Annotated in this window: 84 protein-coding genes and 1 tRNA gene (2 of these 85 cut by a window edge); 58 read left to right on the forward strand and 27 right to left on the reverse strand. The window is 46.9% G+C overall.

Translation table 11 applies throughout. The features are described from left to right. From ACT6R0_RS11930 to ACT6R0_RS11950, 5 genes are all read left to right on the forward strand, one after another. Positions 1–137: the 3' portion of a tyrosine-type recombinase/integrase gene (locus ACT6R0_RS11930; protein WP_444653628.1), read on the forward strand. Its footprint begins 736 nt before the window's first position; the window shows 137 of its 873 coding nt (coding positions 737–873); its start codon lies beyond the left edge, outside the window; the stop codon is at positions 135–137. A 216-nt stretch (positions 138–353) separates the two neighbouring features. Further along, on the forward strand, positions 354–548 hold the full coding sequence (locus tag ACT6R0_RS11935; protein ID WP_444653630.1) for a hypothetical protein: 195 nt from the start codon (positions 354–356) through the stop codon (positions 546–548). A gap of 136 nt (positions 549–684) precedes the next feature. Beyond that, on the forward strand, positions 685–1,452 hold the full coding sequence (locus tag ACT6R0_RS11940; RefSeq protein WP_444653631.1) for an RHS repeat-associated core domain-containing protein: 768 nt from the start codon (positions 685–687) through the stop codon (positions 1,450–1,452). 44 nt (positions 1,453–1,496) lie between these two features. Then, on the forward strand, positions 1,497–1,916 hold the full coding sequence (locus ACT6R0_RS11945; RefSeq protein WP_444653633.1) for a NucA/NucB deoxyribonuclease domain-containing protein: 420 nt from the start codon (positions 1,497–1,499) through the stop codon (positions 1,914–1,916). Between the two features lie 86 nt (positions 1,917–2,002). Continuing rightward, positions 2,003–2,479, forward strand: coding sequence for a hypothetical protein (locus ACT6R0_RS11950; RefSeq protein ID WP_444653635.1), 477 nt, complete (start codon positions 2,003–2,005; stop codon positions 2,477–2,479). Positions 2,480–2,814: 335 nt separating this feature from the next. Here the strand turns inward: ACT6R0_RS11950 and ACT6R0_RS11955 are convergent, their stop codons facing one another. Together ACT6R0_RS11955 and ACT6R0_RS11960 are read right to left on the reverse strand one after the other, a co-directional pair. After that, positions 2,815–3,003, reverse strand: a complete 189-nt coding sequence (locus tag ACT6R0_RS11955) for a hypothetical protein (protein WP_444653636.1) — start codon at positions 3,001–3,003, stop codon at positions 2,815–2,817. A 206-nt stretch (positions 3,004–3,209) separates the two neighbouring features. Then, positions 3,210–3,289 (reverse strand) — tRNA-Leu (locus ACT6R0_RS11960). Between the two features lie 147 nt (positions 3,290–3,436). Between ACT6R0_RS11960 and ACT6R0_RS11965 the strand changes: the two genes are divergently transcribed. Continuing rightward, the gene (locus ACT6R0_RS11965) at positions 3,437–4,378 is read left to right on the forward strand and encodes a ribose-phosphate pyrophosphokinase (protein WP_444653637.1); all 942 of its coding nucleotides are present in this window, start codon (positions 3,437–3,439) and stop codon (positions 4,376–4,378) included. Between the two features lie 35 nt (positions 4,379–4,413). After that, the gene (locus tag ACT6R0_RS11970) at positions 4,414–5,022 is read left to right on the forward strand and encodes a 50S ribosomal protein L25/general stress protein Ctc (protein WP_444653638.1); all 609 of its coding nucleotides are present in this window, start codon (positions 4,414–4,416) and stop codon (positions 5,020–5,022) included. 222 nt (positions 5,023–5,244) lie between these two features. On the opposite strand, the gene ACT6R0_RS11975 is transcribed toward ACT6R0_RS11970, so the two are convergent. From ACT6R0_RS11975 to ACT6R0_RS11995, 5 genes are all read right to left on the reverse strand, one after another. Beyond that, positions 5,245–6,087, reverse strand: coding sequence for a T9SS type A sorting domain-containing protein (locus ACT6R0_RS11975; protein ID WP_444653640.1), 843 nt, complete (start codon positions 6,085–6,087; stop codon positions 5,245–5,247). A gap of 173 nt (positions 6,088–6,260) precedes the next feature. Then, the gene (locus ACT6R0_RS11980) at positions 6,261–14,756 is read right to left on the reverse strand and encodes a YDG domain-containing protein (RefSeq protein ID WP_444653641.1); all 8,496 of its coding nucleotides are present in this window, start codon (positions 14,754–14,756) and stop codon (positions 6,261–6,263) included. 224 nt (positions 14,757–14,980) lie between these two features. Beyond that, positions 14,981–19,411 (reverse strand): beta strand repeat-containing protein, encoded by a 4,431-nt coding sequence (locus ACT6R0_RS11985; protein WP_444653642.1) that lies wholly within the window; start codon positions 19,409–19,411, stop codon positions 14,981–14,983. A 319-nt stretch (positions 19,412–19,730) separates the two neighbouring features. Then, entirely contained in the window at positions 19,731–26,033 is a 6,303-nt protein-coding gene (locus ACT6R0_RS11990) for a T9SS type B sorting domain-containing protein (RefSeq protein ID WP_444653644.1), read from the reverse strand. 179 nt (positions 26,034–26,212) lie between these two features. Further along, positions 26,213–29,746 (reverse strand): T9SS type B sorting domain-containing protein, encoded by a 3,534-nt coding sequence (locus tag ACT6R0_RS11995; protein ID WP_444653645.1) that lies wholly within the window; start codon positions 29,744–29,746, stop codon positions 26,213–26,215. 328 nt (positions 29,747–30,074) lie between these two features. Between ACT6R0_RS11995 and ACT6R0_RS12000 the strand changes: the two genes are divergently transcribed. Both ACT6R0_RS12000 and ACT6R0_RS12005 read left to right on the forward strand, forming a co-directional pair. Beyond that, positions 30,075–31,106: a glycosyltransferase family protein gene (locus ACT6R0_RS12000; protein ID WP_444653646.1), complete on the forward strand. Its 1,032-nt coding sequence runs from the start codon at positions 30,075–30,077 to the stop codon at positions 31,104–31,106. Then, entirely contained in the window at positions 31,075–32,448 is a 1,374-nt protein-coding gene (locus ACT6R0_RS12005; protein ID WP_444653648.1) for a GH1 family beta-glucosidase, read from the forward strand. The genes ACT6R0_RS12000 and ACT6R0_RS12005 overlap by 32 nt, the downstream gene beginning before the upstream one ends. A gap of 73 nt (positions 32,449–32,521) precedes the next feature. On the opposite strand, the gene ACT6R0_RS12010 is transcribed toward ACT6R0_RS12005, so the two are convergent. Next, a complete protein-coding gene (locus tag ACT6R0_RS12010; RefSeq protein ID WP_444653649.1) occupies positions 32,522–33,382 on the reverse strand; it encodes a UDP-2,3-diacylglucosamine diphosphatase in 861 nt (286 codons plus the stop codon). A gap of 211 nt (positions 33,383–33,593) precedes the next feature. Between ACT6R0_RS12010 and ACT6R0_RS12015 the strand changes: the two genes are divergently transcribed. The 7 genes from ACT6R0_RS12015 to ACT6R0_RS12045 all read left to right on the forward strand — a co-directional run bounded on the left by ACT6R0_RS12015 (position 33,594) and on the right by ACT6R0_RS12045 (position 45,424). Further along, positions 33,594–33,914, forward strand: a complete 321-nt coding sequence (locus ACT6R0_RS12015) for a hypothetical protein (RefSeq protein ID WP_444653650.1) — start codon at positions 33,594–33,596, stop codon at positions 33,912–33,914. A gap of 100 nt (positions 33,915–34,014) precedes the next feature. Then, complete coding sequence (locus ACT6R0_RS12020) at positions 34,015–37,515, forward strand: two-component regulator propeller domain-containing protein (protein ID WP_444653651.1); 3,501 nt, start codon at positions 34,015–34,017, stop codon at positions 37,513–37,515. Position 37,516: 1 nt separating this feature from the next. After that, positions 37,517–39,628, forward strand: coding sequence for a sensor histidine kinase (locus ACT6R0_RS12025; protein ID WP_444653652.1), 2,112 nt, complete (start codon positions 37,517–37,519; stop codon positions 39,626–39,628). 11 nt (positions 39,629–39,639) lie between these two features. Further along, positions 39,640–41,757, forward strand: a complete 2,118-nt coding sequence (locus tag ACT6R0_RS12030; protein ID WP_444653653.1) for an ATP-binding protein — start codon at positions 39,640–39,642, stop codon at positions 41,755–41,757. Positions 41,758–41,764: 7 nt separating this feature from the next. Beyond that, entirely contained in the window at positions 41,765–43,909 is a 2,145-nt protein-coding gene (locus ACT6R0_RS12035) for a sensor histidine kinase (protein WP_444653655.1), read from the forward strand. A gap of 94 nt (positions 43,910–44,003) precedes the next feature. Then, the gene (locus ACT6R0_RS12040) at positions 44,004–44,381 is read left to right on the forward strand and encodes a response regulator (RefSeq protein WP_444653656.1); all 378 of its coding nucleotides are present in this window, start codon (positions 44,004–44,006) and stop codon (positions 44,379–44,381) included. Continuing rightward, a complete protein-coding gene (locus ACT6R0_RS12045; RefSeq protein WP_444653658.1) occupies positions 44,381–45,424 on the forward strand; it encodes an adenylate/guanylate cyclase domain-containing protein in 1,044 nt (347 codons plus the stop codon). Before ACT6R0_RS12040 ends, ACT6R0_RS12045 begins: the two co-directional genes overlap by 1 nt. Positions 45,425–45,614: 190 nt before the next feature. Here ACT6R0_RS12045 and ACT6R0_RS12050 read toward each other — a convergent pair whose 3' ends face one another. Together ACT6R0_RS12050 and ACT6R0_RS12055 are read right to left on the reverse strand one after the other, a co-directional pair. Next, positions 45,615–46,484 (reverse strand): YitT family protein, encoded by an 870-nt coding sequence (locus tag ACT6R0_RS12050; protein ID WP_444653659.1) that lies wholly within the window; start codon positions 46,482–46,484, stop codon positions 45,615–45,617. Next, the gene (locus ACT6R0_RS12055) at positions 46,485–47,066 is read right to left on the reverse strand and encodes an HD domain-containing protein (protein ID WP_444653661.1); all 582 of its coding nucleotides are present in this window, start codon (positions 47,064–47,066) and stop codon (positions 46,485–46,487) included. It lies immediately after the preceding gene. A gap of 145 nt (positions 47,067–47,211) precedes the next feature. On the opposite strand from ACT6R0_RS12055, the gene ACT6R0_RS12060 reads away from it, so the two are divergent. Next, positions 47,212–49,356: a glycoside hydrolase family 97 protein gene (locus ACT6R0_RS12060; RefSeq protein ID WP_444653662.1), complete on the forward strand. Its 2,145-nt coding sequence runs from the start codon at positions 47,212–47,214 to the stop codon at positions 49,354–49,356. A 265-nt stretch (positions 49,357–49,621) separates the two neighbouring features. Then, the gene (locus ACT6R0_RS12065) at positions 49,622–50,227 is read left to right on the forward strand and encodes a trimeric intracellular cation channel family protein (protein ID WP_444653663.1); all 606 of its coding nucleotides are present in this window, start codon (positions 49,622–49,624) and stop codon (positions 50,225–50,227) included. Here ACT6R0_RS12065 and ACT6R0_RS12070 read toward each other — a convergent pair. Continuing rightward, entirely contained in the window at positions 50,224–53,142 is a 2,919-nt protein-coding gene (locus ACT6R0_RS12070; protein ID WP_444653664.1) for a triple tyrosine motif-containing protein, read from the reverse strand. The two genes, ACT6R0_RS12065 and ACT6R0_RS12070, sit on opposite strands and share 4 nt — an antisense overlap. Positions 53,143–53,731: 589 nt before the next feature. On the opposite strand from ACT6R0_RS12070, the gene ACT6R0_RS12075 reads away from it, so the two are divergent. The 7 genes from ACT6R0_RS12075 (at position 53,732) to ACT6R0_RS12105 (ending at position 65,238) form a co-directional block, all read left to right on the forward strand. After that, positions 53,732–56,806 carry a SusC/RagA family TonB-linked outer membrane protein gene (locus ACT6R0_RS12075; RefSeq protein WP_444653666.1) on the forward strand — a complete coding sequence of 1,025 codons (3,075 nt, stop codon included), beginning with the start codon at positions 53,732–53,734 and terminating at the stop codon, positions 56,804–56,806. 11 nt (positions 56,807–56,817) lie between these two features. Further along, positions 56,818–58,320: a RagB/SusD family nutrient uptake outer membrane protein gene (locus tag ACT6R0_RS12080; protein ID WP_444653668.1), complete on the forward strand. Its 1,503-nt coding sequence runs from the start codon at positions 56,818–56,820 to the stop codon at positions 58,318–58,320. 15 nt (positions 58,321–58,335) lie between these two features. Then, a complete protein-coding gene (locus tag ACT6R0_RS12085; RefSeq protein WP_444653670.1) occupies positions 58,336–59,211 on the forward strand; it encodes a hypothetical protein in 876 nt (291 codons plus the stop codon). 130 nt (positions 59,212–59,341) lie between these two features. Beyond that, positions 59,342–60,790, forward strand: a complete 1,449-nt coding sequence (locus tag ACT6R0_RS12090; protein ID WP_444653672.1) for a glycoside hydrolase family 30 protein — start codon at positions 59,342–59,344, stop codon at positions 60,788–60,790. An 8-nt stretch (positions 60,791–60,798) separates the two neighbouring features. Beyond that, positions 60,799–64,059, forward strand: a complete 3,261-nt coding sequence (locus ACT6R0_RS12095; RefSeq protein ID WP_444653673.1) for a carbohydrate-binding protein — start codon at positions 60,799–60,801, stop codon at positions 64,057–64,059. After that, positions 64,056–64,745: a hypothetical protein gene (locus tag ACT6R0_RS12100; RefSeq protein WP_444653675.1), complete on the forward strand. Its 690-nt coding sequence runs from the start codon at positions 64,056–64,058 to the stop codon at positions 64,743–64,745. Before ACT6R0_RS12095 ends, ACT6R0_RS12100 begins: the two co-directional genes overlap by 4 nt. Positions 64,746–64,923: 178 nt before the next feature. Beyond that, positions 64,924–65,238 (forward strand): hypothetical protein, encoded by a 315-nt coding sequence (locus ACT6R0_RS12105; RefSeq protein WP_444653676.1) that lies wholly within the window; start codon positions 64,924–64,926, stop codon positions 65,236–65,238. Between the two features lie 17 nt (positions 65,239–65,255). Here ACT6R0_RS12105 and ACT6R0_RS12110 read toward each other — a convergent pair whose 3' ends face one another. From ACT6R0_RS12110 to ACT6R0_RS12120, 3 genes are read right to left on the reverse strand one after another with little or no spacing between them, the layout of a single operon-like run. After that, the gene (locus ACT6R0_RS12110; RefSeq protein WP_444653677.1) at positions 65,256–65,867 is read right to left on the reverse strand and encodes an FAD-dependent oxidoreductase; all 612 of its coding nucleotides are present in this window, start codon (positions 65,865–65,867) and stop codon (positions 65,256–65,258) included. Between the two features lies 1 nt (position 65,868). Continuing rightward, a complete protein-coding gene (locus ACT6R0_RS12115) occupies positions 65,869–66,069 on the reverse strand; it encodes a hypothetical protein (protein WP_444653678.1) in 201 nt (66 codons plus the stop codon). Between the two features lie 58 nt (positions 66,070–66,127). Next, positions 66,128–66,703 (reverse strand): MarC family protein, encoded by a 576-nt coding sequence (locus ACT6R0_RS12120; RefSeq protein WP_444653679.1) that lies wholly within the window; start codon positions 66,701–66,703, stop codon positions 66,128–66,130. A 208-nt stretch (positions 66,704–66,911) separates the two neighbouring features. On the opposite strand from ACT6R0_RS12120, the gene ACT6R0_RS12125 reads away from it, so the two are divergent. The 6 genes from ACT6R0_RS12125 to dgt all read left to right on the forward strand — a co-directional run bounded on the left by ACT6R0_RS12125 (position 66,912) and on the right by dgt (position 73,627). Next, on the forward strand, positions 66,912–67,499 hold the full coding sequence (locus tag ACT6R0_RS12125; RefSeq protein WP_444653680.1) for a DUF3109 family protein: 588 nt from the start codon (positions 66,912–66,914) through the stop codon (positions 67,497–67,499). 248 nt (positions 67,500–67,747) lie between these two features. Further along, the gene (locus ACT6R0_RS12130) at positions 67,748–68,725 is read left to right on the forward strand and encodes a ribonucleotide-diphosphate reductase subunit beta (RefSeq protein WP_444653681.1); all 978 of its coding nucleotides are present in this window, start codon (positions 67,748–67,750) and stop codon (positions 68,723–68,725) included. A 242-nt stretch (positions 68,726–68,967) separates the two neighbouring features. Next, positions 68,968–71,385, forward strand: coding sequence for a ribonucleoside-diphosphate reductase subunit alpha (locus ACT6R0_RS12135; protein ID WP_444653682.1), 2,418 nt, complete (start codon positions 68,968–68,970; stop codon positions 71,383–71,385). Between the two features lie 68 nt (positions 71,386–71,453). Next, positions 71,454–71,960 carry an RDD family protein gene (locus tag ACT6R0_RS12140; RefSeq protein WP_444653684.1) on the forward strand — a complete coding sequence of 169 codons (507 nt, stop codon included), beginning with the start codon at positions 71,454–71,456 and terminating at the stop codon, positions 71,958–71,960. A 1-nt stretch (position 71,961) separates the two neighbouring features. Further along, positions 71,962–72,195: a hypothetical protein gene (locus tag ACT6R0_RS12145; RefSeq protein ID WP_444653685.1), complete on the forward strand. Its 234-nt coding sequence runs from the start codon at positions 71,962–71,964 to the stop codon at positions 72,193–72,195. Positions 72,196–72,283: 88 nt separating this feature from the next. Beyond that, a complete protein-coding gene (dgt, locus tag ACT6R0_RS12150; RefSeq protein ID WP_444653840.1) occupies positions 72,284–73,627 on the forward strand; it encodes a dGTP triphosphohydrolase in 1,344 nt (447 codons plus the stop codon). 98 nt (positions 73,628–73,725) lie between these two features. Here the strand turns inward: dgt and ACT6R0_RS12155 are convergent, their stop codons facing one another. From ACT6R0_RS12155 to ACT6R0_RS12170, 4 genes are all read right to left on the reverse strand, one after another. Beyond that, on the reverse strand, positions 73,726–74,676 hold the full coding sequence (locus tag ACT6R0_RS12155; protein WP_444653686.1) for a DUF3078 domain-containing protein: 951 nt from the start codon (positions 74,674–74,676) through the stop codon (positions 73,726–73,728). Between the two features lie 43 nt (positions 74,677–74,719). Further along, on the reverse strand, positions 74,720–76,489 hold the full coding sequence (locus ACT6R0_RS12160) for a 1-deoxy-D-xylulose-5-phosphate synthase (RefSeq protein ID WP_444653687.1): 1,770 nt from the start codon (positions 76,487–76,489) through the stop codon (positions 74,720–74,722). Positions 76,490–76,553: 64 nt separating this feature from the next. Further along, entirely contained in the window at positions 76,554–77,159 is a 606-nt protein-coding gene (locus ACT6R0_RS12165; RefSeq protein ID WP_444653688.1) for a hypothetical protein, read from the reverse strand. After that, positions 77,156–77,410, reverse strand: a complete 255-nt coding sequence (locus ACT6R0_RS12170; RefSeq protein WP_444653689.1) for a hypothetical protein — start codon at positions 77,408–77,410, stop codon at positions 77,156–77,158. Before ACT6R0_RS12170 ends, ACT6R0_RS12165 begins: the two co-directional genes overlap by 4 nt. Positions 77,411–77,495: 85 nt before the next feature. Between ACT6R0_RS12170 and ACT6R0_RS12175 the strand changes: the two genes are divergently transcribed. Further along, entirely contained in the window at positions 77,496–77,939 is a 444-nt protein-coding gene (locus tag ACT6R0_RS12175) for a nucleoside deaminase (protein ID WP_444653690.1), read from the forward strand. Positions 77,940–77,958: 19 nt separating this feature from the next. Here the strand turns inward: ACT6R0_RS12175 and pbpC are convergent, their stop codons facing one another. The 3 genes from pbpC to ACT6R0_RS12190 form a co-directional block, all read right to left on the reverse strand. Then, positions 77,959–80,334, reverse strand: a complete 2,376-nt coding sequence (gene pbpC, locus ACT6R0_RS12180) for a penicillin-binding protein 1C (RefSeq protein WP_444653692.1) — start codon at positions 80,332–80,334, stop codon at positions 77,959–77,961. A 190-nt stretch (positions 80,335–80,524) separates the two neighbouring features. Beyond that, the gene (locus ACT6R0_RS12185; RefSeq protein ID WP_444653694.1) at positions 80,525–86,077 is read right to left on the reverse strand and encodes an alpha-2-macroglobulin family protein; all 5,553 of its coding nucleotides are present in this window, start codon (positions 86,075–86,077) and stop codon (positions 80,525–80,527) included. Between the two features lie 196 nt (positions 86,078–86,273). Continuing rightward, a complete protein-coding gene (locus ACT6R0_RS12190) occupies positions 86,274–87,473 on the reverse strand; it encodes an MFS transporter (RefSeq protein WP_444653695.1) in 1,200 nt (399 codons plus the stop codon). Positions 87,474–87,784: 311 nt separating this feature from the next. Between ACT6R0_RS12190 and ACT6R0_RS12195 the strand changes: the two genes are divergently transcribed. The 14 genes from ACT6R0_RS12195 to ACT6R0_RS12260 all read left to right on the forward strand — a co-directional run bounded on the left by ACT6R0_RS12195 (position 87,785) and on the right by ACT6R0_RS12260 (position 97,161). Next, the gene (locus ACT6R0_RS12195) at positions 87,785–88,435 is read left to right on the forward strand and encodes a hypothetical protein (RefSeq protein ID WP_444653696.1); all 651 of its coding nucleotides are present in this window, start codon (positions 87,785–87,787) and stop codon (positions 88,433–88,435) included. A 116-nt stretch (positions 88,436–88,551) separates the two neighbouring features. Beyond that, positions 88,552–88,956 carry a 5-fold beta-flower protein gene (locus tag ACT6R0_RS12200; RefSeq protein WP_444653697.1) on the forward strand — a complete coding sequence of 135 codons (405 nt, stop codon included), beginning with the start codon at positions 88,552–88,554 and terminating at the stop codon, positions 88,954–88,956. 17 nt (positions 88,957–88,973) lie between these two features. Further along, the gene (locus ACT6R0_RS12205) at positions 88,974–90,206 is read left to right on the forward strand and encodes a hypothetical protein (protein WP_444653698.1); all 1,233 of its coding nucleotides are present in this window, start codon (positions 88,974–88,976) and stop codon (positions 90,204–90,206) included. Between the two features lie 14 nt (positions 90,207–90,220). Then, positions 90,221–90,925 (forward strand): hypothetical protein, encoded by a 705-nt coding sequence (locus tag ACT6R0_RS12210; RefSeq protein ID WP_444653699.1) that lies wholly within the window; start codon positions 90,221–90,223, stop codon positions 90,923–90,925. Then, positions 90,916–91,605, forward strand: a complete 690-nt coding sequence (locus ACT6R0_RS12215) for a TPM domain-containing protein (RefSeq protein WP_444653700.1) — start codon at positions 90,916–90,918, stop codon at positions 91,603–91,605. The genes ACT6R0_RS12210 and ACT6R0_RS12215 overlap by 10 nt, the downstream gene beginning before the upstream one ends. Before the next feature lie 233 nt (positions 91,606–91,838). Next, positions 91,839–92,015, forward strand: coding sequence for a hypothetical protein (locus tag ACT6R0_RS12220; RefSeq protein WP_444653701.1), 177 nt, complete (start codon positions 91,839–91,841; stop codon positions 92,013–92,015). A gap of 46 nt (positions 92,016–92,061) precedes the next feature. Continuing rightward, entirely contained in the window at positions 92,062–92,691 is a 630-nt protein-coding gene (locus tag ACT6R0_RS12225; protein WP_444653703.1) for a suppressor of fused domain protein, read from the forward strand. A gap of 28 nt (positions 92,692–92,719) precedes the next feature. Then, entirely contained in the window at positions 92,720–94,219 is a 1,500-nt protein-coding gene (locus ACT6R0_RS12230) for a hypothetical protein (RefSeq protein ID WP_444653704.1), read from the forward strand. A 21-nt stretch (positions 94,220–94,240) separates the two neighbouring features. Further along, complete coding sequence (locus ACT6R0_RS12235) at positions 94,241–94,702, forward strand: hypothetical protein (RefSeq protein ID WP_444653705.1); 462 nt, start codon at positions 94,241–94,243, stop codon at positions 94,700–94,702. Next, entirely contained in the window at positions 94,687–95,127 is a 441-nt protein-coding gene (locus ACT6R0_RS12240; protein ID WP_444653706.1) for a hypothetical protein, read from the forward strand. The genes ACT6R0_RS12235 and ACT6R0_RS12240 overlap by 16 nt, the downstream gene beginning before the upstream one ends. A gap of 38 nt (positions 95,128–95,165) precedes the next feature. Continuing rightward, positions 95,166–95,729, forward strand: coding sequence for a hypothetical protein (locus tag ACT6R0_RS12245; RefSeq protein WP_444653708.1), 564 nt, complete (start codon positions 95,166–95,168; stop codon positions 95,727–95,729). Positions 95,730–95,818: 89 nt separating this feature from the next. Next, positions 95,819–96,205, forward strand: a complete 387-nt coding sequence (locus ACT6R0_RS12250) for a hypothetical protein (protein ID WP_444653709.1) — start codon at positions 95,819–95,821, stop codon at positions 96,203–96,205. Beyond that, a complete protein-coding gene (locus ACT6R0_RS12255; RefSeq protein WP_444653710.1) occupies positions 96,165–96,710 on the forward strand; it encodes a hypothetical protein in 546 nt (181 codons plus the stop codon). The genes ACT6R0_RS12250 and ACT6R0_RS12255 overlap by 41 nt, the downstream gene beginning before the upstream one ends. 52 nt (positions 96,711–96,762) lie before the next feature. Continuing rightward, on the forward strand, positions 96,763–97,161 hold the full coding sequence (locus ACT6R0_RS12260) for a hypothetical protein (RefSeq protein WP_444653711.1): 399 nt from the start codon (positions 96,763–96,765) through the stop codon (positions 97,159–97,161). A 3-nt stretch (positions 97,162–97,164) separates the two neighbouring features. On the opposite strand, the gene ACT6R0_RS12265 is transcribed toward ACT6R0_RS12260, so the two are convergent. Beyond that, positions 97,165–97,575, reverse strand: a complete 411-nt coding sequence (locus ACT6R0_RS12265; protein ID WP_444653713.1) for a hypothetical protein — start codon at positions 97,573–97,575, stop codon at positions 97,165–97,167. A 379-nt stretch (positions 97,576–97,954) separates the two neighbouring features. Between ACT6R0_RS12265 and ACT6R0_RS12270 the strand changes: the two genes are divergently transcribed. Together ACT6R0_RS12270 and ACT6R0_RS12275 are read left to right on the forward strand one after the other, a co-directional pair. Continuing rightward, positions 97,955–98,869 (forward strand): alpha/beta fold hydrolase, encoded by a 915-nt coding sequence (locus ACT6R0_RS12270; protein WP_444653714.1) that lies wholly within the window; start codon positions 97,955–97,957, stop codon positions 98,867–98,869. A gap of 97 nt (positions 98,870–98,966) precedes the next feature. Then, complete coding sequence (locus ACT6R0_RS12275; protein WP_444653715.1) at positions 98,967–99,815, forward strand: helix-turn-helix domain-containing protein; 849 nt, start codon at positions 98,967–98,969, stop codon at positions 99,813–99,815. Between the two features lie 35 nt (positions 99,816–99,850). Here ACT6R0_RS12275 and gldD read toward each other — a convergent pair whose 3' ends face one another. The 4 genes from gldD to mutY are packed head-to-tail and all read right to left on the reverse strand — an operon-like array spanning position 99,851 to position 103,248. Then, positions 99,851–100,420, reverse strand: a complete 570-nt coding sequence (gldD, locus tag ACT6R0_RS12280) for a gliding motility lipoprotein GldD (RefSeq protein WP_444653716.1) — start codon at positions 100,418–100,420, stop codon at positions 99,851–99,853. Next, the gene (gldE, locus tag ACT6R0_RS12285) at positions 100,417–101,700 is read right to left on the reverse strand and encodes a gliding motility-associated protein GldE (RefSeq protein ID WP_444653717.1); all 1,284 of its coding nucleotides are present in this window, start codon (positions 101,698–101,700) and stop codon (positions 100,417–100,419) included. Before gldE ends, gldD begins: the two co-directional genes overlap by 4 nt. A gap of 24 nt (positions 101,701–101,724) precedes the next feature. Next, the gene (locus ACT6R0_RS12290; protein WP_444653719.1) at positions 101,725–102,168 is read right to left on the reverse strand and encodes a single-stranded DNA-binding protein; all 444 of its coding nucleotides are present in this window, start codon (positions 102,166–102,168) and stop codon (positions 101,725–101,727) included. A gap of 27 nt (positions 102,169–102,195) precedes the next feature. Further along, positions 102,196–103,248: an A/G-specific adenine glycosylase gene (gene mutY / locus ACT6R0_RS12295; RefSeq protein ID WP_444653720.1), complete on the reverse strand. Its 1,053-nt coding sequence runs from the start codon at positions 103,246–103,248 to the stop codon at positions 102,196–102,198. Positions 103,249–103,379: 131 nt separating this feature from the next. On the opposite strand from mutY, the gene ACT6R0_RS12300 reads away from it, so the two are divergent. The 4 genes from ACT6R0_RS12300 to ACT6R0_RS12315 all read left to right on the forward strand — a co-directional run bounded on the left by ACT6R0_RS12300 (position 103,380) and on the right by ACT6R0_RS12315 (position 107,864). Next, a complete protein-coding gene (locus ACT6R0_RS12300) occupies positions 103,380–103,676 on the forward strand; it encodes an HU family DNA-binding protein (protein ID WP_265173194.1) in 297 nt (98 codons plus the stop codon). A 372-nt stretch (positions 103,677–104,048) separates the two neighbouring features. Further along, positions 104,049–105,605, forward strand: a complete 1,557-nt coding sequence (locus ACT6R0_RS12305) for an Rne/Rng family ribonuclease (protein ID WP_444653841.1) — start codon at positions 104,049–104,051, stop codon at positions 105,603–105,605. 120 nt (positions 105,606–105,725) lie between these two features. Beyond that, a complete protein-coding gene (locus ACT6R0_RS12310) occupies positions 105,726–107,279 on the forward strand; it encodes a DUF4041 domain-containing protein (protein ID WP_444653722.1) in 1,554 nt (517 codons plus the stop codon). Between the two features lie 156 nt (positions 107,280–107,435). Further along, positions 107,436–107,864, forward strand: coding sequence for a hypothetical protein (locus ACT6R0_RS12315; protein ID WP_444653723.1), 429 nt, complete (start codon positions 107,436–107,438; stop codon positions 107,862–107,864). On the opposite strand, the gene ACT6R0_RS12320 is transcribed toward ACT6R0_RS12315, so the two are convergent. Further along, a complete protein-coding gene (locus ACT6R0_RS12320) occupies positions 107,861–108,445 on the reverse strand; it encodes a hypothetical protein (protein WP_444653725.1) in 585 nt (194 codons plus the stop codon). The two genes, ACT6R0_RS12315 and ACT6R0_RS12320, sit on opposite strands and share 4 nt — an antisense overlap. 126 nt (positions 108,446–108,571) lie before the next feature. On the opposite strand from ACT6R0_RS12320, the gene ACT6R0_RS12325 reads away from it, so the two are divergent. The 6 genes from ACT6R0_RS12325 to ACT6R0_RS12350 all read left to right on the forward strand — a co-directional run. Further along, positions 108,572–109,225, forward strand: coding sequence for a tetratricopeptide repeat protein (locus tag ACT6R0_RS12325; RefSeq protein ID WP_444653727.1), 654 nt, complete (start codon positions 108,572–108,574; stop codon positions 109,223–109,225). Between the two features lie 100 nt (positions 109,226–109,325). Continuing rightward, a complete protein-coding gene (locus tag ACT6R0_RS12330; protein WP_444653729.1) occupies positions 109,326–110,144 on the forward strand; it encodes a WGR domain-containing protein in 819 nt (272 codons plus the stop codon). Positions 110,145–110,162: 18 nt separating this feature from the next. Then, positions 110,163–110,921 (forward strand): LytR/AlgR family response regulator transcription factor, encoded by a 759-nt coding sequence (locus ACT6R0_RS12335; RefSeq protein ID WP_444653730.1) that lies wholly within the window; start codon positions 110,163–110,165, stop codon positions 110,919–110,921. Positions 110,922–110,960: 39 nt separating this feature from the next. Then, a complete protein-coding gene (locus ACT6R0_RS12340) occupies positions 110,961–112,697 on the forward strand; it encodes a tetratricopeptide repeat-containing sensor histidine kinase (RefSeq protein ID WP_444653731.1) in 1,737 nt (578 codons plus the stop codon). Then, positions 112,694–114,487 (forward strand): histidine kinase, encoded by a 1,794-nt coding sequence (locus tag ACT6R0_RS12345; protein ID WP_444653732.1) that lies wholly within the window; start codon positions 112,694–112,696, stop codon positions 114,485–114,487. Before ACT6R0_RS12340 ends, ACT6R0_RS12345 begins: the two co-directional genes overlap by 4 nt. Positions 114,488–114,600: 113 nt before the next feature. Further along, on the forward strand, positions 114,601–115,343 hold the 5' portion of the coding sequence (locus tag ACT6R0_RS12350; RefSeq protein WP_444653734.1) for a hypothetical protein. 10 nt of this gene lie beyond the right edge of the window; only the first 743 of its 753 coding nucleotides appear in the window; its start codon is at positions 114,601–114,603; the stop codon falls past the right edge of the window.

The following is a 115,343-nucleotide window of genomic DNA, read 5'->3' on the forward strand; positions in this document are numbered from 1 at the left end:
GGTTAAATGAAAAGAAAATGTCTTTAGAGGACGTTCAGGAACTGGCGGGGCATAAGTGGCCGAGCACTACCGAAAAGTATTTTAGGGTTGATAGCTTGGAGCAAAGGCAACTGATTAATAAGTTTTTTCCATTGTAAAACTGGAAAAAGTGGATTTAAATGTTAAAATCTTCGGGAGCACCAATATTTACTGGATGTTCCCGTAGGACATTTTTGTGAAAAAAATATTTTATCAGATATAATGTGCTGAAAAACACAAGATTGAAAAGTCAAATATTTCCTTTTTTGTTGTAGTGTCCTATTTTAGGAAAAACCATAAAAATATTTTCGCTCATAATTTTAAAACAAATAATTATGAGAGATTTAAAACACCTATTACTTTTTCTATTTGCAGTATCATTTGTACTTACAAACTTACCAGAAAATGATGCCAAGTTCCTTATCGAACATTTTATAAAAATTGCAAAGGCATTACCACCTGATTTGTATTTTAAATTACTTTTAACCACCAGTACAAATAGTAAGAAAAAACAACGTTCCGATACATAAAAAATTCTATTTTTGAAGAGATAGAGAGTTATGTGTTTGGACGTTCTTTTGTTTCTATAGCTATATATAGAGGTTTGCAAACCCTTAGAAGTATAAGTACAATGGCAAGGAGCTTCAAGACGAACTGGGGCTTAACTTGTACGATTATGAAGCAAGACTTTATGACCCAGCAATAGGAAGATGGATGAATATTGACCCATTAGCAGAGAAAGGAAGACGATGGTCTCCATATAATTATGCAATGGATAACCCGATGTACTTCCTCGACCCCGATGGAATGCTGTCACAATCGTTCATTGATAAATTAATGAGTTCTGAAAGCGGAACAAAATATACAAATAACAATGATGGTACATTCTCCAGTAATTTAGGAGGTGCAATTGATAATGATGGGAATAATATAATTGACGGCAGAGGTGGCGCAGATGCAAACAGAGATGAAAAAAAATCAGGTGAGAATGGTGCGGAAAATGAAACGGACTCATTTGGTTCATCCAAATCCAAATCAGGCGAATCTGCTGCTGCTTATCCTGACCCGAAATCGTTTAAATTTAAAACCTTTAATGGATGGCAAGAGTCTGCCGTAGTGGGGGTTTATTTCAACGTTTCACTAATTAGGATTACTCCGAATGGAGTTAGTGTGAGTTACGATTTTACATTATCTTTCGCACAAGCAATATTATTTACAGTCCCTGCTAATTTGAAGGTCGGAGATACAGATATAACAAATGAAGTTGCGTCATCAGCTACAGCTGGTATTGTAAATCGAGTAATGTCAAAAACTGCTAAGTTATTCGCTGGTACGGAAGCCTCTCCAATGCAAGTTGCTTTTCTATGGTTTCGCTTTTCCATATTGGATATGGACTACCTAAAACCTCACATGCCAAATCTATTTTATCAGTAATATCTATTACTTCTTCTATACTCTTAATTTCTTTTTTTCACATAATGAAAAATAATAAGGCTCTTAAACAAAAAAATAGAACCGACGCGTTATCTCCCTTTCCAATTCGAAAAAAAGAAGGTTTAGAAAGACAAGAATATCCTTACGCAGCAACCTACGAGGGAGGTAAAGGTGCATTTGTTACATATGTACCTGAAGGAGAGCAAAGAATAGAAGGAGGTCAAATTACTCAATTATCAAAAAGATTAAATGACAAAGATGCTTTTTTAGTATTACCTGTCCCAAAAGATAAAGAACTTGAGCCTGAGCCTGACCCAATTTCAGTCCCAGTTCCTAATAGAATGAGACATATTGATCCGTCAATACATATAAATCCACCTTCACAGCAACAGATAAGAACTACGGTAATAGGTGCAGGAGTATTAATATTATTAGCAATTCTTTTATCCCCAGTCGGAGTATAATAATAAATAATAATAGTATGAGAAAATATTTAGTTTTGCTAAGCGTAATTTTTTTATATCAATGTCACTATTATAAAAAAACAAATATGAAACAGACTTTTGAATTTTATACTCAGTACAATCAATTTTATATTGCTGATAAAACCTCTAATTATGATACAGGTTCAGATAGTTTTTGGACTGATGAAGCTATTTCGCAAAGATTAGCGATAGGAAATGGCATTATAGGTATTGGAACATATAGTTATGGTTATATAAAAGGTGAAATAAAAGTTATAGAGAAGCCTGAAGATTTTATAGATTATCATTTATATGACAATATTGTAGAAGGTGGAATTACTATTTCATCAGAAGAATTAGAGATTTTAGATTGCCCTGATAGTAATGTTGAATTATCTTTAAGGATAACACCAGGCAACTACAGAGTGAGAGTATACGGATCTAATTTTAGTACCGTGGAAGAACCTGATTTAGCAAAGGATACAGATAATGACTATTATAAAATTGAAATTTGGCCTGACAATAATATGGAAAGGAAGGTTTTAAAACAATATGTAGAATAAACGAGTACTTGAAATCAACTTAAATCAAGAAATGATTAAACTAAGCGATGACAGTTATTGCAAATAATCAACCAGTTCATTTCGTTGGAGCCTGATTGTAATAAATTACAATCTCCTCCACACCCACCGCAACCCCACAACCCAGTAACCACCACCGCAATCACTCCCTCTAAAACCGTACCCACAAACCCAAAGCCAACCATTGGGTTAGAGGGAGCATTACGGCGGTTGTGGTTGTGTATGCCAGTTGTAAACTTGCTGGCAATTATATTTCCCGATAGCTATCGGGATGTTGGGTGCTGGGGCTGGTTATCTGTTGGGAAATTAATTTACCTTTACAATGCCGCAGGTGTAAAACTGAAGAAAACCGTGACCGATGGGGCTACCGTCGTGATAGTAGATTGTTTGGGCGGCAAAGAGGATGTGCTCCAATTTTCCCGGTGGCGTAAAGCTATGTGGATAGCAGTAACAGTTCTTCTGGTCACAACTATTACCTGTGTAATAGAGATGAAAAGCGTTGCCATTTACATCGCACGGTGCTTTTTACTGTAAAGTACCGAAATTATTGTATTTATCAGTTTGCTGTAATTCAATTATACCGGAATATAGTTGAAACTATTGAAATAGGAAAGAATTATAAAACTGAGTATTGTGGGGGTATAAGCAGGGATAATAAAAAACAAAAAAGCCCTAACAATTTGATTTACAAATTTATCAGAGCTTTTTAAAGTACCTGGAGTGGGAATCGAACCCACACACCTAAGTACACGAGTTTGAGTCGTGCGCGTCTACCAATTCCGCCATCCAGGCCAATGATCAACGGGTGCAAATGTAGAAATAAAATTTTAATTTCAGGAAAAATACGGCTAAAAATACTTTCACGCTCGGATTTAATTCCTAAATTTGCACCTCGTTTACACAACACAGCACTAACTAACTACTAAACAACAAATTAAAATGTCGTACTTTGAACCGGACGCAAAGATTTTTGCATGTTCGAACAGCACGTACCTGGCCGAAGAAATAGCCAAAAGCTATGGCGTGGAACTGGGTAAGGTGACGTTCTCTAAATATAGTGACGGCGAATTCCAGCCATCGTTCGAGGAATCGATAAGGGGGCTAAGGGTGTTCCTTGTGTGCTCTACGTTCCCGAGCAGCGACAACCTGATGGAACTGCTGCTGATGATCGATGCCGCCAAAAGGGCTTCGGCCCGGCACATAACCGCGGTGATACCATATTTTGGTTGGGCCAGGCAGGACAGGAAAGACAAGCCAAGGGTGCCGATAGGAGCCAAGCTGGTCGCCAAATTGCTGGAAACGGCAGGTGCTACCAGGATCATGACCATGGACCTGCACGCCGACCAGATACAGGGGTTTTTCGAGAAACCGGTAGACCACTTGTTCGCGTCGACCATATTCGTGCCCTACATCAAGTCGCTTAACCTGGAGAACCTGACCATCGCTTCGCCGGACATGGGTGGGTCGAAAAGGGCTTATGCCTACAGCAAATTCCTGGGCAGCGATGTAGTAATATGCTACAAACAGCGCAAGGAGGCGAATGTAATTGAAACAATGGAGCTTATAGGCGATGTGACCGGAAAGAACATCGTACTTGTAGACGATATGATAGATACAGGCGGAACGCTTGCAAAGGCGGCCGACCTGATGATCGAAAAAGGCGCGTTGAGCGTAAGGGCGATCTGTACGCATGCCATTTTATCCGGCAATGCCTACGAAAAGATCGAGAACTCTAAGCTATCCGAACTGATCGTGACCGACAGCATACCGCTGAAGCAGCGAACGGAGAAGATAAGGGTAGTAACATGCGCCAACCTGTTTGCCGAGGTAATGCACATGGTGCAGAACAACACCTCGATAAGCGGTAAGTTCTTACAGTAGAATTTTTTATTTATTAACTATATTAATTATTTCAAATGAAATCAATTACGATCAAAGGATCTGAAAGAGAAAGCGTGGGCAAAGCGGCAACGCGTGTGGCACGTAATGCTGGAATGGTACCTTGCGTGTTATACGGAGGAGATCAGCCAGTACATTTTAATGCAGAAGAATCGGCGTTCAAAAACCTTGTTTACACTCCAAACGTACACACAGTGGTAATTGACCTTGCAGGCAAAACTTATGAGGCTATCCTTCAGGATATCCAGTTCCACCCGGTATCAGACAAGATCCTTCACATCGACTTCTACCAGCTTGATCCTGCTAAAGAGATCACTATGGAAGTTCCTGTGAAAGTTGTAGGTAAGTCTAAAGGTGTTATGGAAGGTGGCGTACTTCGCCTTAACCTTCGCAAGCTGAAAGTGCGTGCGCTTCCTGCAAATCTTCCTGACTTTGTAGAGGCTGACATTACCGAACTTGAAATGGGTAACAAGCTTTATGTAACTAAGCTTCCTACTGAGAACTTCAAACTGCTTCACCCTGAAAATACGGTTGTTGCACAGGTGAGGATCTCACGTGCTGCTATGAAAGCCGCACAAGAGGCTGCAAAAGCTGCAAAAGCTCCTGCAAAAGGAAAGAAAAAGTAATTTATCTTTTCAGCATACAAGAAGCGCTCCGGAAACGGGGCGCTTTTTTTATGTCTGCCCATTTCACAGATCTGGGTCATTCTAGGCGGAGTGCAGTAGCCCAAGAATCTGACCCGGTTTACGGAGATGCTATTTGCTATCCGATGACATATATGCGTATTTGAATGCCATAAAAAAAGCCATCGGAGGACCCGATGGCTTTTTTTTTATGTGGAGGGATTATTACTGTACCACAAGCTTCCTTGTAGCAGTTTTGCCTTCTTGGCTTATTTTTACAATGTATACACCGGCACTAAGGTTAGATACATTTACCGTATTGTCATCTGTGGCAGCGTTAACTACCTCTTTGCCCAATACATCAAATATTGCTACCGTCTTAGCAGTATCACTGTCGGTTAGTATTGTCAGTGTATCGCCGTTAAGTGGATTAGGGAACATTTTTATACTTGCAAGGGCATGCTCACCTACTCCCGCAGCATTATTGTCTATCATAGAAAAGTTATCATAATAGATAAAACCACCATCTGCCGTCGGTGATTCCCTGTATGTCCTTACCTGGAACCTGAAATGTGTTGCTGTAGCAGGGGCAGTAAGGGTAAGTGTTTTATGGACCCAGTTCGCATTATCTGTAGAATAGGAAAGGGTTTGGTCAGCATAACGCAAAGTCCCTTCATCGTTTGTCAGCATTGTATAGGTAGTACCATTTTGCTGTAACCATGCAGACCATATCCTAGTCCTTGCATGATCGTCGTTATCGCGGTAGTCGTAACTGATAGTATAGCTATGGCCCGGTATCACTTCTATAGCGTTGCGGTATTCAATATATTGTGTTGTGGCCTGAGCTGTTTGCCTCAGTGAGTTCCCGCTCATAACGATAGTTGTTTCTTTGGTAATGTTATCGTTGTAAGTCTGTGGATTTGTTCCTGTAGTTGTGAACTCTGTGAAATTTACAGGATTAGCCTCTGTCCAGTTCTCAAAGTCCCCGTTAAGTACAAGGTTGGTTTGTGCCGAAACAGTTAGTCCGGCCACCATTAGCCCAAGGGCAAAAAAGTATTGTTTTTTCATTTTCATCGGTTTTTTATTTCGGTGTAAAATTAAAGATCAGTGCACTAAATAGCGGAAATACTATATTGTCAAATTGTTAGCATATCGTTATTACGGCGATTGTGAATAGCATAAAAAAACTCCCGGCTGCCACAGCTGCCGGGAGTTCTCAGGATATTGGGGATATAGGCGGTTTAGAAGATCATTTTCTTGCTTACCTTACCTTTTTCGGTAGTTACTTCAATGATAAGCATCTGCTCCTGCGACGGTAGCCCGCTTATCACGGTCTCGGTAGCGTTTACTTTGTCATTGCTGTACAGTAGGCTGCCCTTCAGGTCATATACTTTTATGCCGTTCATCATAATGGCACCCGAAGTAATGTTGATGTCCCCTGCCTGTTCGTAAGCTATGATGCTGTTGGCATCCAATACCGGTTTATCGGTATCAAGCGCGTCGGCATATAGCACATCAAACCTGCCGGCAAATGTTCCTGCCTCGGTTGTAAAGCTGTAATCGCCATCGGTAAGGTTGTGCGTGGAGCCAAGCAGGTTGTCCCTTAGGAAAATAACCTGTCCTTGTGCAAATACACCCTCCACATGGTCAACTGCAATGCTGTAAGTACCCGCCGTTACGGCTTTGTAGCCCATTGGCACAACATCGGTATCGTCGAAAGACGGCCTTGCCTGAATGCCCAGCCTGGTCTCGCCTGCCAACGAGTATATCGCTACAGTACCATCTGTAAGTGCCTTACCATCGCGGGCAAAGTCGATACCCAACGTACCATTTGTACTATACGATACCATTGCCTGGTGGAACTCTCCGCCTACTGCGCGGATGTTAACCCACCAGCGTGACGCTGCGGCAGTCTCGTCCTGTGCGTTCCTGAACTGCTGGTTGCGGTTCTCGGCCGAACGCATATCATTGTTGAAAACGATATCATTACCGTTCGAGTATACAATGAAGCCTTGTCCCGGGTTAAGTACCCATTCGTCACTCTGTGCAGGGTTTGCAAAATACCCGTTGCTGGTGTCGCCATATTCAATTGCTTCTCCGGCCGCATTTTCAATTATCTGCCCATTTGAGGTATATCCTTCCAGGGTAAGTGATGCGTATGATGAGTAATCAGAACCGTTTTTCTTTCTCCAGAAGAACAGGGCCGCATCATCAGCTAGGTTCAGGGCGTTAGCTTCGTAGAAGGCCGCAATGTTTATTGGTGACGGATAAGGGTTACCCACAGCGTGGAAACCTGCATTATCTACGTTTACAGTTACATTACCATTGTTTGGTGTACCCACAAATGTACCTGCCCATGACTGGCCCAGGAAGTTGGTCTCCGCATTATAGTCCTGGTGATTATTTGGTATACGTATAAGGTAACCCGTACCTTTTTCAAACTGTGTAGCTCCGGGTACAGCATTATAGGTATCGTTAACAGGGTTGTAACGGTAAAAACGGTTGGCAAGCGTTTCAGGAGAGAAGTCTATAAGCGATCCTCCCGTTACCGGCGATGCCCATAGTGCATAATCCAGCCTGAATAGCGGCGCGCTTTCTTTCTCTACGCTCACAAGCCCGCTGTTTATATTCGTGGCATTGCTTGCCTGTAGCAGGTTGGCTGTATTCTCAATGGTGATCTGTCCGCCGGTTATCTCGCCGGTCGTAGCATCTGCCTGGTTGTCAACAATGACCGCGCCGGTAACTACAAGGTTATTTCCTGCGGCTACGATCAGGTGTCCGTTGCCGGAAACATTTACTGTAGATGCGTAAGCGGTCTGGTCACCAGTAATTGTAACAACGCCTTCGGTAATATAAGCAGCAACTTCATCAGACGGAACTTCGCCGCATGACCAGTTTTCAGGGTTGAACCAGTTGGCCGTATCACCCGCTGCATCACCCTGCCATGTATTGCCCGTGGCAGTTACTGTTGCATCTCCCGTAAGTCCGGCAGGCAGAGCAGCACATTCGCTGTTAGATAGCGCTGTAACACTGTAAGTATTCACTCCTACAGATGGTGTAACAGTAAGGGTATATATCCCACCCGTGATCTCGGACTGGTTTATAGTTACCGGGCCATATGTGGCCGTACCATCTGTATAGGTAAGCATAAGGGTTCCTGTTCCGGTAAGGGCTATTTGTATCTCAGCAGTGTTGCCAAGGCATATAGCTGAGTTGTCAGGAACAATTGCAGCCGTTGGCCTTTCGTTAACCACTATTTGCGATACCATGCCGGTCAGGGCAGTGTTAGAACAGGCTGTTGTGTTATTGGCAACCGCAAGTATCTCCACCGCATAAAGTCCCGGTGCAAATGTAAGTTCGAATACACCGTTACCGTTATTGTCGGCTGTTACCTGTGCAGTTGCCTGCACTCCGGCATCGATCCTGTAGGTTACGGTCAGGGCTGCATTAGCAGGAAGTCCTGTCAGCTTTACATCTGTAGCCTCGCCATCACATGCAGGTAGCGTTTCTACGCCTGTTAGCGATGGAGTAGGGTAAACAACAAGAGTCGTAGCGTTGTTTGTGCTAAAGTTAGCAGCACAGCTTCCGCCGTCAGTGCGCGTTATGCTAGTAACTGTCAGTTGTTGCCCGTTCTCACCAGCAATGTCAAAAGATGCATCTCCCTGGGCATTGGCAGTTACAGTCGCAGTGCCTGCATTTCCGCCAAGGGTATAGGCCACATTAACTTCGGTGTTAGCCAATAGTCCCGAAAGTGTTATTGTCGGATAGGTCCCTGTACATACAGCGTTAGCTTGTACTCCTGTCAGTGTCGGGAGTGCTTTTACCTGTATGTCGCTGCCGTTGTCGTTAAGGCTAAAGGTAAGCAGCGGTGCAGATGATAGGTGCAGCACACGTACCCTGTAGCTGCCTGTTGTCACTGTGTTTGGCAATGTAGCCATAATTGGGCTTGTTGCCGATGGCGCACTGATGATGCCTGTAAAATCTGTAGGGAATACACCTGTCGCGTTTGACAATTGTACATAGTAGTTACCTGTGGGGAACGTACCCTGGGTAGTATAGGCAACGCTTACGTTGTTTTGGGTGCCCACACAGTATGGGCCAAAAGATGTGGCTGTAGTTGTAATGGATGGGGCAGCTTCTACTAAACCTTCAAGGTTTATTACGGCTGTTGCGCCACCACCCAATAGTGTAAGCGTACCGGTATGGGTCCCAATAGCCAGTCCTGCTTTCATCCTTACGGTTATTTGCGGGTTGGTAAGGTTTATATTACCTCCGCTGTATGTAAAGCTGCCGGCAGAAGAATAACCACCAACCGTACCAAGCGCAATTTCAAATTCACTGCTTACTGAAAGGCTGATGTTACCTGAAACGGGAGACAGGTTAGATCCTGTGACCGATGCAAGCTGTACTGCTGCCGATGCACCCTGGCCCTGGTAGGCATGGAAGGTATTTATAGGGCTTGGCGTTGCCGAGATCGAAGGCTGTGGTATTACAGTATAAGTAACTACACGCGTTCCCGTACCATAATAGCTGGTAGCCGAAACTTTGATGTAGTGTGTGCCAATTGGCGTAGTACCATCAAAGCTTACAAGGCCGGTAGATGTGTTGACCGTGGTACCCTGCGGCAGGGCTGTATTTGTAGTGCCTGATACATTAGATCCGACAGCGTTATATCCTGTTATTACAGGGGTTCCAGAGGCTGTTATCTGGTAAGTGTCTGGGGCTCCTAATGTAGAACTATCAGTTGCGGCACTTGTAATTGCCGGGGCGGTAGGGGCAGGAGGTGATTGTACTACCGAACCACTAAAGCTAAAGTCGTTCACACTATAAGTAGCAGTTGTAGATGATGTTCCCCATACATAAAGTCGGAATTCTATTGGTGCTGTCAGGTTTTGGTAGCTGCTTCCGGCAAGCGATATCGTTGCACTGGCTGATGCTGTTCCAATATTTGAGGCGAAACCATCCAGGCTTGACCTGAATGCATACGATGGGGAGCCGCTGCTTACCTGGCCGGTGTATACAAAATTTGCAAGGTTAAGCTTGTATCCCTCTACAGGTGTAATGGTGAACGTGAAATATGCATCAAGGTCTATTGAAGTAGTATTCCAAGAGTTCATGTTATACCTGTTGTTGGCTGCTGTATCTACAGCGTCCGGACCACGGCCTATGCCACTCACATCTATGTAGTCGTCAGCCTGTACCGTTTGGCTTGCAGTCCATGGATTAGAGCTTGAAGGATTTGATCCTGTGATCGGGTCACTCCATATCGTACCATTGGCAAAAACCGTAGTTGTTGGCGCGTTGATGATAAGGTAACCTGTAACATAAGTAAATTCATAGTTCAAAGCGCTTCCCGGGGTAGCAAATGTTATAGGGTAGGCACCCGCGGGTGAGTTGGTCACTGCTGTAGTTGTCAGCGTCGGAGGCGTAAAATCAGCATCAGCTGTTGCATTGTCAGTTCCCTGAAAGGTAGCATAGGTTCTCGAACCGGCTGCAGCAAGGTTGGGGTTGGCACTGCCCTGCGTTTTGGTCTGGTTTATTGCAGTAACAGTAAGCGGCGCTTTGTTTATGGTTCCGGTTAATAGAGGGTCCGGCTGTGTAAGCGTATAGTTGGCCGCATTAGCACCGCCCAATACTACAGTTACGTTGTGCGTGCCGGCATTTAGCGATGCGAACGTACCTGTGTTCGCAGTTACACTATCGCCTGTTTCAACACCTGTAAGTATTACACCTGTTAGGGCAGCAGTGGTAGTAGCATTATAGGTCCTGTTAGTGACCGTACCGCCTGTCATGGTAAGTGTTTTTGCTGTAATTACTGCTGTAAGTCCCGCAGGCTGTGTAAGTGTATAGTTAGATGTATCCCCGGCAAGAGTAAATCCTGTAACCGTTACCGGCCTCGTGCCTGCGTTGTAATTGGTAAATATGGCCGATGGTGTTCCTCCAAGTGAAACATCATCATTATTCGCTATGCCTGATATCTGGGCATTCTCATAATTAAGTGTAGCGGCATCGGTCCTGTCATATACTTTACCATTGGCCGTAACGCCGGTAATGGTAAGTGCTTTGGCAGTAATGTTTGCGGTAATTCCGGTTGGCTGCGTAAGTGTATAGTTACTTGCGGCAGCGCCGGTAAGCACCGATGTAGAGATCACCGCTTTGCCTGTACCCACATCTTCTCCCTGGTCTGCTGTGCTTACCGGGGCAAAGTAACCGCTCCTTGTGAGTGAAACCCCCGCCACAACATCTGCGCTGAAAACGCCCTGGAGTGAACCGCCGGATAACATTGCGGCATTGGTGCCGTCATACGTTTTGTTGGCGGCAGTCATTCCGGTAATGGTAGCTTCTTTTGGTGTAATGTGCCCTGTAAGTGTACCAACCTGGGTAAAGGTATAGTTGCCTGCATGCGTACCCGATAGTACCGGGGTAACAATGTTATTTGCAAAAGATACCTGCGATGAGGTAAAAGTTCCGGATACGACCTGTACATCTTCACCTTCGGCGATCCCTGTAATTACAACACCTGTAATTACAGCATTGGCTGTAGTGCGGTCGTATACTTTATCAGCCACGACCGCATTGGTAACGTCTACCGTAAGGTTCATGGCTGTAATATTTGCCGTAAGCCCTGTTGGCTGTGTTAGCGTGTAGTTCGCAGCATCATTGCCTGTTAGCGTTAGTGCGGCTGTAACCGGCTTGTTGTTGGCAACGGCAGCATTGGCAAAAGTACCGCTGCCAGCAATTGTTACATCGTCACCTTCAACAACCCCGTTAATGGCTGTTATATTTATCTGTGCGGTCGTGTTACCGTCATATTGTTTGTTTTGGGCGGCAGCCGTTACTGTTAGCGCTTTGGCTGTAATAGTTGCCGTAAGGCCGACAGGTTGTGTAAGCACATAATTGCCGGCATCTGCGCCACCAAGGGAAATTGTGGATGCAACTGCTATCCCGTTCGCCGCATCGGCCGAAGCGAAGTCTCCCGTTCCTGTAAAAGTCACAACATCAGGGGCGATCATGCCCGAAAGCGTTCCGCTTATCACCGCGGCAGTAGTGCCGTTATAGGTTTTGTCAGAAGCTGCCGCACCCGAAAGGGTAAGTGTGGCAGGCAGTATATTACCTGTAAGGATACCCGGCTGTGTAAGCTCATAATTGCCCGCGTCGGCACCGCTTAGTCCGTATAAGGTTTCTACAGTAATGCCGTTGGCAACATCTGCAGAGGCAAACTGCCCTGTACCGTTAAGTATAACTATATCACCGTCAACAGTGCCCGAAAGCATACCTGTAATCACAGCTACATCGCCACCGTTATATATCTTATCTTCTACCACAGCGCCTGCTACTGTAAGCACTTTTTTGTTTACCACAAGTTCCTGCGGTACCGCTGGGGCAGGGTTGTAGGCTGCATTGCCTTCCTGCTGCGCCGTTATGGTTACTGTTCCCGCACCGGTTATGGTTACTGTATTGCCGGATACGGTTGCAATGTTCTCATCAGAGCTCGCAAAGGTAACCGCAAGGCCCGATGAGGCTGTTGCAGTAACCGTAAACGGAGCATCGCCATATGTTACATTGCTTAGCGCTCCAAATGTTATTGTTTGGTTAGCAAGGCCTGTATCGTTTATGTTTGCGGTAAGCCCAGTTGGCTGTGCCAGGGTATAGTTGGCAATGTCAGCCCCTGTTATTGCATATCCTGATACGGTAACCGGAATATTGCCACCAGGACCTATGTTTTCAAAAACGGCGATCGGGGTTCCGCCAAGTATAACGTCTTCACCGCTTACACCGCCCGCCAGTACCGGTGTGCCTGTAATGGTGGCATTGGTTGTTGAGTCGAAATTCTTATCAGCTATCGAGATCCCTGTTATGGTAAGCCCTTTGGCTGTTATGTCTGCTGAAAGCGGAACAGATCCTACATTGGCCAGGATATAGCGCGAAGCCTGCGCGCCCGTAATGTCAAACAGCGCTGATACAGGCTTGGCCGTGCCGATATTCTTATTATCGAATTGCGCAATATAAAAGGCATCGATAGAAACATCGTCGCTGCCTACTATCCCGCCCGCAAGGGTGGCTCCCGTTACTACAGCATCTTTTGTGCCGTCGTACGCCTTATTCTGGGCAACGGCGCCGGTTATAGTAAGCTGTTTACGGTTTACCGCCAGCAACCTGTCAACCGGTGTAGCGGCGTTATAGCTGCCGTTACCGTCCTGCGATGCTGTAATGGTAGTTTGCCCCGGCCCTACAATAGTCACCGTGTTACCGCTTACTGTGGCAACACCTGTATTACTGCTTGTATAGGTTACCGGTTCGCCCGAAGCTCCGCCAGTTGCAGAAAGCGTGAATGATGTGTCGCCGTAAGTCACAGCGGCAAGTGCGTCAAAAGTTATTGTTTGGGTAAGCTTGTTGATACTGAATGTGTTACTGTTCACGCTCCAGTCACTGCCCGATGTTCGCGTTGCAGTAATTACAAGCCCTGTACCCGCAGCGGTATGTGTAAGCCCGCTGAAGGTAGCAAGCCCGTTCGTGGCATTCACATTTACCGGTGCGCCGGTAAGTGAACCTGTAGAAGTTAGGGTCACATTTCCTGAGGCTCCCGTAAAGTCAAGGTCGCGGTTGGCGTTAGCATCATTGGCGCTAAGGGTTACAGCAGGGGTCATACCCGCATTTACGTTTGCTGTTGATGGCTGTTGTACAAAAGCAAGCCTGTCAGCTGTCACTTCTATACGGTTGGCATCGCCTGTAATAGATGTTGCTGCCCCACCTGCGTTTGCTGCCGCAAAAGTTGAGCTGGAAGATGTTGCCGCTGTCGCAGCGCTTACCGTGAACCGCAATTGCGCGTTATCAGTAACAGTAGATCTGAATGCAGCCCTTAGCGTGAAGGTTTTTGTACCTCCATCCGCAGCCGTCAGTCCTGAAAGTCCCGTAAAGCTTGCTGTACCCGAAGATACCGCAATATCGCCCCTTTCGGTCGTGCCGTCATATATGGCAAGGCGGCTTATGTTAGCGTTGTTCGCCACTGTAAAGCTGATCGCCGATAGGGTAGTCCCATTGGTATCCGTGTCAGCTGTGGCCGCGCCGTCGCGAATGGTAAAGCTTCCCACTTCAACAGAGTTGGATGCAGTGATGTCGGACGTCGTCTGGTATAGTTTATAGTCTATATTAGAAGGCTCTGTAAAAGCTGTATTACGTATGATGTCTGAAGCTGATGAAGCAGGCACTGTTCCCGCGGTCCAGCTAACATCATCAATGTTAAGCCGGTTAGAGCCACCGGCCGTTTTTGTAACCCTTACCCTTACGTTGCCACTTATATTCAGCGTAGCTGTAAATGTCTGGAGCGTGGTGTTGCTTACATCGCTTACCGCCGATCCCATTTGTGTCCAGTTGCTCCCGTCATTGGTACTGTATTCAACCTTGAAAGAACTGGTGTTGCTATCACCGTTGTACTTACCATATTTGAGGGTAAAAGTACCAATACCACCTGCCACGTTCGTTTGCATGGTTATGTTCCCGGTGTTGCGTATCCTTACTGACCATGATCCGGCTTTGGCATCGTTGGAAAGGTTGCCCACAAGGGCATCGCTCATGTTCCAGGTAACCCCGTCATACGTGGCATCACCTGCGGTGTAAGACGATTTGAAGTTGCCTTCGAATCCTGTCGAATGCTGCCCCCGGGAAACGGAAGCCGCTAAAAAAAGGACCAGCATGAAAAGGCCCTTGAGAAGTTTTTGATGTAGTAATTTCATCATTCTTTTATTAGTTAATTTTTAGATACGATAAGGATGTATTCTTAACCTCGCAAAGGTTTGTTATATATGTTAAGTATCAGGGATATACAGGTTGTATTACCGTAAGCTGTGGGTTATTATTTGATTAGCTGTATGTTATGTAGCTAAAGTTTGTGTTAAGTATTGCAAATAAAAAGCCCCTCCCGGTAGGGAGAGGCCTCTTTTGTTAATTAAGATATGACTGCTTAGAAAACTACTTTTTTCGTCACAGTTTCATTGGCAGCAGTACTTACTTTTACGATAAGCATCTGGTTTGAGCTGCTTAGGTTTTGAAGTACCACTTCTTTCTGGCTGTAAGCATCTGAAGCAAAAACCTGTTTACCGGTAATGTCGAATACAGCTATCGAGTTGATGTCATTAAGTGCCGATGTAATGGTAAGTGCGCCATTGTTGTTGTAGATCATCACGCGGTTGGCAACATTCTGTGCTTCATTTACACCCATTGCCATCCTGGCACCGCTTGATGCGCCTGTGGTCACTTCCATTACGTTAGAGTTGGCGCTTGTGTTGCCGGCAACAGCCCTAACCCTGTAATAGTAGGTAGTTCCGTCAGCAAGGCCTTCAACGATCTGGCTAGTGCCGCTTGTAACTTCAAGGTTCTCGTAACCCGGCACAAATGATGGGGCAGTGCCTGAATAAGTATGCGATCCAAGGCCTGTTACAACATTTTGGTTGAGCACATCCCATTGAGATTCCAGTGTTGGGAAGCCTGAAACCGGGTTGGCTGTTACACCTCCAGTTACGTTAGCTTTCCTTACAAGGGTCTTGTCTGCTGTCGTGTTCGATGTGCTTGTCCAGGCAGTTCCCGGGTCTTCGCCGATCCTTCCAATGATGTCCACATTGGCAGTAGCCGATATTTTGTAAAGGGCAACAGCGTCATTGCCGTTAAAGTTTACAGATGCTACCACAGTAGCGGCACCGCTATATAGTGTTGCGCCTGAGTTTTTGATCACTACGACTTCACCATTATTAAGCATACCTGAAAGCTGAACGTCGTTAGACCCTGCGGCAGCAGTGCTTCCGTTAGAGTAAAGCCTTACCCTGTAGTCAGAAAGGTCTACAGTGCTTCCTGTACCGTTATATATCTCCAGGTATTTGTTGGTCGATGAACCTTCAACATATTCAGAGAAGAAAAGGTCGGTAGCAGTCACATTGCTTCCAAATGTTTCCGATGTGCTCACGTCAAGCCTGTAGCTCACAGCGCCGTCTACGGTAGTCCAGTTGGCTTCAAAGCTGTTGGCAGTTACATCCTCGGCAGTTACAGCTACAGGAGCTTCTACCGCATCTGTTGTAAATGTACTGTCGGCGCTGTACGTAGTACCGCCGTTGTTCGTTACATAAGCCCTTACATGATACGTTGTACCACCTGCAAGGTCTTCAAGGTCGGCATCAAATGAGCCAAGGCCAGATCCTGTATCAGCTACCTGTGTTACTCCTGTACCTCCGATCTCCGGGTTGGCAGTGGTAGCATATACAACACCCCTTACGCTTATTTCAGAGCATCCTGTAAGGGTAGCTTCGGCGATAACCGTTGCTGTAGAAGCAGAAAGCGCCTCGGCATCATTGATAACTACAGTTGCAGGAGTGTTAACACCCGTTCCTGAAGCCGCTACGTTAATGCTGTCGGCACCACCACCGGTAACAGCGATGTTCCCTGAATATCCTGTTGCAGTTGCAGGCTCGAATTTCACGAAAACCACCTGCTCAAAGTCAGCTCCATCCTGTGTAAGGTCAAGCGAATCAACATAAGTACCTTCTTCCTCAGTTGAGAACGTATAACCGGCAAGCGGGCCTACGGCCACGTTACCTGTAGTAAGGAAAGTACCTGTGATGGTAAACGACCCCGGTCCTTCCGAACCTTCTACGCATACCGCGCCAAAGGCAGGCAGTGCCGTAGCTGTAAGTTCAGGGTCGGTGTTCGCAGTTGTAACCGCAGTGATCACGTTAGAGTTGCCGCTTGTATTCCCGGCAACGGCCCTAACCCTGTAGTAATATGTTGTAACGGGCGCAAGGCCTGTAACCAGCTGGCTCGTACCTGTAGTTACGGCAAGGTTCTCATAGCCCGGTACAAATGATGGTGTAACTCCGGAGAAAGTATGCGAACCAAGGTGCGTTACATCATTCTGCGCGTATTGTGTCCATTCCGACTCCAATGTTGGGAAACCTGTGCCCGATGGGTCAACAGTTACGCCGCCTGTTACCGAAGCCTTGCGTACAAGGGTTTTATCAAGCGTAGAGTTTGATGTGCTTGTCCAGGCAGAACCCGGGTCGTTGCCAATGTTACCGAAGATGTCAACATTTGCGGCACTGGATATTTTGTATAGGGAAACGGCATCATTACCGTTAAAGTTTACTGAGGCGACCACTGTAGCGGTACCGCTGTAAATGGTAGCACCCGTGTTTTTGATCACCACAACGGCACCGTTGGCAATAGTACCCGAAAGCTGTACATCGTTCGATGTTCCTGAAGCCGATGTACTTCCGTTCGAATATAGCCTTACCCTGTAGTCTGCAAGGTTTACAGTAGCGCCTGTACCGTTGAATATTTCAAGGTATTTGTTGGTAGATGAACCTTCAACATATTCAGAGAAGAAAAGGTCTGTAGCAGGTGTGGCCGTACCAAATGCAGATGAGGTACTCACGTCCAGCCTGTAGCTTGCGGCGCCATCTGTAATTTCCCAGTTGGCTACAAAGCTTTCATGGTCTTCGTCTGTAGCATCAGTTGCAACAGGGGCAATTACCGGATCTGTAGTAAAGGTTTGCTGTGCTCCGTAGGTTGTGCCGCCGCTGTTCGTAGCATACGCTTTTACATAATAGGTCGTGCCGCCGATCAGACCGCTAATTTCTAACGCAAATTCTCCCGCACCTTCAAAAATATCGGCAACGCTTAAAGCGCCTGTGCTGCCAAGGGCCGGGTTTGCGGTGGTACTGTATACCAACCCTCTTTCTGTCACATCGGTACATCCTTCTGCTGTTACATCGCCTCCTGCCTGTGCTGTAGAGGCCGAAGTCACTGTTGCTGTACCCGCTGCAACTACAGTGGCAAGGGTATTGATCCCCGATCCTGTAGCAGCTACGTTAATAGCTGTAGCATCGCCTCCGCTTACCGGTATGTTCCCATTGTAAGAGCCAACGGTAGTGGGGGCAAAAGTTACCCATACATCCTGGCTAAGCGTTCCTGTTTGTGGTATAAGCAGGGTAGTGGTATAGGTGCCAAACTCTGTAGTAGCGAATGTATAGCCTGAAAGGGGGCCTACAGTTATGTCGCCTGCCGTAAGGTTAATGCCGTTAAGTACGAACGACCCTTTACCTTCGGCAACATTGATGCATACTGCGCCAAAGCCGTTAAGTGTGCCGGCGCTAAGTGTAGGAAGCGTGTTTACAAGGGTAGATCCTGTAGCGTCTGCACCAAAGGCAGTTTCTACAGGTGTAGTGGCGTTGTTCCTTGCCTTTACAGCAAAGGTATAGTCGGTATCGGCAGTAAGGCCTGTTACGGTAATGGTAGCCCATTCGGCCGCTGTCCTCCATACGGCAGTAGCGCCAAGGGCACCGCTTGCCTGTACGTACTGGCCTGCTGCCTCGCGGATCGCATAGCGTGTAGCAGCCGGGTTGCCGTTTTGCGTAGCTGTAGTCACGGTCACATCAAGTGTATGTATCTGTGGGTTGCTTATGGTAACCACACCCGGTACGTTGGCCAGTGTGTAAAAGCTTGCATTCGCGCCATTTGTAGCAGTGCTGCCTACGGTAGCCACAGCCCTGAAATTGTAAAGTGTATTAGGTGATAATGAAGAAATAGGTGCGCTGATGCCTGTAGTCGATGTACCAGTTACAGATGATGGTGTAGCAGTGGCGTTGGTCCCGTAGCTTGTAGTAAGCCCGTAGTTGAACGATGCGGCAGCCGTGGCGCTGTTGGCATTGATGGTGCCGTTAAGGGTGGCAGATGAAGCTGTGATGGATGTAGCTGCAGCCGAAGTTACCGTTGGTGCAGAGTTCCATGAAAGGATAACATTGTCAAGCGCGATGGCGTCCCTGCTGCCTGAACCGCTTATTTCGTTATAGCTCCAACGGATCCACACATTGCCGCTGATGTTGTTTAGCGATGAGATGTCAATGTTCGCATAGGCTGTTGTAGTGCCAGCGGCAATGGTGCCGGATGCATAAGCGCCTCCGGTCACAGCCGTAAAGCCTGTTGTAGCCGATGTGGTGCTTATTTCAAGGTTAAAGGAGTTGCTTCTCGATTCTTCCTTGATCTTAACCACGTCGTAAGAGATCGTTAGGCCGGATCTGCCTGTTGTGTTGGCAAGGTTCAATACGATCGATGATGGCACGAACGAACTTCCCGACCCAAGTATCCCGATCCTGGAGCCGAAGTTGTAGTTGCCGCCCGATGACGATGAGGCGTTGCCTACAGCCATTGCATTGTCCACAGTGGAGCCGTTGTACGATGTCCACCCTGTTGGGTAGGACGTGCCCGAGGCGCCCGGCGTGGTGTTGAAATTTTCTGAATAGGGAGATGCCCCCGGAAGGGTGACCTGGCCCCACATTGCCGTCGAAGCCACCAGGGCAAAGACGAGCGTCACGGCATTGGAGAATGCCTTGCGTAACTGTGTTTTCATAAAATAATAATTTGTTAGTTGTCACATTGAATATCAATGCGATACAAACTTACCCAGTTACTGATGCGTATGTTAAAAATGGAGGTTGTGTTACTGTAATGCCGTAGTTATACTTTCCTGAACCTAAGGTTAGGCAGATGAATTTTTTGTTAATAATTCGTTGTATAGCAGGTATTTAAGCTAAAAAATGAATGAAATAATCATAAATTGGATAATTTTCATTATTGCAAAAAATCGTGGCACGCACAAAAAAGAAACCCTCAGGCCTGGGCAGGAGGGTTTCGGATCAAAAAACTAACGAACGACTATCGTAAATGCTTTATCTTAATAAGGAGAAGTGCGCTTTAAACTCTTTTGGCTGGCCCGACTCAGAGCGGTATTCCAGCGTAAACCAGTAGTCTGTCGCCGGTAGGGTTGCGCCGTTATAGGTGCCGTCCCATCCCGGTCCGCCGGGTTTCAGGCCTGCTATTACTTTGCCATACCTGTCAAAAATGTAGATCTTCGCATCCGGCTGGAGCGCAAGCCCATCGATGTTCCATGTATCGCGAACGCCATCGCCGTTTGGCGAAAAGAAGCGTGGGTAGTTCAGCGCATAGACGTCCAACTCCAGTAGGCCACAGCCATGCTTATCCTTTACGGTAATGTGGTACTGGCCCTCATAAATATTGGTAAAGTAAGGCTCATCCTGGTAAGGTCCGCCATCAAGGCTGTACTCATAATCGCCAGATCCGCCGGTTATATATACTGTAATGGTCTGGTTGCGGTAAAAATCGATGCTCGCGTCGGCATAACCCAGCGCCAGCGACGATGTGCCTACAGTTGCTGACGATGTGCCTTCGCAGCCCGTTACGGTATTAGTAACTTTTACACTATATTCTCCGGGTTCATCGATCATTATCGCAGCAGCGGTATTGGTCAGCACAGTACCGTCTTTAGACCATTCATAGGTATAAGCGGGGCCGGTCACACCGCTCATCAGCAGTCCCGGGGCTATTATGCCGGTATCGTTATTTACGCACAGGAACATGTCTCTAAGCTCAGGCTGTGGCAGGTTATTTATTGTTATGATGTGTGTAGCCACCGCAGTGCATATTGTCCCTGTAGTGTAGCTTATGGTTACCGTTCCCGGTGCCAGCGTGGTTACAAGCCCGGTCGCATCTACAGTAGCAATGGCCGTATCGCTGCTGCTCCATGTGCCTGTGGTCACTGTATTGGCAAGTTGTACGGTACCACCCTCGCAAACGGCACTATCACCCGTTATGATGCCCGGGGCAGGGGCAGGTGCCGGAGGTGCATCTATCGTTACACCCGTAAGCTGTGCGCTGCAACCCGCATTGTTACGCACGGTAATGGTATAGGTATTTGGCAATACATTATTGAATATCCTTGAAGGTTGGAACGCAACACCGTCTATACTGTATTCCAATCCAAAACCTACCGGCGAATTCACTGTAATGGTACCCACTCCTTTAGTACAGTCGGGCTGTAACAGCGTCACCGCCGGGATAGCCGGTGTTAGCGGAGGGTAATTGATGATGAAATGGGTATAGCCCGAAACGCATCCTGCCGCATTGCGTGATGTGATAACATAATTTCCGGGAGCAAGTCCGTTAAAAGTTGGCCCGGCCTGGAACGGAAGGCTGTTGATGCTGTACACCATTCCCGCTTCAATTGGTGCTGTTACCGTTATGCTTCCGGTTGTGGTAGTACAGTTGGGCTGCGCTATGGTCACTGTTGGGGCAACAGGTATGGCAGGCGGGTTGTTTATAGTCCCGGTAGCAGGAACAGAGATACACCCTGCTGTATTTTTCACGGTTATCGTGTAGGTGCCGGGGTCAAGGTTGGCAAATGAAGCGCTTACCTGATAAGCCACACCATCTATACTATAGGTAAATCCATTCCCTACCGGCGATGTTACGGTTATAATTCCTTTTGTGCCACCACATCCCGGATGGGAGGCCAGCAGTACTGGAACACCCGGCGCGGTAGGTACAGGGTTGATCGTCTCTGTTTTTGGTGCGGAATTACATCCTTCGGCATTTTTTACAATGATGGTATGTGGTCCGGGTGCGACATTATTGAAAATATTGCCCGTTTGGAAAGGCGATCCATCAATGCTATAGGACAGGCCTCCGCCTACGGGCGAGGTCACCGTGATCGTTCCCGTACTTGTTGTACAGGTTGGTTGCACTAATGAAAGTACAGGTTGTGCAGGTACAGGAAGTGCCGGATTTATGGTTTGCGTAGTGGCAGGCGAAACGCAGCCTTCAGGGCTTTTTACTGTAATCGTATGTGGGCCGGGCGCTACAGATGTGAATGTCGTTCCCGTTTGGTATGGAGATCCGTCTATGCTGTAAGTAAATCCTGTACCCGTACCCGGACTTACTGTAATTGTGCCCGTAGGTGTGCCACAAACAGGGTGTGTTGCCGTAAGCGTTGGCGCGGCAGGTGTTGCGGGTTGCGGATTAATGGTCATTGTTGCCGGAGCCGATATACATCCGTTACGCTGTACGGTAACACTGTGCGGGCCGGGTGACAATGGCCCAAAGGTAGTGCCCGTTTGGTAGGGCTGCCCGTCAATGCTATAGCTATAGCCCGTGCCTGCCACCGGTGTTACGGATATGCTTCCGGTAGCCGTTGTACACGTAGGCTGTGTGGCTGTAAGTATCGGTGCAGCGGGTGTTGCAGGCTGCGCATCAATAGTGATGGATGTTGGTGCCGATATGCAGCCTCCCTGCTGTACCCTTACCGTGTGCGGTCCTGTGGCGACATTGTTGAATGTTGTCCCTGCCTGGAAAGGCTGCCCGTCAAGGCTGTACGTATATCCTGTCCCGGCAGCCGGGGTTACTGTTATAGTTCCCGTTGCTATGGTACAGTTAGGCTGCGTTGCCGAAACGACAGGCGCATCCGGAGTGGCCGGCTGCGGATCGATGGTTATTGTTGATGCTGCCGACGTACATCCGTTCTGCTGAACGGTAACGGTGTGTAGCCCCGGTGCAACCGATGTGTATGTGGCACCTGTCTGGTAGGGTAGTCCGTCAAGGCTATAGGTATATCCCGTGCCTGCTGCCGGTGTTACAGTTATAGTTCCCGTTGCTGTGGTACAGGTAGGCTGTGTAGCTGTAAGTGTTGGAGCGGCAGGAGTTGCAGGCTGGGCATTTATGGTTATAGATGCCGGTGCCGATGTACATCCTCCATTCTGTTGAACGGTTACGGTGTGCGGCCCTGGTGCTACTGAGTTAAATGTTGTCCCTGTTTGGTAGGGCTGCCCGTCAAGGCTGTACGTGTACCCTGTTCCTGCAGCAGGGGTAACGGTAATAGTTCCCGTAGCAGTCGTACAGGTAGGCTGTGTAGCGGTAAGTACGGGCGCGGCAGGAGTTACAGGCTGTGCATCGATAGTTATTGATGCCAGTGCCGATGTACACCCGTTTTGCTGTACCGTAACGCTATGTGGCCCTGTTGCTACCGAAGTAAACGTAGTCCCGGCTTGGTAGGGCTGCCCGTCAAGGCTATAGGTATACCCTGTTCCCGCGGCGGGTGTTACAGTAATGGTCCCTGTAGCAGTGGTACAGGTAGGCTGTGTTGCGGTAAGTGTTGGAGCGGCCGGAGTTGCAGGCTGTGCATCGATGGTTATCGAAGATGAAGCCGATGTACACCCGTTCTGCTGAACGGTTACAGTGTGCGACCCCGGTACTACTGATGTAAATGTAGTTCCGTTTTGGTAGGGCTGACCGTCAAGGCTATAAGTGTAGCCTGTGCCTGAAGCCGGTGTGATCGTGATCGTTCCTGTTGGAGTGTTACAGTTAGGTTGTGTAGCTGTTACAACAGGAGCGGCCGGCGTAGCAGGCTGTGGGTCGATGGTAATTGATGCCGGTGCCGAAGTACATCCATTCTGCTGAACGGTTATGGTGTGAGGCCCTGTTGCCACCGATGTAAATGTAGTGCCGGTTTGGTACGGCTGCCCATCAAGGCTATACGTATATCCTGTACCCGCTGCAGGTGTAATGGTAATGGTCCCCGTGGCAGTAGTACATGTTGGCTGAGTGGCTGACAGTACGGGTGCGGCAGGTGTTGAAGGCTGTGGGTCGATCGTTATCGATCCCGGCGCCGAAACGCATCCGGCGTTATTTTTAGCAATAACGCTATGAGGCCCGCTGGCGACGGTATTGAAAGTTATAGCAGCTTGGTAAGGCCCTCCATCAAGGCTGTACGTATATCCTGCGCCTCCCGGATTGGTTATCGTTATGCTGCCGGTAGCTGTGGCACAGGTTGGCTGTACTGCCGAAAGTATAGGGGTCGCAGGGGTATTTGGAACGGCATCAATAGTTATAGATGCCGGTGCAGACACGCACCCCGCGGCATTTTTAACCACCACATTATGGGATTCCGGTGCGACATTACTAAATGTTACCCCATCCTGGTATGTGCCTCCGTCAAGGCTATAGCTAAATCCGGTACCTGTCGGATTCGTTATAGTTATGCTTCCTGTTCCGGTAGTACAGGTAGGCTGTGTAGCTGTAAGCGTTGGTGCTGCCGGGGTAGCAGGCTGCGGGTCAATGGTTATGGCTGAAGGTACCGATGTACACCCATTCTGCTGGACGGTAACGGTGTGCGGTCCCGGCGCTACGGTTGTAAAAGTAGCGCCTGTTTGGTACGGCTGCCCATCAAGGCTGTAGGTATAGCCTGTGCCCGCGGCCGGGGTAACTGTGATCGTACCCGTGGCGACAGCACAGGTAGGTTGTGTGGCCGAAAGTACAGGTGCGGAAGGTGCTCCGGGTACAGTATTTATCGCCTGTGTCGTTACATTCGAAATACATCCTGCTATGTTCTTTACGGTAATGCTATAAGTAGTTCCCGGCGTAAGGTTATTAAATGTTGTACCCGCCGCATAGTTCACACCATTGATGCTGTAGGTAAGGTCCGGACCAAGTGGTGCGGTTATTTCAATGCTCCCGGTAGGGGTAGCGCAGGTAGGCTGTGTAACGGTTACCGTTGGTGCGGCAGGCTTGTCCATTACAAAAAGCTGTGCGGCATCGGTGCGGATGATACAGTCGGCAGATGTAGCCTGGAGGTAGTACTGGCTTCCGTCAATTGCAACAGATGCTCCGCTTACAGTTAAGGTTGTGGTGGTCGCGCCGCTGTACGTACTACTATTGGCAACATTTACCCAGTTGCCTGATGCTGTTAGTATTTTCCATTGGTACGTAAAACCTGTAGCTGGTACGACTGTAGCGGTAAATGTGGTGTTGGCCCCCACACAAATGGTCGAAGGTGCCGGATGGTTGATGACAGGGACCGGCCCGCCGCTTACAGGGTTGGCAGTATGCATACCGATATTTGTACACGACTCCGTATTACTGGCATTCCAGTCTGCACCATTGTATGAGGGTGCGGGTGCAACGGCGTTTGGCTTGCGTATCATGGTGTAGCCGCGGTTCGCAGGGCCTGTGCCTACTCCGTACGGGATATTCAGCATATCGATAAGCACACCGTTCTTTTTTAATTTGAACTGGTCATTATCGTTTATCCCACCCATATATGCCTGGAATACGGCATTGCTGTTGTTTTGGCATAAATTAGGAACGGAGCTGCCACACTGTATAAGGTAAGTAGTGTTAGGTGCAATTGTTCCTGTGAGTGGAATGATATAACCCGGACTTGGGTCGGGTTCGCCAATATTGCCATAGCGCTCTATGACATACACGCCATCAAGTACTACAGGGCTCGAAGACGGATTATAGAGCTCTATGAAGCCGGGGTCGCCAGTCGTCTGGTCAAATACTTCCGATATGTATATTTCGGGCGGCGTACAGTCCGATGCTATCAGTGTGAACGGAGTGCCACCTTGTCCAATACAGCCATTCGTAGCGGTAACCACTATGTTGCCGGAGGTTACACCCGCCGGGATCATCGCCTGTACCTCGGTATCCGAAATTACTTCGAACGCCATGGTAATCCCATCTATCTTTACGGTAGCTGTATCGGTAAAGCCACTTCCGGTAATGGTTATCATCGTGTCTTTTGGCCCCGAATGAGGAAAGTAGGAGGTTACAACAGCATCGGTACAGGTAGAGGTAACCGTACCATTCAGGGTAAAATCGTCAATTCGCATGTTACCTGCTGATGCCCCTGTCATTGTCAATACCACCGTTACCGTGCCGGTAAGACCGTTCACAGGGTTTGCCACAGGTGTAACCCCCGTTGCAGAACCAGTTGTGGGCATTGAGCCTGTACCAACATTTATACCGTTGATCGACATTTGCCACGCTGTAGGGCCCGAATTTGAGCGTACCCGCCAAAAATTGAAGGAAGCGATATTCGCCTGAAAGTTGGGCGCAACATTAAATGTTAGAGTGATAGTGTTTGGAGATGGGTTCGCACTGATAGCTTGCCCGGTAGCGCCGTTATTACTCGTCCAGACCCCATTGCTGTTGGTCCAGGATGATCCCGAAAGATCAGGGTTTAGTGTAGTGGGCGCGGCTGTGTAAGGATGCGTACTTATTGTAGTTGTACCAAAGTTATGGTAGTATATTTGGGCATGCATAGCATATCCTGAAAGCAGGGCAAAAAAAAATTGCAGGAAAGTAATTAACGCAGATCTCCTATTATTTTTTTGTAACATATTCATATTCTTTTTCATAGCGGTTTAACACGGCAAAGTTAAAAGGAAGATGATCTCAACAACTTGTGTTAAAGTTATGTTATAGTCTCCCCTTTGTAATAAAATTGTAAAGAACGTAAATAAATAGTTAAAGCCGCTGAAATACAGCGGCTTTAACTTAACTAATTTTTAACAGGTTTTTAGTTCTCTTTCCTGTTGATGTATACCCATCCGGTAAACGAATCGCCCTGGGTCTCTATCATATAGTAATATGTACCGGTTGGCAATTCGTCGCCATTATCGGCCTGGCCATACCATTGGTTGGTGTAATTGTTCTTAGTATAAACCTCTTGTCCATAACGGTTAAAGATGGCAATTTTGCGGGCGTGCAGGCCGGTTATGTCAAAATTGTCGTTCATAGAGTCGTTATTTGGCGAAATACCCCTCGGAATACTGCAGAACGAAGCTTCTACGGTAAAATGGTAAGTGGCCTCACAACCGGCTTCTGTAACTACGGTAAGCTCAAAGTGAAGCGGGAATGCTTCAGCGGCGATACCGTTATCGGCTACATACTGCGTTACGTTGAAGGTATTCTCGTTATATCCTACAACCCCACCATTGGCATCCCTCCATTCAAAATCAGCCGTAGCAATGTCAAATGAGCTCGCCAGCGGAAGCCCTTCCAATACATAGTTGCTTCCAAATACAGTTTCCCTGCATCCTTGTGTCCCTGTGACCTGTGGTGCCGCGGGAACAGCATTTATGGTAATGGCCGTACCTGTGCTGGTGCATCCGGCAGTATTCCTAACGGTAATGGTATAGCTTCCCGGCGCAAGGCCTGCAAATACATTGCCAGACTGGAAAGTGGTTCCGTCAAGGCTGTACTCAATATCTGCTCCCATGGGCGAGTTAACAGCAATGGTGCCAGTTGGCAGTACGCATGCAGGCTGTGCAACGGTTACAGCTGGTGCCGCAGGGCTGTTGACAGGGTTCACGATGTGGTTGGTGCTCAGGGAGGTACATCCGTCAGCGTTTTTAACAGTTACCGTATAAACTCCAGGAATAACGCCTGTAAATGTTGGAGCCGACTGGAAAGTTACCCCGTCAATGCTATAAGTAAGTCCCGCACCTGTTGGGGCTGTTATCGTAAGTGTGCCTGAAGTCACCGTGCAGGTAGGTTGCGTAATGGCAACAGTAGCCGGTGCAGGTGGATTTGGTACCGCATTTATAACAATGTTCCCTGTTACCGATGTACATCCGTCAGCATTTCGAACAGTTACCACATATGTGCCCGGAGTAAGTCCCGCGAAAGCAGTGCCTGTTTGGAATGTCATGCCGTCAAGGCTGTACTCAAGCCCTGTTGGTGCAGTAATGGTTAAAGTACCCGATGGCACGGCACAGGTAGGCTGTGTAGGGGTCACCGTCGCAACCGCAGGTGCGTTAGGGGCGGCATTAATGACTATGTTGCCAGTCACCGATGTACATTCGTCAGTATTTTTTACAGTGACTACATAGGTTCCGGGAACAAGGCCTGCAAACGTAGCTCCGGTCTGGAAGGTAGTACCGTCGATACTGTAGGTATAGTTAGGGTCAATGTTGTTGGTTACGGTTATCGATCCTGTTGGTACGGTACAAGTAGGCTGTACCGTTGTTATTATAGCGACCGCCGGAGAAGCAGGTACGGCATTGATAACGATATTTCCTGTTACCGATGTACACCCGTCAGCATTCTTTACGGTGACAACATAGGTTCCAGGTATCAGCCCTGCAAAGCTCGTTGCGCTTTGGAATGTTGTCCCGTCAAGGCTATAGAGAAGCGTTCCGCCAATAGGTGTGTTAATGGTTATCGTACCGCTTTGTACCGCACATGTAGGCTGTATAACGGTTACATCGGCTACTGCCGGTGCATTTGGCACAGCGTTGATAACAATGTTCCCTGTTACCGATGTACACCCATCTGCATTTTTTACGGTGATGGTATATACTCCCGGTATAAGCCCTGCAAAAGAAGTAGTGCCCTGGAAAGTTGTTCCGTCAATGCTATAGGTAATCCCGGTGCCTGTTGGTGTATTTACAGATATCGTGCCTGTAGGGGTTGCGCAGGTTGGCTGTATCACGGTTACTGCTGCCACATCCGGTGCATTTGGTACCGCATTGATAACGATGTTCCCTGTTACTGATGTACATCCGTCGGCGTTCTTCACGGTTACGACATAGGTTCCCGGGATTAGGGCGGTAAAGGCTGTTTCCGTTTGGAAAGTCGTGGCGTCAAGGCTGTATGTGATCCCTGCTCCTGTTGGCGCTGTTATAGTGATCGTTCCTGTTGGCGTTGCACACGCGGGCTGCACTACTGTTACAGTAGCAACAGCAGGTGCGGTTGGTATAGGGTTAATTACTACCGGCATGGTCGAGATACAGTTCGAACCTGACTTTATGGTCAGGGTATAGGTGGTGCCGGCTGTCAGCTCTGTAAATGTAGCCGATGCCTGGAAGTTGACCCCGTTGATGCTATAGGTAAGGCCTGTTCCCAGTACTTGTGTAGCGGTAAAGCTAGCCGTAGGAGTAGTACATGTAGGCTGTGTAATGGCAATGGTTACCAAAGGCAGTGGCGAAACGGTAAGTTGGGCAGTATTGCTCAATAGTGTACATCCGCCCGAGGTGATCTCGCAATAATACTGGTTGCCGTTAAAGGATAGCGGTGCAGGATCTACGGTAAGCATGGGCGTGTTCGCATCGGAATAATTAGCGCCGTCGGTAACGTTTACCCAGTTGCCCGAGCTGTTAAGTGTTTTCCACTGGAAGGTAAATCCGGTTGCGTCATTCAAAGCGACCGAGAAAATTGCCGATCCATTTTCGCAAATGGTCTGGCTTACAGGCTGAGTAACGATAGATGCGACCGGCTGTTGCGGGTCGATAACGTGGCTGCCTAAACCGGCACAGGTAAAAGCGGCGTCAGTAGTCCAGTCGGCCACATTGTATGTTGCAGTTGGTGCGTCATTGGCATCAGGCTTCCTGATCACCGTATAGCCAACATACGAAGGTGCCCTTGCCACGTCGATGATCACACCGTTCTTTCTTAGCTTAATGGCATCATCGGCATTAATGCCCGATCCCATATTGCCAATATTCGCTACGCTGCATCCCTGTACACCTGTGCCGTAGCTCAGTAACACGCGTGTCTGGCCCGGGCCTATCGAGCCGGGCAGCGTAAAAATATAATCGTTGCTGGTTGGGTTGGCATCGTTCCAGTCGCCGTAGCGTTCCAGTACATATTGCCCGTTGAAAACGATGGTGCTGCTTGTTGGGTTGTATACTTCGATCGCACCATAGCTGCCAGGAGTGTGGTCATATAATTCAGATATGAATATATCATCCGGCCCTGCGGTAGCGGTACAGTTGGTGCTCAGCTTGGTAAAGGCCGACGATGTTCCCGAACATGATGTGTTGGTAAGTGTTATGGCCCCGGTGGTTCCTGTTGCAGGCACGATCGCTTTTACTTCTGTATTCGAAACAATAGTAAACCCGGCCGCGCTGATTCCGTTGAATTGCACCGCTGTTATGCCTGATCCCGACTCAAAATTATTTCCGGTAATGGTTACCACAGCTCCGGACGTGCCCGATGCCGGTGAGAATGAAGTAACTACAGGACACTGGGCAGAGGAAGTGGTAATGCCCAAAATGTACATCAGGATGGCAAGCATCCCAAAACCAAATGGCTTATTATTTTTTTGCATTGTATTTATTTTGGTTATGTGCAAATGCGGCGCAAGCTACATCATATTGTACTATTTTTCGTTATGAAAATTTTAATAAATGGTTATTTCCAGCAATTTTTACGATTATGAACAGGAATTGTTAAAAAGTTAAAGACTTGTAATTTGTGGCCTTAAGCTTTTACAACGGTTTTTAGGCAGGTAACCTTTTAGTAACAATTATATTACGGCATCTAAACACCCTGCTTTATACGCCCGCTTATTTTTGCTAACGATTACTTAAAAGTGGCTAAACTTTAGCGAAATAAAAGTGATCGATACCGCATGGCAAACCTTACTTTATCGTGAAATGAAGATACTTTATGCAATACAGGGGACCGGGAACGGGCACCTGAGCCGGTCTATGGATGTTGTTCCGTGCCTTCAAAAGCATGGAGAGGTAGATGTGCTGGTAAGTGGCATACAGGGCGATCTTACGCTCCCTTTTCCTGTAAAATATAAGTTTAGGGGACTGAGTTTCATTTTCGGGAAAACGGGTGGTGTAAGCTTATGGAAGACGTTCGCCAAAACCAACTTCCGCAGGCTGCGCAACGAGATAAGAAATCTTCCGGTAGAAAAATACGACCTCGTGATCAACGATTTTGAGCCCGTATCCTCATGGGCCTGCTATTTTAAGAACAAGCCCTGCATTTCGCTAAGCCACCAGGCAGCCGTTCTGGCGCCGGGTGTTCCCAGGCCGGAACACGAGGACATGATGGGCAAGCTCATACTAAACAATTACGCGCCGGGCACCGCCGCCTATGGCTTTCATTTTACGGCAGATGGCAAAAATATCTTTACCCCCGTTATCCGTGGCCAGGTAAGGGAGCAGGAAATAACGGATAAAGGACATTATACCGTATACCTGCCGGCCTATGATGATAAAAGGCTGGTAAAGCGGCTATCGGCATTCAAGGGTGTGAAGTGGGAGGTATTCTCCAAGCACAATAAAAAAACATTCACTTCGGGAAGCATTACCGTGCAGCCCATCAACAACGAAAAATTCACCAAAAGCATGGCTGCTGCTACAGGGGTGCTTTGCGGGGCGGGTTTCGAAACTCCTGCCGAGGCGTTGTTCCTCGGTAAAAAGCTATTGGTGATCCCTATGAAGAACCAGTACGAGCAGCACCTTAACGCCGCGGCGCTCAAAGTAATGGGCGTAACTGTTTTAAAAAGCCTGAAGCCAAAGCACGAGGCCGTAATTTCAGCCTGGTTGGAAAATGACAGCAGGGTAACGGTGGATTACCCGGACATTACGCAGAAAATTATAGATAGGATGATGGAAAAGCACGGGCCAATTATTTTAACCAATGAAAGCGCCAAAAATACAGATGGAGCTTAAAGAAAATATATTTGCAAGGGAACTTTTTGGGGAAGATTTCAAATGGGGGGTCTCTACCGCAGCCTACCAGATAGAAGGCGGGCATGATTTACATGGCAAGGGGCCTTCGGTCTGGGATGTGTTCACGGCCAAAAGCGGCACCATCCTCAACGGGCACCATGGCAATACCGCCTGCGACTTTTACAATACCTATCTGGAGGATATTGCCATGATGAAGGAACTGGGCATCCCGAATTTCCGGTTCTCGCTGTCGTGGCCGCGCATCATCCCGAACGGTACAGGTGAAGTGAACCAAAGCGGGATCGAATTTTATAATAAGGTGATCGATGCCTGCCTGGCGAATGATATTGAGCCATGGGTAACCGTATACCACTGGGACCTGCCGCATGAACTGGAGCTGAGGGGCGGATGGGCCGATCGCGATATTATTTCCTGGTTTAAGGAATATGTTGCCGTTTGCGCCAAAGCATTCGGCGACAGGGTAAAGTACTGGATGGTGCTCAATGAGCCTATGGTGTTTACCGGAGCGGGCTATTTCATGGGGGTGCATGCCCCCGGAAAAAAAGGCCTGACGAATTTCCTTCCGGCGGCGCACCATGCTGTACTGGCAATGGCCGAAGGGGGGAGGGTATTAAGACAGCTGATACCCACCGCCGAAATAGGCACTACCTTTTCCTGTTCCTATATTGAGCCTTATACTACAAGCCGTAAAGATGTCGTTGCCGCACGCAGGGCCGATGCCCTTATGAACCGCTTGTTCATAGAGCCGATACTCGGGCTGGGCTATCCGGAGGAAGACCTGCCTGTAGTCAAAAAACTGAAGAAATATTACCAACCGGGCGATACTGAACTGATGCAATTTGATTTCGATTTCATTGGTATCCAGAATTATACCCGTGAAATAGTGAAGCATTCCATATTCGTACCCTACCTTAACGCGGTTCTCGTTAAGGCCGGGAACCGCAGGGTACCCACAACGGCTATGGGCTGGGAAGTGTACCCGCCGGCAATTTACCACATGCTGAAAAAGTATAGCGACTATGCCGGAATGCCTAAAATATACATTACAGAGAACGGGGCCGCGTTCCCCGATGTGGCTGCCGACGGTAAAGTGAACGATACCGAGCGCGTGCATTACCTCCGCAGCTACCTCAGGCAGGTACTTAAGGCTAAGAGCGAAGGCGTTAATGTACAAGGCTATTTTGTATGGACGCTACTTGACAATTTTGAATGGGCCGAAGGTTACCACCCGCGCTTTGGGCTTGTACATGTCGATTTTGATACCCAGCGTCGGATAATAAAATCATCGGGGTATTGGTATAAGGCCTTTCTGAACGGGTAAAGATGGAGATCATGAAGATGGAACGCGTTCCATTTTAAGAATGGAGTTCCCTCTTCGGGGGTTAGGGGGCTTTCTACTCCGTATCCAGCTTAAACTGTATCAATAGCGATCTTACATCCAGCATCGTGTTCAGGTCTTCGGTATCAAAAGCGTCTTCAAAGTCATCGTCTTCATCATCCGGCATTTTTTTATAGTCTTCACGGTAGTTGAAAATGCTCCACTGTCCGAAATTGTATTCCAGCGCGGTAAGGCTTTCTACCCAGTCACCCGAGTTGAGGTACATAACCTTGCCTTTCGGGGTCACGATCTCCCGCATTTCGGGCTGGTGGATGTGCCCGCAGATAACATAGCTATAGCCTTTGTCGATAGCCAGTTCAGCGGCAATTGTCTCAAAGTCGTTAACGAACTTTACCGCGTTCTTAAAGCTCTTTTTTATCTTTTGCGAAAAGCTCATCTTCTCGCGCCCAAGCTTAGTAAGGAACCAGTTGGCAAAGCTGTTGATGAGTATTAAGGTATCATAGCCTATCGCTCCCAGTTTGGCCAGCCATTTGGAGTGCTGCATGGTCACGTCGAACACATCCCCGTGAAAGAACCACGCCTTTTCGCCGTCCAGCTTCATTACCAGTTTATTCTGCAGGCGGAAACTGCCCAGGTTGAGGTCGGCGAACTTGCGCAGCATTTCGTCGTGGTTGCCGGTAAGGTAATATACGGGCACGCCATCGGAAACGAATTTCATGATGCGGCGCAGCACCTTCATGTGCGACTCCGGCCAGTAGGACTTGCTAAATTGCCATATATCAATGATATCGCCGTTCAGGATGATCTGTTTAGGATTGATGCTCTTCAGGTAGCGCAGGAGTTCCTTGGAATGGCAGCCGTAGGTACCCAGGTGCACGTCTGAAATTACAACTAAGTCTACTTCTCGTTTTCTCATGTCGGTCAGGTGTACTTAAATTGCAAGGCAAGTAAGGGTTTTTGTTTAAAGTATGTGTTAAGCGATTTTTATGATTGCATGGTGTTTGGGTATTTTTATATAATGAATTTTCTGATAAATATTTTTAGGCCCTTGAAAGAGTAATGATTTGGTAATTGGCAGTTAACATTGAAAATAACTGGCTGGAATAATTTCGTACAAAATTTATTTCATGGGATTATTTAAGAAAGAGAAGGGTGTTAAAGAATATGGTACAGAAAGGCTGTTCAAAGAAGCCGTCAGGGAAATAAATGAGTTGTATGACGATGTGAAAGCCGAGCATACCGACACGGATGCGATCATTTCTGACTTCTCAAAACTGTTGGAAAGCATAAAGGTAAAGCTTGATGACAATGATGCCAAAAAGCTGGAGGATTTTGCCCTCAAGCTAAAAAAAATAAACAACTGCTCAAAAAATACGGTTCGCGACATAAGGGATGTACTGCGCAACCACAAGAAAAGGCTTGCTGAGATAAAGAGGGAGAGGGATTGATCTTGATGAATTGATGACCGTATTTTTTTATAGATAGGTTTCCGCAAAAAAATTAATATATTTAACACTATATTAAGGACAGATGTGTCCCGGCAAACCTATGAAACATTTCTACCTTTCTGTTTTTACATTTTTACTGCTAACACTTACCGGCTATTCGCAAGAGCGAAAAACTTTTGAATACATTACCATGGAGGATGGCCTCCCCGAGAACAGGATCACGGCGCTCCTGCAGGACAAAAAAGGCTACATCTGGATGGGTACCCAAAATGGCCTGGTGCGCCACGATGGCTACTCCACAAAGGTTTATGACCTGAAAACCTCGGGTAAGGTAGATTTTTACTACATCAATTGCCTTTACGAGGACAGTAAGGGTATCATTTGGGTAGGCAGCGAATATGCCGGGCTATATCATTATGATACGGCACATGATAAATTTGTCGTTGCCGACATGGGTAAGGGCACCGACCTGAAAAAGAGATCGATCAAGTCCATCAGGAGTGACAGCAAAGGGCATATATGGCTGATCACAAAAAAAGAGAATAACGAATTCGGCCTGGGTGGTGAAAAGAATAACGACCTGTACGACTATGACCCCAAACTGAAAAAAACCGTAGCATACGGCAAAGCATTCAAGGGGAAAAATGCAATTGGCGCCGATACTTTTAACGTTGTTACTGAAGACAGCAACGGCAACATTTGGCTGGGAACCGATAACGGCTTGTTCCGCTATGACAAAAAGCAGCAAAAATTCGTTCCCGGTATGATTGGAACGTCCATTACAGACATTCATTTCATTGAAGAATCGCCCATTGAGAAAGGCGTAATTTATATCGCGAACCGTGGGTTTATACATCCGGGGGGCGGGGTAATAAAGCTTAATCCATCTGCAAAATCGGAAAAAAGCTACTTAGCAAAGGATGGCCTGGGCTCGGATACCATACTGAACCTCTACAAGGACAGCCACAAACGATTGTGGTTCGGTACCATGAAAGGCCTTTCACTGATCGATGCGAAAACGGGCGCCATTAAAAACTACATACCCAAAGATTCCGGCATGGCCAATATTGGCTATGGTGGCGCCATGTGCAGCATGACAGAGGCCCCGGGCAATAAAATATGGCTCCAGACACCGCAGGGACTGTTGCTGTTTGATATTACCTCAGGCAATTTTACACGGTACACCGCAAGGAGCAATTCCACGGGCATTGAGCATTTCCAGATGAATGTGGTATTGCCCCCGGTCATGGACCGCAGCGGTACGCTCTATGTGCCCACCCTCGACCTGGGGCTGATGCGGCTCAATAACCTGAAGTCCCATTTTTCAGTTTTGAAGGATGATCCCCAAAATGAAAAAGGCTACAAGGGAGGTGTAGTATACCGGGTCGCGCAGGGCAAGGACGGCATATACTGGCTGGCTACAAAAAATGGAGTGACCCGCTGGGACAGGCAGGCTAATACCTTTGAAAATATACCAGATAAGGACAGCAAGCAGGCAGCATGGAACATAACGGTAGATGATCGCAACAGGATATGGTATACACTTATTGCGGGTGGGTTGCAATGCTATGACCCCGCTACAAAAAAAGTTGATACATATGTAAATGACCCCAATGATCCGTTGAGCCTGCCTGCCAATAATGCCTACTCGGTACTTTGCGACAGCAAGGGCAGGATATGGGTGGGGACATATGGAGCAGGAATTTGCCGCCTTGATGAAGCTACCCGCTCTTTTATCAGCTACCCGCACGAAAAACGGGAAGGCAACGACATATCTAAAACCAGCAAGCTTGACGATAGCAGTGTAGTATCGCTATATGAGGACAGTAAAGGTACTATATGGGTAGGGACGAATTTCGGCGGGCTGAACAAGCTTGACGAGAAAACAGGCACCTTTTCACATTATAATGACCGTGCTATAGGCATGATGTGCATTACCGCTTTTCATGAAGGGAAGGATGGCATCATTTGGGCGGGATCCTACCTGCATGGGCTTTTCAGGATCGATACAAAAACAGGAAAGATAAAAGCCTACCGGCAGGAGGACGGGCTATTAGCGAATAATGTGCAGGGGATAATTGACGACAGTGAAGGCAATTTATGGATAGCATCAGAAAGGGGGCTAACGCGTTTTAACCTTGCTACAAATAAATTTTACCAAATAACCAAGGCGAACGGACTGCCGGAGAGCCAGTTTATCCGCCCACCGCTAAAAGATGCCAATGGCCACTTCCTTATGGTAAGCAAGCGCGGACTTGTTTTATTTGACCCCTCGGCAATAAAACCAAACCCTGTACCCCCGGCGACCCACATACAGTCGGTCTCCTGGCCGGGTGAAAATCGCACTGAAAAAACGCTGTTCATTGCAGGTAACGAAAAACCTGAGCTGGAGCATGACGAGAACAGGATCACCTTTAACTATGTAGGGCTTCATTATGACAATCCCACGCTGAACAAGTACCGCTATAAGCTGGAAGGCTATGACGATAATTGGGTGGAGGCCGGGACACAACGTTCCGCTACCTATACCAACCTGTCGCCCGGCACGTATACCTTTAAGGTAAAGAGCGCCAATGCCGATGGGGTGTGGGACGAAAAAGGCAGCAGTATTACCGTGACCATATTGCCTCCATGGTGGAGGACCTGGTGGGCATACCTGGTATATGTCCTGGTATTCGCGGCTGCTTTACGTGGCTATATAGTATACCGTTCGAGGACCTTAAAGAAAAAGAACAGGGAACTTGAAGAAAAAGTAGCGCTTCGCACCGAAGAATTGAATGCATCACTGGAAAGCCTGAAGACCACGCAGAACCAACTCGTACAATCGGAAAAAATGGCAAGCCTTGGAGAGCTTACCGCCGGCATAGCCCATGAGATACAGAACCCGCTGAATTTTGTAAATAATTTTAGTGAGGTAAGTGTTGAATTGCTGGACGAAATGGATGAAGAGCTGGATAAGGGCGATATTGACGAGGCAAAAGCAATAGCTTCGGACATTAAGCAAAACCTCGAAAAGATAAACCACCACGGCAAGCGCGCCGACGGTATCGTAAAGGGAATGCTGCAGCACAGCCGCGCCTCATCGGGCCAAAAGGAGGCTGCCGATATCAATGCGCTGGCAGATGAATACCTCCGCCTGGCCTATCACGGATTGCGGGCAAAGGATAAATCCTTCAATGCCGAACTGATAACCCATTTTGATGCAACCCTCCCGAAGGTAAAAATGATACCGCAGGATGTTGGGCGGGTATTGCTGAATTTATTTACCAATGCGTTCTATGCAACACAGGAAAAAAAGAAAGCCCCCACAGCCCCCGAAAGTAGAGGGACCACACAATATAAGCCTGCGATCACGGTAACGACAAGGCAGGCAGGTAATTCAGTCGAGATCATTGTAAAAGATAACGGTACCGGCATCCCTGATGCCATTAAAGATAAGATATTGCAGCCGTTCTTTACTACAAAGCCTACAGGTGAAGGCACCGGCCTTGGACTTTCGCTAAGCTATGATATTATAGTAAAAGGCCACGGAGGCAGTATTGCTATTAACAGTAATGAGGGCGAAGGTTCGGAATTTATGATCAGCCTTCCGTTAGCATAATATGAAAAAGTATTTACATATCATTCTTTTGTTCGTTACCATGTGCGGCTATTCGCAGGATATAATGCCACCGGCATTTGAGATAGCGTCAGATACCGCGGTGGGAATGCCTTTCCCAAAAAGCAGGCTGCAGTATCTTAAAGAGAACGGGACTGTATTGTCTTTAGAGGATGTGATGCGTCCCGGGAACAGCGCCATGTTCCAAACACTTACCGATAGTTCGCAGGTAGAAATATTACCGCGGCATGCTTTCTGGCTGCGCTACAGCATTAAGAATTCGACAGGCAAACCGCTTGGCATCACCATACCCGAAAATGTAGGTCATGCCGATGTGCACATTGAAGATGCAGGCAGGTGGAGCCATTTTACCACGGGTAGGGAAGTTCCGTACAGTGCGCGTCACGGTTACAAAAGAATAAAGCACATCGGCTACACCATTCCCGCCAACTCGGCTATCACGGTATACGAAAGGAATGTGGACAATATCCAGAAAACGATAATTAATGTAAGCGTTGGAATTGAGAAGAACGTTCAGCGCGAAGCCTATTTTGAGAATTCAGGGTATATTGGCATCATTATCGGCTCCTCTGCCTTTTTTGGGTTTTTTCTTTTTGCGGCGCTCTTTAACCTGTTCTTTTATTATGTGGCGCGCGAAAGGGTGTACCTGGCCTACGGACTGCTTTTGATCGTTGTGGCGCTCGATGTTTTTTCGGGTCCTTTGGCCGATCATTTTTTCAGGGAAATGCCGGGTTTCATGTTTATAGATGTTTTCATAGGTACTACGTTGGCATTTTGCCTGTTTACAGTAGTAGCGCTTATGTTCCTGCAAGCTTCAAAATACCATCCGGTGTGGAACCGATCCATCATTATTCTTATGTTCGTGTTCCTTACCGCCAGCACCTGGCGTATCTTTATTGACAGGAGCACCTCAGAAACGGTATTCATTATCATAAAAATATTACGCTTTTCCATACTGCTGGGTATAGTCATACTTTTAGGTATCGGACTTGTAAAAAAAAGGCGTGTTGCTGTAATGATGGCTTTGGCTATGGTACCGTTCCTTATAACCTTTGTACTGATGCTTACGGGGATAGCTACTTCTGCAGGCCTGATCGATGGGGCCATCATCTGGGCAGTACTGGTACTCTCGTGGTCGCTATTCCAGCGCTATAAGCATTTGCAGGAGGAAAATGCCCGCCAGGCGATAGAAAAGGAACAGGAGCGCAACGAGCTTATTGCAAAGCAGAATGAAATGCTTGAACACCAGGTAGCCGAACGCACAGCAGAGCTAACACGATCATTAGCCGAACTGAAGCAAACGCAGAACCAACTCATACAATCGGAGAAAATGGCATCATTGGGTGAGCTTACGGCCGGCATTGCCCACGAGATACAAAACCCGCTCAACTTTGTAAATAACTTTAGCGACGTAAGCGTCGAACTGCTCGACGAGATGGATGAGGAGTTGGATAAGGGCGATATTGAAGAGGCAAAAGCGATAGCGTCGGACATTAAGCAGAACCTCGAAAAGATAAGCCACCATGGAAAGCGTGCCGATGGCATCGTAAAAGGGATGCTGCAGCACAGCCGGACATCATCGGGCCAGAAAGAGCCAACGGATATTAATGCTTTAGCCGATGAATACCTGCGCCTGGCCTACCATGGGCTGCGGGCAAAGGACAAATCGTTCAATGCTGAACTGGTCACTGAATTTGATGGAGCACTCCCAAAAGTCAATGCCATTCCGCAGGACCTGGGCCGGGTATTGCTCAATTTATTTACCAATGCTTTTTATGCAACTCAGGAGAAAAAGAGATCCGGCCAAACGTCTAAAGAGGGAGGAGCAGCGCAGTACAATCCGACTGTCACCATAACAACAAAACAGTCAGATAATTCAGTCAAGATAATTGTAAAAGATAACGGCACAGGTATCCCCGATGCGATCAGGGACAAGATATTACAGCCGTTCTTTACCACTAAGCCTACAGGCGAAGGCACAGGACTGGGGCTCTCGATGAGCTATGACATTGTGGTAAAGGGACATGGCGGAACCATAAATATTGAAAGTGAGGAGGGTGTTTTTAGTATCTTTACCATCACACTTCCACTGTAAAACACTGAAAAATGAAACAAATTTTACTGATCCTGTCACTGCTGTTCGGCCTCCCGCTTTTCGCGCAGGATGGCTGGCCGGAACCGTTCGCTGTAACTGACACCATACCGGTTTACATAGATATTCCCGATGAAAAATGGCAGCAGCTGAATACATGGGAAGAGGAAGTGTCATTTAAAAAAGTGCTTACCCCAAAATATTCGGGGTGGTTTAAGAATCCTGAGAGTATAAACAGTGACATGCGCACCGATTTTCATTCGTGGGCGAGGTATCGTATAAAAAATGCCGCATCATATCCTGTAACCATTACTTTTTCGGCAAGCAGGCGGCACGAGCACATCTATATAGCACAAAAGGGTAAATGGAAGCACATGCAAAACGGCGACATGGTACCGTGGAGCAAGCGAGATGGTTTAAAAAGCCTCGCGGAAATACCTTATACGCTGGCCCCTAATGAAGAGATAAATGTGTACCACGATTTTGGCGATGTTACTTTTTGGTCTAATCCTTCTCCCAGGCTGGGTAATTACCAAAAACTTATTGATCGCTATTATAAAGAAAGCCCCAATTTTACGAGTGACGATGTCATATCGTTCGGTTTTTTTGGCTTTATGATCTTTGCCGTGATCTTCAACCTTTTCTTTTACTATGTTACCCGCGAAAGGGTATATATGGTTTTTTCGCTAATGCTTACGGCATCAGCATTCCTGCTCGCCGAGAACGCGATATCGTACCTGGCGTTCAGCGAATGGCGAAATGGGTACCCGTTTTTTCTCACATTTATTATCTCCCTGTTCATCATTATGCTCCTGCATACGGTGCGCTTTTTTTTCAGGGTTCCGGTACATTTTCCAAAATGGGATAAGTTCCTGGTCTACTTTTCGGCCTACATTGGGCTTAGCGGTGCCCTTATATACCTGGGCCTTGTTAACAGATGGGTTATCTTCCTCATCGTAGTGATCGGCATTGCCGGCCTGGCATCCATTGTCTTTTTGGTAGCAGCCATAATAATGATCATTTCCTTCCTTCGTAAAAAAGATAAGCAGGCAAGGTTGTTCGTGATCGCTTCATTACCGTTCATTTTCAGCCCTATCATTGACCCGATCGTGAATTCGGTCATATCATATGACTGGGTAATAACCACTTGCGGCATGTGGACGATACTGGTACTGTCCTGGGGTATGTTCGCCCGTTTTAAGTCATTGCAGGATGCCAATGCCCGTGCCAAGCTGGAACGTGAGGAAGAACGCAACAGGCTCATAGCCCAGCAAAAAATGGAACTGGAACAATTGGTTGAAGAACGTACTGCCGAGCTGACCCACTCGCTGGCCGAATTGAAGCAGACACAGAACCAACTGATACAATCGGAAAAAATGGCATCGCTGGGTGAGCTTACCGCCGGCATTGCCCACGAGATACAAAACCCGCTGAACTTTGTGAACAACTTTAGCGAGGTGAGCATTGAGCTCTTGGACGAATTGAAGGAGGAACTTGCGAAAGGCGATACAGAAGAGGCCATTGCCATAGCTGGTGATGTGTCGCAAAACCTCGAAAAGATAAACCACCACGGCAGGCGTGCCGACTCTATCGTAAAGGGTATGCTCCAGCATAGCCGCGCATCGTCCGGGCAAAAGGAACCAACAGATATTAATGCATTGGCGGATGAATATTTACGCCTGGCATACCATGGGCTGAGGGCAAAGGACAAATCATTCAATGCGGAACTTATTACGCATTTTGCCCAAGATCTGCCGAAAGTAAATACAATTCCGCAGGATCTGGGAAGGGTGCTGCTCAACCTGTTCACCAATGCGTTCTATGCGACACAGCAAAAAAGTTTACAGCTGCAGTCTTCAGGCGACGTGTATAAGCCGGTACTGACCGTTACAACAATGCAAATAGGCAATGAAATAGAGATAAGGGTAAGGGACAACGGTACAGGCATACCCGAAGAGATACAGGACAAGATACTGCAGCCGTTCTTTACCACCAAGCCAACAGGCGAGGGTACGGGGCTTGGCTTATCGCTGAGCTATGACATTGTGGTAAAAGGCCACGGTGGCACTATTGACATTGAAAGTGAAGAAGGGGAAGGATCTGTGTTTATAATAATGCTGCCACTTAAATAGCATTACTATGAAGGGAATTTATTTTTTAACAGGGCTTTTTTTGGTAATATCATTTCAGGCAGCGGGCCAAAAAGGGATGCCACCTGTTTACGAACTGAAGTCAGATACAGGCCAAAAAGTAACCTTGGGGACGAATTATTTCCAGATACTGCCAAATACCTCACCCGACATTTCCCTCGATGACGTGCTGCATGAAAGTGCCGACGGACATTTTACGGCATTTAATGACTCGCTTCTGGATGAAGGGGTCAAACGCCTTGCCTGGTTCCGGTTCAGGATAAGGAATAGCACCGGTCGCGACCATATACTGTCATTTTCCGGCAACGAGAACCGCTCAGACTTTTATATAAAAGATGCATCGGGAAAATGGAAGAGGTCCGTTACCGGATATAGCATCCCATATGGCCAACGAAATGGTGTAAAGCGTTCCATGCAGGTTCTTTTTCCGATAAATGATGGGGATGAGATCGTTGTTTATAAAAGGATGGAATGGGGTAGTTATGTAGAGAACATTCATCCTTCGGTGACAATTTACGACCCCGTACAAGGCAGCCCCTCCGAAGAGGAGGAAGCTTATTTTGATACTGTGCTTAGCGCGGCCCTGTTTGGATTTATGGTGTTCGCGGCCCTGTTCAACTTCTTTTTTTATTACATCGTACGTGAGCGCGTCTACCTTTTTTATGCCATCACACTGGTCACGGCTGCTTTTTCTAATATTTTAGGGCCTTTCTCGCAATTGTTCTTTCGCCAACAGCCTCATTATGAACAAAGGATAGCATCAATACTGATATTTGTTATTATTATTTTAATACTGCTCACATTAAGGCTTTTCCTTAATACCAGGAAAACATTCCCCGTATGGGATAAATTCCTGTTGCTTTTTCCGGTGTTTATAGTGGTGATCTCAGTCGTGGTACTGAAGTTTGTTTCCGGCTCAAGATTCAATAATGCGATCAATTACGCAACATTCTTCCTGGTGGCGATCTACATTATTGGCATTATTGCCATGCTTGTGATCTACCTGAAACGCAGGGATACCAATGCACGGCTGCTTACGATTGCCCTTATACCCTTTTTTCTGGGTATATTGATCTCTATGGGCGACTCGTTCCAATGGGTTTCGGTAACAACGCTGATTTGGGCAGTTGGTGTCATTTCGTGGTCGCTTTTCGTACGGTTCAGGGCGCTGATGGAAGAGAACAGCCGCCAGGCATTAGAAAAAGAAAAACTGGCCCGCGAAAAAGAAGAAGAGCGCAATACACTGATCGCACAGCAAAACGAACTGCTCGAAAAGCAGGTAGCCGAACGCACAGCAGACCTAACACGGTCATTAGCCGAACTGAAGCAAACGCAGAACCAGCTCATACAATCGGAGAAAATGGCATCGTTGGGTGAGCTTACGGCCGGCATTGCCCACGAGATACAAAACCCGCTCAATTTTGTAAATAACTTCAGTGATGTAAGTGTGGAACTTTTGCAGGAATTAAAAGAAGAAGTTGATAAAGGCGACCTTGATGAGGTAAAGGCAATTGCCGATGATGTTACCCAAAATCTTGAAAAAATAGCACACCATGGCCGCCGCGCCGATGGTATCGTAAGGGGTATGCTCCAGCACAGCCGTGCGTCGTCAGGGCAAAAGGAACCAACGGATATTAATGCATTGGCAGATGAATATTTGCGACTGGCCTACCATGGACTGAGGGCAAAGGACAAATCTTTCAATGCGGAACTGATCACACATTTTGCCCAAGACCTGCCGAAAGTAGATGCAATTCCGCAGGATCTGGGAAGAGTGCTGCTCAACCTTTTCACCAATGCTTTTTATGCGACGCAGGAGAAAAAGAAAAGCCCCCCAATCCTCGAAGGGGGAGAAGCAGCGGAGTATAAGCCGGTGGTTACAGTAACTACAAAGCAGTCAGGAAATTCAATTGAAATAATTGTAAAAGACAACGGCATCGGTATTCCTGATGCTATTAAGGACAAGATACTGCAGCCGTTCTTTACCACCAAGCCAACGGGCGAGGGTACGGGGCTGGGCCTGTCGCTAAGTTATGACATTGTGGTAAAAGGCCATGGCGGCACCATCGATATTGAAAGTGCAGAAGGAGAAGGCGCGGAATTCATTATAACTTTACCAATGGGGAACTTATAATTTTATGTTAACACAAATGGTGCTAAAGAATTTTTATACTGCCGCAGAATTGCTACTTTAGCGAAATTGAGATAAAGCACTTAAATCCTAAGCTATGAAGATACTTGTAGTTGATGACGAGGCCGATGTACAGCCACTTTTCCAGCAGCGTTTTCGCAAAGAGATAAAGACGCACGAGCTTGATTTTGACTTTGCCCAATCGGGAGAAGAGGCACTGGCGTATCTGGAAGGGCATCATTCGGAAGTAGTATTGATACTGTCCGACATTAATATGCCGGGTATGAGCGGGCTGGAGCTGCTTAGCAAAATAAGGCACGATTACAGCGCACCGCCACCTGTAGTAATGATGATAACGGCATACGGCGACGAGGAGAACCATAAGCAGGCCATGGACAGGGGCGCCAATGACTTCCTGACCAAGCCCTTGGATTTTAACCTGCTGAAAGATAAACTTAAACACCTTGACATATAATGGCGAAGATACTGGTAGTGGATGATGAGGCGGATCTTGAGGTATTGGTAAAACAAAAATTCCGAAAGAAAATAAGGGAGAACATATACGAGTTCGTGTTTGCCCAAAATGGGCAGGAAGCATTGGAAAGGGTTAAGGAACATCCGGACCTTGATATTATTTTGAGTGATATCAACATGCCGGTAATGGACGGGCTTACATTACTTTCCCACTTGCCCGAGGCCAACCCTGCGGTCAAGGCAGTAGTGGTATCGGCATACGGCGACCTGCAAAACATACGTGCGGCCATGAACCGCGGGGCATTCGACTTTGTAGTAAAGCCTGTGGACTTTGAAGACCTTGAGCTAACAATGGAAAAGACCATAGAGCACGTGCGCCAGATCCAGCAAACCATTAAGGCCATAAAAGAGAACAATATCCTGAAAATGTATGTGGATGAGAATGTGCTCAACTTTATGAACAATAAGGAGTTTGAGAATACCCTCCTGAAAAATGAAACGCTCGTAGCTACGGTACTGTTCGTAGACGTTTGCGGATTCACAGCGCTTACCGAACAGATCCCTGCCAACGAAGTGGTAAAGCTTCTCAATGGCCTGTTCGATAAGATCGTGAAGGAAGTGATAGCACAGGGTGGCCACGTAGATAAATTTATGGGCGATGCCGTAATGGCAGTTTTCCGGGGCGATTTCCATCTGGACCGTGCCATGGATGCAGCGCTTGCCATTCGCCATGCGATAGGAGCCAGCGAAGAGATACAGGCAGGTGATAAAGCGTATAAGGCCGCCATATCAATTGGGGTAAATACCGGCGAAATGGTATCGGGCAACATTGGTTCCGAGTCACTAAAGAGGCTCGATTATACCGTGATAGGCGATGCGGTAAACCTTGCCCAGCGTTTACAGTCGACCGCAAGACCGGGGCAGATACTTATTACGGAGCACGTGTACAACCTGGCAAAGGAATCGTTCAACTGTGCGGCCGTTGGCGAATTTACCCTTAAGAATAAAGCCAATCCGGTCATGACATATGAGGTGATCGATTAAGGTTCAAAAGATAGATGAAGCCCGAAAATTTGTTTTTTCGGGCTTTTTTTATGAGTGTTGCATATTATTTTGAACGAAGCTTGCGGAGTGAAGGATCTCTATTATTGCTAATTTGAGATTCACCCGGCGTCCGGAATGACAAACGCCTGTATAATTTTAGGGTAATTGTTGAACTGTCATGGCTAAGAAATCAATGCCTCGCCTTCCTGCTTAAGATCCCACCCGCAGCTTCTTTAATGATATTGGTGAACACAAATGCCTTAGGGTCTATTTCATGTACCATGTTGTTGAGCCTTCGCAATTCCATGCGGGTTACTACAGTAAACACGATGTCGCAATCCTGGCTGATGTCGTAGCTTTCCTTCATAAAACCCCTTTCTCCTTTGTAGATCGTAATACCCCGGCCTAACCTCATCACCAAAGCCTCTTTTATTTTTTCGCTTTCACCGGAAATTATGGTCACACCGGTATATTCCTCAAGGCCCTCGACCACAAAGTTGATGGTCTTGGAAGCCGTATAATAGGTTAATATGGAATACAGTGCTGTAGGCATGCCAAGTTTTATCGCAGCCACAAGGAAAATGATGATGTTAATGCCCAGGATGATCTCACTCGTGGTAAAGCTCACGCGTTTTCCTGTGTAGAGCGCAAGGATCTCGACACCATCGAGCGCATAGCCGCCACGCATGGCCAGCCCGATGCCAATGCCCATGAATACCCCGCCGAATATCGATACCAACAGCTTATCCGAAGTCACCTGCGGATAATCTACAAAAAGGAGGCATAGCCCAAGGCCAACGATGGCCGTCATGGTACGGATGGCAAAGGGGCGGTTTACCTGGAAGGCAGCCATGATGACAAATGGCACATTGGCCGCTATGATCACGTAGGCAATGTTCCAGTGGTACAATTCGTGCAACAGCAGGGAAATACCCGTTATCCCGCCATCAAAGAATTTGTTGGGAACAAGGAAGCCTTTTAGCGCAAAGCCGCAAAAAAGGATCCCGGCCACGGCGTAAGCAATGTCGACAAGGTTGCTTTTAGAATAAAATGGTTTCATTTATGGTTGTATTTTAGCTCTGAGTTGGTTGAGGTTCTGTTGTTTTTTTTCGCTTCGCAATGTTATGTTGGTGGGCGTGAAAAAGTGGTGTCCTTCCAGGAATTCCACCTGTATGGCATCCCATTCATTCTCATTGGCTACCACGCCGTCGTGCAGCATTTCATAATATAGCTCTTTACCTGTTGTAAAAAAATCGTCACGGCCCAAATAGTCCAGGTCGGCATCGCAAATGATCTGTTCCGCAAGCGAATTGGGGTTTTGCGGAAGCTGCGTTGCCATAATGATGCGGCAGATCTCTTCAACATCTTCCGCAGGATAGCCGTAATGCGGAAGCACTTCGCGGGCAATTTCGCAGGAGCGGTCCTCGTGCTTAACCCTTTGGTACAGGTAGCCGGCATCATGGTATACGGCAGCAACAAGCAGCAATTCCAGCATCCGCCCGGTAAGGCCTTCCTGCTGGGCGATCACTTCGGCACGGCTGTATACGTCGAGTGTGTGCCCCAGCGTGTGGTATTTCAGGTGCCTGGGCAGGTCATCCCGCAGCTTGTCCAGCATATAAGCGCATTCAGGTCGCTGTTGCATCAGGTTTGGAATATTTTGCTAATATATAAAAATTAATTTTCAACAGAAACCATCACTACAACGTTGGAGTGGTGTTGTTTATATTTCCGCAAAGGCGTAAAAGCGAATGTAAAGCCTATATTTGTGTTTGAAATAAACAACGAACATGAAGAAACTTATTGCATTGGCCTGTTTCATGCTGGCCGTATTTGGTAATGTTGCCGCGCAGGAGCTCAGATCGCCCAACGGTGCATTTTCCATGAAATTTGTCCTGCAGGCGGGCGGTGTGCCTACCTACAGCCTTGTATATAGGGGTAAGGACGTGATCAAAACCAGTAAACTGGGCCTTGAGCTGAAGAACGATAAAAGGTCACTGCTCGACGATTTTACGGTAACGGAAACTAAAACCGCAACCTTCGACGAAACGTGGACCCCGGTATGGGGCGAGCAGAAAACAATACGCAACCACTACAACGAGCTTGCTGTAACCCTTACCCAAAAAGGTACGGACAGGTACATGATTGTTCGTTTTCGCCTTTTCGACGACGGGTTGGGTTTCCGCTATGAATTCCCGCAGCAAAAGAACCTGACTTATTTTGTAATAAAAGAAGAGCGTACGCAATTTGCTATGGCGGGCGACCATACCGCATTCTGGATCCCGGGTGACTACGATACGCAGGAGTATGATTATACGACATCAAAGTTATCAGAAATAAAAGGCCTTGCCGAGAAATCAAGGACGGCCAACCTTTCGCAGACGGGATTTGCCTCAACAGGGGTGCAGACGTCGCTGCAGATGAAGACTGATAACGGACTTTACATAAACCTGCACGAGGCGGCGCTCATCAACTATGCATGCATGCATCTTAACCTGGATGAGAAAAGCCTGGTATTCGAATCATGGCTTACGCCCGATGCCGTTGGTGACAAAGGCTATATGCAGGCACCGTGCACATCGCCATGGAGGACCATAATAGCCAGCGATGACGCGCGCGACATCCTTTCCTCGAAAATGACCTACAACCTGAATGACCCTTGCAAGATCGAAGATACCTCATGGATCAAGCCTGTAAAGTATGTGGGTGTATGGTGGGAGATGATCACCGGTAAAACATCATGGGCCTATACAGAGGAATATCCTTCGGTACAATTGGGCATCACTGATTATAGTAAAGCCAAACCAAGCGGCAAACACGGCGCCAATACGGCCAATGTGAAGAAGTATATCGACTTTGCAGCGGAGCATGGATTTGATGGTGTACTGGTAGAAGGCTGGAACCAGGGCTGGGAAGACTGGTTCGGCAACTCTAAAGACTATGTATTCGATTTTGTAACGCCTTACCCTGACTTTGATGTGAAAGGTATCCATGAGTACGCCAGATCAAAAGGCGTTAAGATGATCATGCACCATGAAACATCATCATCGGTACGTAATTATGAGCGCCATATGGATAAAGCTTACAGGTTTATGAAGGACAATGGTTACGATGCTGTAAAAAGCGGGTATGTTGGCGATATCCTTCCCCGTGGTGAAAATCATTATAGCCAATGGATCATCAACCATTACCAATACGCGATAGAAAAAGCAGCTGAATATAAAGTAATGGTGAACGCCCATGAGGCAGTGCGCCCTACGGGTATTGCCCGCACCTGGCCGAACCTTATTGGTAACGAGTCGGCGCGCGGAACGGAATACCAGGCTTTTGGCGGCTCTAAGCCCAACCACGTGACACTGGTCCCTTTCATGCGCCTGCTTGGCGGCCCGATGGATTATACGCCTGGTATCTTCGAAATGGACATCAACAAGCTGAACCCGAATAACAATTCGCATGTGAACAGCACAATTGCTAACCAATTAGCATTGTATGTGACCATGTACAGTCCGTTGCAGATGGCGGCCGATGTGCCCGAGCATTACAATAAGTTCCTGGATGCGTTCCAGTTCATCAAGGATGTGGCTATCGACTGGGATGAAAGCAAATACCTTGAGGCAGAGCCCGGGCAGTACATTACCGTAGCACGGAAAACCAAAGGCAAGAGCAGCTGGTTCGTGGGGAACGTGAATGGTGAAACCCCACGCACTGCCAATGTGAACTTCGACTTCCTTGACAAAGGCAAAACCTACATTGCGACCATTTATGCCGATGCTAAAGATGCACATTATAAAACTAATCCGCAGGCTTATACCATCCGCAAAGGGGTGGTGACAAGCAAGTCGAAACTGGCACAGCTGAGCGCGCCGGGTGGTGGTTTTGCGATAAGCATAACCGAAGCGACAAAAGACCAGGCAAAAGGGCTTAAGAAGCTATAGCCTTATTGTAAGATATCGATAAAGCCCCGCAGCCGCGGGGCTTTATTTTTGGCCTCATCCCAACCCTGTCCAAAGTATAAGGGCGCTACATTCATGCCGGGTTTGCCCGTATCACGTACGGGATGATTTACTGCAAGGTCTTGAGACATTATAGGTGTAATTTAACCCGATCTATAATGAGTAGAGGAACGACAAAACAATCTAACATTTTTACATAATTATGTTGCTCAAACATTTTGTAGGTTTGCCTGATTAATACTATGAAATGTTTTACGCACTTGACATCATTGGTACACTCGCCTTCGCTATCTCAGGGGCACTGACGGCCATTAATAAAAAGCTCGACCTCTTCGGGGTGCTTACCATTGCTTTTGTTACTGCAGTGGGAGGTGGCACCTTACGCGACCTTCTCATCGGAAGTACTCCGGTGGCGTGGATGCTCAGCCTTAACCATGTTTATGTGATCCTATTCGGCTTTTTGGTGTCGGCTCTTTTCTGGAGGCGCCTGGAGGGTCTGCGTGTATCGCTATTATTATTTGATACCATCGGACTGGGTGTGTTCACCATGATCGGAATTGAAAAAGGGCTGTTAGCAGGACTGCATCCCGTAATATGCATAGCATTGGGTACCATGACAGCCTGCTTTGGCGGTGTTATCCGTGATATATTGTGTAATGAGATACCGGTCCTTTTCCGTAAGGAGACCTTTTATGCGACCGTGTGCATCCTTGGCGGCATCGTATTCTTTGCCCTGCGACGTACCGGCCTGAATACCGATATCATTTATGCAGTGTCTTCGGCGATCATCATTATCATCAGGCTAATGGCTGTAAAGTTCAAATGGTACCTCCCGGTGCTTAAAAAGTTTTAAATACTCATCAGGAAGCCGGTAAGATTGTCCTTGCGGGTAAGCTCGAGCTTTTTACGTAACCTGTAGCGTGCGAGTTCCACACCACCGTCGGATATATTCATGATCTCGGCGATCTCTTTGGTCGACATGTTCATGAGCAGGTAGGTGGCAAGGTCCATCTCGCGTGGCGTGATCGCCGGGTATTTTTCCTTCAGCCTCTTCAGGAAGTCGAAATGCACGTTGCGAATGTGCTTTTCAAGGTTGTTCCAGCTTTTATCACTGCTTATCTCTTTAGCGATGGTCTTGTGCAGCTTGCCGAAACGCGCCTTCGAGCTTTCATCCATAGTCTCAGGGTCGATGTCCTTTAATTTATGTATGATGTCATTGAGCACCTTGTTCTTTTTAACTACCTGTAGCGAGTTGTTTACGAGTTCCTTGTCTTTAGTGAGGATTTTTACTCGAAGCTGTTCATTTTTAAGCCTTTCGATCTCTTTTTCGAGTTCGTACTGCTCTTCTTTTATGCGTGTTTCTTTTTCCAGGTACAGCCTGCGCTGCTCCATGGTCTCATAATATTTGTTCTTGCGGATCTTGACCCTCATGTTCCTCCTGATGTAAAAGAAACCGAAAGCAATGATGAGCACATAAGCTGCATACGCAAGTGGATGCCTGTAAAATGGAGGCGAGACCATAAAGCCGAGTGAAACGGGATCCGACTCTACGCCATAGCTGTTGATAACTTTTACCAGCATTTTATAGTCGCCTTCGCGCAGGTTGGTATATTCTTTTACCGGAACGGTGGTCCAGCCGCTCCATTTTTCGTCAAAGCCTTTCAGCTTGTAAGCGAATTTTATGTTCTCCGGGTTATCATAAGTGGGGGAGGAGAATGTGAACTTAACATTGTTTGAGTTATAGGGGATGGACATTTCGACGATTCGGTCCATATTGCCCGTGGTAAGGGTGTCGCCGGGAAAGGTGAAGCTCCTTATGAAGGCTTTTGGCTTGGTGGTGCTTATGTATTGCAGCTGTGGGTCGTAATGCGCGAGCCCTTCGGTAAGCCCGATGAAAATATTGGAGTTGTCAATGGCATTGATCGATTCGAAGTAAAATACCAGATCGCCTGTAAGGGTCGCAAATGGGGACTGTACGTTCTTATAGCCGCCATCCGGTTGCTTTATGAGCATGCCCATAGAGGAGTCGCCATAGAAATAACAGATGTTGCCTATTTTATCCTCGAAGCAATTGCGGATCTTCGGCAGGCTTTTAAAGAGTTCCGTCATCCTTTTATCCTCTACGAAAGTATCGCCGGTCTGCGAATATTTAAAGAAACGGTTGTTGGTCTGGAAATATACGGTGTTGTTGATCTGCTGTACGCTGGTAATGCCTTTCAGCTCCTTACCCAGATGGTCGTGTGTCACGATCACGCTGAAGCGCTTGAGGTCGCTGGCAAGCTTCATCTGATAGGCCACGCCATCGCGTATGAGCCAGATGTTCTTACCATCAGTAGTGAACTTGGCATCCGACATATTGATGCCCTCGATCTGATTCCTGAACCTCCAGCCTGCAGGTGTTTTTTCAAAAATGGCAAAACCGTGGTAATTGGCCCCTATGAGGTATCCCGGCATGCCAGGCATTTTTTTAAGGCCCAGGTAGCCCCGCTCATCAATAAATTTTCCGGCCTGCCCATTGCTTATGGTAAAAATACCACGGTTATGCAGGCAGAACAGCTCACCGTCTATCTCCTGCAGGTTCCATGCCTGGCCGGTAGTGCCGGGTACGAACCGAAAGGACTCTTCCTTGAACACCTTGGTCCAGTCATGGTAAAAAACCCCTTGGTTGGTAGCTACATATAAATTGTTTTGGAAGAGTGTTGATGAATATACGGTACTCAGGTCGTAGCTTGATCCCAGAAAGGTAAATGGAGAATTTTGGTTGATGAATGCGATGCCGTTATCCAGTCCGAGCCAAAGGTTATTGCTGGCATCTACGAATGATGACAGGGCGGTGTTGTTTTGCAGGCCTTTTTTGTTGTTGATTTGCTGAACGATCTTGCCGTCCATGTCGCAGATGATCACACCGTCCAATACTGAGTTTATAACGATGAATTTGTCATCAAGGAGCTTTCCGCCAAGCGAGTTGTTCTTTAGTGCAAAAGCGTTGGCTTCACTGGCCCAGGGTTTTACGGTGTTATTCCCATATACAAAAATACCTCTGTCCATCGTTATGACCAGCAGCCTGTCATCTGCAAGCCGTAGCATGCCCCATATTTCTGTATTGTTGAACACTTGGGTGCCTGGCAGTGCGACCAGATCCCCATTGCGGTATTCCATAAGGCCCGATGTGATGTCCTGAAAATATAATTTATCGCCTACCACAAAAGAGAACTGGAAACGGTTTGGTGCCTCGAGTATAGTAAGTTTTTCATTCTTATAAATATAGGCCCGGTTAAAGGTCTGGAAAAATACGGCATCCTTATATATGTGTATGCGCCATACAAAATCCATGAATTTTTTGGTATTGTTGCTCAGTTTCCGCGAAATGGAATGGTAGGTAAGCTTTCCCTTGGCATCTGTGTCGTAATACCCGAATTCATTATTGCCTCCTACATATATCCTTCCGGATCCGTCGATCTTCATCGAACGTATGGTGTTGTTGGGAATGGGTGTGCGGCTCCAGGATGTTCCGTTGAACTGAAGCAGCCCGGCGGTATTGGCGAAATAAAGGTTGCCTTTTTTATCCTGGGCTATGTCCCAGTTCTGTGCACCGCCACTGTAATCGGATTTTTTATAGTTGATGATCTTTGGCAGCCCGATGTGCTTTACCTGAGCAGTGCCCAAGCAAAATGAGGAAAGGAATGTGACCAGCAAAAATTTATGGATGTAACTCTTGGCAGTTAATACAAGTGAAAAGGATCTGGCTATGATTTTATTAAAAGGCATCGACCGTGCATAATTTTTATAAAAGTAATACTTATTTATTTATATCAAAATCTTACTATTTATAAGCTTAGCACATCTACTATTACGATGTAATTCGATTTTGCATGACTAAATTGCTGTTTGAAATAAATAAAATTCTTACAAAAATATCATTTTATATAATATTTTACATCCATAATATGCGTTTGAAACGTATATATTTCAGAATTATTGCATGTGTCAATATTATTAAAATGATAATTTTTCACCTATACAACAATACATTTTTAGCATTAATTTGTTAAATGTTGAATTATTACTGGCTAACTACCACGATGTAGCTTAAATGATAGTTTGTAGGGTTTTTTTTAGATATGTTAACAATACGCCAACATAATTTATTCAAATTATATATTTGATAATCAAAATTTTAAAAAATATATGATGTGTTTTAATATAGTTTTATTTTTCTTTTGATGGGTTTTTGTAAAGAAAATTGGTTGCTAAAACAATATTTTTTTCATTAATATTGCGTGTAATCAACAATTAACCCACCCAAATTTTAACGAGTATGAAATTATTAAAATTACGATTTTTTTATTTTATCTGTTTGTTGTGCACCCTCAGCGCGTGGGCGCAGGACACAACTGTTTCCGGTAAGGTGACAGATGAGAACGGAATGCCCGTACCCGGAGCATCCGTTTATGAAAAAGGTAACCAGACGTCAGGCACCATGTCGGACATTGATGGTAATTACCAAATTAAGGTAGGGCCAAGTGCTACGCTGGTGATCAGCTACATTGGCTATACATTACAGGAGATCCCTGTGAATGGGCAAAGCACCATTAACGTATCCATGTCCCCGGGCTCAGAAGAGCTTGAGGAAGTTGTTGTTGTAGGTTATGGTACCCAAAAGAAAAGCGTTGTAACAGGAGCCATATCCTCGGTTAAGGCAGAGCAGCTTGAAAACCTGCCACTTACCAGGATAGAACAATCGCTACAAGGACGTACGTCAGGTGTAACCATTTTTGCCAATTCAGGGCAACCGGGTTCAGCAGCTACAGTACGTGTAAGGGGTGTTGCGTCTTTTAGGGAGGGAGCTAATAATCCACTTTGGGTTGTAGATGGTATCATCATGGACAATGGCGGTATCGGTTATATTAACCAGGCTGACATTGAGTCGATCGAAGTGCTTAAAGATGCTGCTTCTTCCGCCATTTATGGTACAAGGGCTGCGGCGGGTGTTATCCTTATCACGACCAAAAAAGGTAAGGCAGGCAAACTTTCGGTTAATTACAATGGATTTACGGGTTTTTCAGGTCCTGCAAGGAAACTGGACCTTCTAAATGCAAGGCAGTATGCTGCTTTAAGGAATGAGCAGTATATAAATGGATTCACGGGAAGCACTCCTGTGCTGCCTTATCCAAATGCTTCTGAACTTGGCAGGGGAACTGACTGGCAGGATGTAGTATTCAATGACCATGCGGCACGTTCACAGCACGAGCTTAGCGTTAGCGGCGGTAACGACAAGTCAACATTCTATATGTCTTTCGGACTTACTGACCAGGAAGGTATCGTGACAAGTGATATTTCACAATATATCCGTAAAAACCTCAGGCTAAATTCTGATCATAAAGTGAATAGCTGGCTAAAAGTTGGGCAGACATTTGCATATGCTAAAGTTAAGGCCCTTCCGGTAGGTAATACAAATGGTGAATTTGGCGGTCCGCTTGCTTCGGCGATCAATCTTGACCCGACTACACCAGCGATCGTAACCGACCCGTTGACGAGGCCAAACACATCAGACTATCTTCAGCCAAATGCATTAAAGGATGCGAACGGCAACTACTACGGTATCTCAAATTCTGTTCAGCAGGAAATGACCAACCCATTAGCTTATATCGCTACACGCCAGGGCAACTACGATTGGTCAGACGACTTTGTAGGTAATGCTTATGTGGAGATCGCCCCGATCGAAGGCCTTAAAGTTAGGTCTACAATAGGTGGTAAAATGGCATATTGGGGTTCAGAGAACTTTACCCCGCAGTCCTACCTTGGCCCTAACAGCAACACTTCAAGGAACAACCTGTTCAGGAGCACTAACAAAAATTTCAGCTGGATCATAACCAATACAGCGGCGTATACAAAACTTATTGCCGATCATAACTTTACTGTTCTTTTGGGACAGGAAGCTACAGTAAATAATATTGGAAGTGGTACCACAACTACTTATTATAACCAGCCAACGAATGACTGGAGGGATGCTTCTTTCCAATGGCCAACCGTGCCGGATGATATTCAGGGTTCTGCTTATACTAACCAGGAGAATACACTTTCGTCATTGTTCGCGAGGTTAAATTATGATTATAAGGAAAAGTATATTGTTACAGGTATAGTTCGTCGTGACGGTTCATCAAAATTCGGTGCCAACAAGCAATATGGAACTTTTCCATCAGTTTCATTAGGTTGGGTTCCTACCAAAGAAGATTTTTGGAAAACCAATGACATCGTTAACAACCTTAAGATCCGAGGCGGATGGGGTGTTACCGGTAACGATAATATCGAACCAAACGCATTTCTTTCGCTTATAACAGGTGGTCAAAATTACACTATCGGTAATGGTGGTGCCGTAGCGATAGGTAACTCACAGCTAAGGCCTTCAAACCCTGACCTCGCATGGGAAGAAACAATACAAACCAACGTAGGTTTCGATGCTGTACTGGCTAAGGATTTTACCCTTACAGTTGAATGGTATAAAAAGAAAACTACAGGTATCCTTCAGGGTATCAGACTTCCGGGTTATGTGGGCGCTTCAGGCGAACCTCAGGGTAACGTAGGTGAAATGAAGAATACCGGATGGGAATTTGAGCTGGGTTACCGCAAAAAAGTTGGCGACCTTAACATCTCTGTAAACGGTAACCTTTCTACACTTAAAAATGAAGTGACGAGCGTAGGCCAGGATCGCGATTTCAACTCTGGGCCAGGCATACAATCATCAGCTTACCCGCTTACCCGTAGTGAAGTTGGAGGATCTTACAACTCGTTCTATGGATTTGTAACTGATGGTATCTTCCAAAACCAGGCTGAGATCGACGCGGCCGCTGTTCCTGCAGACATTACTGTTATGCCGGGTGACTTCCGCTACAAGGACCTTAACGGCGACGGTGTGATCACAGAAGAAGACAGGACATATCTTGGAAGCCCGCTTCCGGACATTACGTACGGCTTAACGATCAATCTTGAATACAAAGGCTTCGACCTTATGATGTTTGGCCAGGGTGTTGCCGGAAACCAGATCTATCAGGGTGTCCGCAGGCTAGATATGATCAATGCCAACTGGCAGACCAACGCGCTGAACCGTTGGACAGGAGAAGGAACTTCGAACAGCTACCCAAGGCTTTCTACAGCTGATACTAATGGTAACTTCTCAAGGCCTTCTACCTTCCACCTTCAGGATGGTGATTACTTCAGGATCAAAGTGATCCAGCTTGGCTACTCGCTTCCTGAAAGCATCATAGGTAAAACACTTGCGAAAGCGAGGCTGTATGTTACCGCAGAAAACTTGTTTACCTTTACTAAATATACCGGATTTGACCCTGAAATAGGGGGTGATGTTATGGGAATTGACCGCGGCTATTATCCACAGGCGAGGTCATTGATGATCGGATGTAATCTACAACTTTAAAAAAATTGAAAATGAAATTTAAAAATCTAAAATGGGCAGTACTGGTAATGGCCGGGGTTTTCACAACTATTTCGTGTAGCGATGAGTTTTTGACGACCCAGTTCAAAGGCGCTGTATCGGAAGATAACTATTATCAAAACGAAGAACAGGCATATTCGGCACTTGTTGCGGTTTATGATATCATGAAAAAAGAATCGGGCGGTTTCGAGAATATGATCGCTATGCTTAATGCCGGATCGGATGATCATTATGCCGGCGGAGGTAACGAGTCGGACGGCGCGGGTATCCAGTCGTTCTCTAATTATAGCATAGATCCCTCAAAACTACCGGGTAGCTTTTGGAGTGATTATTACCAGGGAATTTTCAGGGCTAACGTGCTTTTGGAAAAATTACCGGGCATAAGTATGGACGATGCAAAGAAAGCAAGGTTTACATCAGAGGCAAAAGCGTTGCGAGCCTACTATTATTTCCAGCTGATCACACAGTTCAGGAACATACCACTTATCACGTCAACGCTTACTGTAGACCAGTACTACAATTATCCACAGTCAGCGCGTGAGGATGTATATGCCCAAATCGAGGCAGACCTCATGGATGCCATACCAAACCTGCCGCCGATGCTTGACATCACTACCGAAGCAGGCCGCCTAAGCAAAGGTGCCGGACAGGCGATATTGGGTAAAGTATACCTGTACCAAAACAAAAATGCCGAGGCTGCAGCACAGTTTGCTGAAGTAAATGGCACACCTGGCGGTACAAGCCAATACGGCTACAAGCTGTTGGATAACTACAACGATCTTTGGATCATTGATAACAAGTTCAACACAGAGTCGATCCTTGAGTCTACACATACCTACCAAAGTAATGCCGGTTGGGGTAACTGGGGTTCAGGGTCTGATGAAGGGAATACACTTAACGTAATGGTTGGACCACGTGGTTACAGTGCTTCGGGAGCGCCTGCTTATGAAACGGGCTGGAGCTTTAACCCGGTAACTGTTGACCTGGCCAACGCGCTAATGGGCGACCCGCGTTTTGATGCTACGATACTTGATATGAATGAGCTTGTTGCCAATGGGCAGGCATCGTATGTGCCGGGCTACCAGGATACAGGTTACTTCCTTAAGAAGTTCATGCCGACACATGCCGACCTTACACCTGGCGGTGGCGATGTGGTGCTGAACTACAGGCAGAATACGTATACGATCCGCCTTGCAGATACCTACCTTCTTGAAGCGGAAGCTTTGGGCGGAACAGGAGCAAGGGCCCAGGCATTGCTTGATGCGGTACGTGACAGGGTAGGTCTTACCCCGGTACCTGTATCGCTTGAGAACATCTGGAAAGAGCGCAGGCTTGAACTTGCAGGTGAAGGCCATCGCTGGAGGGACCTTGTACGTACAGGAAGGGCAGCTTCGGTACTTGCTTCACGCAACTTTATCGCGGGCAAGCACGAATTCTGGCCGATACCGCTACGTGAGACTGAGAACACACAAATACAGCAGGATCCAAACTATTAATATTAAAGACGATTTATGAAACTGAATATAATTTTAAGAAACAGCTGCTTTGCGGCAGCAGTTGCAGCGATGGGCTTCCTGACAGGATGCCAGCCGGAAGAAGTTTCGGGAGGTAATGCGCTGTTTAACGAGAATGTTGATGCGACCTTTACAGTAACCCCGACTGATGCATCGGGCAACCGTTACAAGCTCGAGGGTGTAACAGGGGCGGGCCAGTTGGTACACCGTTGGGATACCGGTACAGGAGAATTTAAAGGTGATAGCGCTGAAGAGCTTTTCCTTCCGGATGCAGGTACGTATACTGTTACGCATACTGTGTACGGAAACGGAGGCATGAGTAACTCATCTACACAAACTATTACGGTTACTACACCGGACCCAATTGCGGGCAACCTTATCCTTAACGGAAAATTTGATGATGGCGCGGCTAACTGGGGTGTATTCAACACCAGCGGTACAGAGACCGTTACATGGAGTTTTGCTAATGGCAAAGCTACGGCAAGCGGTGGTGTAGCCAACGTATGGACAGGCCAGGGTATCTACCAGGCGGTAGATGTTACTCCGGGTACTTACAAGATCAACATGCATGTGTCAGGCCCGGGTGGCAATGACCAAATGTGGTTCCAGGTATTCTTGGGTGCCAATCAGCCGGTAAACGGTTCTGATTACGGTAGCGACCCACTTACACTTATCGGCCTTAATACATGGGCAGGATGTGGCATTGCACCGTTTGACGGCATGCTTGCCACTATCAGCTGCCAGGGAAGCGGTAACACCGTTACTGTTACACAGGCAGGAACAATGTATCTTGTGGTAAAAGCAGGTACTGGTTCTAATAATGGCATTGTCGGCGTTAGCGTTGACAATGTTGAAATGAGGAGAATGAATTAAAAAGTTTTGGGTTAGTTACAAATAGCCTGTGATCTTGTTGCAAGAAAGCAGGCTATTTTTTTAAGATACCTCTTTTAATTGCAGTGGTTGGGAAGTAGTTCCGCGGCTGCGAAATTCCAAAAAAAAACCAATGAAGAATAAATTTTTAGGCATCGCCCTCGCGCTGATGTCCCTGCACGGTTTTGCCCAACAGCAAAAAAATACAGGCGGCATTCCTGCCATAGGCAGTAAGGCTACGGTATATACCACGGCAATGGATACAGAGCTCAGGCTTGCCAAAACGGGCGAAGTTTCGTTTACAGATAGCAAACAGCCTTTGGAAACCGAGTTCTCGGTATTTGTAGAGCCGGCAAAGACGTTCCAGACGATCCTAGGTATTGGCGGCGCGATCACCGATGCAAGTGCCGAAGTATTTGCAAAGCTTACGCCTGCAAAACAAAAAGAATTTTTAAATGCCTACTTCAGCAACGAAGGGATAGGCTACTCGATCATAAGGACAACGATACACAGCAGCGACTTTAGCAGTGGCAGTTATACCTACATAAAAGAGGGCGACAAAAGCCTTAGGTCATTCAGTATCGATCACGATAAAAAATACCGCATACCCCTCATAAAGCAGGCTATGAAAGCAGCTTCCAACAAAATTACGTTTTATGTAAGCCCTTGGAGCCCGCCCGCATTTATGAAGGATAACAAAAATATGCTCAGGGGCGGCAAGCTGCTTCCTGAATACTACCAGACCTGGGCCGACTATTATGTGAAATTCATAAAGGCCTATGAGAAAGAAGGAATGCCGGTTTGGGGACTTTCTGTACAGAATGAACCTATGGCCACCCAAACATGGGAATCCTGCATTTACACAGCCGAAGAGGAGCGCGACTTCCTTAAAAACTACCTTGGGCCGACCATCAAGAAAGAGCTTGGCGATAAAAAAATAATTGTTTGGGACCACAACCGCGACCTGATGGTGCAAAGGGCGAATGTGATATTCGGCGACCCCGAGGCATCAAAATATGCGTGGGGCATGGGTTTCCATTGGTACGAGACCTGGGCCGGCGGCAAGCCAATGTTCCAGAACCTGCAAAAAGTGAACGAAGCCTATCCGGACAAGCACCTGATGTTTACCGAAGGCTGCGTGGAGAAATTTGATGCTTCACGCTACCAGTACTGGCCAAATGGTGAGCGCTATGGCGAACAGATGATAAACGATTTTAACAACGGCATGGCCGGCTGGACCGACTGGAACATACTTCTTGACGAGAAAGGTGGGCCAAACCACGTGGGCAACTTTTGCTTTGCGCCAATTCACGTTGATACAAAAACGGGTGAGATCATTTACACGCCGTCATACTACTACATAGGCCACTTCTCGAAATTTGTACAGCCCGATGCAAAAAGGGTAAGCACTGCCGCAAGCAGGAGCCAGCTACAGAGCACATCGTTCATTAATGCCAATGGTAAGATGGTGACTGTTGTAATGAACAATAGCGAAGAGAAGATCACCTATAACCTGATCATAGGAACAACCAAGGCTGTTGCCGAAATACCGCCGCATGCCATACAAACACTAATTTATTAATACTTCCAATGAAAAAAATATATTACATTATTTTATTGGCGCTGTCATGTTCGGCGTTTGGTCAGGGCTACCTGCACCAGAGCGGCCAGAACATTGTAGACGGCAACGGTAACAACGTACTCCTTCGCGGGATGGGACTGGGCGGATGGATGGTGCAGGAAGGCTACATGTTGCAGACAGACGCTTTTGCGGGTACCCAGTGGCAGATACGCGACAAGATAAAGCAGCTGATAGGCGAAGCGAATACCGAAACCTTCTACCAGGCATACCGCAATAACAGCATTACCAAAAGGGATATCGATTCCCTGAAGGCATGGGGCTTTAATTCCGTTCGTCTGCCGATGCACTATAATCTGTATACCCTTCCGATCGAGCAGGAACCCGTTGCAGGACAAAATACATGGCTGGATGAAGGTTTCCAAAGGACCGACCAGCTTTTGCAATGGTGTGCCGAAAATGAAATGTACCTTATCCTTGACATGCATGCCACACCGGGCGGGCAGGGCAAGGATGCGAATATTAGTGACTACAACCCTGCCAAGCCATCACTATGGGAGAGCGAGGCCAACAAGCAAAAGCTGATCGCACTGTGGGCCCGCCTGGCAGACAGGTACAAGAATGAGCCATGGATAGGCGGTTACGACCTGATAAACGAACCCAACTGGGCCTTTACCGGCACCAACCAAAACGGTTGTGATGAGAACTCCAACGCGCCGTTACGCTCATTGTATGTTGCCATTACCAATGCCATCCGCGCGGTAGATACCAACCACATGATCATATTGGGCGGTAACTGCTGGGGGAATAACTATAACGGAATGTTCCCGCTTTGGGACAATAATATGACACTAAGCTGGCATAAATACTGGAATGCAAACAATGCCGGTGCCATACAGGGCTTGCTTAACCTCAGGACACAGCACAACGTTCCGCTTTGGCTGGGCGAAAGTGGGGAGAACTCCAACGTGTGGTTCAGGGATGCCATTTCCTTGTCAGAGTCGCTTAATATCGGCTGGGCATGGTGGCCGCTTAAAAAGATCGGCAGCATTGCCGGACCTGCCGCTGTGGACAAAACGCCACAATACCAGCAGTTGTTGGATTACTGGGCCAATGGTGGTACGCAGCCTTCGGAGACTTTTGCCTTTAATGCATTGATGCAAATGGCCGAGAATTATAAAATGCAGAACGTTACGACCAAACCGGACGTGATCGATGCGATGTTCCGCCAGGTACAGACTACGGAAACCATCAAGTACAAAACACACAACCTGCCGGGCAGGGTGTATGCTACCGAATATGACTTGGGTCCGCACCTGCATGCCTACTATGATACCGATATTGCCAACTACAGGACTGATACCGGTACGTTCCAGGCATGGAACAACGGATGGGCGATGCGTAACGATGGTGTGGACATACAGGAGTCGAACGATACAGGCAACGGCTTCCATGTGAGCCATATTGTATCAGGCGAATGGCTCTTGTATACCCTTACGCAGCAAAACCAGACAGCTTATGATATTGATATCCGTTATGCGGGCATGGGCGGGTCCATCCACCTTGAAGATGCGAACGGAAGGATTTCTGAAAGGATAAACCTTCCATCAACGGGGTCTTATACCACATGGTCGGCCATAACACTTACAGATGTGCTGCTCCAGGCAGGAGAGAACAAGGTAAAGGTTTATTTTGATGCCGGTTCTTTTAACCTTAATTATATCGAATTCAAAAACCCAAGGGCATCTGCGCAGGCAGCTTTTAAAGTTGTCGATGCGGCAACAAATGTGCTGGGCGATAAGGTAAATGTGGTTTTCAACAAACCATTGCAGGCAGGTATCGACCTTTCGGCAAGCGCGCTTACGCTAAAGGTGAACGGTACAGCGGTTACGGTAAACAGCATTGCCATGGGTACGGCTGCGAACAGCTTTGTTATTACACCTGCTGTTGCCATCAACCCGTCAGATGTAGTTACACTTACGTATGCAGGTACGAACATCTTAGCCGCCGATGCTACCGTGCAGGCTGCCTTTGCCGACAGGCCGGTGAGCAACAGGGTGGGCAACATCCAGCAGATATCGGGCACTATACAGGCAGAAAGCTTTTATGCCAACAGCGGCCTTGAACTTGAAAACACCAATGATACCGGTGGTGGACAGAATATTGGCTACACAGATGCCGGTGACTACCTTGAATATTTGGTGAATATCAGCCAAACAGGCAATTACAGGATCGAGTACCGCCGTTCGGGCGAAAGCCAGACCGGAGGTATCAAATTACAGCTTATTAATGAAACTACGCAGGACATACACACTGTAAGCCTTCCTGCAACCGGTGGATGGCAAACATGGCAAACGCTTGCTGCCGATGCCGTGCTTCCCGCGGGCCGTTACTTTATGAGGCTGGTAGTTACGTCTCCCGGCTTTAACCTGAACTGGGTACGTTTCTCGTTCCAGGCGCCGGACTCTGATAACGACGGTGTGCCCGACAGCGCCGATCTGTGTCCCAATACCCCTGCCGGGGCTGTGGTGAACTTTAACGGATGTACACTGTTCACCCTTCCTGGGAACAATTTTGCGATCCGCACGACCGGTGAAAGCTGCCGCTCATCCAACAACGGAAGCATAACGGTAACGGCTGCGGCCAACCATAACTATGTGGCTACGCTAACAGGCACATCGGGCCAAACGGCTAATTTTACCACTACCACATCATTCAGCAACCTTGCGGCAGGTGAGTACAGGCTTTGCTTTACCCTGCCCGAAGCCCCTGCCTACAGCCAGTGCTTTGACATTGTGGTTAGCGAGCCACAGGACCTTGCAGTATTGCAAAGGGTAGCCGCAGAAAATTATACGGTACAGCTTGACCTTGAAGGTGGAAGCCACTATACCATCAACTTTAACGGTGAGGTGTTTGAAACTTCGGCGAATGCCATAACACTCGACCTTAAAGGCGGTGAGAATACTATTGAGGTAAAAACCGACAAAGAGTGCCAGGGTATATACAGGAAAACCATTATGATGGATGGCAGCCTGCGCGTATATCCTAACCCTGTGAGTGGAAACGACCTTCATGTGATGATACCCGAAGCGAAGAACGAAAAAGTGTATGTAGAAGTGTTCTCGACACTTGGCAGCAGGGTAATGGCAGGAAGCTACATCACGCAGGATAAAGTATGCACTATAGATACAGGAAGCCTTGCGGCAGGAATGTACATGATGAAAATAATATCGGGTACGCAGGCGTATAACATTAAAATCGTAAAAGAATGAAAAAGTTACTGATAGCATTTGCAGCGTCGCTTTTCGCACTGGCCGGATGTTCCAGCGATGGCGACGGTGGTGAGGGCAATTCTAACACGCAGGCAGCCACACCTTCGTTCCCTGAAAATAATTCGGAGTGTACAACAGGTACTGAAGTTTCGCCTACGCAAAGCAAGATCACCTTCCAGTGGGGTGCCGCCCCCGATACTCAAACGTACTTTTTGTACGTAAAGAACCTGAATACCCAAAGCAGCCTGCAGTATAATGCGGGGACGAACCTCTCGTATGAGGTAACCGTTGAAAAAGGTGTTCCTTATTCGTGGTACGTTAGTTCTAAAAAGGCGAACAACTCGGTTGTGCAGAGCGGGGTATGGAAGTTTTATAATGCCGGTGCCGGAGTTGCCAATTACGCGCCATTCCCGGCCGATGCGGTATCTCCTGTGATGAGTTCGACCGTTCATGGCCCTGCCATCACCCTAGAGTGGGACGGCAGCGACCTGGATAATGATATAGCCGACTATAAAGTATACATCGATACCAATGCCAACCCAACTACATTAAAAGGCACCGTGACCGCGGAGACACTGCCGAACGTAGCAGTAGCATCGGGCGCAACGTATTACTGGAAAGTAGTTACTACCGATGAAGCGGGCAACGTAACAGCTTCACCTGTATACCAGTTTAAGGTGTTTTAATACATTTTTATTGTTTTTGTGATCCGGAGGCTGTCGTATGACGGCCTCTGTTTTTTTGAGTAAATAATGATCAACGTTGGCGGGAATTCTTAAATTGCCATTGCTAATTAATCGTTCGGATATGTTGAAAGCTTACTCTGTTTTGTACAGGATCGCACTCCTACTATTTGTTATTCTCATGTTTGCCACACAAATGGTAGTGGGGGTTGCGGGACATAACGCAACCCAGGGCGTTACAGAATACATTCCTCTGATCTATTCGGTTCTTACATTTGCCACACTTTGGGTGTATGCTGAAATAGAAGGCGGGTATCTAAAACAGATCCTGCGTTATGTTAATATACTGCTGGTTGGAACAGGTGTAGGCGTACTACTCTATTTTACTATAATGGGAATTTTGAATGACGGACTTATCGCGGGGCTTATTATTGCAGCAATGATCATTTGGATTGGTATAATGCTGATATATTCACTGATAAAAGACGGGTTATAAATGAAAACTGCGTCCTATCACTTCACCCTCGTACTATCATGGTACTGCGTAGGGATACCGTTATTCCACAACGTAAGGATATCGGTGGCGACTGCGGCTCCGCTTCCTGCGGCAATGGCCAGCTGGCTGCGGTGCCCGGCAAGTGTACCGGTGGCATAAATGCCTTCGGCGACCAGGTGATCGTCATTTTTCAGCTGGATGCGGTTTTTCTCCGGCATCGCTTTTTTGTGGGGGATAACGTGATCCATCAGCCCATCGATCGCAAAAGTATTTGCCGAGCCAATGGCCATAACTACAGCCTTTGTTTTGTATGTGTTTTTATTGGTGGTAACGGTAAAATTCCCGGCTTCGCCCTGGACGCTCATGACCTTTTCGTTATGTATCTGTTCCATGGCAGGATACAGGGAGGTGAGCTGTTCCAGGCTTTCGTCCATTAGGTCTTTGCCTAATTTACCCGGTGCAACGCCATACGCGTTCCAAAAAATGGCATCCTGTAGGGCCGATGCTTTTTGGTGGGTAAATATCCCGGCCCTTTTGCCTTCGGCATAAGGTTTTTTGAGTGCGGAACCGATAATAAGAGCGCAGGAAACCCCTGATGCGCCGCCGCCAATGATAAGGACATCGAACATATTAGTGATTTCTCGTTTTTTCCTCGATGTTCTTTGCCATCCTGAAAATTATAAGGATGCATACCGCGCACAGCGATGCTACGATGCCGATGAGGGCTACAAGGCTGTTCCCTTGGGTAAGGTTATCAAAGTCAAGTTGGGTGGCGTTAAAAATGATAAGCCCTAAAGCCATGGCTATCAGTATGTAGATAAAAATTTTCATATCCTATGTGTTTACCTGTATGGCAGGTTTGAACGGCGTGAAATTATAAAATTTAATGTTAAAGGAATAATTGTTTAACATTAGCCGCAAATAATTTAACAGCTATGGCCAGCAGCACCACGCCAAATACTTTTCGTATGACACCCAGTCCGTTATCGCCCAAAAGCCGCTCTATTTTTGCGGATGATTTGAGCACAACGTATACCAAGATCACATTGATAACTATAGCGATGATGATGTTGATCTTTTCGAATTCCGCGCGAAGCGAAAGTATGGTGGTCATGGTGCCTGCCCCTGCTATCAGCGGGAACGCTATGGGCACGATGGAGGCTGTACTGGGGTTATCTTCCTTATAAAGCCGTATGCCCAATATCATTTCGAGCGCCAGGAAAAATAATACGAATGAACCCGCCACGGCAAATGAGTTGGCATCGATACCGATGAGCTTCAGTATCTCCTCTCCCACAAAAAGGAAGGCGACCATGATAATCATGGCAACTACCGATGCTTTTTCCGACTGGATGTGCCCAAGCTTGGTGCGCAGGTCGACAATGATGGGTATGCTCCCAATGATGTCGATCACGGCAAAAAGCACCATGGTTATTGTGAATATCTGCTTCCAGTCGAAACCCATGAAAATTGTTTTAGGGACTGCAAAAGTATTGCATATAATTGGCATGAGTACTAATTCGGCGTTAAATTTTATGAGGGGTTTGGCTACACGGGTTAAGTGAGATCCTGTCACCAATTACACGGGCCACATAAATTTATCTGTTTTAGTCACGTCTTCACAGATTTGGTGAAAATTAGTGTAATTCGTGGCTAAACCCTATCTTTGCCCTATGTTTCAACTGGGAAAAACAATAGTATCTGAGGATATTTTACAAAAGGAATTTGTGTGCAACCTTTCGGCATGCAAAGGAGGGTGCTGCGTAGATGGCGATGCCGGCGCGCCACTGAATGAAGAGGAGACCAAAATACTGGAGGCTATTTACCCAAAAGTAAAGCCATTCCTGCGCAGGGAAGGCATTGAGGCTATCGAGAAGCAGGGCGCGTGGGTAGTAGGTACTGACGGCACCCTGGAAACACCTCTTATAGATGACAAGGACTGCGCGTATGTGATCTTCGATGGGCAAACCGCCCTTTGCGGCATCGAGCAGGCGTACAATCAGGGTATTGTTGACTGGAAGAAGCCTGTTTCCTGTCATTTGTATCCCATCCGCGTAAAGGATTTTACCGAATTCGCAGCCGTAAACTACGATAGTTGGGATATATGCGACCCGGCCTGCGCCCTTGGCAAAGAACTTGAGGTCCCGGTGTATAAATTCGTAAAGGAGGCGCTAATCCGCCGCTTTGGTAAAAATTGGTATGCCGAGCTCGAAAAAGTAGCTGGTGAGCTCAATGACGACCCGGCTAAAGATCGCCATTGAAAAGCATGTTAAACCCCTTGTTTTACTGCCTGTTTCAGGTCAGACATCTATATATTTACCCTTTGTAAGGATTTGATAATCAGAATATTGTCAAATTAATAAATCTTTAACAATTTGTTAAGACATGTTAAAAACTATGCCTGATTGTGAATAAGTTTGGCTTTCATTATCTAAGTCAAATGCCAATCTTTGTATCTCCTTCGTAAGACACCGAACATCTTTATCAAAACAATAAAAGTCAAAGCATTATGTCTGCACTTGAGCCGATATTAACGGAAAATAAAAACAGGTTTGTGATTTTCCCTATAAAACACCATGATATATGGGAGTGGTATAAAAAAATGGAGGCCAGCTTCTGGACCGCAGAAGAGATAGACCTGCACCAGGACCTGAACGACTGGAATACCAAGCTGAACGATGATGAGAAATACTTCATCAAGCACATCCTTGCTTTTTTCGCGGCGTCAGACGGCATCGTGAATGAGAACCTGGCTGAGAACTTCGTTAATGAAGTGCAATACCCGGAGGCTAAATTCTTCTACGGATTCCAGATCATGATGGAGAACATCCACAGCGAAACCTACTCGCTCCTTATTGATACGTATGTGAAGGACGAGAACGAGAAAGACCAGCTGTTCCATGCCCTCGACGTATTCCCGGCTATTAAGAAGAAAGCCGACTGGGCCATCAAGTGGATCGGGTCCGACTCATTTGCGGAAAGGCTTATCGCTTTTGCGGCAGTTGAGGGGATATTCTTTTCCGGGGCGTTTTGCTCGATCTTCTGGCTGAAGAAACGCGGCCTGATGCCGGGGCTTACATTCTCCAATGAATTGATATCAAGGGATGAAGGCGTGCATTGTGATTTTGCGGTGCACCTGCATAACCATCACCTGATAAATAAGGTGCCTAAAGACAGGATAAAAGAAATATTGCTTGATGCGCTTGATATCGAAAGGGAATTTATCACCGAGTCGCTGCCGTCAAGCCTTATAGGCATGAATGCGCTGCTGATGACACAATACCTTGAATTTGTGACCGACAGGCTGTTGGTGGAGCTTAATTGTGAAAGGCAGTTTAACTCGGGCAACCCATTCGATTTCATGGACATGATCTCGCTTCAGGGCAAGACCAACTTTTTCGAGAAAAGGGTGTCTGAATACCAAAAGGCGGGCGTGCTCAACAAAGAGGGCGATTCGCAAAAGATCAGCTTTGATGCCGATTTTTAATAGAAAATGATATTGAATATAATTTTAACCACATAGGAACATAGTTTTATAGCTGATAAATGAGGTGCAGGTATATATAGTATGAAGCAAGCTTCATCTCTGTGGACTTTCATCCCAATGCTGAAAACTTTTTACAATTCTACTATTCCTATGTTTCTATGTGGTTAAAAGAAAATGACTTACTAAAAGATCAATAGGCGTGTGAGGGCGCGCCAATTACTAACTTATTAAAATGTTGCCATATGTATGTAGTTAAAAGGGATGGAAAAAGAGAGCCGGTGATGTTCGACAAGATCACGGACAGGATAAGGAAATTATGCTATGAACTGAATGAGCTGGTAGATCCGGTCAAAGTGGCAATGCGTGTTATTGAAGGGCTGTATGATGGGGTTACCACCTCTGAACTGGACAACCTTGCGGCAGAAACTGCTGCGTCTATGACCGTAACACACCCTGATTTTGCACAGCTGGCAGCCCGCATCGCGGTGTCTAACCTGCACAAGAATACAAAGAAGTCGTTCTCTGAAACGATGCACGACATGTACCACTACGTGAACCCGAGGACCGGCCAGGAATCGCCGCTGCTTTCGGACGAAGTGTACGAAGCCATAATGGCTAATGCTGAGATCCTTGACTCTACCATCATCTACAACAGGGATTTTAATTATGACTATTTCGGGTTCAAGACGCTCGAGCGCTCGTACCTGCTTAAAATAAACGGACAGATCGTAGAGCGCCCGCAGCACATGCTGATGCGCGTTTCTGTAGGTATCCACCTGAACGATATCCAGTCGGCCATCGAAACGTATGAGCTGATGTCTAAAAAATATTTTACCCATGCCACGCCTACGCTATTCAACTCGGGTACGCCAAAAGCACAGATGTCTTCATGCTTCCTGCTTACCATGCGCGATGACAGCATCGAGGGCATTTACGATACGCTGAAGCAAACGGCTATGATCTCGCAATCGGCCGGAGGGATAGGCTTGTCTATACACAATGTGAGGGCTACGGGCTCGTACATCCGTGGTACGAACGGCACTTCGAACGGTATCGTACCAATGCTCCGCGTATTTAATGACACGGCGCGTTACGTAGATCAGGGCGGTGGCAAGCGAAAAGGCAGCTTTGCTGTATATATCGAGACATGGCATGCCGACATCTTCGACTTCCTTGACCTGAAAAAGAACCATGGTAAAGAGGAGATGCGCGCACGCGACTTGTTCTACGCCATGTGGACAAGCGACCTGTTCATGAAACGTGTGCAGGATGACGCACAGTGGACGCTGATGTGCCCTAACGAATGTCCGGGACTTTGCGATGTATATGGCGATGAGTTTGAAGCAATGTACCATGAATATGAAGCTGCCGGAAAAGGCCGCAAGACCATCAGGGCACGTGAGCTTTGGGAAAAAATACTTGAGTCGCAGATCGAGACAGGAACACCATACATGCTTTACAAGGATGCGGCCAACAGGAAGTCGAACCAAAAGAATTTGGGGACTATCCGTTCGTCCAACCTGTGTACCGAGATCATGGAGTACACTGCTCCCGATGAGGTAGCAGTGTGTAACCTGGCCTCACTGTCATTGCCAATGTTCGTGGAGAACGGGCAGTTTAACCACCAATTCCTTTATGATGTTACCAAACGTGTAACGCGCAACCTGAATAAAGTGATCGACAGGAATTTCTATCCTGTCATAGAAGCAGAGAATTCCAACATGCGCCACCGCCCGGTAGGGTTGGGTGTGCAGGGGCTTGCAGATGCTTTCATCCTTATGCGCCTTCCGTTTACGAGCGATGAGGCTAAAAAACTGAACCAGGAGATATTCGAGACCATGTACTTTGCTGCCCTGACCGCATCGATGGAAGAGGCAAAAGCAGACGGGCCATACTCAAGCTTTAAAGGTTCGCCCATATCGCAGGGCGAATTCCAATATAACCTTTGGGGATTGAAGGATGAAGACCTTAGCGGCCGTTGGGACTGGGCTTCGCTTCGTAAAGAAGTTATGGAGCACGGTGTGCGCAACTCGCTTTTGATGGCGCCGATGCCTACCGCATCTACCTCGCAGATACTCGGGAACAATGAGGCATTTGAGCCATATACATCGAACATATATACCAGGAGAGTACTTTCAGGCGAATTCATCGTGGTGAACAAGCACCTGCTTCAGGACCTGGTAAGCCTTGGGCTTTGGAACGAGAACCTGAAACAGGAAGTGATGAGGGCGAACGGTTCTATCCAGGATATCGATGGTATCCCTGCTGATATAAAAGAGCTGTACAAAACAGTTTGGGAAATGAGCATGAAGGATATTATCGACATGTCGCGCCAAAGGGGCTACTTTATTGACCAGTCGCAGTCGCTTAACCTGTTCATGGAAGGCGCTACGTTCGCGAAGCTTACCTCTATGCACTTCTATGCATGGCAGAGCGGTCTGAAAACGGGCATGTACTACCTGAGGACGAAGAGCGCGGTGGACGCCATTAAGTTTACCCTTAATAACGACAAGAAAGCCGAGCCTGCGCCAAAAGAACTGGCTATGGCAGAAGGTGTAGCGGTTGAGGCTGAAGCGCCAATGGCTGTTACTGAGTTCCAGGCAATGCTGGAACGCTCCCGCAATGCCGACCCAGAAGACTGCGAAATGTGCGGATCTTGATCAACAAACACAAATAACCATGAAGGAGCAGCTTAGTTTGCTCCTTCTTTTTTATTTTTACAACAATTATGGAATATAACACTACTGTAAAGATAGACAGCACGATGCTGGTGCCTTGGTACAAAAGGCTGCTGAACTTACTAATAGATGTCGCTGCGGTCATATTGATCTTTCTCTTCATAGGTGTTATAGGCGTTTTAGCGTCACTATTGGGTAGTGATGCCATTCTTATTTGGTTTGAGCAAATGGATGCGAACACGGACAGGATCATAACGACCCTGGTAATGGTGGTTTACCTGTTCATTACAGAATTGCTTACACAGAGAAGCCTCGGAAAGCTCATTACCGGAACTATCGTAGTGATGGAAGATGGTTCAAAGCCCACCACCAAAGCGATACTTGTCAGGGCACTTTGCAGGATATTATCTATTGAAGCTTTGTCATTTATACGAAAGGTTCCAAGGGGATGGCATGATACGGCATCAGATACGTATGTGATAGATGCTAAAAAATATAAAGCCGCATTGAAAATTAAAAGATCATTTGACGAAATAGGGTCAACACAAATACAATAATATGTCAAAAGAAGATAAAGCCATTTATACCGGCATCATAGAAAAAGACGAAGCAGGCAATTACTTTTGCGGTGAATACATGCTGGATTACCGCCAGGTAGAAACCAAGTTCCAGTTAGGGGACAAGATAACGATCAAATCGGTGATCGAGAACCCAAGCGATAAAAGTTATGGGCAGTACCCAATGAAGTCGAAAGAGTTTTCGCTGGCGGATAAGAAGAAATTTTTAAAATAGAATTTAGTAATGAGTATTGAGATATGAGGTCCACTCCTTCTCAATACTAAGATCTCACTACTAAAACCTCAATACTCACATCTAAATGATGCAATGGGAACAGCTCCTGTCATTAAAAAGGCAGGGCGATACAAGCAAGCGTTTGCGCAAAGAACAGGACGATACCCGCCTCGGCTTTGAGGTGGATTATGACCGTATCATATTCTCCTCGGCCTTTCGCAGCCTGCAGGACAAAACGCAAGTGATACCGCTATCCAAGACCGATTTCGTGCACACCCGCCTTACGCACAGCCTTGAGGTATCGGTAGTAGGGCGCTCGCTGGGGAGGCTTGTGGGCAAAAAGATCATCGAAAAGCATCCGTACCTCAGGGAAGAGCATGGTTACCACATGAACGACTTTGGCGCCATCGTGGCTGCCGCGGCTTTGTCTCATGATATTGGCAACCCGCCCTTCGGGCATTCGGGAGAAAAGGCCATTGGCGAGTATTTCAAGACCGGCAGGGGGCAGCAATACAGGGAACAGCTTATCGACAAGCAATGGCAGGACCTCATCGACTTTGAAGGCAATGCTAACGGCTTTAACCTGCTTACCGCATCGCGGCCTGGTGTAGATGGAGGGTTGAGGCTTACCTATGCAACTTTAGGCGCTTTCATGAAGTATCCAAAAGAGTCGCTCCCCAAGAAACCCACAAGCAACATCTCCGACAAAAAATACGGCTTCTTCCAGTGCGATAAAGAGTTCGTTCAGGATGTGGCAAAGGAACTGGGCATGATCCCGAACAAAACAGGCGGTGACACCGGTTATGAGCGCCATCCGCTGGCCTACCTGGTAGAAGCGGCCGACGACATTTGCTACACCATCATCGACTTTGAGGATGGCATCAACCTTGGCGTTATACAGGAGGAATTTGCATTGGAATACCTCATCAAGCTGGTGAAAGGCACCATAGATACCGCCAAATACAATACGCTTACTACTAAGGAAGACCGCCTGGGCTACCTGCGTGCTTTAGCCATTGGCAGCCTTATAAATGATGCTGTGGAAGTATTTTTGGAAAATGAAGAAGCTATCCTTGCCGGGAAATATCCCCATTCGCTTACCGACCAGGGCAAGTATACCGCGCAGATGAATGACATTATCAACCTGAGTATAAAGAATATTTACCAAAGTAGGGAAGTGGTAGAGAAGGAAGTGATAGGCTACCGTATTATCGCCACCCTGCTGGATACCTTCTGCACGGCCTACAACAATAAGTTTGATGGTAATGGTGGTAATTACGACAACCTGGTGCTGAAGCTCCTCCCGGAAAAATTCGTCACCGAAAAAATGAGCCTGTACGACCGCCTGCTGCACATATGCCACTTTGTTTCGACACTGACCGATGGTAAGGCAGTGCTGTTGTATAATACTATTACGGGAATGGCCCGCTAACCCGAAAGAGTAATGAGCGACGATCAAGCCGCTTACCTTGTTTGGCGTAGCGATTGGTAATGGGAATGGATGGAATTCCCCTTCGGGGGTTAGGGGGCTTAGAAAGTATAGCTCAGCCCTACACCCAATAGTTGTTTCAGCTGGATCTTTGGTCCCACCTGCACTACTGCGCCGGCTACTTCCTCGGTAGCTTTTACGTCATCGTCGTAAATGATGTGCGTGCCAATGTTGGCCTTTACATATTCATTTACGGTCATATCGAGCTGCAGCTGCCAGTTAACATCGATATTTCCAAAGTTGTTCAGGTAATCCGTATAAAGCGTCAGCCTGTGGTCGAGCATTATATTCTTGAATATCTGGCGCTTGATATTATTGGTAAGCAATATGCCGACTTCGGTACGTGAGTTTTTACCATGTTCAATAATGTTCCCATCAGCATCTTTTTTGGCACCATCTACCCCGAAGGCCCCTTTATCAGCCAAAGTTTGGTTGAGTACAAGAGTTGTTTTATTGGTTAGTGGCGAAAAATAGGCGTTCAGTCCAAGGTCTTTACGGATGTATTCACTACCAACCCCAAGGAATATGTAGGCCGGAGAGAAAGGCCCCGAAATTTCGTCGGTAGTATTGGGGTACTGGTAACCGTTGGCAAACTGAGTCTGGAAGTTGAACTTGGCACTGTAGTACCAATTCGAAACCGTATCCCTTCTGTAGCCAAAGGTCGAGTTGAGCTGGATCTGGTCATCGGTCTTGCGTGTTTCCTGTCCTTCCTGGCTGTTAAGGCCATATTTCAGGATAAGCTCATTGTGCCAATTCATGTATTTGCGGGTGTACTTTCGAACAAAATTTGCTTTTCCGAGTATCGCGACTGAGTTGTTACCACCCACGCTCCAGTTAACGAACGATATTTGGTTGACATCTAAGCCAAGGGCATTGCTGCGCTCCCAATAGGTTATAGAATCGGGCAGGGTCGTGGTAATAAGCACCTGTGCGCGGGAAAGTTGGGTAAAGGCAATGAACAATAATGCTATAAAGCAGGCTTTAGTCTTCATTAATGAGATCTTTAATGGAAATGCAGTGCAAAAATCGTGAATTTCAGTAACCTGAAAAAATATCCTGTAAGGATTTAACGTCAATATCACAATATTGTTGCAATTGCGTTATCGTACCGTGTTCGATGAATTCGTCCGGCACGCCAAGCATCTTTATCTCTGCAGTATAATGATGCGTTGCTGCAAATGCAGCAATGCTGCTGCCAAAACCACCTGTTACAACCCCGTCTTCCACAGTAATTATCGTTTCGTAGTTGCCGAAAATGGTATGCAGCATGGCTTCGTCCAGCGGTTTTACGAACCCGAAGTCATAATGCGAGAATATGTCGTTATTTTTTGTCTGTGACAATGCTTTAATAACATTGTTGCCAATGGTCCCGGTAGAGAGGATGGCAACTTTAGAACCTTCTTTAAGTTGATGTGCTTTCGCGATCTCTATTTTCTCAAAAGCCTTTTGCCAATCGGTTGTTTCACCTCTTCCCCGGGGATAGCGTATCGCTATGGGATGCTCTAAACCAAGCTGTGCCGTATACAGTATGTTGCGTAAAGCTACTTCATTTAAAGGCGCATAAATAATGAGGTTGGGAATGCAGTTGAGATACGCCAGATCAAAAACGCCATGGTGGGTCGCACCGTCTTCACCTACCAGTCCGGCACGGTCCAGGCAAAAAATAACAGGCAGGTCTTGCAGCGCCACATCGTGTATAAGCTGGTCGTAAGCGCGTTGCAGGAACGTGGAATATATGTTGCAATATACGATCATGCCCTGTGTGGCCATTCCGGCGGCAAGGGTTACGGCATGCTGCTCTGCAATGCCAACGTCTATCGCCCTTTCCGGGAAGATCTCCATCATGAACTTCATCGAGCTGCCTGATGGCATTGCAGGCGTAATGCCTATTATTTTTTCATTCTGTTCGGCAAGCTCTACAAGCGTCAACCCGAAAACATCCTGGTATTTTGGCGGCAGGCCTTCATCGGCTATAGCCAAAATTTCGCCTGTAAGCTTGTCGAATTTGCCGGGGGCATGGTATTTTACCTGGTCTTCTTCGGCCTGTTTCAGCCCTTTGCCCTTGGTGGTTATAATGTGCAGGAAGCGCGGCCCCTTCAGGCCTTTTTGGCGTTGCAGTTCTTTAATTAGAGTAGGCAGGTCGTGCCCGTCTATAGGCCCGGAATAATCGAAGTTAAGTGACTTTATCATGTTGTTGTCGCGCGGGTTCCGGCCTTCCTTTACGTTCGTCAGGTAGCTCTTCAGCGCGCCCACGCTCGGGTCGATGCCTATGGCATTGTCGTTCAGTATCACTAATAAATTGGCATCGGTCACACCTGCATGGTTCAGCCCCTCGAACGCCATCCCAGATGCTATGCTGGCATCCCCGATCACGGCAATGTGCATTTTATCCAAATCGCCCTTCAACCGTGAAGCTATTGCCATGCCCAGCGCTGCCGAAATGGAAGTGCTGCTGTGGCCGGTGCCAAAGGTATCGTATTCGCTTTCGCTGCGTTTGGGGAAACCGCTAATGCCTTCCAGCTGTCGGTTGGTGTCGAAGTTGTCTTTGCGCCCTGTGAGTATCTTGTGGCCGTATGCCTGATGGCCCACATCCCAAACAAGTAGATCATGGGGAGTGTTGAACACATAATGCAGGGCAATGGTCAGTTCGGTCACGCCAAGGCTGGCGCCAAGGTGGCCTTCCTTTGCCGAGACGATGTCGATGATGAATTCCCGCAACTCTTTTGCCACCTGAGGCAGCTGTTTCGGACTGAGTTTCCTCAGGTCGGATGGGTACTGGATATGTGGGAGTAGTTCGCCTGCCATGTATTGGCAAATTTACGATATTCTTACGTAAAGCGGATCTCTCTTCCGATTATAGGAGAAATATCTATTTAATGCTGTCGGAATCTTTTCCGGAAACGGGATTTGCTACCGGCACCGCAGGTTCACCTAAAATTATGTCTGATAGTTCGGGAGGTGGAGGATTAACAATCACCGCACCGGTCAGATGGATCTCTTTACCGGTTACAGGGCCACATGTTTTTGATCGCGGCTGGGGAGGCAAACTGTCATCTGGCGAAGGCATTCCCAAAGTGTGCATTTGTTGGCGAGCACTATTTGTACTATCCACTTCAATTGAATCTTTTACGATGGAAATCTCCCCAATAGTCTGGCTTTTATCTTTACAGCTAAACAGCATTGTCCCCATGGTTACCAATAATGCCAGCAGGAAGACATTCCTGAATTTTGTCTGTGTATAAAGCACCCTTTCGGGGATGGTAATGTTTATTGTGTCCAGTTGGGTGGACTTAAAGCGCCCGCACACTTTTGTTCCGTTGTTTTCCAACAGGTAATTTTGTATTTCCAATGCGCCCATACCGGTAAAATCGGTTACGGTTTTGGAGCATTGCCCACAGAAACGCCCCTGCTCATTGGGTGTCATGGCGTTCCAGTCTTCGTGGCAGGGCTTCGGGATGGAAATCCGGTGGTTCATGGGTTAATTGATATGGTATCTGTTACGATGGTATCGCCGGGCGCGGGATCAACAGGAAAATAAATACTGTCACCCGGGATCCACAAAGTATCTATAGGAACAGAAACAGTATCAACGGTGGTAATTGAGTCAGTGCCGGTCCCAAGGCTGTCAGCGGCATTTGTTTCATTCAGGAAAGATCCGTCGGTATCATCACAGCTTAAGAAGATCATTCCGAAAATAAATGTAAAAGCGATCAGGTAATGTTTCATATGGTAGGTTTACAGGTATAACGCTGTAATTCTGATAAATGATATGTTTCCTCATAAATTTCAGCGATAATCGTATTTTTGCGACATGGAAAACATCTTTACCGACGAGTATTTCATGAAAAAAGCCTACCAGGAGGCACAAGCCGCTTTTGATAAAGGCGAAATACCCGTAGGCGCGATCATCGTGGTCGATAATAAGATCATTGCCCGAACGCATAACCTCACCGAAATGCTCAATGACGTAACAGCGCATGCCGAGATGCAGGGCATTACCTCCGCTGCTAATTTTCTGGGAGGAAAATATCTTACAGGCTGCACATTATATGTAACCCTTGAGCCCTGCCAGATGTGCGCGGGCGCATTGTACTGGAGCCAGATATCCAAAATTGTATTTGGTGCTGCCGATGACCAGCGCGGCTACCGTGCGATGGGAGGGAAGCTTCACCCGAAAACCATTGTGGCTAGTGGTATTATGGAAGAGGAATGCGGCAACCTGGTTAAGGACTTTTTTAAGCAGCGAAGAAAATAAAGAACATTATAATATTCTGTTATGGAGACTCTATCGTCACGCTCCTCCGGATCTCATTCCCATTCTCGTCAATAACGGTTATCGTATAATTACCGCTCCCGGCATTCACCGGCATTTCGTGGAAGGTTTGGGTCTCGCCCAAATATTTATCCCCAAGGTACCAGAACAAACGGGCATCCGCCGAGGTGTGTGCAGCCTTTAAAATGACAGGCTGTACAACGCCATTAAAATCTTTAGTCAGATAGATCTTCCCGTTTTCTTTCGGGTATATGAAATCCATATACGTCCCGCCCGAACCCTCGCAATCACTTCGGAAAGGCGGCAGGGAAACATAATCCATGTGTATTTTCCGGTAGTACCATTCCTGTACCGGTGGCAATACGAACCATGTTTTGGTTAGCATAGTATCCACGCTTTCGCAGCTGCTGTTCACCTGGTAGCCTGCCTGGTCCAAATGCACGATCTTGTGGTTGGTGCAGGCAGTGGTCTTCTTACCATTCAGCGGGATCCATTGCTTTACGACAGGGCAATGTTCGCCTGCCAGATGGCCGCTCATGCTGCATACATCGGCTTCTTCCAGGTCATTGTAAGGAGTTGCGAACCATTTCTGTTTTGGCAGCAAATTGAATACATCAAATAGTATGGGCGCAGCACTGCCAACCCCGGTAAGCGACGGCCTGCCCTCACCCGAAGCATTGCCAACCCATACGCCAACCACATATTTGGAGTTGGTCCCAATGGCCCAGGCATCGCGGCTGCCAAAGCTGGTCCCCGTTTTCCATGCAATTTCCAGCGATGAGTCATAAAAGCGCCATGCTTCATCGGCCTGCGGACGGTTCACTTCCTTCATGGCGTTATAGGTAAGCCAAATAGCGCCTGCGCCGAGTTCGGGCTTGTTGAACACTTCCTCCCCGAGATCACGGGTCACGCTACTGTCCCAGTTCAGCTCGGCAAACTCTTTTGTCCTGTATTTAGCCTGGTGCAAGTTGAAGTAATTCAGCGTTGAGCTCATTCCGGCATAGGTGCGGCACAAGTCCCACAGGTTCGATTCCGCCCCGCCAAGAATTAGCGAAAGGCCATAGTGGTTGGGGCTTTTGTTGATGTCCCGTAGTTTAAAATGCTGGAGCTGTTCATAAAAGCGATGTACGCCAAACTCCTTCAGCATCAGCACCGACGGGATGTTCAGGGAACGCGACAATGCCTCTTGCGCAGGCACCGCTCCGTCGTATGTCAGCTCATGGTTTTTCGGGCTGTAGCCTGCGATCTGGGTAGGGATGTCGGCAACCAGCGTGTTGGGCAATATCTCTCCCGCATCCAGCATCGAGGCGAACAACAGGGGCTTTAGTATACTTCCTGTACTACGGGGAGCAGGGATAATATCCACATCCTTCTGATGATTCCGGTCAGTGGGGGAGTTGCCCACATAGGCAATGATATTACGGGTTTCAACATCCACAACCATAATGGCAAGGTTGTACACTTCAGTTTGGCGGTACTCCTGGTAATAGCGTGCGGCGATCTGGTTCACACGGCTTTGCAGGTTGGAATTCACGGTGGTTTTGATCCGTTGCCCATCCTTCTTTTTTCCTATGTTCTGCAGTAAATGCGGTGCTGTTTGCGGCAGGTCAAAAGGCTTACCGGGCAGGTCTTCCTGTAGGGAAAGTTCATACGTCTGCTTATCGATCATTTTCTCGTCATACAGTTTTTTTAGCAGCCTGTCCCGCTTGTCGCGAAGTTCCTGCTGGTTGCGGCCGGGGTAAATGAGGCCGGGAGCATTGGGCAACACGGCCAGGGTGGCGCTCTCTGCCCACGACAGCTGGTGCGGCTGCACGCCAAAGTACCGCCAGGCTGCCATTTCCAGCCCCACGACATTACCGCCAAAGGGAGCGTGCGCGGCATACAGGCCGAGTATTTCATCCTTGCTATGACGGGTTTCCAGCCTTGCGGCCAAGATCAGCTCTAACAGCTTTTCGAGGTAGCTGCGTTCTTTGCCTTCGCGCGAAAGGCGTATGACCTGCTGGGTAAGCGTACTGCCGCCACGTACTACTTTTCCGGCATCATAATTTTGCTTCATGGCTTTGACTATCGCTATGGGGTTGAAGCCGGGATGGTAGTAAAAATGCTGGTCCTCAAAATGCACAATGCACTCCTTGAACTTATGCGGCACGCTGTCCTGCGCGGGGAAGCGCCACTGCCCATCCTGTGCGATGCGTGCTGCTAGCAGGTCGCCCTGCGCGCTTTCTATGACTGTGGAGTACGGGTTCTCGAACAGCTTTCGCGGCAGGCAGAAATAGAAGGCGATGAGGAAGATAAGGGTTATTCCCCATTTTATCCTGTGGCCTTTGAAATGACGGTATATCCGTCTCTTTTGGCTGTTGCCAAAATTATATTTCATTTAGTTTATTGTTTAAACCTACAAGGTTTTTAAAACCTTGCAGGTTGGTAACAGGAACGCTATGTTGATTCCTGCAAGGTCTCTAAGACCGTGTAGGTTTAACTTTTATGTCCATGCCATCTGAGGAATGAAGAATCCCTGTTTATGAAGAGATCGTTCATTACTCAGGAATGACAAAATACCTTACATCTTACTTAACCACCTGTACCCACTGCCCCTTCGTCCGTGCCAGGAAGGAGTTGTCATACATCGCCTCGCACTGCACGCCCGGCAGGTAATAGCTGCCCGGATACGATGCATTGAGCAATATCCTGAACGTTTTGGTCTCATTGTGCTTCAGCGAGAAATAGAAGTTCGTCCTGTCATCGCGGATGTCGGTATAGTCTACCTTGTTCTCCGCAAAGCTGCCGAAGTCGGTAAATCTCGTATTCACGATCTCCCATCCGGACGGGATTATCTGAGTAAGCGCCACATTATCCACACTCTCGCCCTTGGTATTGCTTATGGTCACCTCAGCCACAAACTCCGTGCCCTGTGCCAGCGACGACGGGTTGATCACCTTGCCGCCCCTGTCCTTAAACACAATGCTGGTGTTAAGGCCACGCTCTTCGGTTTGTTCCTGCCCTACAGGCAATATACCGCTGTAAACTATTTTTACGTAAAGCGTTCCCTGCTTGTTGTTCTTGATGGTCACACTATTGTTCGAGCTCAGCTCCAAAGCCCTGTCGGCAAAGGTTTTTGTGGTTTTCACCGCCTGTGTTTTGCCTTTGTTCGTATAGCTGATGTCAATGCCTTTCGGCCCGTTCGCCTGCGCGAATTTCGACATCGCATACAAGCAGTAGGCTGTGGTCTGCGTGCTCATCCATTTGTTGGACGACATCTCTTTAGCCAGTTTCGTCGCCATTGCGAATGCCTTTTCCTTTTGCCCCAAAACAAGCAGCGTTTCCAGTGCCATCGCACGGTTGCGTTCCGGTGAGCCGTAATAATAGTAAGTGTATTCGCTGTCATCCTCAAGCACACTTTGGTTAAGCAGTGACTGTCCGGTGTTCTTCTGCCCTGCCAGAGCATAGGCCGCGGCCAGCCTCAGTTTCGATTCGTTCGATATTCCCGGGGTTTCCCTCAGCCTGTTCATAGATGATAGGTCCGGCGCACCTGCCAATGCCAGTGTGTACAACCTGTAAGCCTGCGCAAAGTCGTTGTGGTAGCCTTGGGCATAGCGCCACTGCCTTGCATTTTTCTGCTGGTATTGCAGCCATTGCTTCTTCATGTTCATCGGCAGTGCGTAGCCCTTTTTCTCGGCTTCGATGATAAAGTGCCCGGCGTAGCTTGAGCCCCAATCGTCAGGGTTGGCCTGGCCCGGCCAGTAGGCAAATCCGCCGTCTGCCACCTGGAACTGCGACAGCTTTTGAATTGCCGCGGTTATATTCTTCTGCATCTTGTTCTTACGCGCAAGGTCAATGTCGACAATGTCGGCCAGATACAATTGCGGGAAAGCGCCCGATGTGGTTTGTTCCACACAGCCGTGCGGATATTGTATAAGGTAGTCCAGTCTGCGGTTAAAGTCGATGGATGGGAATGACGATACTTCCAGCCTTGCCTTGTTGCTGCCGGCTACGCCGAACGATGCCCAGTCTATCTTGCCCGACTGGCCCGGCTCGAGCACGATCTCCTTATACGTTGTCGTTACAGGGTTCGGGTTCATGATGTCGAGCTCCACATCATAACTGGCCTTTTCCTTGCCCGAAGTAGCGGTAACGGTCACCTTTCCAATTCCGGTGATGTCTGCCACTTCAAGGTCAAAATAAGCCACTTTCTCATCGGGCCTTGTAAAGCTTACGCTTTGTGTCGACTTTCCGATCACCCTGAAGCCGTTGTTCGTTCTTACTTGTAATGTTACGTTCTTCACGTTGTTTTCCATGGCGAATACCGTTACCGGAAGCGTCACTTTTTCTTTCGGCGTCACCTTCCGCGGAAGCGATGCCAGCAGCATCAACGGGCTCCGGACCGGCGTAGTCTTTTCGGCCATGCCATAGGCATCCAGGTCGGCGTTGGCGGCAACCACCATGGTACGCACCGAGCCAACATAGTTAGGGAGTTTAATGTCGTGAACCCTTGTCTGGCCCGCGCCAATGGTATAAGGCCCGAGGTAAATTACCACCGGCTTAAAACGGTTGGCCTTTTTGGCCTTGCCACCACCCATGTCGGCATCACCACCTATGCTGAATATCTGGTTGACCTGTCCGCCATATGCGCCGATCACATCGTCATAAATGTCCCAGGTTTTCACGCCCAACGCCTCTTTAGCATAAAAGCTGTCCCAGGCATTCGGGGTTTTAAAACGCGTGAGGTCAAGCAGTCCGTCATCCACAATGGCAATGGTATAGGTCATTGCCTTGCCGTTCTTCTCCCCGACTTTTATTGTGGTCCTCTGCTCGGGTTTCAGTACGGCAGGCATGGTTATCTGTGGCTGCAGTATGGTATTTTTATCTACGACTTCTATCGGCACGATGCCATACAGGCGTATGGGTGAGTCGTTCAGTGTGGTCGCGTGCGGCTGCAGTAGAGTGATGTGTATGTATACATTGGGAGCCAATTCCGGGGTTACCGGTATGGTCAATTGCGTTTCGCCCGCTTTGGTAGGAACCCAATAGGTCTTCACTACTTTCGAGCCATTTTCCAGCGACACTAACGCCCTGCCGCCCTCGCTCGAAGGAAATGAGATCACGGCCTTTTCGCCCACTGCGTATTTCTCCTTATCAGTGGCGAACATCAGCATAGAGGCTGCCTCGCCACTAACATTGCGCGAACGCCCTGACCACGATGGATAGTCGATCAGCACCGTCTCCCCGGTAGAGTGCCCGCCTTCCAGGTCGGTAACACGCACAAGGTAACGGCCCCATTCTTCTTCTTCGGCAGTAAAGGTAAAATTGCCTTTCCCCGATCCATCGGTAATGATCTGCCTTGCGAAAACCGGCGTGTTAGAGGTTGCCGAACTGTAGTTGGATACGTTGTCATTAGATGCGTCCCACCACCAGCGCCAGTCTATCTTATATACCTTTATCTCGAGCCTGCGCCCGCTTTTTGCCTGGCCTTTATCGTTCACTGTAGCCACGTCAAACCTGTTGGCTTTGCCTGTTTCCAGCATGCCATATTTGTTGCCCTGTGGTTTTTTTAGGCCTACGTATGTTTCATAAGGCGAATAGCTTGCGTTCACCACATCGGTACTCACATCGCCGCCCTTTTCGTAAGCCTTGGTAATGATCGCTGCCTTCAGCATTCCCGGCGCACGGGACTCCAGGCGCGGCTGCAGCGTTACCGTGGCATTACCGCTCTCATCCGTCCTGCCGGAATAAATGTTCACTTCCTCCGAACTGAAGCTCTGGGTAGGGTCGTCAAACACATAATTGAAATAGCCCTTGAATTCTGTTTTCTGTTTCAGGAATTTGGCCTGCATTTCCAGTTTGAGGTCTTTGGCCACAGCGCCGTGCAGCCATGCTACCTGTACCGTGCCTGTATTTTGCGACGATGCCAGTATGGTCCTGCCTTCCAGGCTGTTCTTTATTTTCAGCCTGTTGGGTTTTATGGTCTCTATCTTGATCGATTTGTAAAAACGCGCTCCGCCTACAGATACCACAGCTTCCCAATTGCCCGTTGGCGCGGCCTGCTGTGTGGGTACTACGAACTTAAAGTGGTTTTTCCTGTCGTAGGTCTGCATCGCCTGGTACATCATCTTACCGTTGGGATCGCTCAGCTTCAGCTTTATCGGGTGCGATGGCGGCAGTTTGGCTTCCTTGTCATTTAATATGAAGCCGATATACAATGTATCGCCCGGACGCCACACGCCCCTTTCACCATAGATATAGCCTTTCAAACCTTTTTGCAGTTCGGTGCCATCAACATTGTAGTTGCTCAGTGAAAGTGAATTACCATCGGCCATTTTCACGTAAGTGGTATTAGTGCCTTTTTTTATGATGGCGAAAAACGGCTTTTTATCTGAATTCAGCAGGATCGTACCCTCGCTGTTGGTCATACCCGAAGCCAGCTTTTGCCTTTGATAGTTGAACAATTCTACACTTGCTCCTGCTTCCGGCTGGGTGGTTGTAATGCTTGCCACGGCAAAGAAGAAGCTGTCATTCTTACCCTTTTTAGCGATAACGCCCAGGTCGCTCGCCAATACGTTCGTCTCGATCTTCCTGTCATAATAATAGGAACTGCTGCACGGGTTTTCACGCTCCTGCCAGTCATAATCATAGTCGTAATAATCGTTGTCACCGTCGTCATACACGGATAGATCTTCCTCGTCCTCCTCATCTTCTTCCGGTTCTTCGGCTGGTTGGGCTGAACTGCTTTCATCGCATTTGTATAGCGAGTATGATCTGCGCATTGACATCTCAATATGGTAGATCGCACCCGGTTCCGGTTTTATTATTTTGGAAAGGTCGAGCGCAAAGGAGTTCCATTTGCCATAATTGAGCGTTTTATTGGTATTAAGCAGCAGCTTTGTTTTTGCCACCGGCAGTGCCACATTGCGCAGGCCATAGCCGCTTTCCATCTCATTTTCCTGAAGGAACTGCATTACGTTATTCTCGAATATGCGGTATACCTTAACATCAACCGCACTGAGGTTGACAGCCTGGAAGTTTATCTTCAGGTTACTTGACGCCGGCAATATTGTACCGCTTTTCAGGAATTTAACCTCGGGTTTCAGTTGTTCGAAAACCACATTTTCTTTGTGGGTAGCCTTGGTCTTGAAGCCATCTTCGCTTTCAATGCCCTGGAATATCTCGATAGCGTAAGTCCCGTTAAGCGGTTCAGGGAAGAACACTTTAAGCAGGTTGCCGTCTACTGCATATTTAAGGTTATTCACATCGCTGACTACGGCAATGCGGGTATTATCTTCCTCGCCTTGCTGCAAATATTGTTGCACTGCAACAAGCCCTGAAAAGTCCTGGTCGCGGCGCAGGGGATCGGAAAAGTTGATGAGCAGCGTTTGGTTGTCACTTTCGGAGGCCTGGAGATTCAATACCTTGAAATTGTCCTTGCCGGGAATTTCAAACTCATCAGAACCCTCTGTTTCTATGTCGAAAGGCCTGCCGTTCCAAAAGATCTTTACCTTGCTGTCGTGTGCCTTGCGCTGTATGCTGTCGATGACAAAGCCAAATTCGCTGCCACCGGACGCGTTGCCCTCGAAACGGATGGGTAGCTTTTTACCTTCCTGTTCGGCGGTCACGAGTTTTTTGGCAATGGCCATATCCAGATGATCACTGGTTTTCAGGCTGGCGTTAAGGAACTGCCAGTCGCGGTTGTAGGATTGCAGGTCGCGTGTAACTACCAAAAAACCCTGCTTTTGGGTCTTTACCCGAAAGTTGAGATCGGCCAGGTTTTCGGGCACGTTCATGAATTTGGAGAGGTGCAGCGTCACATAATATTCAGTGTCCTGCTCCAGCCTTTTAGTTGGGCGGAACGCAAGGATATTACCTTCAAGGAAAAACACCTTTCCGTCAACCTTTGGGGATATCGAAAAATAATCGCCGTCGAGTTCCTGGCCCACCTGCCAGCCTTTTTTAGCGGAAGCAAGCCCTACCTGTATGTCGGCCTTGGTTGAAATGATGCCCGATGAAAAGCTGGAAATGTACTCCCTGTAGAGGGTGAAATCGGAATCGAAATCTTTTCCCGGTTTGGAACAGGAATGCAGGAGCAGTGTGATGACTGTAAAGTACAGCACCAGTTTCAGGATCTTCATGGTTGGTTTTCGGTTTTCGGTTAACGGATTAATTATGTGTCCCGTATTTGACGCTATAACTAAGAACACATTATAAATATTGTAATAAAATTACAGAATATTTATAAGGAAAAGTGAAAATTATCTTAAATGTATAAATTTCTGGTTGACAGAGAATTGCCGTTATCCTCTCTGTGTATCGTAAGATAGATCCTTCTCAGGCTTTCCTGAACTTTACCAGCATATAGACCAGGCAGATGGCTACTACTGCGGCACAGGAATACATTACCGCCGGCACGCGGGCAATAACGTCGGCATAGTACCAACCGGCGAATAACGCGCCCAAACCGATACCGGCCTCGAGTGCGATATACATTGTTGCCACGGCTTTCCCACGGTGGTCGGGATGGCTCATGTCGATGGTCCAGGCGTTGATAGCCGGGGAAAGTATGCCCGATGCCACACCATAGATACCCGCGCCAACCATTAGGCCGGCCGGGGTGGCAGCATAACCGATCACTATCAGCGAGATCAGCAGTATGCCCAGCCCAATGATAATAACGCGCGTGCGGCCATGCCTGTCTGATGCCTTGCCCGCTATGAAACGGATGAGTAGCGAAGCGAGCGTAAATACCATGAAGAACATTCCTTTGTTGGCAATTCCCAGGTGCGCTGTCCAGTCCGGTATCAGTGTCAGTATGGCGCCGTAGCCGGCATAGGACATAAAGGTGACAATGCCTGCGGGCAGTGCTTCGATAGCTATGATGTCATGCCTTGAGATCTTTAGGAGCGAAGGGCGGAATTTTTGCTTTGACGGCAGCGTTTCCTTCATGTTCATGAGGATGAGTATCGACAACAGCGCAAAGGCAGACGAGCAGTAGAATAGGATATCGAGCGAGTAATGCATACCGATGTAACTCCCTATGGCCGGGCCAATGGCGAGTCCGGTACTGAAGCACAGCCCGTGGATGCCCATAGCCTCTCCCCAGCGTTCGGGTGGTGCGATATCGGCAACATATGCAGCTGTGGCGGTTGGCTTAAAGCCCGTGGAAAATCCGTGGATGAGCCTTAAGAACAGGAAGCCTGCCACACTTCCCAAAACAGGGTAAAGGAACCCGCACACAAAGCATACGATGGACCCGAATGCCATAACGGGCACGCGGCCCACGGTATCCGTAAGGCGGCCGCTGAAAGGACGGGATATGCCCGCCGTAAGAGTGAAGAGCGCCACAATGAGCCCTTTATATTCGGCACCGCCAAGGCTGCTGAGGTAAGCAGGAAGTTCGGGTATGAGCATGTTAAAGCTTGCCGAGAACAAAAGTGAACTCATGCATACCAGGCCGAACTGCAGGTTGTATATGGGGTGTTTTTGCTTTGCCATTTGAAGTTGTGCAAAGGTAAGTGTTGGGATAGGCATCTGCAAGCGGCTGCATTTTTAATTTCACGCAAAGGTGCAAAGCCGCTAAACTTGTCCCGCAGCTGCGAGATACCCATGCCGCACAGGATTGCTTTGCAATTTTATGGTATTGTAACTTTGCGCTTTTGCGTGAAATAATCTGTTCATTGCGTGAACGCTGCATATAGTACCAATTGCGGACTTTCACATGATCGTTACGAAATTGTTTCAAACGCCTTCAAATTTTCATTTTCTCTTTAAAATGCTGGATCAATTATTATCTTTAACAAAAATTAACAGTTCTACTTTTAAGGAGGTAAATATACTCACAGATGAAAAACCTAAACTTTATAGAATCGGCAAAGCACAACAGGAAAAATATTGACAAAGGTCTGCGTAACATGATAGTTATCTCGCTGATATGCGGTATCCCGGCTGTAATTTCGAGGCTGTTGTTTTGGGGATATACCCATAAGGCCATGGTTACCTCGTGGAAGTATAGACATGTGAGTTACACAACCGACGTGGGGTGGCCGGCAACCCTATATACCTGGGGCGGACGATTCGCCATCATATTTGCCCTTTTCTATGTGTACCTCCGCTTTAAGACCGACCTTAAAAATCCCTCTTTCGGTGTGACCAACGACGGCATATTCATTAACCAGCAAATGCTGCGCAATGCCTTTGTGCCCTGGAGCAACATACAAAAGGCCGAGCTGCTTGGGCCTGCGGAAAGCCCCTTCATGCGATTGACATTTAAGGATCATAAAGCCCTGGTTAAAGGCCAGCCGTTCCTGCTGAAGTCTATTGCAAAAACCAATTTTAAGAATAACCCTATATTGAGCATTACAAAAGGCGAGACCGTTGGCGATATAGGGAAGATGTATAGAATGATCAATGAGAAAGGATTTAACTGCAGCAATGCTGAACCGCGCACGATGCTGAGTTTCAGTGATAAATATGGTGCTGACCTGAAGGCTTGAAAAATCAATTAAGAGCATCGTAGGGGTTATGCCACAAACGTTTTAAGCTTAAGAAAGCGCTTTAACATTAGTGGCATCCTGTAAAAAAATAACCAATATTTAATAATCTATATAAAATGAAACTATTGACACTGATCGCAATTCTTGGCGGGACAGCCTTTGTACAAGCACAAACTATAGAGAACAGCAACCGTAGCACGGCAGGCTACATCAAAAGCGATGGCACGATAGAGAACAGCAGCCACGCTACTGTAGGCTACATTAAGGGCGACGGCACCATTGAAGATAAAAGCCACAGCACGATAGGCTACATTAAGAGCGATGGTACCATAGAGAACAGGAGCCATTCTACCGTAGGGTATGTAAAGAAAGACGGCACTGTGGAGAACAGCAGCCATAGTACCATAGGCTACGTGAAAAGCGACGGCACCGTAGAAAACTCAAGCCACAGCACCATTGGCCGAGCTGGCGGTGTAAAGAAAGAGTGGGCAGCCGTAGTGTTCTTTTTCTTTAAGATTTAATACGCGATCGTTAAATTATGGCAACTACTGAAAAACCATTTGAGATACGATTTTATAAAGAGGCAATATTCGACGACGAGCAGCTCTTTATGCAGGTTAGCGCGAGCTGCCTTGCCGATGAGGCGAGTTGCCATGTTACACTGGAGAATTATACAGCCGAACAGACCGCACTGACCTCGGGAACGCCGTCCCTTAACTGGGACATTGCTATCGGCTCTGCATTTCATGGCGTAATGAAAGATGCTTTTAAGGAGGACCTTGGTAATGAGGACGAGTATTTAAAATTTCATCTCACCATAAAAGTCAGGACTGCCGATCCGTCAAAAAAGATATTGGAAGAAAAACATACTGTGCTTGTCAAAAACCCACTTATCGGGGTAAAAAAGCAAGACTGGCCGGAATGGGATGAGCCACAGTTCGATATGCCTGAAATGCTCCGGGAGGAAGCCCTGCGACAGGATGACTTTGCCATCAGCATTTCCCCGCAGTATACCGGAGGCGATATGTTCGGTTTCCTGGACGGAACAGGGCATTTTGTTGTAACAGTACTATCGGGCCTACCCCTTAAAAAGTTTGACGTTACCGCTAAGCTGATGCATGAGTGGCGGGAAGAAAAATTGTCGGTCGATGTAAACCCAAGGGCCAAAGGGCATGAGATCGTGGTGGACCTGTCTACTAATTTACTGGACCAGGTAAAGGGACTGGGCAGCTATAGCCACAGCGAGTATGAGAAATTTGATTATTTCTTTGAACTTGAGATAACCGATGCGGACGATAAGAAGCACAGGCGAAAGGTGTCGGCGCAACTGCCTAACCCCTATTACGAAGGCATTGCTGCTGAAAAGGACATTGCCCGTGATGCGCTGGCGGAGGTATTTAAAAGGAAGTATAATGAGGACATTGCCGAACTGGACATTGAAAGCCAGGAGGGCTGGTGGGCCTGGAGAAAGGACGGCGTGTCGTACCAATACGGATGGAAGGACGATGCCATTGTGCTGTACCGCTATCTGGGCGCCGAAGATTATGACGCCGACGCCGACGAAGTATCAGATGCCATGAACAAGTTTAATGAGTTTAACGATGGTGCAGCGGAGTTGGTATATGTAGACAACTACTTTGTGTTGCAGTATGAATTCAGCCCCGAATGGATGGACGCTGATGATTTAGAAAAAAAGTTTGACGAGCTAGAGGACATTGCGGATTCGGATGAGATGTCGGAGTTCCTTGGGGCGTATGAGGGGGAAAGTTAACACAACCCCGCGGCATGATAGAGATTAACATAGCGGATATTGACAACCATTCGATAAAGGAACTGAGCCAATACCTTTTTGGTACCGATTCCCATACCCGCGAAATTGTATATAAAAAGATAGCAGAGGTAAGCACGGCCGACCTGCTGCACCTGCTAAGGCGGCGCTGTTATACCGATATTGTGGCCCTTTTAGCCATTAGGGAAATGGAGGGAAATGGCTTTTATGGGTATAGCTTCAGTTATGACGATAAGTCGGTGATACAGCAGGACATCCTTAAAGAGCTTATCCTGCTGCCGGATTATTTTTGGGAGACCAACCAGCGGTCGTATTATAAACTGAAGCCTATTGCAAAAAAGAACGGTATTTATGTGAACCTGCCTGAAAATGTCAGGGACCTGTTCGATGACTATAATCCGAAGCCAATTGTATGTACAAAACAGGAGATAGAGCAAATATCATTCTACTTGGCAATGGATACCCTGAGCCATTTTAACACCGCTATGGAAGAAATAAGGCGGCCTAAACGGGCCGTTGATGAGGGCATTATAGTCACGCTGGATCGGGAAGGGAACACTGCCGATTGGGAAGGGAATGCTGTTGTGATACGTAGTGCGGACGACATAAAAGAGCATATCCTGCCGCTGATTGACGAAGATGGAGAATATATTGAAGATTTTGAAAAAGTAATGGAAAAAGAAGTAACAATATGTTTCTAGCATATCGAAATGCACTATTGCTTGCTGCCGGTTTCCTGCTCATTGCGTGCGGGCAAAAGCCCGGTGATGAGAAACCAAAGGCAGAAATAGCCATTCCTAAGATAAGTAAAGCCGAGCTTTTAGAAGCCAAAATATTAATTGCATCGGGTGGGAGCACTTCTTTTTGGGATGCAGGCGAGTATATCGAAAGCCCGGAACGTCTCAGGCTTCCGGAAAAGCCTGAGTTAAGTACTGAATTTCGTGTTGTGTCCGCAGGATGGACGAACGACTACGGCCAGGTATATTCTGATAGCCAGACAGAAGAGTTGGACATGATGGCCATCGGGTTCCAGATGCTTTCAAATAAAGCGATAGCTATCATGACCATCGATAGCTCGTGGACATTAAAAGAAGATTTTGACAACCTGGTACAAACGATGGCTGATGAATGGAAACTAGACAACAAGGCCGACGGAAAAATACTGATATGTATCAGTCGCCCGCTCAATAGGGTTGGCATTGTGTGCAGCAACAATCTCAATGAAAGGCTGCCGGCTACCGAAAAACAGAACATAATTAACAATATTATGCTTTCCGAATTTTCGAAAGGGAATTATTTTGAAGGAACAAAAAAAGGATTGCAGGCCGTTATGCAAAATGTTTACAGGATAACTGATAAGCCCTTCAAAGCGGGCGGATAAGCGCATCCATCACCACTTAAAAAGAATGAATACCCAATTATTACACTATGAAAAACATACGATTAGCACAGTTGGATAAGTAAAACGTCAACCCAAATTATGAATTTGTTGAAGGCAATATATATAAAGACATTGAAGAGGACCACTACGTATTTGCCCTGAGCTATAAGCTTGAAGACGAAGAGGACTCACAATACCCGCTGGAGGATATACTGGATAAATTTTACCTGCACGTGTCCGACTTTATCGATGAGGACAGATATAATACCGAAAGTGAAATTACCCTCGAACTGGGTGGCAGCCTTGATAATGTAAAAGCAGCGATTGCCGGTATTATCGGTAAGCGCGTGTACAATGAGGAGTATGATGATGAACAGGGCGTGACAAGGGTAAGGCTGGTGATAGAGTAGGACTGTCAGATAATAGACGGATAGACGTTAGATAAAAGATAAAAACATGAACGATAGCAGCAACGAACAATATATAGCGCATTACAACAGGAAGCAGGAGGCGATCGAAAACCTATTAGGCCCTTCGGCAGGGACCATCGGCCATGCCATGATCCCGTTCAGGGTGCTGGCGGGGATGACGATAGGGCAGGTGGACATGCATTATTTCCCGGACCATATAGAGGGTACGGGATTCACTACAATGGAACTTATACAACCGGATGGTACAGGCGCGAAACCCAACAAAAAAGGTACGTATGAGTTAATTGCTTTTACAAAACAGCCTTTTAACGATATTAACCAGGACCCGCCCACGGCCTTTAACCTAATGGAAAGGCGGATGTGCGACAACTTTACCCAGATCGCCGCTGCGGCACAGGAGAAGGTTTTTAACCCCTTTGAAATATGCGGCATAAGAGGAAGTGACGGAGCTGTGAGGTACATCATATTTGATGTGTACAAAACATTTGAAATTGAAGGCCAGAAGCACCACCTGCTGTTGTGCATGGAGATATTTGAGGAAGAACTGGCCACAGTGGAGAACTTTGGGCACAAAGGATTTATCGAAATGCTTAAGATGATAAAAATTTACCCCTACAGCGACCTGGAGAGGAACTGGGTGGGTATTAAAAAATAATCCGTCCGGGACTACTGGATAATTACACATGAAAAAAGAACTCATACTATCGCCATCAAAAAAGAAATCAAAAATTGAGGGTTTTCCTGCATTGAAAAGCTGCATGGCCGACATTAAAGGATTAAATAAAGTGCTGCTGCCCATAGTAAAATTCGATGGAGGTGTAGTAAACGAGAAGTGGGATGGCTTGCCGTTTACATTCATCGTACAGAATGTGGATGTAAGCCGCATGGACTTTAGGCTGGAGAATGGAAAATACCAACTGCTGGCGCCGCTCAACCTGAGGAAACTCGATGAGTATGACCGATCGGATGTAATGCGTGAGTACCTCCAGACATCGGTTGACAAAATTGAAAAGATAAGCTACAGGCAGACTGATGTATACAGTGAAGAAGGGATGTTGCTGCATTCGGGGTCGTACTCGCATGATGTCAACAGGCGCGTAGCTTATACGTACGGGGAAGTTAACGGGGCAATAATGCCAGTCACCCGGACAGTGCAATATTATCTTGGCAACGGTGAGTGGCTGGACTCAGAACAAATTACCTTTCAGTATGGTGCCGATGGATTCCTTGAGGGCACTACGATGCATCAGCCGGCCAGAGATATAAAAGTAACTGAAAAGATATTGTACAAAAAGACCCGTAAAGGCTTCACGGCATTCAAAGAACCCGCGCCACACCATAGTAATGCAACGGATGAGAAGCTGGGTGTTACGTATACCAGGGTGCCCTTCAATGCTGTATTCAGGGAAAAAGAAAACGGATGGGACGCTGACCTCAACGGATGGTACATTGTTGGAAAGAACGACGACACAATAAAAGAGGATCAGGCACGATTGATCCACCTGCACGCCTTCAGCCATTTTTATGACCTCTATTCAGGGTTCCTTAAATATACCTGCAAGATCGAAGACAGGAACAAGATCGCTGTACAAGTCAATGAAAAAGACGGTTTTCCGGACACTATTGAATACACTTTCAGCTGTCCTGAAGAAAATGGTAAAGGTGTATTGAACTATAAGGAAAGGAGCGATAAAAAAGTAGTAATGGAATGGGGGAGCGTATTCACATTCGAACACCTGGGCAATGAGATACTTGTAACGCAGGAAAACCAATACGGCACCAAACAATTTTCCCTTTCAGGAAAATACACGCTACAGCAGGCGGTAATGATGGTAAGGTTCCAAAGCTATTTGTGGTGGCATGACTTTGGGCAGGAACGGATCTTAGACAGGCTGATGTATCTGTACAATACGAACCCTGTAACATTAAAGTTTATATATAACCAAACAGGAACAAGCATTGAGCGTATAGTTCAGGAGGTAGAGATAAAGGACAATGTAACCGACGGAACATTACATACCGGCAAGCCGTCGTGGCTGCAAAGCGATGAAACCCCACGCGACCCTGACGGGCAGAAGATGGAGTTCATAGCGCAGCTGGACCACAGCAATATGTTCGGTACGCTGTATCTCTTCTATTCGGAGAAGCACCAACTCGTATCGCAGGTGTTCCAGTGCACATAGGCTGATCGTAATTTCAGAAAAATGGAATTAAAAGAACTATACGATAAATTTATTTCGGAAGGCTGCAACCGGTTTTCCATTGAAGGCATTGGCGAACAATACTTCGATGACATTGAACGCCTGGAGATGAACAATGGCAAATGGGAGGTAAGCTACTACGAGCGCGGGAAGGCGCAGGAAATATTGTTCTCGTCAGCTGACAAGCAGGACGCCATACGCTTTTACCATGATCTTGTGATGAAGATACAGCACTGGCACCTGGTGGCTTTTACGAGGTCGTTCGACGTGTTTAGCTCCTACAGGTCAAGGCTGGAAAGCTACGGCGTAGGAACGATCCGGAACGATATACCCGGTTATTCATCGGGTAACGACCATGTATACAGGCTTTTTGTAATAAATAATGACATTTTAAGGGCAAATGAATTGTTTGAAGAGGTGCCTTACGTAGATGAGGATATAAAAAGTATATGGGGGCGGAATTAGCAATATATAGTATTTACAGGCTAACTGCGGAGAACAGGCATTTTCTGCTCCGTACGGTACAGTGTGAATACTCCAATGCCTCTCAGGCGGCGGAAGATGCGGCCGTAACGTCAGAACAGTACCTGCGTGGCCAAATGCTTGACAGGATAAGCGGCGTTTCTGGTCATGCAGGACTTGAATTCATCGGCGAAATGCAAAACTACCCTGTGGGGGATGCTTTAAATGCACTAAATGAAAGTAGTGTTCTCGAAATTTATTACACCGTAACGGAATTCGGGCATCCGTGGGTTGTTTTGGGGACTGCAGGCTCTGAAGAGGAATTTTTATCAGGACTGAATGATGACGAAGATTTGTCACGCTTAAACCCAATAGGGCGGCCAATAAAAATTACCGTGACATTTGTAACTGAAAATGATTTTCTTTAATGAGGTGTTGTAAGTAATTTTGAACAAATAACCAAAAAATGGACAAATACAAAGCATTAACATCGCAGGGGGCAGCAGCCTACCTGAATACGCTTGAGGAAATAGGGTGGTTTAGCTTTCCGCACAATAATAAAGCAAAAATATCGGAGCACCTGTTCGGAATAAGCAGCAGTGAGTATTTCTTTTACGTACTCTCGCACATCGTGAGGGATGCCGAAGGTTTTGAAGAAGGCAGCGATTATAAGGAGCTTTTTGAAGAGATGGCTGCCCTAAGTGGGGTCAATGTAGTTGCGGCGGAGTTTGAATACGAAATGATAGGCTTTGGCGAGGACGAGCTTACCGGTACAGTAGTAACCGAAAACGGTAACTACAATTGTGAACTTGGTGAGCTGATGGGCTGGCTCGATGCCGATTTCATAGAAGGGTTTGTAAATGAAGAGGTATTGCCCGGCGAAGGTATAGAAGGCCGCTTTTTCATGTTGCCTGCTACCGACCAAATGGCACAATATACCTATGCAACACAGGAAGTATACGACAAGGCCATAGCAGTAGGCCTACTGCCGGACGATGCGGAGTATTTTATGTCGGGCTTTGATCAATGAACAATTTTACCACCTACGGTACGCCTGTGTAATTTTGACCGGAGCGTAGCAGAGTGAAAAGATCTCAAAAAATAACACACAATAAAACTATGGACATAAAAGCACAGGAATGGGCAAAAAGCTATTTCAGCAGGCTTGAAACGGCTATTGAACAACTGAAAAACCACGATCTGGTTAGCCGGGTCAACATTATCAAATACCCGGGCGCGACCCCGGAACAGATCGCTGAAGCCGAGGCAAAGATCTATGAGGAGCAATTGGAAAATGTTGACTATAAAGATTCAGAAGCGCCTGCCGGGCCATTTGCTTTTAATGAGTATATAAAGGAATTCTACAAGATAAGCAATGGCCTGCACGTGTCGTGGCATTCGGTTGCTTTTGCAGAGACGGAAGCCATAGATCCTGACGGCAGCTTCCCGATAGCCAAAGACGAAGATGACTATAAGGAAGGCTGGATATCCGGTCCTTCCCATTGAGGGTCTGGCCAATTCGGTCGATTTTGATCTGTATGGCGACCCGCAGGAAACCGAATTGGGTGAGTCGGAAGAGAACGATGGCGCGCTGTTCAACTATTTCGACGGTTTTAACTATTATAATGATGCCTGCATTACTTTGCGAAATGGCAATCACTCCATTACATTTGGCACTGACCACAGCGCCTCGTATGATGAGCCGCATGCCTGTGATTTTGTTATCTACATGGAATATGCCTTGTCGACGTTCTTGTCGGTAGAGTGCCGCTCTGAAGAGCTTTACTTTAGCGACCGCAATGCCGTACATCCGGAACTCGAAAAAATGTTGGAAACCCAGGATTACAGCAACCTTGAAGCCTTGCTTAAAAACAATGACCACACCGATATCGATTCGGTAATTGCGTTGGGTTATAAGGAAAAAGGCAACCAATATGCCGACGAGGAGTACCTGGAAGAATTGCCGGAAGCTGTAAGCGATAGGCTGAAAGCGGTTATCGGGGATTTTTAAGCTGAAATAGACCTTATTTTAATTCTTATAGTATAAGACTAATCCAAAACCAATGGACACCACAAAACGCGACTACGTAAAAGCAAACCTTTCGCCCCTTAATAAAATACTCAACAAGCATGGCGGGCTGGAGAACAAAATAAAACTGACCAAACTGAAGCCGGATCAAATCGATTTCCTGCACGAGTTGATGACGCAGCATTTGGAAGGCTACATAGAATATGCCCGCGAAGAGATATTCGATTTTCACCGTGAAGAGCTGCAGCGTTACCTCGACATGCCGCAGTATAAAGACTGGAAACTCCCGGTGGAGGTCCACGGCATTACACTCCCCCAAAAATTTGAAGAGGGCTGCGAATGGGAACTGCAAATAGGCAGGACATGGTTTGGCGGCACGCAAATGGGACTCATCATGAAAGGCTGGAACATAGATGACCAGTATATAGTATGATTATCAATCCATCAGGCGTATCATGCAATGCACATCAGGGTCGTTAAAGTACCATTCGACGCAGTAGCCTTCGGGGTCGATACGTGGATCCTGCATCAGGGTTTGGAAGGCCTGTCCTATCATTAAGGTATCCTCCATAAAATTACGTATGGTGATGCTGAGGTAACGGCCTTTTTTTAATTCCAGTGTAGGTAGCCCGAATTCCGTGGCTTCATTTTCATGCAAAGCTTCCGCTCCTGCGCGGTAGATAATACTTTGGTTTGCATCCATACATGATAAACTTATAAATTTCCTTTCTTCGCCAAAAGGCAGGAGCGCGTGCAGTTTTTCATAGGCTTTGGGCAGTCCTTCAGGGAATGAGACTGCCTGTATATACATGATAGTGATATCGTTGTCCAGGTGTATGGTCTCCATAATTAGATGTTTTAGCAAAGATAACACTAGGGTGTGTGCGGCAGATCTGGCAAACCCGACAAGATGAGGGGGTGTTTCGGACATAATAAGATGTCGTGCTATTGTTGTGCAATATCGAAAACAGACAGATAGGGAAATGCCCCAATGCTAATTGCTTTTCCAAAAGTGTCATTTGTTTTCCAAACTTATCATTTTCAGTAAGTTGTTTAAATAATTATATCGTAGGTGAAAGGTTGTTTTAATGGCTTTTTACATCACAGGGAAAAATATACAATACTCTCGCCTTTTTGTCCATTTTTCCGGGCATGGGTTATTCGCACCTTTGTCTTGTCAATATGTGACATCTAAAACAGAGATTAATTATTTAAACAACATTATTATGAAAACTATTATCAAAGCGATCGGTATTTTTATGACATTAGTAGTAAGCAGCCCTGCAGTGGCGCAAAGCAAAAGGGTTCCTGCATCGGCAGGAAGGGAAGAGTATATTGAGGTTGAGAAAAACGTGAAGCTCCATGTAACGGACCTGGGAGAAGGACAGCCTATAGTGCTGATACACGGCTGGCCACTTAATGACGCTATGTATGAATATCAATACCAATACCTGGTAAGGAAAGGCTTCAGGGTGATCGGTATTTCACTAAGGGGCTTTGGCAAGTCGGACAGGCCTTACGGTAAATATGACTTTGATGTCTTTTCGGATGATATAAAAGTGGTGCTCGAAAAACTTAAAATAGAGAATGCTGTGCTGGGAGGGTTCTCAATGGGTGGGGCGGTAACGCTGCATTATGTTGCCAAATACAACAGCGCCCACGTTAGCAAGCTGGCTTTATTTGCGCCCGCAGCGCCATCATGGAAACAGCGTCCAGGTTTTCCTATGGGTGTGCCCGATGATGTAGTTGCAGGCCTTATTGAAAAAACAATGACCGAAAGGCAGGACCTGGTAGCAGGTTTCGGCGCCGGCTTCCCCGCAAAAGAAGGCAACATTACTCCTAATATGGTAAAATGGCTGGAGAGCATCAATCTTGATGCGTCACCCTATGCTACTACTCAGGCTATATCTGCGTTGCGCGATCTTGACCTCCGACCATCACTGGCCAAGATAAAAATACCGGTGGCACTGTTCCATGGTACCCAGGATAAACTATGCCCATTTGTTTTTTCGGAAGAACTTCACAAAGGATTGAGCAACTCCTATATTGTAAGGTTCGAGAACAGCGGGCATGCGCTTTTCATCGAGGAAATGGAAAAATTCAATTCAGAGTTGGAAAAATTTGCAAGGAGTACAAAATAATGGCTGAGTGCGGGATCCGAGTGGCGGATCCCGCACTTGTTTTATGCGAACGGAAATATCGTATATTTAAAGCAGTATTGCTAATCACATAATTAGGATGGAACAGAATATATTTGACTCAGGCCTTAAAAAGATAGGGCTCGTGGCGATCAATGGCGATAGTGGCGGGGTATTGGGGACAGACAGTTATTCGCCATATATAAAGATAGTTTACCTGCCGGGAGGATATTCGCTCACAGTTGATTTCTCATCATACCGAACAACGGGCCCGACATTATTCTTTGTGAGCCCCAACCAGGTGCTTAACATAACGGGAACGGGCAGCGCTCCGGGATCCATGATATTTTATAATCGTGATTTTTACTGTATCCAGATCCATGATGAGGAAGTAGCCTGCGATGGTCTGCTTTTTAACAATATCTATAACATGCCGATGACCACCCTTACACCCGAAGAAGGCAGCTTTATCGACTATCTGTATGCACAGATAGGTGATGAGTTTATACACAGGGATTCATCACATGAAGAAATGATCCGTACGTACCTGAAGCAGTTGTTCATCAGGTCGGTGCGATTATGGAAAAGGCAGCACCTGGAGCAGGAAGCGGCCGGGCAGAGCAGCGACATCGAATCGTTCCGGAAATTTACACAGCTGGTTGAGGCCCATTATAAGGAAAAGCATAATGTGGCCGACTACGCAGCACTTCTGTCCATGGCACCTAAGACTATAACGCACAGGTTTAAACGGCTTAGCCTGCCGCAGCCCAATGAAGTCATTAAGAACCGCATTGTGCTCGAGGCAAAGCGGTTGCTGGCGCATACACAAATGAGTTCAAAAGAGATAGCCTATGAACTGGGATATGAAGATCCTGCTTACTTTAGCCGCCTGTTCTTACTGAAGGCCGGAGAAACCCCATCAGGGTTCAGGGCAAAGTTCCTGTCCTGAATATACATCTTTATAAGTGTATTGCACTTATAAAATTATTTCCAGCTTAGCGTCTCCATGATGTTGCGCATATCGTCCTTTATATAGCTGGCCGCAGGCATAATGGAGTCGAAGTTGGGCTTGGCATAAAAGTACATAGAGCCGGTAAGGAAGTGGTGTGTGCTGTCGGTTACGTAAAACTGTGCGTTAGTGGCCGCGTTGCCACCCACCTGGTAAAACATACCATAGGCCTTTTTTTCATCATTGATGTAAGGCTGCTCGAGTATCTCGTCGGCCTTGATCACGTGCTCGTAGGTAAGTTTTTGGGCATCTCGCAACAGTGCGTTCAGGTTGCCTTCAACAGGCTTGTAGGTAATGAACAATGTGGCCTTCATTCGTGGGTATTCGATGGTAAGGTTGCAGTTGCCTTTATCTTTGATGTGCGCCAGCGAATTGTAGCCAAAGGTGTACGGGCAGCTGCCGGTGTAAGGGATATATTTTCCCATAGGGTAATCCAGCCTAAGGTAGGCCTGGGGTTTGGGTATTGTATCTTCTCCGCAGCTTGTGGCCATGATCCCCAATAAGAACAGCAGGAATGCTGTATGTAGCGTTTTTATATTTTTCATTTAAGCGTTACCTTAATTTGTTTGATCCTTGTACGGTCGGTCAATTCGACTGTAAAGATAGCATCCTTAAAGCTGATCTTATGCCCTTTTTCAGGAAAATCGCCTGCCAGCCCCAGCACGAACCCAGCCAATGTATCGGCCTCACCCTTAGCTTCCTCATAATCGTCTTCGTTAACCCCGCAAATGCGGTAATAATCTTTCAGGCCTATTTTTCCGTCAAAAAGATAGTTGTGATCGTCTATTTGAGAATAGATGATGTCCTCGTCGTCAAACTCATCGCTGATGTCGCCCACGATCTCTTCCAGTATATCTTCGAGCGAAATAAGCCCTGAGGTGTCGCCATACTCATCTACCACAATGGCGAGGTGGTTTTTCATGCCCTGGAATTCCCTCAGCAGGTCGTCCAGCTTTTTGCTTTCGGGCACAAAGAACGGCTCGCGGATGATGTCCTGCCACACAAAATAGTCATTGTCTATATGCGGCAACAGGTCCTTGGTGAACAAAACGCCTTCTATCCTGTCGATATTGTCCCGGTATACCGGTATGCGCGAAAATCCCATGCCCACTATCTGCGGAAGCGCTTCTGCAAAAGGCAGCTGTATGTTGAGCGCGAACATATCGATGCGGGGTGTCATTACTTGGGTGACTTCGGTATTACCAAAGGCCACGATGCCTTCCAGCAGTTTTTGCTCTTCGGCAGACGCACTGCCGTAATGTGTGAGCTCCAGTGCCTGCGAAAGCCGGTCGACCGAAAGCTCATTGCGGTGCGAGCCAAAGCGTTCCTGTAGCTTTAACGTAATTTCGCGCATGGGGATGCTGAGCGGTGAAAGCGATCTGCTCAAAACCATGAGCGGAAAGGCCGCCCTCTTAGAGAACTTTCGGTTGTTGCGTACGGCATACACTTTTGGAAGGACCTCGCCAAAGAGGAGGATGAGCAGTGTTATCAGCGCGGCCTCTATTGTAAAGCGTAGCCAGGGCAGGTGTATGGCAGAAAAGGCATTGAGCCTGAAGAACAGGATGACAATGGAAATATTGATGAAGGTGTTGGCGATGGTAAGGGTAGCCAGTAGCTTTTTGGGTTTTTCGAGCAGTATGGCTATAACGTTGCCCCTGCGGGAGGAGTTCTTTTTTATCTTATCGATGTCCTGCGGGGCGAGCGAGAAAAGCGCTACCTCGGTACCTGAAACAAGAGCGGAACAAAGCAGCAGGAAGGCGATACCTGTAAAACCAAGTATAAGGTTATGGTCTGTCGTGGTGAAGCTCGAGGGGTCGGGGTCCAAAATAAGGCGTATTGGTTAAACGGGTCAGAACGGCAGGTCGGTATCCGGAGCCGGCATGTTCTGTATGTCATAGCTTGGTTTGGCAGGCTCAGCGGCTACAGAGAACTGCTGCTTATTGTGGTCGAGCTCTTTTTTGGTGGTAAGGAAAGTGAACTCGGTCACCTGTATCTCGGTGGTGTACTTGGTAGTGCCGTCCTCTGCCTGCCACTGGCGGGACTTTATGCGGCCCTCCACATAGATCTTATCACCTTTGCTCAGGTATTTCTCGCATATCTCGGCCGCCTTGTTGCGCACCACGAGGTTATGCCATTCGGTCGAAGTTATCTTTTCGTTGGTCTGCTTATTGATGTAGACCTCATTTGTAGCCAAAGGAAAACGGCCGATGCAGTTGCCCCCCTCAAAATAGTGGATCTTTACATCGTCGCCCAAATGCCCTATCAGCAGGACTTTATTAAGTGTTCCGTTCATAGTCCCGTGTTTCTTTACTCAAATATACTATAATAAATCGTTACCCCAATGTTTCTCCATAAAATTGTGGATAACGATAGGAAAGGGGTATTTCATTGCCTCTGCTTTATCAATTGCATGCGGCACTATAGCGTCAGCCTCAACTTCCCAAAAACGGATGCTGAGGTGCTGGTGCGAGAGTTTGTGCAAGATCCTTTCCGGGTGAAGGAGGGTAATGCTTTTCGGTGTAAAGCCAAGTCGGCCTTCTGCCTGTATCAATAGGACCGCCTCCATTCCTGAAACCTCTTTTTCGGTCTCGATCAGCGGGAACTCATACAAATTATGCCAGATGCCTTTTGCAGTGCGCTTTTGCAAAACAGTATTCCCTGCAGCATCCTTAATGATAAGGTAGTTGAAGAAACGGTCGGTCACCTTTGTCTTCTTGAGCTTTACAGGAAGCTGGCCCACACGGCCGGTGAGGAAGGCGGCACATTCTTTATTAAAGATGCATATGCCGCAGTCAGGGTTCTTTGGTACGCATTGCAGGGCGCCGAACTCCATCATCGCCTGGTTGAAGGTGGCGGCATCATCCTTTGGCAGCAATGACGCGGCAACTTCGGTAAACTGCTTTTTCGCACCCGATGAGGAAATGTCGGTTTCGATCCCGAAATAGCGGGCCAGTACGCGGTATACATTGCCATCGACCACAGGCACCGGCTCACCATAGGATATGGAGGCGATGGCAGCCGCGGTATAATCGCCCACGCCTTTCAGTTCGAGCAGGCCTGCATAGCTGTCGGGGAAATTGCCGGCCATCTCGAAAGCGACCTGTTTGGCGGTAGCATGGAGGTTGCGCGCACGGGAATAGTAACCAAGTCCCTGCCAGAGCTTCAGCACGTGTTCTTCGTTCGCGGAAGCCATATCTTCAACGGTGGGAAAGGCTTCGGTAAATTTTAAAAAATAGGGCAGTCCCTGTGCCACACGCGTTTGCTGGAGCATGATCTCGGAGAGCCATATGTAGTACGGGTCAACGGTTTTGCGCCACGGCAAATCGCGCTTATTTTGTAAATACCATTGAATTAAAGACTTAGAAAACCCCATGATCGCTGTAGTGTTTGCAAAAGTAAATGTTTATGTTATTAAATTTTAATCGTTTAACCTTGAATATTTGTTTTTTTAATTCTTATATTTGCACACTCAAAAAAAATACACACATAATAAATTTATAGAAAATGACGAAAGCAGACATCGTAGCAAAAATCTCTGAGAAACTAGGACTTGAAAAAGGAGATGTACAGGCAACAGTTGAGTCTTTTATGGAGGAAGTGAAAAATTCTCTTGAGACAGGTGATAATGTATACCTAAGGGGCTTCGGAAGCTTTATTATCAAAACACGTGCTGAAAAAACGGGCAGGAACATATCTAAGAACACCACTATCAAAATCCCTGCACACAATATCCCGGCTTTCAAACCGGCAAAAGTATTTGTTGACGGTGTAAAAACGAATACAGAAGCAAAAGTAAACTAATTATTAACCACCCTAACCCTTCGACACTATGCCAAGTGGTAAAAAAAGAAAAAGACATAAGGTAGCGACTCACAAACGTAAAAAAAGAGCGAGAGCTAACCGTCACAAGAAGAAAAAGTAGTGTAAACTACTTTTTCTTTTTTTCAACGTTCATTGAAATTCTTTAGACTTTTAGATAATAGACATGAGACAGCCACGGTTGTCTATTCTCTGTCATCTTACCGTCCTAAAGAACCGGGTACACAAAATACCTGTTTAAATTTTGTTTAATCCATCTGCCTGCATGTTTATAGTTTAGCGTTTGTAGTTTGTAGTTGTGTTACGCAACAATAAACAATAAACCATAAACCATGAACTGTGTTGCGGATAAAAATGTACAGTGTGAATAAAGAACTTATTATTCGATCAGGTTCTGACGCGGTAGATTTTGCCTTATTGAAAGATGGAAAACTAATTGAATTGCACAAGGAAAAGGAAGACAAGGACAAGTTCTCTGTGGGCGATATTTTGATCGCCAAGATACGGAAGCCTGTTTCCGGCCTCAATGCCGCCTTTGTCAACGTTGGCTTCGAAAAGGATGCATTCCTGCATTACCACGACCTCGGCCCCAACCTTCCTTCCCTGCTGAAATTCATGAAACTTGTAAGCGCAGGTAAATTAAAAGATTATTCCCTTAAGAACTTTTCGTTTGAGAAAGAGATCAACAAGGATGGTGCCATAGCCGATGTGCTGAGTACCAACCAGTCCGTTCTCGTACAGGTAGTCAAGGAACCCATATCGACCAAAGGCCCAAGGATAAGCTCAGAGCTTTCACTAGCCGGCAGGTATGTGGTGCTGGTGCCATTCTCTGACAGGATATCGATCTCGCAGAAGATAGAGTCCAAGGAAGAGAAGGACCGCCTGAAACGCCTTGTACAATCGATCAGGCCAAAAGGTTTCGGTGTTATCGTACGAACGGTAGCCGAAGGGAAAAAGGTAGCAGAGCTGGACCGCGACCTGCAGAATTTGCTGGACAAATGGACAGGAATGTGCAAACGCCTCCAGGGTGCCCACCACCCAAGCAAGGTTTTGGGAGAGGTCAATAAGGCCTCATCCATACTGCGCGACGTGTTCAACGACACATTTACGGGTATCTACGTGGACGACGAGGACCTCTTTTACCAAACTAAGGACTATCTGCAGGAGATAGCTCCCCAAAAAGCGAATATCGTAAAGTACTACCAAAACAGGGACCTGCCGCTTTTCGAGAAATACAATATCGAAAGGCAGATAAAGACCTCTTTTGGCAAAACGGTATCCATGAGCAAAGGCGCCTACCTTATCATAGAGCACACAGAAGCCCTTCACGTTATAGATGTGAACAGCGGCAACCGCTCTAACAAGGCCCTTAGCCAGGAGGATACCGCCCTTGAAGTCAATATGATAGCTGCCGCTGAGATAGCGCGCCAGCTAAGGCTCAGGGATATGGGCGGGATCATCGTGGTGGACTTTATAGACATGTCCAATCCCGATAACCGCAAAAAGCTCTTCGACTTCCTGAGGGACGAGATGAGCGACGATAAAGCAAAACACAAGATCCTGCCTCCGAGTAAGTTTGGACTTATCCAGATCACTCGTCAACGGGTAAGGCCCGAGGTGAATATCAAGACGCGCGAAGAAGACCCTAACAACGTACAAGGGGAAATAGAAGCGCCGATACTGGTGATCGACCGCATAACGGCCGACCTTGAAAGAATTATGAAGTCGCATAAAAAGATCGTGCTCAACGCACATCCCTTTGTGGCGGCTTACCTGACAAAAGGATTTCCATCCATTCGCTCCAAATGGTTTTTAGAGCACAAGAAATGGGTGAAAGTCATACCACGTGACGCTTACACGTATTTAGAATACCACTTTTTCGATAGCCAGGGAAATGCTATCACAGAATAACAACAAACCGCCTTTACTGATGTAAGGGCGGTTTTTTTGTTTGTATTGTTTTCAATATGAGGTATCCCTTATCTCCGTTAACATTTTTTTAGTAAGTTTATGTGATAAAACTAACCTCGTATGGCATCATTAGATTTTCTAAGAAAAAATGAACTCGACAGGATAAAAGAGCTTGAAGAATTATTGGAGAAATATCAACCAATAATAAATATCGAAGCTGAAGTAATGGCTAGAAAAAATGAGCTAGATACCACTATTGCCGAAAAGGAGTTTCAGATAAATAACTTACAGGCAACATTAGGGCGATACAATGAGATCTCCGAATTGAATCAAAAGATTAGAAGTGAAAAAGAAAGACTAGACAGAATTATTGATGAAAAAGAACTTAAGATTAATTCTTACGAATCAACAATTGGCCGGTTTAAAGAAATTTCAGAATTAAATCAGAAGATCAGGTCTACAAAGCAAGATTTTGAGATTATGTCTCAGCAGTATATTGAATTAAAGGATAAATATACGTCATCGAAGGAATTGTATCGAAAGCTTCTACACGAGATCAACGTTTTTGAAAATAAGCTGGACCTTAGCGAATATGGTATTTATCAGCCAATATATGATTTCGACAAATCCGATCAGTATCGTGATAAGCAAAATCAAATAAGAGAAGCACAAAAGGAAATGATCAATGAAGGTACTGCCGCCACCTGTAGCAAGAATTGGACAATAGATGGTAGTGAAGCAAAGGGTAAGGCGTCTACTACCCGTCTTGTAAAACTTGTTTTACGAGCATTCAACGGGGAGAGTGATGCTCTCATTGCAAAAGTCAAATGGAATAATGTAAACCAATTGAGAGACAGGATATTAAAGTCTTACGAAGCAATCAACAAGTTAGGGGAAGGAAATGCAGTAGCGATCAATCGTACATATTATACTCTTAAAATACAGGAGTTGAAGCTGGAATATGAATATCAGGCAAAAAAGCAACGTGAGAAAGAAGCTATGAAGGCGATCCAGGATGAACTAAGGGAAGAAGAAAAAGCGAAAAGAGATTTTGAAAGGGCTCAAAAGCAGGCTGAGAAAGAAGAGGGTATTTATCAAAGAGCACTGGAAAAGATCCAAAGGGAAATGGGTGTTGCCGATTTAGAAACTCAAGCTAGGCTCAAAGAGCAGATCGCAGTACTTGAAGCCGAATTGGAAGAGGCAAGGTTAAGAAAAGAGAGAGCATTATCGATGGCTCAACAGACTAAAAGAGGTCATGTCTATATTATATCGAACATTGGATCCTTTGGTGAAAATGTCTATAAGATAGGTATGACGCGTAGGCTTGAACCATTAGACCGCGTTAGGGAACTTGGTGATGCTTCAGTGCCATTTTTATTTGATGTTCATGCTATGATATATTCCGATGAGGCCAGGACATTAGAAAACGAACTTCATAAAGCATTTGAACATAGGAAAGTGAATATGTTAAATCAAAAAAGGGAGTTTTTTAAAGTTACCCTTGAAGAAATAGAAGAACAAATTAAAATACTCGGCTTTAAAGCAGAGTTTACCGCTTTGGCAGAGGCAATGGAATACAGGAATACATTATCATTACTGGAAAATATATTGACCGATCGACAACAAATTAATGTTGAGCAGTATTTAGAAGCGTCGTTTCCCGGCGAAATATAATTCACAACGCTATCATACATTTTTCAGATATGTAATCGGTACCAGATCATTTTTTCATCCTTTACTCTGATACAATATTAGCTTGCTATAGCGTTAAAAAAAACTCTAATAATGTACTATTTCTACCATAGGTCCGTTTTGGTAAAAACTACACCTATGAAAAATTATCTCCATCTCTTGCTGCTTATGGCTTCGATGGGCATGTTTGCGCAGGCCGACAGGTGCGGGCTCGATAACAACCCCATGCTTACCGACGAGGAAGCCGCTTTCCTGAACGAATACTTTAGCGAACTTGACCGCAAAGGGTTCGACTTCACAGGAAAGAAAGTTCTGATACTCGGCGGTTCGGCCGGATCAAGGCTGTGCGGCAAGCAGGATTACTTCAACAGCATTAAAGACAGGATAGAGGCAACAAATATGCCGATAGCTTCCAGCCCCTATCCGCTTACGGAAGAGGAAAAAGCGCAGACAGGCTATGATGCCGTACTGACCTTTTGGAACAAAGTGCCGATGACCCGCGACAAGATCAAAAGGGTAGTGCGCCGCGTAGCCGAAGGAATCTGGGAAGTGCCGGGTGAGTCTTAAAAAGTGTACCCGAACCGTATATGGATGTCCACCGCTACATTTTCGGTAGAAGTCAGCATATAATCCGGGTCATCGAGCACCTTAAGATAGCCGATCCCGAGCCCCAGCTCATAATTGAAATTGCTTTTGGCTATCGACCTCCTTATTCCCCATTTAGGAATGAAGCTGATCTGGTTAGGCAGATACAGGTAGCCGGGTGGATTTCCCACGAGGAAAAGGTCGGGATAAAAGTCAACTGCCAATGCCACAAAGTTGGCACTGTTATTATCCGTATGTTTTCCCTTTGCAGCCCTTTTCCCGATATTATAATACCATCTGGGTTCAACGCTTATGCTGGGTGCCAATACCACACCGTCACCATCCGAAAATGTTTCATAGACCCAAAGGTCCAGGCCTGCCTCTGTACGCAAAGCAAATTTATCGGCAAGGCGCATTTCATTGCTTACCCAAACCCCAACCGTACCCGTTTGGATCGTAAAGATCGATCTCTCGACAGTGCCGGCGGTGCTGCTGTCCGGTTCCTGGGCAAATAGGTTAACAACTGCCATAAGGGTGAGTAGTAAGGTAATTCTCTTTTTCATAAGGTTGGTTTTTGCCGCAAAACTATAAAAATAATTGTACTGCCCACGTCCGCGCAGTTTTTTTGCGCGTTAACATTACCGATAAAGAAATTTCGTATGTTTACAGCCTTACCTAAACCAAAAACTATGGACAGGATCGACCATGACGAACTGAAAGCGATCATCAGCAATGATGCTTTTGATAACTATACTGATGAACAGGTGTTCAGGGATGCCAAATACTATTTTAAGTCGATGAAGTCGGCGCCTTTCTTCGGGGAGGAAACGCTTGGCATTTATGTCGACATCTACAAAAAGCTGGGCGAAAGGGGCTATGCTCCCGCATTGTACGAGCTGGGATTATTGTATCATAACGGAGAGTTCTGGCTGCAACCAAACTATGAAGTATCATTGGGCTACCACCAAAAGGCCGCCGCGCTGGGCAATCCCGATGCAATGTTCGAGCTGTATGTGTATTACGTAAGAGGCATTGGCACCGAAATAGATGAGGAAGCAGCTATGGACTGGAACCTGAAAGCCGCCAACGCCGGCAGCGACAGGGCGTGCTACAACTTGGGGACTTTTTATGCTACGGGCAATGGCGTGCCGCAAGACATGGACGTTGCTGTACAATGGTATGAAAAGGCATCGCAGATGGGCAATTTCCGTGCAACAGAGACACTGGGGCTCATGTACCGATATGGCGATGGCGTACCGGAGGACGTTGCCAAAGCCGATGCTTACGAGGAACTGGAAGACCTGCAGCGTGAGGAGTTCCGTCAATCCCTGGACGAGATGTAACCCTTAACCCGAATATTCATCTGTTGCCCACGAACCTTCATTCGGAAATTGAGGGGCGGGAGGTTTTTATACCTTAGCGATGTAAAAGTTACGATTTAAAATGGCAACACTATATACTATCACAATAAAAAGCATTGAGGATACCAAAGTCACGGCTGAAATAAGCGTAGACCATCCGGATGCGGGGAGCGATATTGGTTCCAAAGATTTTGCCCTGCAGATACTGCTGGAAACGGGGCATATTGAAAGGCCTTATTTTGAGAAATTGCCTATCCCTGAAGCGGAATGGAAAAAGCTGGTGACAGAACATCCGCGGAAGGAGGAATATGACCTGATGCACCTTTATAACGACGGCAGGAAGCTTGATATCTCTGCGGAAGAAGGTAAAAAGAGGGAAGACATGGAGTATTGGCAAAAGCATAATGAGGAACTTGGGTTGCAATATGGCATGAAAATCTCCAGCAGCGGAATGTCTAATGGGCAATATTACGTGCGTTTTGAGAACGAGCCGCTCAAGGTGATCGAAGCTGCGAATAAAGTTATTGCATCAAAACCGGTAAAGAGGAAGCTTGAAAAAGATCTGTACACACTTGAATTTGAAGTAGCCGATGCCGAATACCTGTACCACCTGAGGGAAAAGATGCGTTATGAGTCGGCGGCATATAACCTGCTGTCATGCCACAGGTACGAAGTAAAAATAGAAGAAGGCGAAACTGTGCTGCTCACCTGTAAAGATGCCAAGAGCGACAAGTTCTGGCAGGTTGTACAGGACGGTGCGACACTGAATATTACTTACGGAAAAACGGGAACGGCGGGGCAAAAGAACGTGAAGGCCTTCGACTCTGTGCAAAAGGCAGAAAGGGAGCGCGACATGCTAATAGCTGAAAAGCTGGGCAAGGGGTATACGCACGCCAATTAACCATTACAATTTACAATTATGCTACGAGCCATTGTCATAGACGACATTGAAAAAATAAGGAGCAAGAACATTGCCGCGATAAAGCAATATTGCCCGGGTGTTGCGGTTATTGCCGAGGCCGAAGACGTTAAGTCAGGAGCAGAAGCGATAAGGCGCTACCTGCCCGACCTGGTCTTCCTGGATGTGGAAATGCCCGATGGGACGGGTTTCGACCTGCTGCGTGAACTGAGCCCCATCAACTTTAAGGTGATCTTCATTACCGGCTACCAGGAATTTGCCATAACGGCATTCCGCTTTAGCGCCATTGATTACCTGCTGAAGCCCGTAGAGCCATCTGACCTTATAGAGGCTGTAAAGAAAGCTGAGGAAAGCGTGAACAAGGAGGTGCTTGACCTGAAGCTGAGCACACTGTTCTCGAACATGGAGCGGCCTAAGAATTTGCAGAAGCTCATACTGAAAACAGCCGAAAAGGTATATTCTGTAAACGTGCAGGACATCGTGCATTGCGAGTCGGACAAGAACTACACGACCTTTTATTTCATCAATGCGCCAAAGCTGGTGGTATCAAACACGCTGAAAGACTACGAAACACTGCTCACACCGCAGGGCTTCTTCCGTTCGCACCAGTCGCACCTCATCAATATGCTGTATTTCGACCATTTCATCAAGGCCGATGGCGGCGCGACCATAGTAATGAAAGACAAATCGAAGATACCGTTGGCCGTTCGTAAAAAAGAAGAGTTTTTAACCATACTGGAAAGTTACACTAAGTGGTAGCCCGATAAAATGAGGTGCTTCCGGATAATAAGGTTTTGGTTGCTGTACTGTCTACTGATGGTGACGGGTAGCCTCTATTCCCAAAACTATCAACGCATTGATTCGTTACAATACATAGCCGATACCTGCAGCAGGGCGGGGCTGAATTATAAGGCTGCCGCAGCGCAGAATGATGTGGATGCCGGATTTATGATAGCCTCTAACGAACTACGTGCCAATGCGGCTTACCGCAATGCGCAGGCCTATATAAGGTCACGGAAATACGACGATGCCTTTTATTACATTACGAAGTCCTTTGGGATCAAATGTGAATTGAAAGATTCTATCGGAATTGCATACTGCTACAGCGTAATGGGACAGATCTACCTGTTTAAAAAAGATCATGTCAAAGCCGGGCGCTATAACCGGCAGGCTATCGGGATCTTTGAACGGAATACCCATAAAAAAGAAAATTCTGTTACTGCCAAAGTGCTGTATGCCGACTTTTTGATCAGCCAAAAAAAGTATGCAGCAGCAATGGGGTTGCTATCCAGCGCGCTTGCCGACACACCCGGTACCGGATTTTATAATTCAGAGGCTTATATAAAAGACCGAATGGGCCTGTGCTGCTTCATGATGGGAGATAACGAAAAAGCGGTCATGTATTACCGGCAGGCATTGGCCGATGAAGCAAAAAACCCTTATGTGGATATCCGGATGGGTATCCTGCTGCACCTTGGTGAGCTATATCTTTCAGGAAAAGATATCGCAAAAGCCAGGCTCTTTTTTGAAAAGTGCATTAGCCTTAGGCCGGCAACAGAACAAAATGAGGATTATATAAAAGCCAACCGGCTGCTTTCCGGCCTTTATGAAAGCTTGGGCAACTATGAACAGGCCTACAACTATGGCATGGAAGCCATACAGGCAGGAAGGGAACTGATGGATGAAGTAATGATAACCAGTGCGGAAGCGCAAACCGTAAAATTTGATGCAGAGCAGCTATCCCTGCAAAACAGCTTGCTCCAGGCAACTGCCGAAACACAAAAGGTTGAGGCGCAACAGGCCGATGCCCGCAAAAATGCTTTTCTGTTCGGGTTTATATTTACTATCCTAGTACTTGCGACCGTGCTTGCGTTCCTGTACTTTTACTTCAGGCAAAAGCGTGCCATCGCTACCAACAGGAACAATGAACTGAAGCAAAAACTACTGCTCACACAAATGAACCCTCACTTTATATTCAATTCGGTTGACAATATACAAAGCCTTATCTACGAAGATAAAAATGACGAAGCGGCAGACTACCTCTCTAAATTTTCCCGGCTTACGCTACAAATACTTAACAACTCGTCATTGCAATATATAAGCCTGAAGGAGGAGCTCAGCATGACCGCCAACTATCTTGTGATACAGCAGCTGCTTTATGATAATTTCAATTTTGAAATTGTAGTAGATGAAGGGATCGATAAAGAAACAGTTTATATCCCCCCGATGCTTACCCAGCCATTTATTGAAAATGCCATAAAGCACGGCATTGCAGGAAAGAAGGAAGGCGGCATGATACGCGTGAAATTCTATAAAAGAGGCCGCAGCCTCATTTTTGAGGTCACTGATAACGGGCGTGGACTTACAGGAGCCAGGCGAACAGGCCACAAGTCGATGGCTACGCACATAACCGCAGAACGGCTCAATGCATCGGATGGTGGCATTAAAGTAGCCTCGATTATAGAAGATGGCATAGTAAAAGGCGCGGTAAGCCGTTTTGCCATTCCGTACAAAATAAAGAACAGGCACACATGAAAGGACCTGCCGCTGTGTTTTTTATGATAGTATTCCATCTGTTTTTTTTGCAGAAGGCGGTGGCGCAGCGTAATACCGGCAAAATTTCTCCGGAAAATATGGCGGATTCACTGAACCGGCTTGGTTCGGGGTTCAACAAAAATGGAGATCAACATAAGGCGGAAGCCAATTATGTAAAAGCGATAGCGCTCTCCAGGAAATATAACCTCAAAAAACAACTTGGATATAACCTTTACGATCTTTCCAGGCTGTATGCCGACACCGAAAATTACCTGACCGCAATAGAGATGGGAGAAGAATCGGTTGGGATACTCCAAAAATATGGTGATAAGGAAACTGTTGTAAACTCCCTCCTGAATCTGGAAAAATGCTACCGTAGGCATGGGATCGTCATAAGGGCGATGACCTACGCGGACAGCGCTGTGAAAACACTGAGGACATTTAAAAATGACAAGCTGCTTGAGGTGGCGCTGTGGCGTCAGGGTGAAATATACAGGGAATGGAATGCCGAGTTGGCGATACCGATGTTTAACGAAGCACTGGCGCTGGCAAAAAAGATCCCGGAATACCACAATATTGATAACATACTGGGATCCATTGCACACTGCCATACCGATCCGTACACCGGGAGGTATGACCCAAAGATGGCCGAACATTATCATAAACTCGCGCTGGATGCGTCCCTGAAATATGACCGGACGGATGTAAATACCTGCCGTATAGATTATGGTAAAATATGCACTTTGAACGAAAGATATAAAGAGGCGGAATATCAATTGAAGCTGGTTTATGACGACGCAAACGCAGCCGATAGCGTTGACGAAAGATCCATCGCTGCATTTTGCCTTAGCGAGGTATATTTTGGAATGAAGGATTACCGGAACGCGTACCGCTACCTGACGGAACATGGATCGCTTGAGAATAAGGTAGAAGCCATGCAAAAAAAGGGTACGTCAGAAAAAATGGCGTTCAACTTCAAAACCGACAGGATAGAAACGCAAAATAAGCTGTTGCTGCAGCAGCGAGAGCTCCAGAGGGTAAAGCTGGAACAGGAAAGTTTCCGGAAGAATGTGAAGATAGGGGCCTCGGTGGCTGTGGCGCTGTTCCTGCTGCTGGTAACTATATTGGTATATAAGTTCTTTAAAAAGAAGAATGTGCTGCTCTCCAAAAAGAGCGATACCCTGCGCCAGCAGGTGCTGCTGACGCAAATGAGCCCGCATTTCATAGCGTCATCTGTCGACAGCATACAGGCGCTCATCAGGAATGGCGAGGCAGATACTGCGGCGGCCTACCTTTCGAAATTTGCAAAGCTTACCCGCCAAATACTCGAAAATAGCACGGGGCAGTACATTTCGCTGGAAGAGGAAATAGCCATGACAACCAACTATCTTGCAGTCCGGCAATTGCTCCATCACCAGGGCTTTCGCTTCGGTATCGAATGCGACGAGGACATCGATGCCGAAGCGCTCTACATCCCGCCGATGCTCACCCAGCCACTGGTAAGTCATGCAGTAGACCGGGCTGTAGCACGTGGTGGCATTGCGTGGGTCGAAGTGAGATTTTTCATGAAGAACAAAAGGCTGCTGTTTGAGGTCCGGGATACCGGAGCAGCCCTAAAGCCGGCCGAATACAGGGCAGCCATAGAAACCGGGGCCATAAGCATAACTGCCGAACGCCTTTCTAACGGGCAAAAAGGTGCACTGCCTGTAAGAATTAAGAACATTGAAAAGGACGGAAAGATTACAGGTGTGGTGGCCGGATTCGAAATGCCATATATTACTGACGACTAACAAATTTTGCTGATTTACAGACAAATTTTCTAAGACATATAACGAATATTCATTTACGAACACAGGCTGCGGATTAAATGATAATTTGCGGTCAAATTAACTTACTAATAATTATGTACGACCTTACCAAAAAATACGAAGATTTTAAAACAAAATTGCAATACAACCCAAGGACCGGCATTGAAAGCTGTGGCGACGGCTACCTGGATATTATTCCTGCCCATGTTAATATTCAGCTGTATGTCCTTAATGGCGAACCGGATGATGATCCTGATTATGAACGCGACTTCAGCTTTAGCCTTGATGAATCGTTTAAGGAACTCATAGAGGCTTCATGGGAAAACAACCTCCAATATTCTTTTGATAAAGATAAAAGCAACCATCCGAACCTGACGCACAGGCAGGACAATATAGGGTCTTACAGCTTCACGAGTCCACGGGACTTTTTGGGTGCCAAACCGTGGCTTCAAGACCTTACGACTAAAGACAACAAAGACTATGAGCTGATAGGCAAACTGCACATTATTGATAATACCAATGTAAAATACCAGTACGCCTGCATTCATTTTGACAGGAAAGATGATAATTCGATATTCGAAAATAAGCTCTACCTGTACAACGATGAGAAGGTGCACCACCTGAAACTTTCATTGAGGGAATATTATGAAACCTGCCTTAAAATGTACTGTATAGAGAACTGGCAACTGCTTTTTATTGCCAAAGAGGAAGCAGCTGTATACGTTACGGAGATGAACAAGCTCGTTAAAACCTACCGTGACCTGCAGATCGCCTTCCCTGAGGATGACCTTAGTTTCATTGAAAGCAGGATGAAGGAATATGGGGCATTGCCTAACCA

It is taken from the genome of Flavobacterium sp., from assembly GCF_052437795.1.
Lineage (GTDB): Bacteria > Bacteroidota > Bacteroidia > Flavobacteriales > Flavobacteriaceae > Flavobacterium.

Coding starts and splice junctions, on each gene's coding strand:
- ACT6R0_RS11935 (WP_444653630.1), top strand. CDS start 354: ATGAGAGATTTAAAACACCTATTACTTTTTCTATTTGCAGTATCATTT.
- ACT6R0_RS11945 (WP_444653633.1), top strand. CDS start 1,497: ATGAAAAATAATAAGGCTCTTAAACAAAAAAATAGAACCGACGCGTTA.
- ACT6R0_RS11950 (WP_444653635.1), top strand. CDS start 2,003: ATGAAACAGACTTTTGAATTTTATACTCAGTACAATCAATTTTATATT.
- ACT6R0_RS11955 (WP_444653636.1), bottom strand. CDS start 3,003: ATGGCAACGCTTTTCATCTCTATTACACAGGTAATAGTTGTGACCAGA.
- ACT6R0_RS11965 (WP_444653637.1), top strand. CDS start 3,437: ATGTCGTACTTTGAACCGGACGCAAAGATTTTTGCATGTTCGAACAGC.
- ACT6R0_RS11970 (WP_444653638.1), top strand. CDS start 4,414: ATGAAATCAATTACGATCAAAGGATCTGAAAGAGAAAGCGTGGGCAAA.
- ACT6R0_RS11975 (WP_444653640.1), bottom strand. CDS start 6,087: ATGAAAAAACAATACTTTTTTGCCCTTGGGCTAATGGTGGCCGGACTA.
- ACT6R0_RS11980 (WP_444653641.1), bottom strand. CDS start 14,756: ATGATGAAATTACTACATCAAAAACTTCTCAAGGGCCTTTTCATGCTG.
- ACT6R0_RS11985 (WP_444653642.1), bottom strand. CDS start 19,411: ATGAAAACACAGTTACGCAAGGCATTCTCCAATGCCGTGACGCTCGTC.
- ACT6R0_RS11990 (WP_444653644.1), bottom strand. CDS start 26,033: ATGTTACAAAAAAATAATAGGAGATCTGCGTTAATTACTTTCCTGCAA.
- ACT6R0_RS11995 (WP_444653645.1), bottom strand. CDS start 29,746: ATGCAAAAAAATAATAAGCCATTTGGTTTTGGGATGCTTGCCATCCTG.
- ACT6R0_RS12000 (WP_444653646.1), top strand. CDS start 30,075: ATGAAGATACTTTATGCAATACAGGGGACCGGGAACGGGCACCTGAGC.
- ACT6R0_RS12005 (WP_444653648.1), top strand. CDS start 31,075: ATGAAAGCGCCAAAAATACAGATGGAGCTTAAAGAAAATATATTTGCA.
- ACT6R0_RS12010 (WP_444653649.1), bottom strand. CDS start 33,382: ATGAGAAAACGAGAAGTAGACTTAGTTGTAATTTCAGACGTGCACCTG.
- ACT6R0_RS12015 (WP_444653650.1), top strand. CDS start 33,594: ATGGGATTATTTAAGAAAGAGAAGGGTGTTAAAGAATATGGTACAGAA.
- ACT6R0_RS12020 (WP_444653651.1), top strand. CDS start 34,015: ATGAAACATTTCTACCTTTCTGTTTTTACATTTTTACTGCTAACACTT.
- ACT6R0_RS12025 (WP_444653652.1), top strand. CDS start 37,517: ATGAAAAAGTATTTACATATCATTCTTTTGTTCGTTACCATGTGCGGC.
- ACT6R0_RS12030 (WP_444653653.1), top strand. CDS start 39,640: ATGAAACAAATTTTACTGATCCTGTCACTGCTGTTCGGCCTCCCGCTT.
- ACT6R0_RS12035 (WP_444653655.1), top strand. CDS start 41,765: ATGAAGGGAATTTATTTTTTAACAGGGCTTTTTTTGGTAATATCATTT.
- ACT6R0_RS12040 (WP_444653656.1), top strand. CDS start 44,004: ATGAAGATACTTGTAGTTGATGACGAGGCCGATGTACAGCCACTTTTC.
- ACT6R0_RS12045 (WP_444653658.1), top strand. CDS start 44,381: ATGGCGAAGATACTGGTAGTGGATGATGAGGCGGATCTTGAGGTATTG.
- ACT6R0_RS12050 (WP_444653659.1), bottom strand. CDS start 46,484: ATGAAACCATTTTATTCTAAAAGCAACCTTGTCGACATTGCTTACGCC.
- ACT6R0_RS12055 (WP_444653661.1), bottom strand. CDS start 47,066: ATGCAACAGCGACCTGAATGCGCTTATATGCTGGACAAGCTGCGGGAT.
- ACT6R0_RS12060 (WP_444653662.1), top strand. CDS start 47,212: ATGAAGAAACTTATTGCATTGGCCTGTTTCATGCTGGCCGTATTTGGT.
- ACT6R0_RS12065 (WP_444653663.1), top strand. CDS start 49,622: ATGTTTTACGCACTTGACATCATTGGTACACTCGCCTTCGCTATCTCA.
- ACT6R0_RS12070 (WP_444653664.1), bottom strand. CDS start 53,142: ATGCCTTTTAATAAAATCATAGCCAGATCCTTTTCACTTGTATTAACT.
- ACT6R0_RS12080 (WP_444653668.1), top strand. CDS start 56,818: ATGAAATTTAAAAATCTAAAATGGGCAGTACTGGTAATGGCCGGGGTT.
- ACT6R0_RS12085 (WP_444653670.1), top strand. CDS start 58,336: ATGAAACTGAATATAATTTTAAGAAACAGCTGCTTTGCGGCAGCAGTT.
- ACT6R0_RS12090 (WP_444653672.1), top strand. CDS start 59,342: ATGAAGAATAAATTTTTAGGCATCGCCCTCGCGCTGATGTCCCTGCAC.
- ACT6R0_RS12095 (WP_444653673.1), top strand. CDS start 60,799: ATGAAAAAAATATATTACATTATTTTATTGGCGCTGTCATGTTCGGCG.
- ACT6R0_RS12100 (WP_444653675.1), top strand. CDS start 64,056: ATGAAAAAGTTACTGATAGCATTTGCAGCGTCGCTTTTCGCACTGGCC.
- ACT6R0_RS12105 (WP_444653676.1), top strand. CDS start 64,924: ATGTTTGCCACACAAATGGTAGTGGGGGTTGCGGGACATAACGCAACC.
- ACT6R0_RS12110 (WP_444653677.1), bottom strand. CDS start 65,867: ATGTTCGATGTCCTTATCATTGGCGGCGGCGCATCAGGGGTTTCCTGC.
- ACT6R0_RS12115 (WP_444653678.1), bottom strand. CDS start 66,069: ATGAAAATTTTTATCTACATACTGATAGCCATGGCTTTAGGGCTTATC.
- ACT6R0_RS12120 (WP_444653679.1), bottom strand. CDS start 66,703: ATGGGTTTCGACTGGAAGCAGATATTCACAATAACCATGGTGCTTTTT.
- ACT6R0_RS12125 (WP_444653680.1), top strand. CDS start 66,912: ATGTTTCAACTGGGAAAAACAATAGTATCTGAGGATATTTTACAAAAG.
- ACT6R0_RS12130 (WP_444653681.1), top strand. CDS start 67,748: ATGTCTGCACTTGAGCCGATATTAACGGAAAATAAAAACAGGTTTGTG.
- ACT6R0_RS12135 (WP_444653682.1), top strand. CDS start 68,968: ATGTATGTAGTTAAAAGGGATGGAAAAAGAGAGCCGGTGATGTTCGAC.
- ACT6R0_RS12140 (WP_444653684.1), top strand. CDS start 71,454: ATGGAATATAACACTACTGTAAAGATAGACAGCACGATGCTGGTGCCT.
- ACT6R0_RS12145 (WP_444653685.1), top strand. CDS start 71,962: ATGTCAAAAGAAGATAAAGCCATTTATACCGGCATCATAGAAAAAGAC.
- dgt (WP_444653840.1), top strand. CDS start 72,284: ATGCAATGGGAACAGCTCCTGTCATTAAAAAGGCAGGGCGATACAAGC.
- ACT6R0_RS12155 (WP_444653686.1), bottom strand. CDS start 74,676: ATGAAGACTAAAGCCTGCTTTATAGCATTATTGTTCATTGCCTTTACC.
- ACT6R0_RS12160 (WP_444653687.1), bottom strand. CDS start 76,489: ATGGCAGGCGAACTACTCCCACATATCCAGTACCCATCCGACCTGAGG.
- ACT6R0_RS12165 (WP_444653688.1), bottom strand. CDS start 77,159: ATGAACCACCGGATTTCCATCCCGAAGCCCTGCCACGAAGACTGGAAC.
- ACT6R0_RS12170 (WP_444653689.1), bottom strand. CDS start 77,410: ATGAAACATTACCTGATCGCTTTTACATTTATTTTCGGAATGATCTTC.
- ACT6R0_RS12175 (WP_444653690.1), top strand. CDS start 77,496: ATGGAAAACATCTTTACCGACGAGTATTTCATGAAAAAAGCCTACCAG.
- pbpC (WP_444653692.1), bottom strand. CDS start 80,334: ATGAAATATAATTTTGGCAACAGCCAAAAGAGACGGATATACCGTCAT.
- ACT6R0_RS12185 (WP_444653694.1), bottom strand. CDS start 86,077: ATGAAGATCCTGAAACTGGTGCTGTACTTTACAGTCATCACACTGCTC.
- ACT6R0_RS12190 (WP_444653695.1), bottom strand. CDS start 87,473: ATGCCTATCCCAACACTTACCTTTGCACAACTTCAAATGGCAAAGCAA.
- ACT6R0_RS12195 (WP_444653696.1), top strand. CDS start 87,785: ATGAAAAACCTAAACTTTATAGAATCGGCAAAGCACAACAGGAAAAAT.
- ACT6R0_RS12200 (WP_444653697.1), top strand. CDS start 88,552: ATGAAACTATTGACACTGATCGCAATTCTTGGCGGGACAGCCTTTGTA.
- ACT6R0_RS12205 (WP_444653698.1), top strand. CDS start 88,974: ATGGCAACTACTGAAAAACCATTTGAGATACGATTTTATAAAGAGGCA.
- ACT6R0_RS12210 (WP_444653699.1), top strand. CDS start 90,221: ATGATAGAGATTAACATAGCGGATATTGACAACCATTCGATAAAGGAA.
- ACT6R0_RS12215 (WP_444653700.1), top strand. CDS start 90,916: ATGTTTCTAGCATATCGAAATGCACTATTGCTTGCTGCCGGTTTCCTG.
- ACT6R0_RS12225 (WP_444653703.1), top strand. CDS start 92,062: ATGAACGATAGCAGCAACGAACAATATATAGCGCATTACAACAGGAAG.
- ACT6R0_RS12230 (WP_444653704.1), top strand. CDS start 92,720: ATGAAAAAAGAACTCATACTATCGCCATCAAAAAAGAAATCAAAAATT.
- ACT6R0_RS12235 (WP_444653705.1), top strand. CDS start 94,241: ATGGAATTAAAAGAACTATACGATAAATTTATTTCGGAAGGCTGCAAC.
- ACT6R0_RS12240 (WP_444653706.1), top strand. CDS start 94,687: ATGGGGGCGGAATTAGCAATATATAGTATTTACAGGCTAACTGCGGAG.
- ACT6R0_RS12245 (WP_444653708.1), top strand. CDS start 95,166: ATGGACAAATACAAAGCATTAACATCGCAGGGGGCAGCAGCCTACCTG.
- ACT6R0_RS12250 (WP_444653709.1), top strand. CDS start 95,819: ATGGACATAAAAGCACAGGAATGGGCAAAAAGCTATTTCAGCAGGCTT.
- ACT6R0_RS12255 (WP_444653710.1), top strand. CDS start 96,165: ATGACTATAAGGAAGGCTGGATATCCGGTCCTTCCCATTGAGGGTCTG.
- ACT6R0_RS12260 (WP_444653711.1), top strand. CDS start 96,763: ATGGACACCACAAAACGCGACTACGTAAAAGCAAACCTTTCGCCCCTT.
- ACT6R0_RS12265 (WP_444653713.1), bottom strand. CDS start 97,575: ATGGAGACCATACACCTGGACAACGATATCACTATCATGTATATACAG.
- ACT6R0_RS12270 (WP_444653714.1), top strand. CDS start 97,955: ATGAAAACTATTATCAAAGCGATCGGTATTTTTATGACATTAGTAGTA.
- ACT6R0_RS12275 (WP_444653715.1), top strand. CDS start 98,967: ATGGAACAGAATATATTTGACTCAGGCCTTAAAAAGATAGGGCTCGTG.
- gldD (WP_444653716.1), bottom strand. CDS start 100,420: ATGAAAAATATAAAAACGCTACATACAGCATTCCTGCTGTTCTTATTG.
- ACT6R0_RS12290 (WP_444653719.1), bottom strand. CDS start 102,168: ATGAACGGAACACTTAATAAAGTCCTGCTGATAGGGCATTTGGGCGAC.
- mutY (WP_444653720.1), bottom strand. CDS start 103,248: ATGGGGTTTTCTAAGTCTTTAATTCAATGGTATTTACAAAATAAGCGC.
- ACT6R0_RS12300 (WP_265173194.1), top strand. CDS start 103,380: ATGACGAAAGCAGACATCGTAGCAAAAATCTCTGAGAAACTAGGACTT.
- ACT6R0_RS12305 (WP_444653841.1), top strand. CDS start 104,049: ATGTACAGTGTGAATAAAGAACTTATTATTCGATCAGGTTCTGACGCG.
- ACT6R0_RS12310 (WP_444653722.1), top strand. CDS start 105,726: ATGGCATCATTAGATTTTCTAAGAAAAAATGAACTCGACAGGATAAAA.
- ACT6R0_RS12315 (WP_444653723.1), top strand. CDS start 107,436: ATGAAAAATTATCTCCATCTCTTGCTGCTTATGGCTTCGATGGGCATG.
- ACT6R0_RS12320 (WP_444653725.1), bottom strand. CDS start 108,445: ATGAAAAAGAGAATTACCTTACTACTCACCCTTATGGCAGTTGTTAAC.
- ACT6R0_RS12325 (WP_444653727.1), top strand. CDS start 108,572: ATGGACAGGATCGACCATGACGAACTGAAAGCGATCATCAGCAATGAT.
- ACT6R0_RS12330 (WP_444653729.1), top strand. CDS start 109,326: ATGGCAACACTATATACTATCACAATAAAAAGCATTGAGGATACCAAA.
- ACT6R0_RS12335 (WP_444653730.1), top strand. CDS start 110,163: ATGCTACGAGCCATTGTCATAGACGACATTGAAAAAATAAGGAGCAAG.
- ACT6R0_RS12345 (WP_444653732.1), top strand. CDS start 112,694: ATGAAAGGACCTGCCGCTGTGTTTTTTATGATAGTATTCCATCTGTTT.